This window comes from Bradyrhizobium sp. CCGUVB14 (assembly GCF_024199935.1).
In the GTDB taxonomy this organism is placed as follows: Bacteria; Pseudomonadota; Alphaproteobacteria; order Rhizobiales; family Xanthobacteraceae; genus Bradyrhizobium.
In genome coordinates, this window is record NZ_JANADS010000001.1 from 226,905 (window position 1) to 338,093 (window position 111,189).

Sequence of the window (111,189 nt, forward strand, 5' to 3'; positions counted from 1 at the left end):
AGATATCGGTGATATCGGCGACCTTGTCGGCGCTACCGTCGACGATGGTGCCGGCCTTGTCGCGGGTGGCCGAGATCATCTGCGAGACGAAGCGGATGGTCAGCTGCGCCGTGCGGTCGCGCAACTCGGCGCCGACCAGCTCGGCCTTGTCGATCGAGACGAAGCGCGTCTCGGTCTTCTGCTCGTTCTTCTCGCGGTCCTTGATCGCGGCGTCGAAGCTCTCATAGACCTCCGACGACAGCAGGTCGCGCAGCGCGCGGCGGTCGCCATTGGCGAAAGCCAGCACGATCATCTCATAGGCGCCGCGGGCGCCCGAGATGAAGTGACGCGGATCGAAGGTGGAATCCTTGTCGACGATGGCATCGAGGCCCTGGGCGAGCGCAGTGCCCGGCTCGGTCAGGCCCTTCCAGCGATCGGAGGGCGGAGCCGGCTCGGCCGTCGGCGCCACGGGCGCCTGGTCGATCACCTTGCCCGGCATGGTCACGACGTTCTTGTCCGGGGCACCACCCAGCGCATTGCGAGCCGTGCGGTCGAACGGCGGCCGTTCGTTTCCGGTCCGCTGCCCCAGCACGCTGCGCAGTCGCAGGAAAATAAAGACCGCCAGCGCCAGGAAAATGATGGTGTAGATGTCCACGTGGTATTCGCTTTCTGGTCTTTTCGAGAAGGGGCCGTCGCCGGGAAAATCGATCCGGCCAGTAGACCGTTCCATACGGGAACGGCAAGTCTACATCACCATTTTGGGTCCGAGCGTCACGTCCGCCGGATGTAGGCACGAAATTCGGCCCGGCCAATGGCGCCTTTTGGCACAGCGCGGAGTGTAGCGCGTTTTATGCTTAAGGGGAAACCCGATCCTGGCCGGAAATCGCGCATCTTCAAGCGTTTAACATGCGATTTCGGGTTAGGGACGGGTCAAACGTCACAGTTACGGGCGCGGCCCGGATCGATCCTCCGGAGCCGTTCGTCCTTGTCGAATGAGGCGGCCCTATGTTAGCCAACCGCCGCGAAATTCAGCCCAAATCGGGTAAGGAGACACTTCGATGACCAACGGTAACGGTACCCCTCCCGAGGCGGCCCAGGCTCCCCAGCTCAACGTGCTGGCGCAGTATACCAAGGACCTCTCGTTCGAAAATCCGAACGCACCGGGCTCGCTCCAGCCGCAGAACCAGGCGCCCCAGATCAACATCCAGATCAATGTCAGCGCCAACAACCTCAGCGATTCCGAGTTCGAGGTCACGCTGTCGGTCGAGGGCAAGGCCGAGAACGCCGGCAAGGTGATGTTCTCGTTCGAGCTCGCCTATGCCGGCGTGTTCCGGATCGTCAACGTGCCGAAGGAAAACCTGCACCCGCTGGTCATGATCGAGTGCCCGCGCCTGCTGTTCCCGTTCGCCCGCGAGATCATCGCGACCGCCGTGCGCGACGGCGGGTTCCCGCCCCTGATGCTGGACCCGGTCGATTTCGTCGGTCTCTATCGCCAGAACATGGAGCGGCAAATGGCCGCCGGTGGTCAGGCCGGCCAAGCGTAAGGCTAAGGCCTAACCAGCAGGATCGACGGCAGCTGGAGCGGGCAGGAACTCGTTCCAGATCGCCTTGTCGCCGAGCGTTGCGATGAAAGCCCGGTGGGCTTCGCGCTCGGCGTCTGACACCCGCGGCGCGAGCGGCACGGACCGCTGCCGCCGCGGCGCATCGCCCGCGGCATTGACGCGAATCTCCTGGGTGTCCGACGCCAGCAGCAGCTGCGACTGCCGCGCCCCGACCAGATCAACATAGACTTCCGCGAGCAGTTCGGAATCGAGCAGCGCGCCGTGCTTGGTGCGGTGTGAATTGTCGATCGAATAGCGCGAGCAGAGATCGTCGAGCCGGTTCGACACGCCGGGATGCTTGCGCCGCGCCAACAGCAGCGTGTCGACCAGCCGCTCGCGCGGGATCGCGGGACGCTTGATCCGGTCGAGCTCGGCATTGATGAAGCTGATGTCGAACGAGGCGTTGTGGATCACCAGCGGCGCATCGCCGATGAATTCCAGAAACGCGTCGACCACCTCGGGGAATAGCGGCTTGGTCGACAGAAACTCCGCCGACAGCCCGTGCACCGCGAAAGCCTCCGCCGGCATATCTCGTTCGGGATTGATATAGACGTGGTACGTCTGTCCCGTCGGCATGCGGTTGAAGATCTCGACGCAGCCGATCTCGACCAGGCGATCGCCGCGCAAGGGATCGAGGCCGGTGGTTTCGGTATCGAGAACGATTTCACGCATGTTTCAAAGAGATCTGAGGCGCCGTGTGGAGCGGCGAATCAGGCTCGCCGCTGCGGCATCTTAACGACCTCGGCCAGGATGTGCGTGATTTGCGCGCGCACCGGCTCAAGTCCGTGTGAGGTATCCACGACGAAATCGGCCCGCTTGCGCTTTTCGGCATCGGGCGTCTGCTTGGCGATGATGGCGTCGAGCTTTGCTTCGTCCATGGTTCCCCGCGCCAGCACCCGTTCGCGCTGGACCTCCGGCGAGGTCGAGACCACGACCACGGCGTCGACGCGCTTCTCGCCACCTGTTTCGAACAGCAGCGGAATATCGAGAACCACGACCGGAGCCTTGGCGGCTTCGGCATCGGCAAAGAATTTCTGCCGGGAGGCACCGAGCATGGGGTGAACGATCTGCTCAAGCTGCTTGATCGCGGCGGGATCATGCACCACGCGCGCTGACAGTTTGGGACGATCGACCTTGCCGTTCGCGGTGGTGCCGGGGAAGGCGGCCTCGATCGCGGGCGCGGCCTCGCCTTCATAGAGCTGATGGACGGCAGCATCGGCGTCGTAGACGGGCACACCGGCCTCCGCGAACAATTTCGCGGTGGTGGATTTGCCCATTCCGATCGAGCCGGTCAGTCCGAGAATCCGCATCAGCGCAAAACCATCCCTGTCAATCACACCGTCATGAGCCGTTCGCGCCGCAGGAACGCAAGCAGCGGCAGCAGCGGCAGGCCGAGAATGGTGAAATGGTCGCCCTCGATCCGCTCGAACAGATGGATGCCAAGGCCTTCGAGCTGATAGGCGCCGACGCTGGTGGTGACGGCATCACCGGCGGCGTCGAGATAGGCCGAAAGCTCGGCCTCGGTCATAGCTCGCATGGTCATGCGGGCAATCGACACATCCTCGAAAACAATCTTGCCGTCATGCGCCACTGTGACGGCGGAATTCAGCTCGTGGCTGTGGCCGGTAAGATCGCGCAACTGCGCCAGCGCCTGGGTCCGACCGGCCGGCTTGTTGAAGAGGCGCTCGCCAAGCGCGAGCGTCTGGTCGGCGCCGATCACATAAGTTCCGGGACGATTGGCCGAGACGGCCTTGGCTTTCTCGCCCGCCAGCAGCAGGGCGATCTCGCGCGGGTTTGAAAGTCTCGAAGCAGCCTGGATACCGCGCTCGTCGATGTCGGCGGTCACAGTCTCGAATTCGAGCCCGGCGTTCGCCAGCAGCATTTTGCGTGCGCTGCTCTGCGAGGCCAGGATCAACGGAGTTTTGCCGCGCCACAGAGCCATTTTCAAAAGCTATTCAGAAGGCCGGTTACGCTGACGATCGCTGTAGAGCTTCATGATCGCCGCCGCGGTTTCCTCGATCGAGCGCCGCGTCACGTCCAGCAGCGGCCAGTCGTGCTTGGCGCTCAGCTTGCGCGCGAACGCGACCTCCTCGGTGACCGACTGCCTGTCGGTATAGGTGTCGCTGCCGGATCCGGATTCGGCGCCCATGGAGAGCAGGCGGTTCTGACGGATCTGGATCAGACGTTCCGGTGTCGCATGCAGGCTGACCACCAGCGGCCGGGTCAGCGTCTCCAATTGCGCCGGGACAGGAATACCCGGCACCAGCGGCACGTTCGCGGTGCGGATGCCGCGATTGGCGAGATAGATCGACGTCGGCGTCTTCGAGGTGCGGGACACGCCGACCAGGACGACGTCGGCTTCCTCGAGCCCTTCGACGTGCTGGCCGTCGTCATGGATCATCGTGTAGTTCAGTGCGTCGATGCGCTTGAAATATTCCGCATTGAGCACGTGCTGCGCGCCGACGCGACCCGTCGTCGCAGCGCCGAGATAGGCTTCGAACAGCTGCATGACCGGGCCGATGATCGACAGGCTCGGAACATTGATCGCCTTGCACTTGTCCTCGAGCCGCGAGACCAGGTCCTTCTCCAGCAGCGTGAACAGCACGATGCCCGGCGCTTCCTCGATCTCGTCGAGCACGCGGTCGAGCTGCTTCTGGCTGCGCACCAACGGATAGACATGTTCGACCGGCGTGACGTTCGCGTATTGCGCGGCGACGGCGCGCGCGACCGTGATCAGGGTCTCGCCGGTGGAGTCGGAGACGAGGTGCAGATGGAAATAATTGTTCGAGGTCGGCACAAAATCTCTTTGTATGTCGGCGGTGTGGTTTGTGGATTTCTGTGGACCTTAACCCCTCGGAAAGGGTTGCGCGACACCAGGGGCGGGACAAGTGCCAATTTTCTTCACACCACTGCCCGTCAGAACAACTCCGGCGGCCGGTCGCGCGAGAAGCGGGATTGCGCGGACAAGCCCCTTGATAGGCTGCGGATGGAAATGCGCAAGCCTTTGAGTCCGGACCATTTATCTGGTCGGGCGGGAACTGTCGCGGACATGTTGATGGATGTGAACAAGCGTCTGCGAAGTGGCGGACGGCATTGTGTGAGTCCAATCCACGGTCACTCAGACTCAAACCTTAAGAATCTAAGATTCTTTATTGGAGAAGGGCGCTCCAGAGAGATATGTGTGCAGGTGAGATCTTAACGAGTTCTTACTATCCCCAGATCGCCGAACGGCTGGGCGCAAAGGTGGACGCCGGACATGTTTGAAGACGTCTATCTCTGGATCAAGGCGCTGCACGTGATCGCCGTCATCTCCTGGATGGCCGGCATGCTCTATCTGCCCCGGCTGTTCGTCTATCATTGCGAGGCCGAGATCGGCTCGAAACAGTCCGAAACCTTCAAGGTGATGGAACGTCGCCTGCTCAAGGCGATCATCAACCCCGCCATGATCGTCACCTGGCTTGCCGGGCTTTACCTTGCCTGGGCCGGCCATTGGTTCACCTTCGGCTGGCTGCACGTAAAACTGGCACTGGTGCTGGCGATGTCTGCGGTCCACGGCTTTTTTTCCCGCTGGCTCAAGGACTTCGCTGCCGACCGGCGCCCGCGCAGCCAAAAATTCTTCCGCATTATCAATGAGGTGCCGACCGTCCTGATGATCATCATCGTCTTCATGGTGATCGTGAAGCCGTTCTAGGCAATGATCGGGAATGATCGCCCAGCGCTTCGGCTTGCGGAGTGGGAAGCAATTTTCTATATTATCGATATCCCACCCAACGCAGGCGGATGTGGTTGTGTCCGAGCTTTTTGAAGGCCGGACACCGCATCAGGTTTGAAGCCCCCACCGGCACTTAACCTTGCCAGACCTGCGGACCTTACCTTCTCACGTCCGCATTTCAGAGCCTCCTCGCACCCCTCCCAAGGTTACCCCACAGGACCACCCCAATGCGGGAAATTAAACTCCAGGACCTCAAGTCGAAGACGCCGGCCGAGCTCGTCTCGTTCGCGGAAGAGAACGGGGTCGAGAATGCCAGCACCATGCGCAAGCAGGAGCTGCTGTTCGCCATCCTCAAGCAGCTTGCGCTGGCCGAGACCGACATCGTCGGCGAGGGCGTCGTCGAGGTGCTCTCCGATGGCTTCGGCTTCCTCCGCTCGCCCGACGCGAATTATCTGCCGGGCCCGGACGACATCTACGTTTCGCCGTCGCAGATCCGCCGTTTCGGCTTGCGCACCGGCGACACCATCGAAGGCCACATTCGCAGCCCGAAAGAGGGCGAACGCTATTTCGCGCTGCTGAAGGTCAACACGCTCAATTTCGAAGACCCGGAAAAGGCCAAGCACAAGGTCAATTTCGACAACCTCACGCCGCTGTTTCCGAATCAGCGTTTCCGCATGGAAATCGACGATCCGACGCGGAAAGACCTGTCTGCGCGCGTGATCGACATCGTGGCGCCGATCGGCAAGGGCCAGCGCGCGCTGATCGTCGCGCCGCCGCGCACGGGTAAAACCGTGCTGATGCAGAACATCGCGCACTCGATCACCCACAATCATCCCGAATGCTATCTGATCGTGCTTTTGATCGACGAGCGTCCGGAAGAAGTCACGGACATGCAGCGCTCGGTGAAGGGCGAGGTCGTATCGTCGACCTTCGACGAACCGGCCGTACGTCACGTCCAGGTGGCCGAGATGGTGATCGAGAAAGCCAAGCGCCTCGTCGAGCACGGCCGAGACGTCGTGATCCTGCTCGATTCGATCACGCGTCTGGGCCGCGCCTACAACACCGTGGTGCCGTCATCCGGCAAGGTGCTGACCGGTGGCGTCGACGCTAACGCCCTGCAGCGCCCGAAGCGCTTCTTCGGTGCCGCCCGTAACATCGAGGAGGGCGGCTCGCTGACCATCATCGCGACCGCGCTGGTCGATACCGGCAGCCGCATGGACGAAGTCATCTTCGAAGAGTTCAAGGGCACCGGTAACTCCGAACTGATCCTGGACCGCAAGGTCTCGGACAAGCGGACCTTCCCGGCCATCGACATCTCGCGCTCCGGCACCCGCAAGGAGGAGCTCATCACCGACAATCAGGTGCTGAAGAAGATGTACGTGCTCCGTCGCATCCTGAATCCGATGGGCACCATGGACGCGATCGACTTCCTGCTCGACAAGCTGCGCTCGACCAAGAGCAATTCGGAGTTCTTCGACTCCATGAACACCTAGCCAGGGTGCAGCAAGAATTTTGAGGGCGCCTTCGGGCGCCCTTTTTATTTGTGCGGCTTTGCTGCGGTAGTGGTGCAGTATGGCTGACGGATCGGCTGGGAATTCGGAATCGCGTCAAACTGTTGATATATTTACAGTATGATTGACTTTGGCCGGCTGAATCGCTCAGAGCGAAGTCGGGTTTGCAGTAAAATGCTGCGGTGCAGTATTAATATTGCTGCGGGCTAGAGCGCAGCAAAATAGGGTTCCCAACAGATCGTTTGCCTTTTTGAACGGGACCCGAAAGATAGGCGGGGTCCCAATTAGTTCCATGCGCGAGAACCGTGATTGCCGCCTACCTTCCTGATCTTTCTCTGGCTGGTCGTCGGCTTGCCTTCGTTCGTGGCAGGCGTGGCCATGACCATCGTCGCTATTTACGGCCGGAAGCTTTGGCGGCTAAGGCGAAGACGGCAATTCGTCAGAGGCAAACGCGCGACGCCCTGATCTGCCTTCTGCGCTATTAAGCCAGGATCATGCACCCGCGAGACCAGACCATCTTTGCGTTGTCGTCCGGCCGTCCGCCGAGCGCGATCGCGATGGTGCGAGTCTCGGGCCCACACGCCGGCCTGGTGTTGACGGCACTGACCGGCAAGCTGCCGACGCCGCGGCGGGCCAGCCGCCGGCTGCTCCGGGACCATTCCGGCCAACCCATCGACGATGCGGTCGTGCTCTGGTTTCCGGGGCCGGGGACCGCGACCGGCGAGGACGTCGCCGAATTTCACGTCCATGGCGGACGCGCCGTGCTGGCCGCGCTCCTCGCTGCTATTTCGTTAATTCCGAATACGCGTGCGGCCGAGCCCGGCGAGTTCACGCGGCGCGCATTCGAGAACGGCAAGCTCGATCTCACCGAGGCCGAGGGGCTCGACGATCTCATTCACGCCGACACGGATCGCCAGCGCCGCCAGGCGCTGCGGCAGTTGCAAGGCCTGCTCGGCGATCGCGCGCGTGATTGGCGCGAGCGCATCATCGAGGCCTCGGCGCTGATCGAAGCGGGAATCGATTTTTCCGATGAGGGCGATGTGCCAGCGGAATTGCGCGCGCCGGCGGTGAAAGCGATCAAGGCGCTTCACGACGAAATCACAAAAGTCCTTGCGGCACAGGGACATTCCGAACGCCTCCGCGACGGTCTGGTGGTTGCGATCGCAGGCGAGCCGAATGTCGGCAAGTCGACGCTGATGAATCAGCTCGCCCGCCGCGACGTCGCGATCGTTTCGCCGCACGCCGGCACCACACGCGACGTGATCGAGGTGCAGCTCGATCTCGATGGCTATCCCGTCACGGTGATCGACACGGCCGGCATCCGCGAGACCAATGATCCTGTCGAGCAGGAAGGTGTGCGCCGGGCGAGGGCGCGGGCCGAAGACGCCGACCTCGTGCTATGGCTGGTGGAGGGCGAGCGCGCCGTCGATCCATCCGGCGGCCAGGTCTGGATCGTCCGCAACAAGATCGATCTCGGGGGAACAGGGGCACGCGGCGAGTTCGGGATCTCGGCGAGCCGGGGCGACGGCATTCCGGAGCTGGTCGAGGCCCTCGTGAAATTCGCGGCGGACTTCTTCGGGACCACCGAGGGCGCATTGGTGACCCGGGCCCGGCAGCGAGACTTGTTGAGCCGCGCCTCGGACAGCTTGCGCCGGAGTCTCGACCTTGTAGAAGAGGGCGAAGAGCTCGCGGCCGAAGAGCTACGTGCCGCGGCTTATGCTTTGGGCCGACTGCTCGGTCGGGTCGACGTCGAGGACGTCCTCGGGGCCATTTTCCAGAAATTCTGCATCGGAAAGTAGCGCTAGTTCTTCAATGTAGAACTAGCGCTTGTTCCATTGTTTGTGTTCCACGTGAAACGGACGATGGGGCTGCATGCTGTTTCACGTGAAACGAGTACCGTAGGGTGGGCAAAGCGAAGTGTGCCCACGATCTTGAATATGCGAGCAGCTCGTGGGCACGACGCGCGAAGGGCGGGCCTTTGCCCACTCTACAGGACCTATTCCGCACACTGTTTCACGTGAAACAGCAGCCGTTTGACGCACTTCCTACTGTGCATGGGGTTGTTGTCGCGGAGCCGCGCCGAGCGCTCCAGCCCTTCCGTTTCACGTGAAACACCCGCCTCCCCAGTTTCCACTTCCGGCTTTCCTGCCGCTGAGCTAGAAGTCCGGCCATGCGAGCAGAGCGAGAGAGTTTCGACGTCATCGTCATTGGCGGCGGCCACGCCGGCTGTGAGGCCGCGGCTGCGTCTGCCCGGATGGGCGCGACGACCGCTCTGGTGACACACCGTTTCTCGACCATCGGCGCGATGTCCTGCAATCCCGCGATCGGTGGCTTGGGTAAGGGTCATCTGGTCCGCGAGGTCGATGCGCTCGATGGTCTGATGGGTCGCGTTGGTGATGCAGGCGGTATCCAGTTTCGCGTTCTCAATCGCCGCAAGGGCCCGGCTGTCCGTGGTCCGCGGGCCCAGGCCGACCGGAAGCTTTATGCCGCCGCCATGCAGGCCGCGATCCGCGCGACCGAGGGTCTTTCCGTCATCGAAGGCGAGGCCGACGAACTGATCGTGGTCGATGGCCGGGTCACGGGACTTCGTCTGGCGGAGGGTCGGGAGCTCCGGGCAGGGGCTGTCGTCGTCACCACCGGCACCTTTCTCCGCGGTCTGATTCATCTCGGCGAGAAGAATTGGCCTGCCGGCCGTGTCGGTGAGGCGCCGGCGATGGGTCTTTCGGCCTCCTTCGAGCGTGCCGGCTTCACTCTCGGACGGCTGAAGACCGGGACTCCGCCGCGTCTCGACGGCTCCACGATCGACTGGTCCGCGGTCGAAATGCAGCCCGGAGACGAGCCGCCGGAGCCGTTCTCGGTCATGACCAAAGGGATCACGACCCCACAGATCCAGTGCGGGATCACCCGGACCACGACCGCCACCCATGAGGTGATCCGGGCCAACGTTCATCGCTCTCCGATGTACTCCGGTCAGATCAAGAGCTCCGGTCCGCGCTATTGTCCCTCGATCGAGGACAAGATCGTCCGCTTCGGCGACCGGGACGGCCACCAGATCTTCCTGGAGCCGGAAGGTCTCGACGACACCACGGTCTATCCCAACGGCATCTCGACCTCGCTTCCGGAGGAGGTCCAGCTCGCGATCCTCGCCAGCATCCCCGGCCTGGAGCGGGTCAAGATGGTCCGCCCGGGCTATGCCATCGAATACGACCACATCGATCCCCGCCAACTCGATCCAACCCTGCAGACCAAGCGTCTGCGCGGTCTTTTCCTGGCCGGGCAGATCAATGGCACGACGGGATACGAAGAGGCCGCCGGGCAGGGCATCGTGGCCGGCCTCAACGCGGCGCTCTCCGCCAGCGGAGCTGCACTGACAGTGTTCGACCGTGCGGACGGCTATCTCGGCGTGATGATCGACGACCTCGTGACCCGCGGGATCAGCGAGCCCTATCGGATGTTCACCTCACGGGCCGAATACCGGCTGACCTTGCGGGCCGACAATGCCGATCAGCGCCTGACCGAGAAGGGGATCGCGTTGGGCTGTGTCGGGAGTGCCCGGACCCAGCATCATCGCGCCAAAATGGACGCCCTGAACGCCGCGCGGGCGCTGTCGAAGTCACTGACCATCACCCCGAACGAGGCGATCAAGCTCGGGCTGTCCCTGAACCGCGATGGCCAGCGCCGCTCGGCGTTCGAGCTGATGGCCTATCCGGATATCGGCTGGAGCCAGGTCCGAGCGATCTGGCCGGAGCTGTCCGCCATCGATCCCGTCATCGCCACCCACCTCGAGATCGACGCCAAGTACGACGTCTATCTCGAGCGCCAGAGCGCTGACGTCGAAGCCTTCCGGCGCGACGAGGGGATGGTGCTGTCGGAGGTCGACTACAGCCTCGTCCCCGGTCTCTCCAATGAGGTTCGGGCCAAGCTGGAGAAGGTGCGGCCGTTCACCGTCGGCCAGGCCGGTCGGATCGACGGTATGACGCCGGCGGCCCTCGGCATCCTTGCGGCCTATCTCCGCCGCGAGGCACGCAAGACTTCCAAAGCAATCGCATAGGCGTTTCACGTGAAACAGCGCGGCGGGGACAAACCGCTCTCCCGACGACCCGGCACAGGTGAGGGCGCCGGTCGTCGAACCGAGCCGGCACCAACCAGGCCTAAGATCGACAAGGCCAACGCCAACGATCAGGCGCTCGATTCCATCATCGCCGCGGACAAGCGCACGGCCCTGAAGCTCGCGCCCGTTTCACATGAAACAGAGGCGCGGCTCGATCGCTACATCGCGCTGCTGCGGGAGTGGCAGGCCAAGACCAATCTGGTCGCGCCCTCGACCCTGCCAAACCTCTGGACCCGGCACATCGCCGATTCGCTTCAGCTCGTGGATCTCGCGCCGACCGCAAAGCGCTGGGCCGATCTCGGCAGCGGCGGCGGATTTCCAGGCGTCGTGCTGGCGTGCGCCATGGCGGGGTCGCCGGGCGCGAGCGTCCACCTCGTCGAGCGAATCGCCAAGAAGGCCGCTTTTTTGCGCGAAGCAATCCGCGTCACCACATCTCCGGGAGTCGTACATCTCGCTGAGATCGGGGATAATGTGGATAGAATCACCGGCCCCGTCGATTGCGTCACCGCCCGTGCGCTGGCTCCGCTACATCAACTCATCGGCTTTGCGGAGCCGCTGATGCGCCAGGGTGCAAAAGCGCTGTTTCCGAAGGGTCAAGATGTAGAGGCTGAATTGACCGAAGCCGCTAAATATTGGAATATTCAGCCGCAACTCCACCGAAGCCGGACCGGTGACGGTTGGATCGTCGAGCTGACTTCAGTTGAACGGCGCGGGTGAGGCACTCAGGGGTTGAGTTGGGGAATTTTCGATGACCGTGATTGACGAGCCGCAGCAAGAACAGACCGATCAAGTGCCCCATGGTCACCCGCGCATCCTGGCGCTGGCGAATCAGAAGGGCGGCGTGGGAAAAACAACCACAGCGATCAATCTTGGCACGGCACTCGCTGCGATTGGCGAGCGCGTCCTGATCGTCGATCTCGATCCGCAGGGCAACGCCTCGACCGGCCTCGGCATCGATCGCCGCAACCGCTCGTGCTCGACCTATGACGTGCTGATCGGCGAAGCCCCGCTGCGCGAAGCATTGGTCTCGACCGCGGTGCCGCGGCTGCACATCGCGCCCTCGACCATGGATCTCTCCGGCCTTGAGCTCGAGCTCGGCACCACGCCCGGCCGCGCCTTCAAGCTGCGCGATGCGATCGGTGCGCTCAACAACAACGTCTCGCCGGACGCCGACTACACCTACGTGCTGATCGACTGCCCGCCGTCGCTCAACCTGCTCACGGTCAATGCGATGGCCGCGTCGGACGCGATCCTGGTGCCGCTGCAGTGTGAGTTCTTCGCACTCGAAGGTCTGTCGCAATTGCTGCAGACGGTGGAGCAGGTGCGCTCGACGCTGAACCCGAACCTGTCGATCCACGGCATCGTGCTGACCATGTTCGACTCGCGCAACAACCTCTCGAACCAAGTCGTGGCCGACGTCCGCCAGTTCATGGGCGAGAAGGTCTACAAGACCATGATCCCGCGCAACGTGCGCATCTCGGAAGCGCCGTCCTACGGCAAGCCGGTGCTGGTCTACGATCTCAAATGCGTCGGCAGCGAAGCTTACTTGCGACTCGCCACCGAAGTCATCCAGCGCGAGCGCGAGCTGCGCGTCACGCATTGAAGCGACGTTGATTCGTAGGATGGGTAGAGCGCAGCGAAACCCATCATCACTTGCACGAACAGCGATGGGTTTCGCTTCGCTCTACCCATCCTACAAGTTTCGATAATTCAGTTCTGGAGTGCTGCAGCGTGAATCCAAGGGAGCTGGCGATGGCCGACGAAGCGCGTTCGCGACTGGGCCGGGGTCTTGCAAGTCTGATCGGTGATGTCGGCGGAGAGGCTCAGCACGTCGACCGTCCGCGCGCGCAGCGCAAGGTGCCGATCGAATTCATCAAGGCCAATCCGCGCAATCCGCGTCGGACCTTTTCGGACACCGAGCTCAAGGAGCTCTCCGAATCCATCAAGCAACACGGCGTGATCCAGCCGATCGTGGTGCGCCCGGTAAAGGGCACGCAGGATCGCTTCGAGATCATCGCCGGCGAACGGCGCTGGCGCGCCTCGCAGATGGCCGGCCTGCATGAAGTCCCGATCGTGCCGGTCGACATCAGCGACAGCGATGCGCTGGAATTCGCGATCGTCGAGAACGTGCAGCGCGAAGACCTCAACCCGATGGAAGAGGCGCTCGGCTACCACGCGCTCGCCAACGAGTTCAAGCGCAGCCAGGACGACATCGCAAAGGTCGTCGGCAAGAGCCGCAGCCACATCGCCAACATGATGCGGCTGACCAAGCTGCCGACCGAGGTGCAGGCCTTGATCACCAGCGGCGATCTGACAGCCGGCCATGCCCGCGCGTTGATCGGCGTGCCCGATCCGCTCGCGGCCGCCAAGCGCATCGTCGCGGAGGGCCTCAACGTCCGCCAGGCCGAAGCGCTCGCGCATGAAGAGGGCGTGCCGGAGCGCAAGCCGCAAAAGGCGCGTGCGACTGCCGGGAAGGAAAAGGATCCGGATACGATCGATCTCGAGAAACGCGTCAGCGATGCGCTCGGCCTCAAGGTCACAGTCAATCACCGCGATCCCGGCGGCTCGGTCCAGATCAACTACCGCAACCTCGATCAGCTCGACGAGGTGATGAAGCGGCTCGCGAAGGGCGCGCTGTAGCTCACGCACACGCTCTATCGCCGTCACCCTGAGGTGGCCGCTTCTTCAGCGGCCCTCGAAGGGCGACGGCCCGGCTACATCGGGGCCGTTCATCCTTCGAGGCTCAGGGCACGATGCTGCGCATCGCGCCACGCGCACCTCAGGATGACGAGTTTGGCGCTTCGCTTCTTTGTTGTGAGCGGTTCTGCATCCACATCGTCATTGCTTCGCTGCGCTCGCAATGACGGGGAGAGAGCGGGGCCTACCCCCGCCGCTTCGCATTCGCCGCGATGGCCATCAGCGTGCGCTGGGCGATTGCCGCGGCGAGCGTCGATTGCTTGCGGGTGTCGAGCGCGGCGGTCGCAAGCTGCTCGATGATGCCGGCGAGCCGTGCCACGCTGAAATTGCGCAGCGCGGTTTCGACCATGGGCTTCCGTGAGAAATGCAGCCGCGGGAATCCGCCGTCGAGCACGGCGGAGGCAGGCTGGCCGTCGGCGATCGCGAGCGCGGATTTGTGCAGCCACGCCGCCTGGCGCTGCGCGGCCGAGATGATCACGCCGGGATAAGTGCCGGCGATCATGGCCTTTGCGAATTCGGTCTCGACAATATCGGGCCGGCCGGCGAAGGCGCCATCGACGATCGGATCCAGCTTCAGCTCGGAGGCATCCGCGACGACGGACATCACATCATCCAGCGTGATCTCGCCTTTGCCGTGGGCATAGAGCGTGAGCTTGCGCAGCTCGTTGCGCGAGGCCTGGCGGTCGCCGCCGAGGAACGACATCAGCGCGGCGCGGGCATCTTGCGCGATGCGCAGGTTGGCGATGCGAAGCTCGTCCTCCATCAGCTTGGCGAGGTCGCGCTCGGTGTCGGGATAGCAGCCGATCGCCACGGCCGTCTTGGCCTTCTCGCAGGCCTTGCGCAGCGGCGATTCCGGGCGCAGCTCGCCGGCCTCGATCACGATGCGGCATTCCTTCACGTTCATCTCGGCCAGCGTGTCGACGCCGCTGGCAAAGCTGCGCGAGCCGGCGCGGATGCGAATGGCGCGGCGGCCGCCGAACAGCGGCACGGTCATGGCCTCGTCGACCAGGCGCGACGGCTCGGCCGAGAGCTCGTCGCCGTCGAGTTTGACCAGCGAGAAGGGATCGTTGGGATCGTCGACGGCGGACGCAATCAGTGCGTCGGCACGCTCGCGCACGAGGCCGGCATCGGGACCGTAGAGCAGGATGATCGGACGGCCCGCGTCGGGGCGGGCGAGGAAGGCGTCGATCTCTTTTCCGCGCAACGCGACCATCGGGCCCAATATGGATCGAGACTCCGGGCTCGCCCGTCAGGCACCCCGAAAGGACAGACTAGGTGCCCGCGGTGAAGAACGCGGCGAGCCTTGTGTTGATGTTGTCGGCAATCTCGTTGGAGGCACGATCCTCGGCGTCACGCACCGCGCGGTTGCGGGAGAAGCGCTGGTAGGAGCCGGGCATGTCGTAAGACACGCGCGAGAACGTCGTGCCGGTCATCACCGATTTGCCGGTCGCGATCTCGATCAGATTGTACTGGCAGTCGATGCCGTAGTTCTCGCTGTTCGGCAGGCCGGTGTTGGGATCGACGATCAGGGACGTCTTGCTGGAGGTGAAGCGGATCACCAGGCGGTGGGTCGGCGGCATGCCCGTGGCCGAGCCGTAGAGCTTGAACGCCAACGCGTTGCGGACCTCGACCCCGACGCGCGCCTCACGCGAGGCATTCGCCTTGTCGATCGGCGGAAGATCGACACCCATCAGCTTCTCGCGCAAGCCGGGGGTGCCGTCGGTATGCTCGGCATACATCGGCTGGAAGCAGCCGGCCGTCGTCGCCGCCAAGGCGGCAACCGCCAGCAAGCGGGCTGCGATACGGATCCTAGCCGACAACATTCACGATCCTCTTGGGGACGATGATCACCTTGCGGACGGGCTTGCCGTCCAGGGCCAATTTTACCGCATCGAGGGCCAAAACGGCAGCCTCGATTTCCGGATTCTGGGCCGCTGTTGCAACTGTGACATCACCCCGTTTCTTGCCGTTGACCTGAACCACGAGGGTCACGCTGTCTTCAACCAGCAAATCGCGTTCGATTTGCGGCCAATTGGCCTCGGAAACCAGCCCCTTGTGGCCGAGAACCTGCCAGCATTCCTCGGCCAGGTGCGGCATCATCGGGGAGAACAGCTGGACCAGGATCTGGCTGGCCTCCCGGATGGCCCAGGCGAGATCGGCCGCCGGCTGGCTGGGGCGCTGCAGCACCTCGGAAAACGTGTTCGTGAATTCGCGGATATGGGCGAGGCAGACGTTGAAGTGCAGCCGCTCGACGCCGGTCGTCACCTTGTCGAGCGCGCCGTGGGCGGCCTTGCGCAGGAGGAGCGCGTCGTCGCCGAACGAGGCCGGCCGGGCCACGGGGGCGGCCTTGCCGAGTTCAACCGCATCGTTCACCAGCCGCCACAGCCGCTGCACGAAGCGCGAGGCGCCCTGGACGCGCTCGTCGCTCCAGATCACGTCGCGGTCGGGCGGGGAGTCCGACAGCATGAACCAGCGGGCGACGTCGGCGCCATAGGTCGCGATGATGTCGTCGGGGTCGACCGTGTTCTTCTTCGACTTCGACATCTTCTCGATCGCGCCGATCTGGACGGCTTCGCCGGTCGCGAGCAGCGTGGCACGGCGGTCACTGCCGGTGCCTTCGACCTTCACCTCGGCCGGCTGCACCCAGCTGCCGTCGGCCTTCTGGTAGGTCTCGTGCACCACCATGCCCTGCGTGAACATGCCGGCGAACGGCTCGTCGAGCGCGATGTGCCCGGTCGCCTTCATGGCGCGGGTGAAGAAGCGGCTGTAGAGCAGATGCAGGATCGCGTGCTCGACGCCGCCGATATACTGGTCGACCGGCAGCATCCGGTTGGCGACCGCAGGTGTCGTCGGCGCGTTCTCGTTCCAGGGATCGGTGAAGCGCGCAAAATACCAGGACGAATCCACGAAGGTGTCCATGGTGTCGGTTTCGCGCTGCGCTTTGCCGCCGCATTTCGGGCAGGTGACGTGCTTCCAGGTCGGATGATGATCGAGCGCGTTGCCCGGCTTGTCGAAGCTCACGTCCTCCGGCAGCACCACCGGCAACTGGTCGTCCGGCACCGGCACCACGTCGCACTTGGGACAGTGGATGACGGGAATCGGGCAGCCCCAATAGCGCTGGCGCGAAATGCCCCAGTCGCGCAGGCGGAAATTGACCTGGCGCTCGCCGACCGGCGCGTTGCCGCGCAGCTCGTTTTCCAGACGTTTTGCGACTTCATCCTTGGCTTGATCGATGGTCATGCCGTGGAGGAAGCGCGAATTGATCATGCGCCCGTCACCGTCATAGGCGGTGTCGGATATGACGAACGTCTTGGGATCCTGGCCCTCGGGACACACGACCGGTGTGTTGCCGAGATTGTACTTGTTGACGAAGTCGAGGTCGCGCTGGTCATGCGCGGGGCAGCCGAAGATCGCACCCGTGCCGTATTCCATCAGCACGAAGTTCGCGACATAGACCGGCAGCTTCCAGCTCGGGTCGAACGGATGCACCGCGCGGATGCCGGTATCAAAACCCTGCTTCTCTGCGGTGTCGATGATCGATTGCGCCGTGCCGATCTTCTTGATGTCGGCAATGAACTCCGCAAGCTTCGGGTTCTTCGCCGCGGCCGCCTGCGCCAGCGGATGATCCGCCGAGATCGCCATGAACTTCGCGCCGAACAGCGTGTCGGGGCGCGTCGTGAAGATCTTCAGCTCGCTCTCGCCGGCAGGCGTGGTCGCCTGGTCCAGCGCGAAGCGGACCAGCAGTCCCTCGGAGCGGCCGATCCAGTTGCGCTGCATCAGCCGCACCTTGTCGGGCCAGCGGTCGAGGCTATCAAGCGCGGACAGCAATTCCTGCGAGTACTTCGTGATCTTGAAGACCCACTGGCTCATCTCGCGCTGTTCGACGACAGCACCGGAACGCCAGCCGCGGCCGTCGATCACCTGCTCGTTGGCGAGCACGGTCATGTCGACCGGATCCCAGTTGAGCTTGCGCTTCTCGCGCTCGGCGAGACCTGCGGCGAGCATGTCCAGAAACATCTTCTGCTGATGCTTGTAGTAGCTGGGGTCGCAGGTCGCGAACTCGCGGCTCCAGTCCAGCGACAGCCCGATCGAGCGGAGCTGCTTCTTCATCGCGGCGATGTTGTCGTAGGTCCAGGCCTTGGGCGCGACCTTGCGCTCGATGGCGGCGTTCTCGGCCGGCAGGCCGAAGGCGTCCCAGCCCATCGGATGCAGCACGTTAAAACCCTTGGCGCGCATGAAGCGGGCCAGCACGTCGCCGAGCGTGTAGTTGCGGACATGGCCGATATGGATGCGCCCGGACGGGTAGGGGAACATCTCCAGCACATAGTATTTCGGCCGCGAATCGTCGTTCTTCGAGACGAAGATCGCCTGTTCGTCCCATTGGCGTTGCCAGCGCGGTTCGGCGTCGCGGGCGTTATAGCGTTCGGAGGTCATGGAATCGTTGCGTTTTCGTGGTTTCGGCGGCCTGAAGAGGCCGGACTAGGCCATAGAAGTCCTCGGGGGGTCAATGGGTTGCCGCGGGCGGTGGCGCCCCGCAATGCTGCTCCGCAAAAGTACCGATGAGGGCATTGGGATCGGATTAAGGGGTCGGTGCGAATTTGGCCCTCACAGCACCCCCTGCAGGCGATGGATTCAGGCTTCGACGATCCCGATTACGACTATGCCGCGTCCATCGCCGGACGGGCGGTGCGGAGCATGGAAGACCAGCGGATTCCGCCGACGCCGACCAATTTTGCCATCTGGTTCCAGTATTACGCCGGCAGCCATGATGACCTGCGCAACGCCATCGACCTCCTGATCGACCACAACCGTCCGTTCGACACCAGGACCAATCAGGACCTGTTCGAGACCTATATCGCGCCCCAGGTGAGCGCCGTCGTGGTCCACACGTCCGAGCGGTTGCATGCCCTGATGGGCGCGGCGAAGGAGTTTTTGGCCACCGCGATCGCCGACAATCGCTCCCAGATGCAGGCGATCAGCCAGGTGGCTGACCAGGGCCAGGCCGGCGTCGATCCGAAGACACTGGTTGCCCAGCTCATGAACGAGCTGGCGCGGGCGGCCACCCGAACGACGCGGCTCGAGGCGGGCTTTGCGGAAAAGACACGCGAGCTCGACGTGATCCGTGATTCGCTATCCAAATCCGAAGAGCGCGCCCGGACCGACACGCTGACCGGGCTGGCAAACCGGCGGGCGCTGGATGAATTCCTGCGCAAGGCGCAGACGACGGCGGATTGGGGCGAGCCGCTCAGCGTGCTTCTGCTCGACATCGACCACTTCAAGACCTTCAACGACAATTTCGGCCACGGCGTCGGCGATCAGGTGCTGCGCCTGATGGCCAAGGTGTTGCGCGAAAGGGTGCGCCCGCAGGATCTGTCCGCGCGCTATGGCGGCGAGGAGCTGATCGCGGTGCTGCCGGACGCCGATCTTGCGGCTTGCGCCGAGACGGCCGAGCGCATCAGGCGCGCGATTGCGGAGTGCACCATCACGCGCCGCTCGACCGGCGAAGTGCTGCCGAACATCACGGTCTCAATCGGCGTGGCGCAGTATCGGACGGGTGAGAACGTTGCCGATCTGATCGAGCGCTGCGACCGCGCGCTCTATCTCGCCAAGGGCGGTGGGCGCAATCGCGTGGTGACGGAGAGCGAGCTCGATCGTGCCGAGGCTGCGGGTTAGATCGAGCACAACGCGCGCGGAACAAGCCGTCGCGCTTTAACCTGCCATCGCGATTTCGGCGGTGGTGCCCTCGATCCGCAAAATGCCGTGCTCGACGACATTGTTGCGGCCGCGATGTTTGGCGGCGTAGAGCGCAGCGTCGGCGGCTTCGATCAGATCGCCCGGACGCAAGGTCTCGTTCGGCCGCGTCGCCGCAACGCCGATCGACACGGTCACCACCATGTGGGCCGAGGTGATGTGCGGCAGGCAAAGCTTCAGCACCGCGGCACGCACCAGCTCGCCGATCTCGACGGCGCGGTGCACGTCGGTGTTCGGCAGCAGCAGGCAGAATTCTTCGCCGCCATAACGCGCCGCAAAGCCCATGGTGTCGGCGGCGATGCCGGACAGCGACTCGCCGAGCCGGGTCAGGCAGGAATCGCCTTCGAGATGACCGTAGGTGTCGTTGAACAGCTTGAAATGGTCGACGTCGATCATCAGAAGCGCAAGCTCGCTGCCATATTGCTGCGCGCGCATCCATTCGAAGTCGAGACGGCTCTGGAAGCCGCGCCGGTTGGCAAGCCCTGACAGCATGTCGATCGACGCCATCACCGTCAGCCGGTCATTGGTCGCGATCAGCTCGCGCTCGCGCTGGCTGAGCTGCGCCGCCATCGCGTTGAAGGCGCGCGCCAGCGGCACGAATTCGGACGGCAGCCGGTTGCGCGCCGCGCGGGCCGACAGGTCGCCCTCGCCGAGACGCTTGGCCATGTCGGCAAGCATTTCGATCGGCTTGATCACGAGCTTCTCGGCGGCGATCAGCGCGCCGAGCAGCACGAACACGACGACGAAGGCGAGCTGCAGATAGGCGGTGCGGATGTCGCGGCTGACCGCCGCGGACACCTTGTCCTCGTCGATGCTGGCGATCAGGCGGGCATTGGTGCCGGCGATGCGGGTGTAGCTGACCGCGCGCCGCGAGCCGTCGGCGGCGAGAAACGACAGCGAGCCTTCGTCCTGGTCGGAGCGCAAGGCCATGTCGGCGATCGCCGACATCAGCGGCATGTTGTCGAGCGGGCGTCCGACCGCGCTGTGCTGGTCGGCGGGCGCAGCCAGCACGGTGCCGGCGCTGTCGACCAGCACCGCCGTGATGCCGGCGCGGCCGCCCAGATTGTTCATGACCTTCGACATCCAGTCGAGGTTGACGGTGGCGAGCACGACGGCATCGGCAACGCCGCTGAACGCGGAGACCGGATAGACCGCCATGACGGTCGGCGACTGCACCGGCCGCGACAGGATGAAGTCGGACAGCACGAAGCGGCCGGTCTCCTGCGCCTGCTGGAAGTAGGGCCGGTCGGAGAGATCGAGGCCGACATACATGTTGTTGGTCGCGCACTGGATGCGGCCGTCCTGGCCGGCGATCAGAAGCGTGCGGATCCAGGGAAGACTCGTCGGCAGGCTCGCGCGCAACACGTCGCAGCTCTTGCTGACGCCGCCGGCGGAGGCGCGGATGAAGGCTTCCGATTTCAGGATGGTCTCGACCGACGAGATCACCTCGCGCTGCGCATCGGCGCTGTGCCGTGCGACGGTGGTGAATTCGGCGGTGGCTTGCGCGATCTGCTTGGTGCGGGTGTCCTCGAGCGAGCGAATGCGCTCGAGCATCAACGGCGCGACCAGAATCACCGCGAGCAACGCAAGCCGGGCCCTGATGCCGAGGACCTGCTTGAGTTTTGCTCGTTTGCGGTTGAAACTAACGTTTGCCATCTTCACTGCCCACCCCGCGGGCAAGGTAAAGCGAAGGGTTCAAAAACTCTTTCTTGAACTCGGTAAAATTGGAACTACCTCCGTTACTCCTGCAATTGATCGACGTCATGACAGATGAAAACGCCGCGCCGGTAACCGGCGATTCACCAAATGCGCTCGCCGCGGTCGAAGCGGAAATTGCACGCGCCTGCAAGGATGCGCGGCGCGAGCGCGCCTCCGTGACGCTGATCGCGGTGTCCAAGACTTTCGCGGCGGATGCAATTATCCCGGTTATCGGCGCCGGACAGCGCGTGTTCGGCGAGAATCGCGTGCAGGAGGCCAAAGGCAAGTGGCCGGCGTTAACGTCCGTTTACCCGGACATCGCGCTGCATCTGATCGGGCCGCTGCAATCCAACAAGGCGAAAGAGGCGGTGGCGCTGTTCGATGCCATCCATTCGGTCGACCGTCCGAGCATTTGCCAGGCGTTAGCCAAAGAAATCGAATCCCAGAACAAGCACCCGCAACTCTTCGTGCAGATCAATGTCGGCGAGGAGCCGCAGAAGGCCGGCGTCGCGCCCGCTGACGCCGACGCCTTCCTCGCGAGCTGTCGCGACACCTACGGCCTGACGATCTCCGGCCTGATGTGCATCCCGCCGGTCGACGAGCCGCCGGCGGCGCATTTCGCGCTGACCGCCAAGATCGCTGCGCGCAACGGATTGCAGAACCTGTCGATGGGCATGAGCGCGGACTATGCGACCGCCATCATGCTGGGCGCCACCCATGTGCGCGTGGGCAGCGCGATCTTCGGGCACAGGTAGTTGCTGTCGTCCCGGCGAAGGCCGGGACCCATACCGCGTGATTTTTGATTGGTGCGCGGTCTTCGTACCGGCGAAAGTAAGGTAACTCTGGTCTTCGCCAAACTTCTCCCTTGGGTTATGGGTCCCGGATCTGCGCTTCGCTTGTCCGGGACGACGGTGGAGTGTGAGGCTGCCCCCTACGCGAACCTCACGGACACATTCCCCAACACGCCAAAATCCACCGCAAAGTGATCGCCGGCCTGGATCGGCAGTGGCGGATGGCACGTGCCCGTCGTCACCACCTCCCCTGCCCGCAAGGTGATGCCGAGTCCGCGCAGCTCGTTGGCGAGCCAGGCCAGGGCCACGCGGGGATCGCCGAGCACGTTCTTGCCGTGCCCGACATAACGCTCGCCGCGCAGCGTGATCTGCGGCCGTTCCTCGACGAGATCCATCGCGCGCCAGTTGGCCGACGTCGCGGCACCCAGCACGAACAAATGCGCGCAGGCATTGTCGGCGATCAACTGCGCCTCGCCGGCGCTGGCAAAATCGGTAAAGCGCGAATCCGGAATTTCGATCGCGGGATGCAAGCTGTCGACGGCCGCAAGCACCTCATCGACGCTGTAGGGCGAAGGCCGCGGCGCCAGATCGCGTCCCATGCGGAAGCAGAATTCGGGCTCGCCAACGCGCATCGCGTTGCCCTTCATCGATGCGGTGCCGCCGTCGGCGATGACGGTGTCGCGCATGATGCGACCGGCCAGCGGGCCCGCGACATTGATGTGCTTCTGTCCGGCCTCGCTCGTCGCGGCGATCTTCCAGCCGAACACGCGATCGCCAAGTGCTGTCTGCACCGCGTAACCGTCAGCACGGCTTTGTGGTCGAAGCGGTGGCTCGAGCGCGTCAAGCTTGCTGCCGTCGCGCCAATGTCGAACGAGGACCTGCGAGGCGGCGGCGATCTGATCCTTGTCGAGCATGTGTCCTCACCCGATGATGATTCTTGTTCTTGGTCCGATCAGCCGCAGCAATTGTAGCATCGCCGCCTTGGTCATGGAGACGCAGCCCGCGGTCGGGCCGAAATTGTCGCGCGCCAGATGCAGGAACACCGCGCTGCCGCGGCCGGCGATGCGCGGCCTGGTGTTGTGGTCGATTTCGATGATGAAGTCATAGAGCTGGTCGGCGCGCTTGAGCCGGTCACCGCCCTCGCCCTCCCCGCGCCGGATCCACCGGTTGTAGTGGCGATCGGCGGGATCCTCGCACCAGGCGTCCGCGCCGGTGATGAGCCGGGCCGGCAGAAACGTCCGGGGCCGGCTGTGCCGGTCGCCCCGCCACCACAATTGCCGGGGTCGAAAGCTGCCCCTCGGGGTGCCGCCGTCGCCCTCGCGCTTGTTGGCCAGAATGCCGCCGCGCCCCAGCGCCACCGGAATCGTCAGCTGTCCGGCCGTCAGCCAGCCCCGGCGCGGATTGCCGGCGGCAGGCTTAACGCGGATCGCCGAGAGCTGCTGGACGCGTCGATTCATGGTATAAGCATCTGACTTGGCGTGAGTTTTCATGTGACCGGGCGGTATCGAATTCATTACAGGACATTCATCAATCCGCCCTGCTATTCTGGGTTAGAGTAATTCCGGCTTGTGAATCGGTAACAGCCCACTACTTCAACACGAACAACAATAAAAACAGCGACCCTTTAAACTTCCCATCACGGCTGGGTGCGGCATGCATGCGCGCCTGGTCGACCCCAAAAGGATGATCCCCCATGGCCAATGCCCGCAAGATCCTGATCGTGGATGACGATACCGATCTGCGCGACACGTTGGTGGAGCAATTATCGCTGCACGAAGAATTTGAAGCCTCCGCCGTCGATACTGGCGCCAAGGGTGCCAGCGCCGCAAAGGCCAACGCCCCCGATCTCGTGCTGATGGATGTCGGACTTCCCGACACCGACGGCCGCGAAGTGGTCCGCTCCCTGCGCAAGGGCGGCTTCAAGGCGCCGATCATCATGCTGACGGGGCATGACACCGATTCCGACACGATTTTGGGCCTGGAATCCGGCGCCAACGACTATGTCGCAAAGCCCTTCCGTTTTGCCGTATTGCTGGCCCGCATCCGCGCCCAGCTGCGCCAGCACGAGGCCAGCGAAGACGCGGTGTTCTCGGTCGGCCCCTATTCCTTCCGTCCCGGCTCGAAGATGCTGACCGCTGCCAATGCGCGCAAGGTCCGTCTCACCGAGAAGGAAACGGCGATCCTGCGCTTCCTCTACCGCGCCGGCCAGATGCCGGTGTCGCGCGAGACCCTGCTCCAGGAGGTCTGGGGCTACAATTCGGGCGTCACCACCCACACGCTGGAAACCCACATCTACCGTCTTCGCCAGAAGATCGAGAAGGATGCCGCCAACCCGGAAATCCTGGTGACGGAAGCCGGTGGCTACAAGCTGGTGCCGTGATACGTTCCAGGAACGCGCGATTCGTCGTAAATTAGCGCGTTCCACGAGCCTCGGACCGGAATGTCAATCGATGACGACGTAGCGCTGCTCGAGCGTGTCCCGACACTGCGCCTGTTGGGAGACGCCTCGTTGCGCATGCTGGCGATCGGCTCCGAGCAGCGTGACTTCGTGCGCGGCGACATCCTCTTCAATCTCGGTGACGATGCCGACGCCGGCTTCGTGGTCCAGCGCGGCGCCTTTCGCGTCGATGACGGCGCCGGCGCCGAGATGATTGCAGGCCCCGGTACGCTGATCGGCGAGCTCGCGCTGGTCGTGCCGATGAAGCGGCCCTCGGGCGCGGTGGCGCTGGAACATTCCTCCGTCATCCGCGTCGCGCGCAGCCTGTTTCAGCGCGTGCTCGAAAGCGATCCCGCCGCGGCGCTCCGCCTCCGCGACGAGTTTGCGGTACGCTCCAGCCAGATCGCGAGCGACATTCTGATGGCCGGTGCGAAGCTGAGCACCTGAGCGCGGCAGATTTAGCCGGGCCCTGCTCCGCCGATTTCATTCCTTGTTGAAGGCGTACAGCGCGCTGCGGTCGTCCTGGTAGAGCCGCCGCAGTCCCGGCATGACCGGCAGGTGCGACGCATCGACGTCGAGCAGCCAGACATGATCGAAGCGATCGCGCGGAATTTGCGCGATCCTTTGCGCGAGCGCAGCGCTCAGATCGCCGTCGCAGTCGACCGGGGCGATTTCGATGTACTGCGACGGATCCGCGTTGAACGCGGTGCCGCGTGCACGGAGCGGTGTCAGGAGTTGCTGACCACCCGATGCGTCCCATTGCGAATTGACGAAGGCGTCTCGCCGGACGATGGCGAGCGACCCCAGATGCGCGACACGCGGTGCACGCCATCGCTCGCAGCCTGGTGGCCGTGTCAGGACGGCGATGCTTGCGCCGCGCGGAACGTCGTTCAGGGCCTGCAAATGTTGCGCGTAACCGGAATCATAGGCCGCAAATCCGACAGCCATGGCGGCGATCCGAATCGCAAAAACAGCCAGGGCCATGCCGGCTATCATCGCGGCGGCGCGCCGCAGGCGGTCGGTGGGCGCGATGGCGGTGAGGCCGACGATGAAGAAGATGGGCCATAGCCGCACATCGGCATAGACCGCGCCGAACATCTCGCCTGGCATCAGCAGGATCAGAATGAGGAGGCTTGCGGCTCCGACCAGCAGTGCCGGATTGCGCCTGACGTCACGGCTGCGGATTCCAAAGTACAGCAGGCCGATGGCCAGCAGCAGGCTCAGCGTATCGAGCCAGATATTCTGGTCACGCAGCGTCCAGACCAGTCCAGTGATCTTCGTACTGATGTCGAAGAAATGCCCCGTCGCGGCGGCGCCATTGCCCTGCCGCCAGACGATCATGAGCAAAGCGGGAATCATGACGGGCCAGGCGCGTCGCAGAATGACGAGCACCATGGCAGGCCATGCTGCCGGCGCACGTTTCCAGCTGCGGCAGAGCTCGAAGGCCCCGACGAGGACGACCAGAACGACCCAGCCATAGGCGTGAGCGAGCCAGACCACGCAGGCAGCCGCCGCGAACAGCGCGACGCGCATCAGCGAGCCGTTCTTCCCGGCCGTCTCGACCCAGGATGCGAAAACGTGCAACGCGAGCGCACAGCCGAGCCAGTAATTCACGAAGCCGAGCTGGAACGGATAGGCCACCGCGAACCATGCGGCCGCGATGGCAAAGGGCGTGAGCTCGCCGTGCAGCGCCCGGCTGATACGCCCGATCGCGGAGATCATGAGCAGCGGAAGCGCCAGCGCAATCAGCCAGGCCGCGCGTTCGAGACCGAGCAGAGGCGCCAGCGGCGCGATGAGCAATTCAACGCCGAGATTGCCGACCAGTTGCCAGTGAAAATCCCAGTTCTGCTGGAGCGCCGGCGAGTCCGACAGGTGCAGCTGCACATGGTAACGGCCGATATGGGCGAGGTAATCGATCAGCGGCGGCGTGTGCACGAACCAGAACGGGACCGTGCTCAGCAACATCAATCCCGGCACGACGAAACGGGAATTCCACCACGCACGAACCGGCGGTTCTGGGTGCTCTGACGGTGCGGGCGTGCCCATCGTCGTCTCCGAAGGCCTAGACGTCCAGCGTCACCGTCACCGGCACGTGGTCCGACGGCCGTTCCCAGCTTCGCGCATCGCGCAAGATTTTGAAATCCTGGACCGCGTCTTTCAGCGCGCGCGAGACCCAGATGTGGTCGAGCCTGCGGCCGCGGTCGCCGACGGTCCAGTCGGCGGAGCGATAGCTCCACCACGTGTAGACCTTTTCCGACATCGGGATGCGGTCGCGCGCGACGTCGACCCATTCGCCGGCGCTGAGTGCGGCCTGCAGCTTCTCGGTCTCGATCGGCGTGTGCGAAACGACCTTCAGCAGCTGCTTGTGAGACCACACGTCGTTCTCGTGCGGCGCGACGTTGAGATCGCCGACCAGGATGTGGCGATCATCCCCGCGCGGATGCAGCGGTTCGCACGTCTTCATCTCGTCGAGAAAGCGGAGCTTGTGGTCGAACTTCTCGTTCAGCGCGGGATCGGGAATGTCGCCGCCGGCGGGCACGTAGAAATTATGCAGCACCAGCGGCTTCGCGATGTTCGCCTTCCCGCCGAACGACACCGAGATGTGACGCGAATCCACCTTGTCGCAGAAGGTGCGGATGTCCGTGGATTCGAATGGAATCTTCGAGACGATGGCGACGCCGTGATAGCCCTTCTGCCCGTTCAGCGCGACGTGCTCGTAGCCGAGCCGCTTGAAGCGCTTTAGCGGAAAGGCGTCGTCGATGCACTTGGTCTCCTGGAGACACAGCACGTCCGGCCGCGCGCTCTTGAGAAATTTCGCGACCAGATCGATGCGCAGCCGCACCGAATTGATGTTCCAGGTTGTCAGGGAAAGACGCATGGGAATTGCGTCTTAGCATGGATTGGCGTGGGGGAATCGCTTGTCCACAGGGGCGGTGCCTACCCCGGCGACGGCACGCTGTAATTGGTGAAGTCGATCTTGAACATGCTGGGATCGAGCTTCTTGCCGGCATCGAGATTGTAGACCGCGATCGTGGTGTCGTAGCCCTGCGGATCGGTGACGGTCCATTGCTTGAGCTGGCCGTCCTTGGCGCCGATCATCAGCAGCAGGCGGCTGGTGCCGACCAAAGCCTGCTTCTCCTCGATGGTGACGCTGATGAAGAGATCGTCGGCGGTCACGTTGACCACGTTGGTGTCCTTCATCAGGTCGATGCGGTCCGACAGCAGGAAGCGCAGCGGCGTCTGCGACAGCGGATAGACGTCCTGGGTCGCGAGCTTGCGGTCACGCACCACCACCGAGGATCCGTCGGCGACGATGTCGATCGGGCTCGGCGGATCATATTCGAAGCGCAGCTTGCCCGGCTTCTGGATGTAGAAATCGCCCTGTGTCTTGCTGCCGTCGGGGCCGACCTGGACGAAGTTTCCGACCAGCGTCGATAGCGACGACAGGTAGGCGCTGACCTTGGCCGCCTGCGCCTTCTGCTTGTCGTCGAAGGTCTGGAAGATGCTGCTCGGCACGTTGCGGCGCGGATCGGGAATGATCGGATTCGGCGGTGTCTGCGTCGCGCCGGTGATCGACGGTCCGCCCGACGGCGGAGCCGCGTCGCGGGCCTTCGGCGCCGGCTTCGGCACGGGCACCGTCTGCGCCATCGACGCCGAGGTCACCATCGCGGCGGTGGCGAGAAGCACGGCCGCCACGCGCGCGCCGCGCGTGGCAAAAGAAGCCGCGAATCGATTGTCCGGATGTTGGGTCAACGCGTCGTCCTGTATGGCTGGGCGTCGTTTTAGCGTGATTTCGGGCAAAAGCAGATAACGATTTTGCGTGAAATAGGACTTTGAGGCGGCTTGCCTCACATATGGCTGTCTTCTTCCTCGACCAGAATCTCGCGCTTGCCGGCGTGGTTGGCGGGGCCGACGATGCCTTCCAGTTCCATGCGCTCCATCAGCGATGCGGCGCGGTTATAGCCGATCTGCAGGCGGCGCTGGATGTAGCTGGTCGAGGCCTTGCGGTCGCGTTTGACGATGGCAACGGCCTGCTGGAACAGGTCGCCGCCGCCGTCCGCGCCCATGCCACTGGCGTCGAACACGGCGCCACCGTCCTCGTCCTCGGTCGGCTCCTCGGCCGTAACCGCCTCGAGATATTCGGGCTGGCCCTGGGTCTTGAGGTGGCGCACCACCTTCTCGACTTCATCGTCAGAGGCGAAGGGACCGTGCACGCGGCTGATGCGGCCGCCACCGGCCATGTAGAGCATGTCGCCCTGGCCGAGCAGCTGCTCGGCGCCCATCTCGCCCAGAATGGTGCGGCTGTCGATCTTCGAGGTGACCTGGAAGGCGATGCGGGTCGGAAAGTTCGCCTTGATGGTGCCGGTGATGACGTCGACCGACGGGCGCTGCGTCGCGAGGATCACATGCAGGCCGGCGGCGCGCGCCATCTGCGCGAGACGTTGGACGGCGCCTTCGATGTCCTTGCCGGCGACCATCATGAGGTCGGCCATTTCGTCGACGATGATGACGATGTAGGGCAGCGGATCGAGCGAGAGCTTCTCTTCCTCGTAGATCGCCTTGCCGGTTTCCTTGTCGAAGCCGGTGTGCACGGTGCGCGTCGGCTCTTCGCCCTTGGCCTTCAATTCGCCCAGGCGCGTGTTGTAGCCGTCGATGTTGCGCACACCGAGCTTGGCCATGTTCTTGTAGCGCTCTTCCATCTCGCGCACGGCCCATTTCAGCGCGACCACCGCCTTCTTCGGATCGGTCACGACCGGGGTGAGCAGATGGGGAATGCCGTCATAGACGGAGAGTTCGAGCATCTTCGGATCGACCATGATCAGCCGGCACTGGTCTGGGCGCAGCCGATAGACCAGGCTGAGGATCATGGTGTTGATCGCGACCGACTTGCCGGAGCCGGTGGTACCGGCGATCAGCATGTGCGGCGTGCGCGCGAGGTCGATGATGACGGGATCGCCGCCGATGGTCTTGCCGAGGCAGAGCGGCAGCTTTGCAACCGTGTCGACGGTCTCCTTGGCGACCAGCAGCTCGCGCAGATAGACCTTTTCACGATGCGCGTTCGGCAGCTCGATGCCGATGGCATTGCGGCCGGGGACGACGGCGACGCGCGCCGACAGCGCGCTCATCGAACGCGCGATATCGTCGGCGAGTCCGATCACGCGCGACGACTTGATGCCGGGCGCAGGTTCGAGTTCGTACAGCGTGACGACCGGGCCCGGATTGGCCTTCACGATCTCGCCGCGCACGCCGAAATCCTGCAGCACGCCTTCGAGCGAACGCGAATTGGCTTCCAGCTCGGCCTTGCTGAGCGGCTGGCGATCGCCGGCCTTCGGCGCAGCCAGCACGGAGACGGACGGAAGCTCGAACTTGTCGGAGGATTTCTTGGAAGCGGCTTTCGGTGCAGCCTTCTTGCGCGTCGCGCGCGCGGGCGCCTCTTCCTCTTCTTCCTCCTCCTCGTCTTCCTCTTCTTCTTCCTGCTCGTCCTCGTGCTCTTCGTCCTCGGACTGCGGTGAGATCGAGGGCGCGGCGCGGCCGCCGAGATTGGGTTCCTGCCGGCTGAACGAAACGGCCTTGGTCTTCGAGCCACTCGACACCAGCGAGCGATACGCCGCGCCGAACAGCCAGATCAGCCGCGCCTTGGTGCTCATCAGCGCGTGGAACAGCCAGCCCAGCGATACCGAGCCACGATCGCTCTCCTCGTCGTCCTCGAGCGGCTTGTCGTCGTCCTCGATCTCCGCGAGCTCTTCGTCATGCTCGCGTGCGCCGAGCCCGCAGGCGATCAGGAAGGTCGCAGCCAGCGCGACGAACAGGATGATTCCGAGCACCATGCGATAGATCACACCGGGAGGCCCGAAGATCACCGCCGGCGCGCGCACCAGCGCATCGCCGACCACGCCGCCAAGCCCGGTCGGCAGCGGCCAGGCGCCACCATGCGGCCAGCAGCTGACGAAGCCCGCCGCGATCACGGTGCAGAGAATCCAGGAGCCGAGCCGCAGCGCCTCGCGGTCGAACGGGCGATGCGTCATCATCCGCCAACCCCACACCGCGACCGTCAGGATCAGCATGATCGCGCCGAGCCCGAGGATCTGCATCGCAAGGTCGGCGCCGATGGCGCCGGCATAGCCGAGGATGTTGTGGATCGGCCGCGAGGTCGCGTGGCTGAGGCTCGGGTCCTGCACCGACCAGGTCATCAGCGCGGCGGACGCGATACCCGACAGCGTGATCAGGCCGAGGCCGGTGAGCTCGCGCACGCGCCGGCTCAGCGCCTCGCGGATCGAGGGCGGCAGATGGCCGACCAGGGGAATCACACGTTCGATTGCCGACATGCTCATGGGCCCGCCTAACCCAGAGTTTCGACCAGCCGGTGCAGCGCCTGCGCCGTGGTCTCACTATCCTGCACCAGCGCCAGGCGAATGTAGCCGGCACCGGGATTGAAGCCGTCGGGCTGACGCCGCGCCAGATAGGAACCGGGCACCACGCGCACGCCGGCCTCCTTGAAAAGCTTGAGAGTCACCGAGACGTCGTCGCCGATCTCGGACGTATTGAGCCAGACGCAGAAGCCGGCGTCGGGCCGGCGATAGCCGTAACGATTGCCGATGATCTGGTCGGCGAGATCGAACTTGATCCGGTACAGCCTGCGGTTCTCCTCGACATGGGCCTCGTCGCCATAGGCAACGGTCGCGACATGCTGGAGCGGCACCGGCACCTGCGGCGCCGCGATGTTGCGCAGCTCCAGGAACATGCCGATGAGCTTCTTGTCGCCGGCGGCGAAGCCGACGCGCAGGCCCGGCAGGTTGGAGCGCTTCGACAGCGACTGGAACGCAGCCACGCGGGTGAAATCGGGGCCCGCGCATTCGAGCGCGCTGCCAGGTGCCTCGCGGGTGTAGATCTCGGAGTAGCACTCGTCGCTCAGGATCACGAAGTTATGGCGATCGGCGAGGCTCTTCAGGCGCGTGAAATAATCGCGTGATGCGACCGAGCCCTGCGGATTGGCGGGCGACGCCAGATAGAACGCCACCGTGCGCGCGAGCGTCGCTTCGTCGATGGCGTCGAGATCGGGCAGGAACCCGTTGTCGATCGTGGTCGGCAGATAGACCGACTCGCAGGCTGCGGCGCCGGCGCCGGCGCCATAGACCGGATAGAACGGGTTCGGCATCAGGATGGCGGGCTTGCCGGGCTTGGGCCCGACATAGCGCGCTGCTGCGATCGCGGCGAGGAACAGCCCCTCTCGGCTGCCATTGAGCACGAGAATCTCGACCTTGGGGTCCAGCGGCCGCGGCAGCCTGAAGCGCGACGACAGCCAGGCGCTCGCCGCCTGGCGGAATGGCTCGGTGCCCTGGTTCATCGGGTAACGGCCGAAATCGGCGATATGCTTGGCCAGCACCGGACCGACGAAATCCGGCACCGGATGCTGCGGTTCGCCGACTGCGAGCGAAATCAAGGGCTTGCCGGGCTGATGCGGCGCCAACAGCTCGTTCAGCCGGACAAAGGGCGAGCGTTCGGTGTCGGAGCTTCCACTGGCCTGCGGCGCACGGGATGAAGCGGTCATGACCATTCTGGGCGCCAGTACTCTCGGAACGGCCGGTCGCGCGCAGGCGCCGGCGGGAAAGCGGTTCAGTTCACCATAGATAGGGCGAGGTTAAGACGCGATTAACCATCGGCCGGCCGACCCGTCCAGAGCGGGAATAATAAGGCCGGATAACAACGGGATGCATGGCTTATTCGCGTCGCCGCGGCGCGATCGCGTCGATGACGCAATCGCCGCCGCGCCGATCCGCTGACGGGCGGTGCCTGTCAGTGTGCCGGCAGCTTCTCGAAGGTCGCCATGCCCGCGGGGATCGCGTGGAACTCCTGCTTGTCGCAGGTGTAGATCGCCATCTGCGGATGGAACTGTTTGGGTTCGTCCAGCGTGCCGACCTTGAGGATGGCCGCCGGCAGTCCCGGAACCTTGGTCACCAGATGGGTGCCGCATTCGGCGCAGAATTCACGGGTAACCGCGCGCTCGAGGTCCTTGCGGGTGAATTGCTTCGGTTGGCCGGTGATGTAGCTGAAGCCTGCCGCCGGCATGGCGATGAAGGTGTTGGGCGCGCCGCCCGAAATGTACTGGCACTCGCGGCAGTGACATTGGGCCTGCATCATCGGATCGCCCTCGGCCACGTAGCGCACTTCGCCGCAATAGCATCCGCCTTCCAAACGCATGACGACCTCCCGTTTTGTTGTTCGTTGTGGTCGTTATTTCTGCGCCGGCTACCTGGAATGGCAATCTTTTTCTGCTGCGCGCGGGTCAAAAAGAATCCCGGCAAAAAGAAAGGGGCTCCAACTTGCGCTGGAGCCCCTCAACGGTCGGGGCATTGCCGGGTATGTGCCCAAACCGTAGGAGTGGACGCGATCCCCGAAGAGACCGCGCCCGGGAGGAGTCGTTACATGTTGTAGGCGCGTTCGGTGTGGTCGGTGATGTCGAGGCCTTCACGCTCGCTCTCGACATTGGCGCGGAGGCCAACGATCACATCGACGACCTTGTAGAGGATCGCCGAACCGACGCCCGACCACACCAGCGTGGTGCAGACGGCTTCGATCTGGGAGAGCATCTGCGCCGCGAAGTCGTAATCGGCAACCTTGGGCGGGATCGCGGTGTAGTCGATGATGCCCGCACCACCGAGAGCCGGATTGACCAGGATGCCGGTGCCGAGGGCGCCGACGATGCCGCCGATGCAGTGCACGCCGAAGACGTCGAGCGAGTCATCGTAGCCGAGCGCGTTCTTCACCACGGTGCAGAAGAACAGGCAGACCACGCCGACCACGAGGCCGAGGACGATCGCACCCATCACGCCGGAGAAGCCGGCGGCAGGGGTGACGGCCACGAGGCCCGCGACAGCGCCGGAGATGACGCCGAGCACCGACGGATGACCCTTCACGATCCACTCCGCGAACATCCACGACAGCGCGGCGGCTGCGGTGGCGACGAAGGAGTTGGTCATGGCGAGGGCAGCGCCGCCGTTGGCTTCGAGGTTGGAGCCGGCGTTGAAGCCGAACCAGCCGACCCAAAGCAGCGAGGCGCCGATCATCGACATGGTCAGCGAGTGCGGAGCCATCAGCTCCTTGCCGTAGCCGGTGCGCTTGCCGATCAGCAGAGCGCCGACGAGACCTGCGATGCCGGCGTTGATGTGCACCACGGTGCCACCAGCGAAGTCGATCGCGCCCTTCTTGAAGATCCAGCCGGCGTCGGCGTTGATCTCGTCGAGCTTGGCCTGAGCCGCGGTCTTCGCAGCCGCGTCACCCGCAGCAGCCAGAGCCTTGGCAGCGTCCTGGATCGCGTCCGGGCCGGGCCAGTACCAGACCATGTGCGCGATCGGGAAGTAGATCAGCGTGACCCAGAGCGGGATGAACAGGGCGATCGCCGAGAACTTCATGCGCTCGGCGAAGGCGCCGACGATGAGGGCGGGCGTGATCGCCGCGAAGGTCATCTGGAAGCACATATAGACGAGCTCCGAGATGTTGGCGTCGACCGAGAAGGTCGCGGCCTTCGAGTCGGTGGTGACGCCCATCATGAAGGCCTTGGAGAAGCCGCCGATGAAGTCGGAGCCGCCGGTGAAGGCGAGGCTGTAGCCGTACACGGCCCAGATCACGGTGACGACGCAGACGGTGTAGAACACCTGCATCAGGACCGAGAGCATGTTCTTGGAACGAACGAGGCCGCCGTAGAACAGCGCGAGACCCGGGATCGTCATCAACAGCACGAGCACTGTCGATGTCAGCATCCAGGCGTTATCTCCCTTGTTGACCGTTGGCTCGGCATAGGCCGCGGTCGCAGCGAACAGGCCGACTGCGAGAGCCGCCAATCCCGCGCCATAGGGACGCTTAAACGTCATTTCATTTACTCCTGATTGGATTTTGGTTGAGCGCGAAATCAAAGGGCCGCGGCGTCGGCCTCGCCGGTGCGGATACGGACCGCATGGTCGAGGTTGATGACGAAGATCTTGCCGTCGCCGATCTGTCCGGTTTTTGCAGCCGACGTGATGGCATCGATGGTCTTGTCGACCTGCTCAGAGGCGACAGCGACTTCGATCTTGATCTTGGGCAGGAAGCTCACGGCATATTCGGCGCCGCGGTAGATTTCCGTGTGGCCTTTCTGACGGCCATACCCCTTGACTTCCGTCACCGTGAGACCGTGAACGCCAATGGCGGTCAGGGCGTCACGGACTTCTTCCAGCTTGAATGGCTTGATAATCGCCATAACAATTTTCATGGGTCCTATCCCCGCTTGGGCCCGGTCCGGACGTGGCCGGGCGTTTCTCGACTGGTTCGCCACGAGGGAGAAGTTCACTACGCGGGCACAGCCGGGACCCTTAGAATCAAATGCCGTGCCAGATCGGGCGGCTTGCCTAACGGACTATGAAAACGGGGGTTTTCGCGTTTGACGGGTATTGCGGTGCAGTGCGCTATTACGTCGCGCTCAATCCGTGGTCAGACCTGATCAAAAATCGGGCACGACAGGCTGCCGACACAATTGCTGCCCACGCGTCGGGCAGGTTGAAGGTATTTTGTTACAGGAGAGGTCCCCCCAAGGGCCCCTCCGCGCTGCGAAATGTCGAACCGGCCCTCGGTGTGCTCACGGGATGCGCGCAACCGAGCGGACCTGGACCTGGACCGTCAGGCGGCCTCGCGCTCGGCAAAGACCCGGTCGACCAATCCCCACTCCACCCCTTGCTGGGCGGTCATGAAGTGGTCGCGGTCGAGCGTCCGCTCCACCTCTTCCTCGGTGCGCCCGCAATGCTGGGCATAGAGCCGGGTGATGCGCCGCTTGGTCTCCTGCATTTCGTTGGCATGGATCAGGATGTCGGACGCCTGGCCCTGGAAGCCGCCGAGCGGCTGATGCACGTGCAGGCTCGCATTGGGCAGCGCGGCGCGGTGACCCGGCTCGCCGGCCATCAGCAGGAACGAGCCCATCGAGCGCGCGGTGCCCATGCACAGCGTATGAACCGGCGCCTTGATGAACTGCATGGTGTCGTACATGGCGAGCCCGGAGGTGACCACGCCGCCATAGGAGTTGATGTAGAGATTGATCGGCCGGTTCGGATTCTCCGCCTCCAGGAACAGCAGTTGCGCGCAGACGAGGCCTGACATCGCATCATTGACCTCGCCGTTGAGGAAGATGATGCGTTCGCGCAGGAGCCGCGAATAGATGTCGAAGGATCGTTCGCCGCGCGCGGATTGTTCGACGACCATAGGGACGAGCTGAAGCATGTCGCGCATCGGCGACCTCCATGTCTGCAGGTGATGAAGTCTTAGTTGGTGTCAGGCCGCCGCGCGCATCAGGCAGCAATTGCTGTTGGCCGCTCGCGGGAGCGTGACCTCGCAGGCTTGCTGGATGATGCGGAAGCGCGTGCCGCCGTCCTCGTTCGGCTCGATCCGGAAGATGACGTGGCTCTCGCGAAACGGCGGTTCTGAATCGCGCATCCGGTAGCGCACCTCTTCGCCCGTGATGGTTGATTCCGGCTCGGCGCCCGCAAGGTCGCAATCCGGCAGCCAGCGCTCGCGCAGCGCCGGAATGGTCACGGCGCGCCAGACCTTTGCCGGCGGCGCATCGAATTCATATTCGAGCACCAGCTTTGCATCGGGACGATCAGTTTCGACTGCGTCGCTCATTGATCCATATCCTTCAGGAGGTCAGCGAGTGCTTCCATGCGCTTCGGCCAATAGGCGCGGTAGCGCGCAAGCCATGCCCCGATCGCCACGATTCCGTCGGGGTCGACTTCGTAATTCACAAAGCGGCCCTGCCGCTGCTCGCGCACGAGCCCAGCCGCGCGCAGCACCGAAAGATGCTGCGACATCGCCGGCTGGCTGATCTCCAAACCATCGCGCAAGGCGCTGGCGTTCAGGCTTCCGCCGGCGAGCTTCTCAAAGACTTTTCGGCGCGTCGGGTCCGCCAGCGCCTTGAAGATGTCGGCTTCGATCATGCCAACACATAAGCACGTGCTTATGTGTCGCGCAAGCCCTTCCTGACAAGCCCCGCTTACTGGAGCGCTTCGCCGTGCTGCGAGATATCGAGCCCCTCGAGCTCGTGCTCGCGCGACACGCGCAAGGGCACGAACAGGCCGACCAGCTTGAGCAGGATAAAGCTCACTCCCGCCGACCAGACGAAGGTGACGGCGACGCCGTAGAGCTGGATCAGCAATTGCTGCGGATGGCCCTCGAGCAGGCCGGCGGTGCCGCCGATCGAGCTGGTCGCGAACACGCCGGCGAGAAGCGTCCCGGTCAGCCCGCCGATGCCGTGGACGCCGAACACGTCGAGCGAATCGTCGTAATTGAAGCGGTGCTTCAACCAGGTGCAGGCCCAGTAGCAGATCCCGCCTGCGGCGATGCCGATGACGATGCCGTGCCACGGCGCGACGAAGCCGGACGCCGGCGTGATGGTGCCGAGGCCAGCCACCGCGCCCGAGATCATGCCGAGCACGGAAGGCTTGCGCCGCGTCGACCATTCGATCGCGCCCCAGGTCAACGCGCCGGAGCAGGCCGCCAGATGCGTCGCGATGATCGCCATGACCGCGCGCGAATTCGCAGCACCGGCCGAGCCGCCGTTGAAGCCGAACCAGCCGACCCACAGCAGGCCGGTGCCCATCACCGCGAGCGAGAGATCGAACGGCGAGAGATTTTCAGTGCCGTAGCCGTGACGGCGCCCCATCACCTTCGCGGCGACGAGGCCACCGGTGCCGGCCGACAGATGCACGACGAGACCGCCGGCGAAATCCAGCACGCCCATGCTGTTGAGGAAGCCGCCGCCCCACACCCAATGCGCCAGCGGAATGTAGACGAAGATGAACCAGGCGACGGAGAACAGCAGATAGGCGGAGAACCGCATCCGGTCGGCGACCGAGCCCGCGACCAGCGCCACCGTGATGATCGCAAACGTCATCTGGTAGAGCATGAACAGCGCTTCCGGGATCGTCTTCGCCGCCGGGTTGACGCTGTCCATGGTCATGCCGGCGAGAAACCAGCGGTCGAGCGAGCCGAGCCACGGGCCGTCGCCGACGAAGCACAGCGAATAGCCGAACGCGACCCAGAGAATGGAGATGATCGTCACCGCGGCGAGGCTCTGCGCCATGGTCGCGAGCACGTTCTTCTTGCGGACCATGCCGGAGTAGAACAGCGCGAGCCCCGGGATCGTCATCATCAGCACCAGCGCGGTGGCGACGATCATCCAGGCGGTGTCGGCGGTGTTGATCTCGCCCGTCGCGGCGCGCGCCGGCGAAGCCATGACCAAAGCAAATCCGATCGGCGCAGCCACAGTGGCTGCGCGGCGCAACAATCCCGCCATGTCATTTCCCCCGGCATCAATTGGCGTCGCACGCTATGGCGTCGTTGCCCGGTGCGATCGAAGAAGGCGTGTATTTATCTAGAGCGCGTCGCTGTCGGTCTCGCCGGTGCGGATGCGCAGCGCGTGGTCGATCGGCGTAACGAAGATCTTGCCGTCGCCGATCTGCCCGGTGCGGGCGGTCGCGGTGATCACGGCAACCGCCTTGTCGGCGACGTCGGAGGCGACCGCGATTTCGATCCGCAGCTTCGGCAGGAAGTTCACGACATATTCCGCACCGCGATAGATCTCGGTGTGACCCTTCTGGCGGCCATAGCCCTTCACCTCGGTCACGGTCATGCCGTGGACGCCGATCGCCGTCAGGGCCTGGCGGACCTCATCGAGCTTGAAGGGTTTGATGATCGCGACGACGAGTTTCATGGTCAGGCCTATTCCCCGGGGATGCGCCGCGCCGTATGTCCCCGGCGCCGCGTCAATCTGGCATCTTTCCGGGCAAATGGCACAAAAAACTTGCAGATTGAAGCGGAAAAACGTTTGGCCAAGGGAGGCCATGTGAACGGCCGCCTCTGTACAGGGCAACGGTTCATCCTTCACAATGCATTTTTGGCATGGATGCGGTGAACCCGCACCTGCCGAGCGGTACATAAGTATTTTGGGGGGCGCTTCATGGCGAGTTGGTTCTACGCATCCGAGGGCAAGCAGCAGGGGCCCTATCCGGAGGGGCAATTCCGCGACCTGATCGCTCAGGGCGTCGTGCGCGGCGATACGCTGGTCTGGTCCGAGGGCATGGCGGGCTGGCAGAAGGCGGCCGAAATTCCCGGTCTGATGGCAGGCGGCGGCGCGCCGCCGATCATTCCCGCCGGAGGGCCGCCGATGATGGGCGGCGGAAGCTATACCGGTGCCGGCAGTGCGGCGGGCGGATCGCTGTCGGTCGATTTCGGCATCCTCGACTTCACCTGGCGAACACTGGTGATGGTGATCGGCTCGTGCTTCATCATCCCGATTCCGTGGCTGTTCGTCTGGTACACGCAATGGATCGTGTCCTGCGTGAGGGTCCCGGGGCGGCCGAACCTCTCCTTCACCGGCACTGCCATGGCGATCGTGCCGTGGTTCTTCGGCTTCATCGTCGCAGCCATTGTCATCGGCTACATCGGCAGCCAGATTCTGAGCACCGCATTCTACATCGTCCAGATCGTCCTCTACTGGATGCTGCTGAAATGGCTGATCGCCAACATCGCCTCCAACGGGCAGCCGCTCGGCCTCAGCTTCACCGGCTCGGTGCTGGCCTATATCGGCTGGAACCTGCTGTTCGCGATCTCCATCATCACCATCATCGGATGGGCCTGGGTCGCCGCGGCACAGCTGCGCTGGACCTATCGCAACATCCAGGGCACGCGTCGCGAGATCATCTTCCGGGGCAGCGGTCTCGGGATTCTCTGGCGCGGAATCGTGGCCGCGATCCTTTGCAGCTTCATCATCCCGATCCCGTGGGTCTATCGCTGGATCATGAACTGGTTCGCATCGCAGACCGAGCTCGCGCCGCGCGGCGCGATGTAAGCACGACCCAAACAGCCCCGAGCGCGATTGTTCGCGCTTGGGGCGCGATCAGCTCCGCCTCTCGCGCACGGAGCCTTCCTGCGCCACCGAGGCCACCAGCGTGCCGTCGGGCTTGAAGATGAGACCGCGCGACAGGCCGCGGCCGCCGCGCGCGTTCGGCGAATCCTGGGCGTAGAGCAGCCATTCGTCGGCGCGGAACGGGCGGTGAAACCACATCGCGTGATCGAGGCTCGCCGGCATCATCTGCTTGTCGAACAGCGTGCGGCCGTAGCGTGCCATGATCGCGTCAAGCAACGAGAAGTCCGACGCATAGGCCAGCGCGCAAAGATGCAGCGCGGGATCGTCAGGAAGTTTCGCAGCCGTGCGGATCCAGATGTGGATGCGACCGTCGTCGACCTTCTGGCCGAAATAGCGGCCGATCTCGACGGGGCGCAATTCGATCGGCCGATCCATCTCGTAATAGCGGCGGATGAACTCCGGCATTTCCTTGAAGATCGGCTGCTTTGCGACCTCCTCCGCCGTCAGCTTCTCCGGCGGCGGCACATCCGGCATCTTATCCTGGTGATCGAAGACGCTCGCCTCCTCCGCATGGAACGAAACCATGATCGAGAAGATCGCATTGCCGTGCTGGATCGCGGTGACGCGGCGCGTGGAGTAGCTCTTGCCGTCGCGCAGGCGCTCGACCTGGTAGATGATCGGAACCCGCGGGTCGCCCGGCAGGATGAAATAGCAATGCAGCGAATGCGGCAGCCGCCCCTCGACGGTGCGGCAGGCCGCGACCATCGCCTGTCCGATCACCTGGCCGCCAAAGACCCGCTGCCAGTCCGTCTTCGGGCTGTTGCCGCGGAACAGGTTTACCTCGAGCTGTTCGAGGTCGAGGATCGAGATGAGGTCGAACAGGCTTTTGGACATGGCGTGAACTTTCTTGCCGTCATTCGGAGGCCGGATGCTCCGGAATGACACATTCGGGCCGTTCCGCCCTTGTTTCACCGCACTGTTTCGCCCACCTCAAGTCTGCTAGCAAGACCAAGAGTTGGCCGGGAATTTGGTATGTCACAGAATAGCATAGTCATTGGCGGCGGCGCGTTTGCGGGCCTGGCGCTCGCACTTGCCTTGCGCCAGGGGCTCGGACCCGAGATCCCAGTCATCGTCGCCGACCCTGCGCTTGCCACACGGCCGAGCCGCGATCCCCGCGCCACCGCGATCGTTGCGGCCTGCCGCCGCCTGTTCGAGGCGCTCGGCGCCTGGGACGACGTCAAGGCCGAGGTTCAGCCGATCCTCGACATGGTCGTCACCGATTCCAAGCTCGAGGACGCCACCCGCCCGGCATTCCTGAATTTCGCCGGCGACGTCGCGCCCGGCGAGCCCTTTGCGCATATGGTCGAGAACCGCCGCCTGATCGATGCGCTGGTCGTCCGCGCCGAAGCTGAAGGGATCGATCTCCGCGCGACGATTGTTGCGTCCTACGACGCGAGCGCCGATGGCGTCGACGTGACGCTCGGCGACGGCAGCAAGATTGCCGCGAGCCTGCTGGTCGCGGCCGATGGCGCGAAGTCGAAGCTGCGCGAGCGTGCCGGCATCGCCACCCATGGCTGGGAATACGATCAATCCGGCATCGTCGTCACCGTCGGCCATGAGCGCGATCACGACGGACGCGCCGAAGAGCATTTTCTCCCCGCGGGGCCGTTTGCGATCCTGCCGCTCGCAGGCAAGCGATCGTCGCTGGTGTGGACCGAGCGCCGCGCCGAGGCCGCGCGCATCATCGGTTTGAGCGAAGACGAATTTCACGGCGAGCTCGAACGCCGTTTTGGTTTGCATCTCGGCGAGATCAAGGCGCTCGACAAGCCGCGTGCGTTTCCGCTGTCCTATTTCGTCGCGCGCTCCTTCGTCGCCGAGCGCCTCGCGCTGGTCGGCGATTCCGCCCACGTCATTCACCCGATCGCGGGGCAAGGCCTCAACATGGGGCTGAAGGATGTCGCAGCCTTGGCCGAAGTCGTGGTCGATGCCGCGCGGCTCGGCATGGATCTCGGCGGCGCCGATGTGCTCGAGCGCTATCAGCGCTGGCGTCGCTTCGACACCATGGCGATGGGCGTTGCCACCAACTCGCTGAACTTCCTGTTCTCCAACCAGTCGACGCTGTTGCGCACGGTGCGCGATATCGGCCTCGGTATCGTCGACCGCACCCCGCCGCTGAAGAATCTGTTCATCCGCCAGGCGGCGGGTTTGACGGGTGAGATCCCGAAATTGCTGAAGGGCGAGGCGCTGTAGGGAGCTCCCTCCTCGTCGTCCCGGACAAGCGAAGCGCAGATCCGGGACCCATACGCCGCAGCAAGAGTTTTGCGAAGACTCGGAGTCACCAGCTTCGCCCCGAACCACGCCCTGTGGTTATGGGTCCCGGCCCCCCGTGCGCAATTGCGCACTAGGCCGGGACGACAGCGAGAGTGTTGCGACGCTATCGCGTAAATCTCGCGCCGGTCTCAATCGATCTTCCGCGCCTCTTCCGGCAGCATGATCGGGATGCCGTCGCGGATCGGATAAGCGAGTTTTGCGGACCGCGAGATCAGCTCCTGCTTGGCCGCGTCGAATTCCAGCGGGCCCTTGGTCAGCGGGCAGACCAGGATCTCCAGCAGTTTGGGATCGACGCTGGCTTCGGGGCGTTCGGTGGGCGCGTTCATGGGGGTCTCCGGCGATCGGCTGCCTGTAGCATAGAATAATTCGCCCGCCCATCGCGGGCTAGGCCGAGACCATCCGCTGGATCTCGTCGAGCAGGCCCTGCAGGCGTGCGGCCGGCACCGGCGCAGCCGAGAGCGCATAGCCCAAAAACGTCCAGTACAGGATCTGCGCGCGGGCCTGCGCGCTTGAGGCGGGGAATCCGCGTCGTTGCAGCAGGGCCTCGATATAGTCGAGCCTGCGGCGGTCGATGGCGCGGACGGCCGCCTGCGCCGCCGGATCGAACGCCGCCCAGTTGCGCACCGCGCGCTCCAGGTCGAGCCGGGCGCCGAAGGTCCGGCGCAGCAGCGCCGTCAGCGGCTCGTCGCTATCGGCCTCGACGCGCGCGATGATCTCCTCGGCGGCGATCTCGCGCCAGCGCTTCAGGATGGCCGCGTGGAATGCGCCGAGATCGGCAAAATGCCAGTAAAAGCTGCCCCGGGAGACGCCCATGGCTTTTGCCAATGGATCGGCCTTCAGCGCGGTGAAGCCGCTCCTGGTGAGTGCCTTGAGGCCCTGGCTGATCCAGTCGTCGGCGGAAAGCTGGTCGGTCATGTCGGGTTCCGAAGTCGGGCCATACACTAGTGTATTGACAGGCGGCAGGCCAGCCTCTATCTCACCATACACAGATGTATGGAGACTTCGATGCGTGATCTCTTGCTCCAGTGCGCCGGAATCCTCGCCATCGTGGTGGCCGTCATCCATGGCGTCCTCGGCGAGACCAAGGTTTTTCCCCGCGCCACGATCGAGCCGCCGCGGCTCCGCACCCTGATCCGCCTGGTCTGGCAGGCCTCGACCGTCGCCTGGATCGGCTGTGGCGTGCTCCTGATCGCGACGCCCTGGATGGACTCCGCGCCGGCGCGCCGCTGGATCGTCCTCACCATGATCTGCGTGTTCGGCTTCTCCGCCTGCGCCAATGCATGGGCGACGCGTGGCCGCCATTTCGGCTGGATGGCGCTGAGCGTGGTCGTGGCGATGGCGGTGGCCGGCTACTGAGGGCGGTGCGGAATTGTACCCCCGTCGAATCCGTGAGACGTAAGGCCGCAGCGCGCCGCAAAACCCGCCCTGCCCTCGGACCGCGCTGATGTTTTGGCGACCGTTAGAATATCTCTAAGGCATCGCGGCTCCGAACCCCGATTGACTTCACCCTCTCCTTTGTTTCCTTCGGGCGCGCTTCGCGCACACGACAGAGGAGGAGACATTCGTGAGAGTCATTCGTGTTCTTGCCATCGCACTGACGGTCGGGATCGGCATGGGGTCGACGGCGATGGCCGACGGTTTCAAGAACTGCACCAAGCTCGACAAGGCGTCGTGGAAGCCGGCGAGCGAAGCCGAAGCCAAGGCCAAGGCACTGGGCTACGAAGTGCGCCGCTCCAAGATCGAAGGCTCGTGCTATGAGGTCTACGGCGTCAAGGAAGGCAAGCTCTACGAGCTGTTCTACAGCCCGGAAGATCTCAGCCTGAAGCACACGATCGCCAAGTAGGCCTCTGCGCCAAAGGGTGGTCAAGGGTGGTCCCGGCTTGAACGACAAAGCGCTGCGAGAGACGCGCGGGGTGTCCGACCGACGCCCCGCGGATCGGACGGTGGCGGTCTGGGACCTTCCGCTGCGGCTCTGGCACTGGGCGCTCGCGGCCAGTGTCCTGGCCGCGTGGTTCACGCCCACCGTCTACGACAGCCTTCACCGCATCGTCGGCTACACCGTCATCGGGCTTTTGGCGTTCCGCCTGGTCTGGGGATTTTGGGGCAGCCGCTATGCGCGCTTTCGCATGATCGGCGTCAGGCTTCGCGCTGCGCCCAACTATCTCTGGAATCTGCGTCGCGGCATCACCGGCCGCTACATCGGGCTCAATCCCGCCGGCACGTTGATGCTGGTCGCGCTGCTGCTGTCGCTCACCGTCTCGGCGATCACGGGCGCATTGTCGGTGACCGTCACCTTCTTCGGCGTCTGGTGGATCGAGGACACCCACGCTTACGCATCCGACGCCGCGATCGTCCTGGTCGTGCTGCACATCGTCGGCGTGGTCGCGATGGGCCTGCTTCAGCGCGAGAATCTGATCCGCGCGATGATCACGGGCCGCAAGCGCATCCGAAACCGTCCTTAGGCGGAACGCGCAGCGTTCGAACGGATACAGCCGCGGGCTCACTCACCCGCGTAGTTTCACGGAACTCGCACTCTCTCTTATCCGCACAACTACTGGCAACGGACGCCATTTGCCGCGCAACGTTTACCTCGCGATAGGCATGCAACTGGGCATTGCGGAAAATTAACGCAGAGCAAGTCCGACCGGATCAATTCTCGGTAGTATTGACGAGGGAGCGATATTGCATGTTCCGCGTTTTTAGCTGCCTGACGGCCGAGCACGATTGGCGGCTCGTTGTACTCGCTGGCCTGGTTTGCTTCGCTGCAAGCATTGTAGCCGTCAGCATCTTTCATCGTGCGATCGCGTCGCGCGCCTGGACGCGGCTGATCTGGATTGCGATCGCCGGTGCCGCCATCGGTTATGGAATCTGGGCCACGCATTTTGTCGCGATGCTCGCCTACGAACCCGGCGTCCCGACCGGCTACGGCCTCGTTCTGACAGCGCTGTCGCTCGCTGTGGCGATGATCCTGACGTCGGGCGGCTTCGGAGTTGCCGTCAACAACTCGGGCCGCTGGCGCGCAGCTGCCGGTGGCGGCATCATCGGCGCCGGTATCGCAAGCATGCACTATATCGGCATGTGGGCCCTCGAAGTGCCGGGTCATGTGACCTGGTCGCCGGGACTGGTGCTGGTCTCGATCGGCCTCGGCATGGTCCTGGGTTACGCGGCCCTCGCGGTCGCCATGGGCCGCAAGGGCAAGCGGGCGACCTTCGCCGCGGCGTTGCTGCTGACGCTCGCCATTGTGTCGCATCATTTCACGGCCATGGGAGCCGTGCAGATCGTTCCCGATCCGACGCTGGAAAACGATGCATTGTCGCTTTCGCCGGCCTTCCTTGCCGTTGCAATTGCGGGTGTGGCCCTGTCGGTGCTCGGGATGAGCTTCGTCGGCGTCCTGGCGGATCGTCGCCTTGCGACCCGAACCAGCAGGTTCAGGGAAATCATCAGCGAACTTTCGCGCGCCAGGCAACAGGTGGAAGACTCGCAACGGGAAATCCAGGACCAGAAACTCAGGCTGGATACGGCCATCAACAACATGGTCGAGGCGCTCTGCATGTTCGATGCGGAGAAGCGGCTGGTCGTCTGCAACGAGCGTTACGCCCGGCTCTATGGATTGCCGCCGGAGCTGCTGAAAACCGGGACCCCGCACGCCGACATCATCAGGCATCGCGTCGTGACCGGCATCCTCAAGGGTGAAGCCAGCGAAGGCGCCGCCGAGCAATTCACGACGAAACTGGCCGCGTTGCCGTTCGATGCAGTCTCGAGCAGGATAGATGAGTTCGCGGATGGTCGGTTGATCTGCGTGACGCGACAGCCGATGGCCGGCGGCGGGTGGGTGGCCACGCATCTCGATGTGACCGAGCAACGCCGGTCCGAGGCCAAGATCACCCATATGGCGCAACACGACGCGCTGACCGATCTGCCGAATCGCGTGCTGCTCAGGGAACGGATGGAGCATGCGATTGCGGTGACGCGCAACGGCGGCCTCGATCTGGCCGTGCTCATGCTCGACCTCGACCGCTTCAAGGAAGTCAACGACACCCTCGGGCATCCGGCGGGCGATGCGCTGCTGCGCGCCGTCGCTGCGCGTCTGCGCGACTGCGTCACGGAAACCGCGTTGATTGCCCGACTGGGCGGCGATGAGTTCGCCGTGATCGATTACGTGACCAACCCGGTCGTCGAGGCCGCCGCCCTCGCCGAGAACATCAGGAAGGCGCTTTGCGAACCCTTCGATCTCGACGATCACCGCGTCACGGTGGGTACCAGCATCGGCATTGCCATCGCGCCGCGCGATGGCGACGATTCCGACGTGCTCATGAAGAGCGCGGATCTCGCCCTCTACTCGGCCAAGAGTGGTGGACGTGGCGCATTCCGTTTCTTCGAGCCCGAACTCGACGAGCTCATGCATGCGCGGCGCAACCTGGAGCGCGACATGCGGGATGCGCTCGCCGGCCGCGAATTCGAGCTGCACTACCAGCCGTTCGTCGATACCGCGACCGGCGAGATCCTCGGCTTCGAGGCCCTGCTGCGCTGGCATCACCCGCGGCGAGGCCTGGTCATGCCCGGCGAATTCATCCCGCTCGCGGAGGAGGCTGGCCTGATCGTGCCGCTGGGAGAATGGATCCTGAGGACCGCATGTCGCGAAGCCGCCAAATGGCCCGCCCATCTCAGGATCGCCATCAACCTGTCTCCGGCCCAATTCAGGAGCAAGGAGCTTGTCCCTGTCATCGTCGGCGCACTGGCGAGTTCGGGAGTTGCGCCACACCGGCTCGAGCTCGAGGTGACCGAGACGGTCATTATGCACGACAGCGAAGCCGTCTTCGCAGCACTTGGCCAGCTGCGCGAGCTCGGCGTGCGCGTAGCCCTGGACGATTTCGGCACCGGTTATTCATCGCTGAGCTTTCTGCAGAGATTCCCGTTCGACAAGATCAAGGTCGACCGCAGCTTCGTCAACGAACTGTCCAGCGCAAGCGCGGACGCGCATCATCTCGCGCGGGCGGTCGTTCGCTTCGCGGTCAGCCTCGGCAAGACGACGACCGCCGAAGGCGTCGAAACGAAGGAGCAGCTCGATATTCTCCGCGAGGAAGGCTGTGCCGAAACCCAGGGCTATTATTTCAGCCGGCCGATGCCCGGATCCGGCGTCGCGAAAATCCTGAGGCGGGGTGCCAAGCGAGGTGACAAGGCAGCCGTCTGCGCGGCGTGAGCCCTCGTATCCCTTACTGCAACGGTGGATCGCCGCTGGTGCGTTTCTTGGCGAGGTCCATCTCGGTCACCGCGATCAAGATCTCGGCGCGGGTCTTCAAATCCGGCGCTTCCAGCATCGCCTGCTTTTCGGCGGGGCCGTAGGGCGACATCATCGCCAGCGCATTGACCAGCGCCTCGTTGGGCGCGCTCTCGACGCCTTCCCAGTCGACCTTGAGATTGTTGGCTTTCAAAAAGTCCGCCAGCACCGTCAGCAGCGCCTCGCGATCGACTTCGTCCTCGCCCTTGCGCGCGGTGAAGTCGTCGACGTAGGCGAAGAAGTCCACCTTGCACTGCCGGTAGGCGGTCAGCACCTCGAGCTCCTCGACCACCTTGAAGCGTGCGACGCCGGTGAGCTCGAGGATGTAGCGGCCGTCGCCGGATTCGGCGAGCTGGGTGATGCGACCGACGCAGCCGACGCGGAACAGCGCCGGCCTGTCGGAATTTTTCGGCGAATGCGCCGCGTCCGGCTGGATCATGCCGATCAGGCGATGGCCATCGCGAAAACTGTCGTCGACCATCGCCAGATAGCGCGGCTCGAAGATGTTGAGCGGCATCTGGCCGCGCGGCAACAGCAGCGCGCCCGGCAACGGAAACACCGGGATGATTTCCGGAAGGTCGGCGGGGCCGCGATATTCGATGTTGATCGGCATCTGGTCCCCGCTGACGCGCTAATCCTATGAAAACAGGATCGTCGACAAGCGCTTGCGCCCCTCGACGGTCGCTTCGTCCGCACCGCCCCAGGCCTCGAAGAACTGCACCAGCTGCTTGCGGGCGCCGTCGTCGTTCCATTTGCGGTCGCGCTTGACGATCGCGAGCAGCTGCTCGGTGGCGGCGGCACGGTTGCCCTGCGCATTCAGCGCGGTGGCGAGGTCGAAGCGGGCCTGATGATCGAGCGGGTTTGCGGCGACTTTCTGTTCCAGCTCGGTGACGGGCCCGAGCTGTTCCGCCTGCTCGGCGAGGTCGATCGCGGTCTGCACGGCCTTCACGGCCGCATCGTTGCGCTTGGATTCCGGCACCATGGCCAGGGTCTGCTTGGCCTGCTCCATCGCACCGGAGGTGACGTAGCATTTGGCGAGGCCGGCAAGCGCTGCGATGTTGGTCGAATCGTACTGGAGCACTTCGGCGTAGATCTGGGCTGCGGCTGCGGCGTCGCCCTCGGCGAGAACGGCCTCGGCCTCCTGCAGAATCTCGGCGATGTTGGGCTCGCCGGGTGCCGTCACGCCCTTGGTCACCTTTTCGATGAAGGCATTGATCTGGCTCTCCGGCACCGCGCCCATGAAGCCGTCGGCGGGCTGGCCGTTGACGAAGGCGATCACGGCCGGGATCGACTGGATGCCCATCTGGCCCGGGATCGCCGGATGCTGGTCGATGTTCATCTTGACCAGCTTGACCTTGCCCTTGGCCGCCTTGACGGCCTTTTCGAGCACGGGGGTGAGCTGCTTGCAGGGGCCGCACCACTCCGCCCAGAAGTCGATCAGCACCGGCTGGCGCTTCGATTCCTCGATGACGTCCTTCACGAAGGTCTGTGTGGTGGTGTCCTTGATCAGATCGGCTGCAGCCGGGCTCGCTCCGTTACCCTGGTCGATGATCGTCACGGGATCCCCTCGTCTGATGTCTGGAATGGCGGGTCTTTAGCACGTCGCCATCACATATGCTTCGTTTCAGGCCCTAAAATTGGGCCGGGTCGGCCGAATTTCAATCCGTCCGCGGCGATTCGGTGGTTCCGGAGCATTTTGGGGTGATTCGACCGGATTTGGGCTCATATTGGGGCTCCGAAAACGTACTGATGCCGCCGGTAGCTGTTGCAATCGCCTCCCGCTTTTGGCATACGACAGCCGTTGCCGGCGCGTCATGCGACCGACACAGGATGCGGGTGTAGCTCAGTGGTAGAGCACGACCTTGCCAAGGTCGGGGTCGAGGGTTCGAGCCCCTTCGCCCGCTCCAGTTTTTCTAAACTGGTCGTCTGAAGCGCTCTCCCACCCCGGAGAGCTTCGTATGAAATTACCAAATATTCCCAATGGGAAAGCACAAGCCGCTGTTAGGCTTGAAGCTTCCCGTTTGGCGTTTCGCCGTCTGCGCTTTTCGCAGCGTCTAACAAAACGGCCAACAAAACGTCCAACACCGGCCCGCTCCGATGGCTGATTTTCTCACCCGCCGTCATGGCACTTGGCATTTCGTTCGGCGTGTTCCGACCGAATTTGCCGCGTTCGACGCCCGAGGAATCATCCGGCACTCGACCAAAATCCGGATCGCCGACGACCGGAATGGCCGCCGCGCATCCGGCGTGGCCGACAAGCTGAACCGGGAGTTGGAGGCCTTTTGGAAAGCAAAGCTAGGCAATGCGTTCGGCGATGAGGTGAGTCGGTACGAGCTGGCCCGTCAGCAAGTGCGATCCCTGGGCTTCGAGTTGCTGGAAATGCCCCGCCTCATCGCGCTCCCGCCACAGCAGACCGTCGACCGGCTGGAAGCCCTTGCGGCCAAAGGATTGCACGAGGACCCAGCGGCGTGTGCCGCTGTCCTCGGAAGGGTGAAAGAGCCCGTGCCGCCCCTCTCGCGGCTCCAACAGGAGCACGAGGCGCTGGTCGGCGACGAACTAAAGGGCATGTCAGCCGAGCAGTTGCGGATTTGGCGGACGAGCCGCATCCGGTCGGCGCAGCAATTTGTCGACCTTGTCGGTGACAAGCCGGTGACCGAGGTAACGGAGAGTGACGGCCTCAAATACGTCGACTGGTGGCGCGACCGCGTCGTTAGTGGCGAGGCCAACGCGAAAACCGCTAACCGCGATATCGGCCAGCTTAGCCGCATGCTGAAGGACCTTCGCATCCGGCGACGCTACAAATACCCCGACATCTTCAAGGACCTTCGCTTGCGCGGAGAAACCGAGAAGTCGCGCATTCCGTTCGACAACGAATTTATCAAGGAGCAATTCTTAGGCGGCGGGCTCAATGGTCTGAACGAGGACGCCCGCTGCGTTCTCTATGTAATGATCGAAACCGGATTGCGCCCCTCCGAGATCGTGAATCTACAGGAGCACACGATCCACCTCGACGCCCCAATCCCCTACGTCGAAATCCTTCCGGACGGTCGCCACCTGAAAACAAAGGATTCGGAGCGGCAGATTCCGCTAGTGGGCGTCGCGCTCGCCGCGATGAAGCTCAGGCCGCAGGGCTTCCCTCGCTATCGGGACAAGTCATCCAGCATGTCCGGCACGCTCAACAAGTACCTAAAGGAGAACGGCCTGCGCCCGACATGCGAGCACACCGTTTATTCTTTGCGGCACAGCTTCAAGGATCGGTTAGTCGCAGCCGAAGCGCCGGACAGCTTGATTGATAGCCTGATGGGTCACCGCTCGGGCAAATCTAAGTACGGCAAGGGTCCGGCACTTGAGCTTAAGCACAAGTTCTTGGAGCGGATCGCGTTCGCCTGTCCCGCGCGGCTATAAGATTCGAGCAAGCGACGGGCACGGTCTTTCGTGCCCTCGCGGGCTTGAAGTTCGGTCAAGTGGTTTTCAAGCTTCTCATACAGTGGGAGATAATCGTCGCCATCGCGCTCAATCAAATAGGCAAGGAGAAGAAGAGCACGTTCGATACGCGCAATTCCAACTTGGCGGTGTACGACATTCTGCATGATTGCTGCGATCTTGGTTACGGTCCCTCTATTCTGTTCTGTCGCGTTCCCGACGACAGAGGGCATAGCCGCACCATCCCAAGTGGTGCAGCAAATTCCGCATTCCTTAAGCCTACGCGATCGAAGGTCGGCAGTTCAATGACCGGACTTGTTCAAAAAAATAATCTAATGGGCGGTTTGATGTTGCTGCTCGCCTAGAGCTAACTATGCTCATCAAAACGCTTTCATCTTGGTAGTCCTGATGGTCGTCTGCTACATTCAAGACGAACAGAATACGAGATGCAGTTTTATGAGCGAATTGCCCCCAACGAGACATGATCCCATCGGCGAGCGTCATTTTAAGCCGCTCGAAATCGCAGATCGCGTGTCGGACATTTTCTTTTATGTCGCAGCGGTGTTGTCATTCGCAGCGCTTTTGGTCGAGAAAACCGAGCATCCGATTCTCTATGACCTCGTCCAGATCGCCTTTGTCCTGGTAGTCCTTACCGTGTTTTTTTCCGGTATTGCGATCAAGCTTTACTGGCGTCCGTCAGCCGAAGATCGGCGTCGCGCCGAATTGATTAGCAATGCTTCGCAGGTCGCTCTGACCGCAGAAAAGACCGAGGGGTACTACAACAACGCGGAAATCGACCCTATCCGACGCCTTGGCGTCATCGTTATGGAGAACAGCCACTTTAGCAAAGCTATAGCTTTGAAGATGCTGTTTTGGGAACGGACGCGAATTGCCGCCTACGTGGTTCTGTTCTTGATTGCCGTCTTATATCGGAAGACGGACCTTGCAATTGCATCGACTGCCGCGCAGGCCGTGTTCAGTGAGCAGTTACTATCGCGTTGGCTACGCCTCGAATGGTTTCGGATACGATGCGAAAGCGTTTTCAATCAGGCCTACGCACTCTTTCAAAGCTCGCCGTCGAAGAAAATCCTCCTCGCTAAAGTCATTGAGCTCTTTGGCCTCTATGAGACCGGCAAAGCCAACGCGGGCATTAGCCTGTCGTCTAAAATCTTCTTTGCAAACAACGAAACACTCTCTCGCGAGTGGGAACAAATCAAAGCTGCGCTGAAGCTTTGATTTACCCGTAAGCGGGAAAGTAATCGCCGAAAATCTTTCGCCATTCGCCATAAGCGGCTTCGATCTTGCCGCCACGCGCATATTCCTCGGCCTTGATCGCGCGATTGTATGCAGTCGTGAAGCGGCTCACCGCATCCTCGACCGTTGTGACGTTATCGAGCGGATTGATTTCATCGCCATAGCCAGCAGGATCGCGCTGCTTGAATTTCACTTTCTCCCGGCCTTTGTCGAGAACGTAGCGCACGCCGCTAGGGAAATCGTCAATCCTGATGCCGTTGAGGATATCGATCGTCATTAGCTCGAGATAGAATCCCCTGAAGGCGCTATTAATCTCCCTATTCCAACGCCGGATCATCTTAATGAGCGGCACGATATCTCCATTGTGTGCTTTGTTGGACGCCGTTGTGTGGGCTTCGTGTGCTGGCGGGTTTGTAGATATCCAATTCCCGGCGAGCGAGTTGGGGATCAGATAGCCGCCTCCCTGGCGGTTATAACAAGGCACGGCGTCGACTTTGAAATCAGAGAAAGTGAGGGTCACCGCCTGACCATTTCGGCTGATTTGTGTCCCGGTGTTATATGTCTTGAGCAGCACCGTGCGAACGCGATCGAGTAGACCGGCTGGCGTATATTTTTCGTAATATGAAGGGTCCAACACGATGAAAATGTCGACGTCTGCGTTGACAAGCGGCGCGATCATTGTTGATCGCTGATACGAACCAGCAAGAAACGACGAAAGAACCGTCATTTCCTTTTCGACGGCCTCACGGACGCGCTGCTGGCGTGTGGATACCGTTGCGGATTGCAGCCCAGTGATCTCTAAGTTTTGCTTCAGCAACGTGAAGCCAGCAGCAATTGTCGTCGCCATGATATCTCGCTTACTGCTTTTCAAGAATGAGGGTGATCTTACGCAACTGAGGTACGCCACCGCAATACTTTTGCGAGCAAAACACTATTCGCACCACTGCACGCGACCATTGCGAAGCCAGAAATGCGACCGACACCCGCGCTGCACCCATACAGACGGCTTGAGCGTCGGACGCTGTTTGGCATCAATAGAAATGTCCCAGCGGGGCTTCGCTTCTTGGACTACCAGTAGCTCGATGGTCGCACCGCAGCCACAGGGGCATCGCATGCCAACGCACCAATCTTCGTCGTCCTCGCGCGCTAGAACGAGATTGCGTTTCGGTAGCTTCGGCGGCAGGCTGTCGCTCTCAATGATCTCGATGCGTCGGTCTGGCCCGAAACCATCCCATTTCTTGCGGGTCCAGCGCCATACGCCATTTAGCGAATTCAAAATTGCCTTGAACATTATGCGGCTGCCTTTCTGGATCGCTTCAGCGCCGGGAGCCCGAGCAGCGGTTCGAGATCGCCGCGCGCCAAAAGGGAGTTATCGCCACGCCTAAAGGTGGCTTCGGCGGTGTACTCTTCCTCACAAGCCGCCAGACTAAATTCCGTGCGTGCAAAATTCTCGTTGGGATCGAGGCGAAATGGATAGGCGCGCGCGATGTACTCGTTTACTGCCGCCGCCGCCGCACGCATATTCAACGTGATGACCGCAGGGGCCTCCTCGATCAAGCCTTTGATGTAGCCCGCCTGGACCTCTTCCCGATGCTGATCGGGCGCGGTGCGGCGGAGATATTCTGCGCGGACTCTAGCGGGCGAATAAACATCGCGATCCAGAAGCGTGGAGCCGCCTGGATAGACATAGTCGATGCGTCCGCACACGTCGCCAATGGCAACAGCTTCGCCGCTTCTACGCGTCGGGATGACGACACCGACGTCAATTACCGGCATCAGAAACGAGACGCCCATCAAATCGGCGATTTGCCGGGCCTCCAACGTGTCGACGCAGCTAAACAGCACATCGCCTGTTGCGGCAAACTCGACTGCCTCGCGCGTCGTCACAGACGCGGCAACCGGAACGGCAACACCATTCCCGCGATAAGTGATGATTGCGTCCGCAAACATTTCGACCTTTAGCCGCTCCCGCGCGGCGTCATCGAGGCGAGCATTGAGAATGCGGTTCAGGTTCTTCCGTTCGATCTTGTCAAAGTCGATCAATATGATGCGTCCGAAGCCCAGCCGGGCCAGTTGCTCCGCGACAATTGAGCCCGTGCCAGACACGCCGACCACGATGGCGGTCAAGCGGCCAAGTTCAGTGGTCATTGCAGCCGTGAAGGCTAGAGGGCGACGTGCGCGCGCCTCGCCGTTGGCCCACCAGTAACGGATATCATGATGCGCGACACTCACTAGCTCGACGTCGCGCCGCTCCATCTTCGGAGAATAAGTCCGGGCGCGCACTGCTCCGCTCGGCACCATAACTGCGGAGCCATGAACGGAGCCGAACGCTTGGAATAGGCTCGGCATAACGCGTAAGTCGCTGTCATTGTCGGCAGGAGAAAATGCGAACAATCCCCCAGGATGCGAGTGCATCGCGATGATGGCGAGGTCTTGTGCCTCGGCGGCGTCGATTGCGGCTTCAAGGTAATCTCCGGGCCATATGATTTCTTCTTCCGCCCGCTGACAAGCCGCATACGGCACCGGGATGAACTGTTGGCTCAGCAGGCGGCTACGCTCGCCGGGCGTGCGCGAGCAGAGCATGAGTCCGGCGGCTTCAAGTCCGTCGCTGGGGAAAAGATGGTCCTGCGCTGCCGCGTGCAGCGCGGCAGTCAGGGTAAGGGTGTGCTGCGGGATCACTGACCAGTTTCCTTAGCCATCGCCTCATCGACGAGCGTGAGCTGGGTGGCGACGTTGTCCTTGGCCGGATTCCAGGCAACGTTCCCACGGTTGCGGGACCAGCCATGAAATTCCTGGCCACGAATGGTTCCGCGCAATTGGGTGTTCGCGATCCCGACGCCCGACGCTAAAGCCAGCGGCGGAAACGCATAGAAGCCATACAACGCCGCCTGCGGGTACGTCGGCGGAATCTCCAGCGCGAGGAGCACCAGTTTCGTCGTGAAGCCATCGGGCACCGGATAGTTGTGGATCAGCAACCAGCGGCGCTGATCGGACTCGATGATGGTCTCCCAGCGAAGCCCGAGGCGGTTGAGGTGTTCCTCGTCCGCGTCGAGCAGTTCGAAGGCCCGCGTCGGCGCGGGCGCTTCGCCGTTGCCGACGTGATCGGGGGTGAGACGCAGCTTTTCAATGCCCGGCTCGGTCAGATCGACGGTGTCGTTCAACGTCACCGGGCGCTTCTTCTGGCCGTGCACCTTGAGGAAGATGAGCCAGCCCGCGTTGGGGTCGAAACCGGCATCGACCAACGCGGTGCGCACCACAATGGACGGCGCATCCGAGATCACCGGGACGCCTTGCACGTTCAGTTCCCACGTCTGCTTACGCGACTTGAAGGTCTCGACGCCAGGGCGGCCAAGGTCGACCAGTTCGTGGCGGCCGATAACCTTGTCACGCTCATCTTCGCAATCGAGGAGCAGTTCACGATCGTCGGGGATCTGGCCGAGCTTGCGAACCGTGCCACCGGAGATGAGGCGCACCGGCCAGTCGAAGCGCTCGCCATCGACCGTGAAGCGGAACGAGCGGTCGCTCTCGACGATAACGAACCGCTCCTCGTCCGTGGTCAGGGCGACGGTCTCGGTCGGGCGGATGTCTTCCAGCTCCCCGTCGGGAAGAAAATGAAGAACCGTCGCCTGCTGGGCGGGCTTGAACCCGGCTGCCAGCGCCAACTGTTCGCCGGTGGGCGTGTTATCATCAACCTCGCCGCGGCGGAACTGAAGGTCCGCGCCGCTGTAGAGAAAAAAGTTCTTATCATGCATAGGCTTAGTTCCTTATGTTGTGTTCGATCGGGTTTCCTGAGTAGAATTTCAGGAAGCTCCCGAGTCGTCCCACTTTACATATCGGAAGCTTTAGGACAAAATAGGACCTACTTTTTACTTTGTCAAGAGGGTGATCTCTATGGCGACGCAACCGGCTTTTAGTCCTCCCACCGCTCCGCACATCCACGTCAGCGGCGAGACCTGTCCTTACTGCCAGCAAGAAATTCCGAACGAGCGCGTCGCCGAAATCCGCGAACGCTATGAGGCCGACCAACAGCGTCAGGAAAAAGAATTCGCGGCCCGGCTGGATGCACAGGTGAGTTCGATCCGAATTCAGTTCGATGAAGCGCGGAAGGCCGACATCGCCGCCCTGAACGAGCAGCACGCGACCGCAATCGCGCAGCAAAAAGCTGAGTCTGTTCTCCAGCAAAACGCAGCGCGAGAAGAGGGAAAGAAACTGGCCGATTCAGCGCTTCAGCAGCAAATCGAATTGCTGACCACTGCGCAAACCGCCTCAGCCGAAAAGGCTCAAGAGGCCGAGCAAAAGCGCCTTGAGGCCGTCGGCGAACTGACCACCTTCAAGGCGCAGCAAGAGGCCACGATCAAGCTAGCCAGGGACGAAGTCCGCACGGCCATGGAGGCGCAGAAGCTTGAAGATATAAATGCGGTGAATGCAAAGAACGCGGCGGAAGCCAAAGTTCTCAATGAAAAGATCGCAGCGCTCCAAAAGCTTGTCGATGCCGAAGAAGCCGACGGGGTCGACATTAAAGTGCTTGAGCATTTGAAGAAGGCCTATCCGAAGGATGATTTTCGGGTTGTTGGCAAGAACACAGGCGCAGAGATCATTCACACAGTCAGGAGCAACAACAAGAAGGCCTGTGGAACAATCGTTTACGATACACGAAGCCGCGATATCTGGAGTTCCAAGTTCGCATCGAATCTCCGCCAAGACATGGTCGCCGAAAAAGCGAACCATGCAGTGCTGGTAACTGGCAAGCTTCAGAAGGGCGCGGGCCATGTCCAGATTTGTGATGGCGTCGTTTGCGTTAAGCCGACCTGTGCGCTGGCGATAGCAGACATCTTGCGTAACGAGATCGTCCACAGTCACAGCCAGCGGCTAAGTGCCGAAGGGCGCGAGCGCAAAACTGAGCATCTTTACACGTACATAACGTCGGATGGATTCACAAAGCTGCTTGAATCCATGGAAGGTACGGACGAGAAATTGCTCAAGCTGGAAGAAGATGAGCAAAAAGCCCACAAGGCAATGTGGAGCAAACGTGGCTCACTTCTCAAGTCTCAACAAAGGGACCACGCCAAAATGCGCGAGCAAATCGAAGCGATCATTGAATCCTCTATCGAAGAATGACGATGAACAAGCCTGAACCTACCGCCCCCCGTGTCGTTGGCATCCAAGAGCGCCCACTTGGTGGGACGGTGCTACGCACCTACCGCAGGAAAATCGACATTGACGATGTTGTTCCTAACCCAAGGCAGCCACGTCTCGGCCCTAAAGAGGATGAGGAGCTTCAGCGCCAAATCGTAGACAACAAGGGCATATTTGAACCTTTACTTGTCGAGCCGCATCCTGAGATCGAGGGAAAGTTCAGAATCATCGACGGCGAACGACGCTGGAAGAATTCCAAGGTCCTCGTTGATCAAGGAAAATCCGAGTTTCGTGAGATACCGATTGAGGTAACGGATCGCGTTCTAAGCGAAGAGGATCGGCTTCGCGTTTGGATTTACATTCACCGACAAAGAAAAGAGTGGGATGCGCGGGAAAAAGAAATGGTTGCCTACCGTCTCATCGAACTAGTTGGACGAGCAAGCGCCGCTAACATACTGGGCATATCGTTCCGCGAGTTGGATAAACTTGAAGAAGTTTTCAATCTTGCAAAACGTTTTAGCGAGGAAGGCCTCAAAGACTTAAATGCCAGCATCACATGGGCGCGCGAACTTTTTGGCGTTAGCAAGAAGTTGCTTGTACCAACGGTGATTGATGCAGTTGTCGATAAGGTCGCTCGGAAGCGCATTACAAACTCCAAAGACCTTCGCAAATTACGAGCGATCCTTCCCGATCCGGTCGCGAAAGCAAACTTCCTCACTCATGACGGCGATATCGACTCCGCGATGCTTCGTATCGGCGGCAAGACACAGGGAGAAAGCTCTGGCCTTTCCGAGGACCTTACCTCAGTCGTTGAATCAATGAAGCGCGTTCCGTGGACGGCGTTGGCCGATATGAAGAAGGACCCCGACATTCTGAAGAAGATTGATGAAGCGGCGGCGCTTCTCAAAACACTGAGAAATTCGATTGTGTCGAGCTAGCAAAACCCCGTGCAATGACGCATGAACGAAATTGAGCAAGAGTGCATTATTCTGAATTCGGCGTGGGAGATGATCAACGGCATGGTCAACTGGGCCATGTTCGTCAAGCACGACCAGACTACACCGACTAGCATGATGTTCGAGACGAGCCAGCATCGCCGCCTCTTTATCATCTTGCTTGGTGATTTTCTGTCGCAGCTTCGCGCCTTCAAGGGCGAAGCCGTACCGCTCGGGCTTAAGGCTGCGCCATCAAACGCCCGGCCCTCCGACCTGACCTTCCTCTATTACCTTCGGCAAGTTTGCGCGAAGCCGCATTTCGCAGGCGATACACAGGCTTTGGGTACGCATGTCGAAGCATTTGCCGCCTGGCTGGAGGGAGAATTCACTGCCCAAGGTGTCAATCTCGGTGACATCGACGTGGTCGCGGACCTTCGCATTTCTCGCTACAGATACCTCAAGACATGTGGAGATATCGCCAAGCATAATCTAGCGAGGTTATCGACCAACGTCCGGCACATCCGATCGCTGATCGAAGCCAGCGGTCATCCCATCACCGAGCAGCAAGCCTATCTCGCCGTCGACAATTTCTTTGAGTGGTTTCACGACGATATTTTTATCTATCACTCCAGCCAGATTGCAGAATTCCTGAACAATATCCGGTGGGCGATCTTTGATTACCTTGAGCCCGAATTCGCGCGTTCTTGGCATTTGACCGAAAAGGCAACAGAGCTATTTCCAATATACGCATATCGCTTCCCGGAGGGTTGCACCGAGCCGGTCGCGCGGGCGATGTATTGGGACGTGATGAACCGGGTTCGTGCCAAGCCGTGGGTGCATCGCTTCGTGGTGTCGGATTCGTTTAAGCAACGTTATTGAGCGATTGTGAGCCGCTCGCCGGAGGCACTCGCGCGAGGGGCTGCCGCTTCGCGGCACCGCTATCACTGCCCATCGCGCGGGTACCTTGTTAACCGGTCTCGCGGCTGCACTCGCTTGCGGGCCCCGCCGTCATTTCATGACGGCGTCGCTATCACTGTCCCGTAAGCGGGTGCCTTTTCTCTCGCCTTCGCTCCGCTTCGGCTGTTGTGTTTGTTTCTGCGAAATCTTCAGCGAAGTCGTATTACCGAGCATTCCCATCCATTCCGTGCGTTGCATTCGGTGGCCGTGGCACCATCGGTCAAACGAATGGAGCGATGATGATCATCGGCGGTTTCGAATATGATTCCGGCACGGACACCTACAAGGGTGGCATTCAAGGCATTGGCGCCGATACCAGCTTCGCATACCTGAGGCCGGAGCTGGTGCCCTCGGGGAACGCGCCCGACTACCGCCTTGAGATCGAGCGCTATGCCAACTGCCCGTTTCAAATCGGCGTGGCCTGGAAATGCGGGACCATAGAATGCGAACCCGTTCTCGGGGTCTGCATCGATATGCCCGCGCTACCCCAACGCATCTACGCCGCTGTGTTATCGAAGCGCGAATACAAGGGCTGGTTCGATCTAATCTGGACGCGGCCCACGCCCCTTGCGCGATCCCTAGCCGAGGAAACCGCCTTGGCGCTCGGCATGGCCTATCTAAATGACACGTTCGTTCCCCATCGTTCTCGTCTAACACAAGGCGATTGACGACGTTGCCCATGCTGCTGCCGGGAGCCGCCGCGCGCGAAGGCGCGCGCCCTTCAGGAACGCAACAAGAAAATTTAGGGCGGACGCCCGTTGCTGAAATTTTCATGTTGCCGTTCGCCGTCATCCCCGTCCGCCGAGGCAGGGCAACGAGATCGCCATTGTGGAGGTCTCGCAACTTAAATGGAGACGAACATGAATATCGGTCAGTTCAAATACGACAAGAAAGCCGACACCTACAAAGGCGACATCCAGCTTCTCACGACGCAGGGGTTCAATGTTGAATTCGTGCCCAACAAGAAGGCTTCCGACAAGCAGCCGGACTACCGCGTCACCTTCCAGCGCATCGAGAACCAAACGGTCGAGATCGGCTCGGCCTGGAAGCGCCAAAGCGACAAGGGCAAAGCCTTCCTATCGGTCAATCTCGATGATCCCGTCTGGCCCGCGCCCCTCAACGCCGCGCTCTTTCCGTCCGAGGACGGCAAAACCGCAACGCTGGTCTGGACCCGTACGAAGAGGAAACAAGACAAGCGCGATGACGCTTAGACAGATTATGGCTCCCGGCTTCAAACCGGGAGCATTTTTCTACTAGCGGTCTTAGCTAACCGCCCACGACTCAAGTTCTCTTAAATCCTGTTCCACCCAGAGCGCTGCTTCTTCCGGTGTTAGGCCTCCCTTTTCCAGCTCGCGGATCATGGTTCGCTTGTAGAAAGGGCATGTACGAGCGGGGTGAAGCAAAGCGGCCCGCATCCTGCGATGGCGTCTAACTACTGGCCATTGCCACGGTAGAAATCCGTGGAGAAACAGTTCCACGGGCGTCAACAGACATTGACGGCGATCAATCCATTTGAGGCGCGTGGCTTCGCTTTCGAGCCACTTTTCACGATCCGCGTACCGATCGGCTGAGGCGACGCAAGCGACGAAGGAAGCGGCAATCGCAATAACGGCAGCTATGGCGACGACCGGGACGTGCAGATGAACAGCAATCGAAACGAGATCGACGAGGATTGCCACGAGCGCAATCTTCACATGCATCGGCTCTTCAGGAAGGCGACGCAGAAGCGAGGTAGTCCAACTTTCGTGCAAGACCGGAAATTTGCGCATCGGCGACCCCGATCGGCTGTGCCCGCATAATATAACCTAACCGCAAAGGTCGCAACCGCGCCTTCGTCGCTAAGGACCAGGCGCAGGAGGTGTGGGTCTCCCCCTTCGTGCTGCACGAGCGGTCAATGCCGCCGCGCCAGCGGATGCCACGAGGGCAACCACGGCCGATGCGTCGTGAGAAAGGTCGATTTCGGTCGCGAGGATGGTCTGAGCGACATTCAACGTCGTTCCCACGGTAAGGCCCATACAAAATTTGGTCGAATTGAAGAGGTCGGAAATGATCATTGGCCGAAAGACGAATATATTGGCTGGCGTTTCTGCCAGCTTCGATTTGAATGCTAACGACACCCCTCGCCCGTTCCAAAACATTATTTACTTTCAATCAATTAACGTGCGAGAAGCTTGAACAAGAACAGATTTTAGCGTTGCCTCGCGCGGCTTCGTCTATGGGGTGTGGTAAGGATCGGGGTCGAACTTCCCGCTTAGGCGCGGAATGGTCCAATAGGATTGCCGCTCGGAAATAAGCGGATCATGCTTGCCCGCGAAAAATACGACCGAGCGATCCTTTAGCAGGCTCATCATCTGCTCGAATGGCAGGAGCGGCATCCGCGTTTCGCTTCGGGATTCTCCCCGCTCGCTCTTCCACACTGCCCCTGAATAGTTGCGGCTTCGCGTCTCGCCCGTGGTGCTGCCGCCGCGCCGCTGAAGATACTCCGCCGTCTCGACATCGGCAGGCGTGAAGAACTGGATCAAGCCGCAGTTGGCAAGGATGCTCCCCCACTCCTTGCCGTAGATGAACTGAAGCTGCCCGAGATCCTGCAAGAATGGCCAGATGCGAAGGTTCATGCCCGCCGCATAGGCGAACGCGTTTGAAACGGCAGGGAGATTTTGCAGCCGCGCGAATTCGTCCAGGATCATCAACACCGGATGGCCGCCCGGCGTCGACGTCACGCAATCGATCGCCGCCGTGATCAACAGGCGAAGGAAGCGGCTATAGGCGGTCATGTGATGGCCGGGAAGGATCAAGTAGATCGATGTCGGCTTGTGCTTCAGTTGCGCAAGGCTGAAGTCGCTTCCCGTCAGCGCGCCGCCGCGCGCGGGATCGGTGAGCGCCGGATCATCGAGGAACGCCGTTTGCGTAATGGCCGTATTCACGGCGCTCGAGATATCCCGCGCCTCGGCATCGGCAAAGCGCCCGATGGGTTGGCTGATAAAGGGATGCGGGCTCGATGCGATGGCCTTCAACAGCCTTGCGGCATCGTCATCGCGCCTCGCGATGCTGGTCAGCATGTTGCGCATGTGCCCGAGCGTCGCCTTCTTGCCCAAGGTCGATACCAAATAAAGGATGAGTGCCGAGACAAGATCGCGCGCCGTATCGTCGAAGTATGGATCACGGCCTTGCGTCACGATGAGGGCTTGCGCGAGACCCGCCGCTTCCGCCACCACGTTCGGGCTCGCGATATCGAGTGCTTCCAAGGGATTGAAGCGATGGCGGGGCAGACGCCAGGGCGCGCCCGTGTGCATGCCGAACGGGTTCAACACAAACACCTCCTGTCCCATCGCGCGCCGCGCGCGTGCCGTCACCGCTGCGTTCTGGCCCTTGGGATCAATCACGACGACGCTATGCGGTACCTGAAGAAGCGCTTGCACGATGACGCTCGCGCCCTTGCCGCTGCGCGTCGGGCCGATCGTGCACAGGTGCCGATCCTCGGCGTAGCTCGGAAAGCTCTGGCGCTCGGTCGAATAGCCATAGGGGATGGAGAACCGTTCCATGGTCAGCGCTCCTCGCTCATACCGGCTTCGCGGAAGCTTTCTTCATCGCCGACCTTGGCGTCGAAACGCGCACGTTTCGCGAGTTCGGCCATCTGCCAGCCGAAGGCAAAGGGCAACCCCGGCAGCAGCGCGTAGCCGATCACCGTCCAGATCGAGCCCCAATATTGCTGAGAAAGAAAAAGCGCCGAGAGCCCCGCCACCATCCCGCCAACGACATATTGCGAATGGTCGCGAAGGAAGGCCTTGCCGAGCTTGTGACCCTCGGCCTCGAACCAGTGACGGAATTTTGCCGCGCCGACCGCGATCGCGCCAGCGCCAGCCAGGACGAACACGACCGGCTGCGCCTTCAAAAGCGGCGGCGCGAACCACCAGAAAAGCATGAGCCACGCGACCGTGCCGACGAGCAGCCGGTGCACGTTCGGCCCAAGCAATCCCGCGAGCGAGCCGGACATGCGTAGCGCCATCCAGCCAAGCGCCACGATCGTAAGGCTGATGACGAACGAGCGGTCGCCATCCAAGTGCAGCTCCGCCGCCACCTCGTACCAAAGGCACAGAAACAGCGCGAGCTTGATCCAAATCGAGCGCATGGGAATCCTCCGTTGTTGCACCGGAAGATCATCGCCCTGCATCACCTCATTGATGCGCGGAATGTTTGGTAATGCGCGACAGAGTTTTGGACCGCATCGGCATACGTTTGATTTCAGCGCGTGCGGATGATTGAGCGCGCGCGTCGCTTGGCCATATGAAAAAAGGAAAGAGCGTAGCGAGTTATGTATTGCCTAGGGGCAATACCAACTCGGTCAGGTGCTTAAAAGGTGCACCCGACACCTAGGACGCATGCGCTCTGCGGATTGGAGCCATGGCTAGACCAAAACTCGACATCACACGCAATCGGCAATTCAACGTCGGCCTGACGGATGCCGAATTCGCCAAGCTTTTGCAAGCGGCGCGCGTCGCGGGAATGCGGCCCGTCGACTATGTGCGGGCGAAGATATTCGCCAAGGCGCTTCCTGCGCGGACGGCGCTGGCCGTCCGCCAACTCGATCCCCTCTTACTTACCCATCTCGCGCGCATCGGCAACAACCTCAATCAGGTGGCGCGGCAAATCCATCAGCTCGACCTTGAATCGCCCGCCGACCTGGCTCCGGCTCTTGCCGAGCTGCGCGCGATCCTGCGGGAGGCGCTTAAGGGATGATCATCAAAATCCATAAGGCCGGGCGGTCCTTCAAAGGCGTGTGCAACTACCTCACCCACGATGCCAAGGCGGAAACGAGCGAACGGGTGGCGTGGACCCACACGCTGAACCTTGCAAACGACGACGTGGGTTCCGCCGTCGATGAAATGCTTTGGACGTTCCGGTCCGCCGACCTTCTCAAGCGGCAGGCTGGCATCTCGACCGGCGGCAGCAAGCTTGAAAAGCCGGTCCGGCATTTTTCCCTCTCTTGGGCGCATGGGGAAACGCCGGACAAGGCGCACATGATCGAAACCGTGCAGAAATACATCGAGCGCATGGGCTGGGCGGACCGGCAAGCCGTTCTCATTTCTCACAGCGATAGGCGACATGCCCATGTGCATGTGGTGATGAACAGCGTGAGCCCAGAGGATGGGCGGGCGATCCGCACGGCGCATGACTGGCGAAAGACCGAAGCCTTCGCCCTTCAATACGAGCAGGAACAGGGCCGCATCTATTGCGAGCAGCGGCTCGTGAACAAGGAGCAGCGGCAACCCACGCCGACGCGGGAAAGCTGGCAGCGCTTCAAGCCGGATGAGATCGCCTTCGAGCGTAAGGAAATCGAACGGCTGACCGAAGCGCCAAGCTACTTCGAGCGGTTTGATAGCAAGACGATGAACGGAAAGGAATGGGAAGCGCTGAAGAAATACCAGAAGCAGCAGCGCGAGCAGTTCTTCATGGATGGCAAGCAGGCGTTTCGCGACGTGCGCAACGCCGCTTTCCGCGAGGTTAGGGAGCAGTACCGCGACCAGTGGGGAGCCTACTATGCCGCCAAGCGCAACGGATTTGATCGAACCACGCTCGCCCAAATGAAAGGTGCGTTGATCGAAGCGCAGAGGAAAGCGCTCGATGAAGCGCGCGCTCGCGCCAGCGACAAGCTGCGGGAAGAGCGTGACAAGGCTTACGACGGCATCCTCGCGCAACAGCGCTTTGACAAGCTCGAATTGACGCGCCGGCAGGCGCAAGGCTTGCGCACATACCGATTGATGGACGTGGCGTACCCAGCGCCGGAACCGGCGCGTGAGGCCCAAAGAAAGCCGGGGAAACGAATGCGCGCGGCCCGAGGCGAGCAAGGAACGCTCGACCTCTTCGATACGACGCGGAAGCGAACGACCGATCCGCTCGCCAAGGAGGCGGTGGAAACGTCGCGGCCCGCTGTAATCGAGCGCGACATTCAGCAAGCAGCATCGGCTCGGCAGGCGAGCGAGACGGCCCGAGCGCGGCCAGCACCGGAGGCCAACGCAGCGACGCGCGCCGAGCGCACGGAGGGAAGCGTTGAGAAGGACCGCATCGAGAGGACACGCGAGATGACCGATCAATCCGTCAAGAAAGGCAAGGACGAGGTTCAGTCCGTCATGCGGGCTTCGTGGAACAAGGCCCGCCATCGAGGCGGTCGGGACTAGGCGCGGGTTTGAGGCACGAGCCGCCTTCAGGCCCCGGAGACGAGATTGGCTCCTGACAGCGTTCAACGACGAGGCAGCGGTAGCACGCGCTCGCATCGCGCGAGCGTTCTCTTCGCTTTTGCTGGCGGGCCTTGGAAGGCTTCGCGGTTTGTATGCGGCGAAGATCGCAGGATTGATCATCGGCGCGCAAGGCAACCCGTCGGCTGCGATCCTGGCGCTCGAACAAGAGCGCGATGCGGCTATCGCGCGGTTCATGGCGGCGCTCGATGATGACAAACGCCAGGCATTGCGGGCCATCCGTTCGACGAGAAAGCGGCGACGCTTTCGCATCGCCGCGCCGGTCCCTCGCTCACCGCGCCATTGGGCCTTGCTGCCGAAGCCGCGCTATCCCAAACCATGAAACGCCAGCCATTGGGATTTGGACAGGCAGAGCGCGCCCTTCAGTTTAAAGAAGCCCGCCCGCTCCTTCCGGCTGCTGTAGTAGGTCCAGAGATTGAACACCCGTCGCCTCGCCCGGTTACTGTCATCGTCGAAGATGAATTTGGCGATGGCGCGCGCACCATAGATCACGTCGCCGGGCGTACCCTGTTTGGTGACTGGAGGCGGTGGCGGTTTCGGGTTGCCGGGCGGCGGAGCCGAGCCGCCCATCGCGGCGGCATGGCGCTTCATGGCATCGAAGCAGCGATCCGAGAGATTGAGCGGGAGGGCCGGGCGTTCGTCGTCGCGGGCGATGTTAGGGTTAGTCCGGTAGACCATCATGGGAGACACCTCTTTCTGGTTGAACTCCCTCCCTAAAGAAGCCAGATTGCCGGAAATCTCGACGTAACGAAGCGCAATCAACCTCCAAAGAAGCGCAACGGTGCCCAAGAAGACCAAAGCGATCCCCGAGAACCGGGTGGAATGGACCTTCGGCGAAGCCGTCTTCTGGCATTTCTTTGTCTTTGGTACCCGCCCACACATCAATCCCGCGACAAGCCAGACCGGGCGGCTATGGGCTCCAAAGGATGCCGCCGACGCCCTTGGCGTCACCGTCAAAACGCTCTGGAATTGGGTCGACGACGATCACCTTCCGCTGGATACGACCGCGCTTGAGCGGGTGCTGTTTGGGCAATCATCATTCTTCGACGCATGGCGGATCGAGCTGCAACGCGTGCTCCGGGAGACCCGGCTTCAGAAAACAAAATCGGCTTCGCCGTCCGCGCCGCGACCCGGCACAGGCCTCGTTCCTACCCTGACGGGGCAGGCCGTGACCGTCTATGAATCGCCGGAGTTCGAGGATGACACGGTCCAGACTTTGGAAATCATCGGAAAAGATCGTGCAAAACCGGGTCTAATCACCTCGTTTTCCGGAAATTACACCCATCAGTCGCGCCCGGACGCCACGGCGGGCGGTCCTTCCGCTTCCTCGGGCCCCGCGCCTGCTCCCGGCGTTTCCGCGTCGAGTGGTTCCTCGATCCGCAAGAAAGGCGTCGCGCTTATCGCGGGTGCGGTGCTGATCGTCGGCGGGTTTGCCGTATCCCGCGCCGTCAAATTCGATCGTGCGCCCCCGGTCATCGCCGAGCGAGTGCCATCGCCGCCCACGCCGACGCCCGTACCCGCCTCCTTGCCGACCGCTCAGCCAAGAGAGCCGAGCCCGCAGGACCAACGCGCCGCTGCCGAGAAGCAGCGTCAGGATGACATACGCGCCGCCGCGCAGAAGAAAACGCTGGATGATCTGGAAGCGCTGCGCGTTCAAAAGGAGCAGTCCGCCCGCGACCTCAATGCCAAGCTCAAAGTGATGGCTGGAGGCGACGACGACCTCTGTAAGCAAAAGCTCGCGGGGCTATCCGTCCCCGGCTTCTCCTTGAAGTGCGACACGCTCATCCCGTTCGGTAAGCTGCTTCGCAAGGCTGGCGTCTCGCAAACGGCGAGTAGCCTCGGCGATTGCGCGAACCGGTGCCGCCGCGAGACGGATTGCGTTGCGTTCTCGTTCGATGCCGGAGCCCATGCCGGGAGCGCTTCCTGTTATTTGACGGGTTCAATCCCTGAGATGCGCAAAGCGGACAACTGGATCTCTGGAACGCGCTGACGCTAGCGCTCGTGCTTGTACCGCGGCGGCAATCCATTCACGAGATTGCAGACCACCCGATACAGCTCGTAAGTGCCGACCTTCTCAAAGCGCTCCTCGATTGGCTCCGCCCAAAAGCGGGCCGAGGGATAGCCTTCGCCGTGCCAATAGGCTTCAAGGCGTTTCGCCAACGCCATCGCGCCGTCGCGGCTGCAATGCTCGGTCTCGCTCTTGTTCGAATGGTCCGACCGGGCGCTGGAAGGCATACAGGCGCGTGCATGGCCATGCTCTCGCTCCTGCTCGGCTTGCCCGCTAGGGTCAAGCTTCCCGGTCGGTCTTGGGCCGTCGTTGTCGTTCATCGCTCGGACCGGCGGCGTTCTGTTGCTATCGTGCATCTCGTTCTCGCAAAGTGGTGGAATGCGCATGCGTTTGCATTTGCGGCGCGATGATAGCGACGCCGACTTCGGCCTCAGAAGATGCAACCCCGATCGCTTGGTTGTCGTGACGGAGCGCCGCGCTTGTTTCTCGCCGCGTTACGGTTTGCCGTGTCGCGCGCGTCGTTGGTTCGCGCAGCGGGCGGCGTAGTCACTGCTCACACCCGCGTATGCAGTAAATCGGACTCATCGACAGCGATGAGTCCTTTGCTAGCATTCAGGGGTAAACTTCAGGGAGGTACATGGATAAACCGATAGAAGCTGCGCCCGGCGCCATTCAAATCCGCCCGACACGCTTGCGCGCCGAGCGAGAACCCGACCAGTTCTATCCTCTTCTCGAAGCCTTCCGCGATCCCGACATTCTGCCGCTGCGCAAAATCGCGGAACTATCCGGCGACAGGTCGCTCAATCCCGAACCCAACACCTTACGAAAACTAAAAAGCCAGACGCTTTCTGATGAGGCGCGCCGCGTTCTGCTTCGACACATCTTTGACGACGAGCGGCTTCTGTTCGGAAAGCGGCGAGAAGCGCTCGATCTTATCGATGACGCGTTCTATTTTGCGTTCCTGAATTACTTCCATGCGTGCGATGTCGTGCAAGACGAGGCAAGGGCAAAGATCATCGGCACGTATAAATATTGGCGCTACGCCGCCGACCGCGACGATGAGTTCGCGCTTGGCCGTCTTACGTTCTCGGAAGATAAGGACAGCCGCGCCCTTAAGGTCGAGGCCCGCCTGAAAGAATGCGGCATCGCGCGGACCAGTAGCGATTGGCTGTTGCGAGGTTATGCGTTCGCCATCGATGAAACCTTGCTGTTCTTCACGCGGCGACATGGAGGCAACTTGCGTCTAACAATCCTGCCGCGTGCGCGGACGAGCACCGTGGGTACGGCTATCAATCCGCGCAGCGTTTTTGCCGGGCATCATGAGCACATCGTGCACATGGATGGTCTTACGATTGGGCTTGATCGTGGGAATTGCTTTCTGTCGCCCATCCATGTCTCGCTTGTCGACGATGTGGATGAGCTGGCGAACCTCGATGCATCGCTCGACGTGATGACCGAAGATGATCCGCGCTTGCCGCGAAGGATCGTGAAGCGCCTCCGCAAGAGCGGCCCCTTACGTCGCCTCTAAGGCGGTCGCTTCCTGCGCCGCGATCCACGCCAGGAGAACCGACTTCCGCGCACAAATGCTCGTGCCGATCCTGAAATGCGGGATGCGGTTCTTCTCGACCAGGTGATAAACCGCGCGGCGAGCCGATCGCCGTCCATAGATAAACTCCGCGATTTCATTCGCGCCGCGCAAAATGTCGGAAGCAACGGGCGTGTGCGCGGAGCTGATTGATGCCGCGCTCGTGCTTGGCGATGCAAGGGAACGGTCAGACCCCGAGGGCTGGCTGATCATGGGCTCCTGATGTTTGGGTTATCCGTCCATCATACCCGAGCGCTTGAGTCTGCCCGGCTTCAAAATTTCTTTGAACAAAGCGCTTCGTTGCCGCGAAGAGGCGGTTCGCCTTAACGCTAGAGGTTCCACACGAACAAGGAGCCAATCATGACGACAATCACCATAGGAAAACGCCTGATCCCGCTTGAGCACATCGCGTTGCTTGAGCCGTTTGATCCATCGCAGCAGCAACGCATGCAAAGTGAGAGGCCATTCCAGACACGCCTTGTCCTCGTCAACCGTGACAGTGTTCTTTCGGAAGATGCGCTTGCCACGCTGGCGGAGCAAAACGGGTTTCGAATTTTTGCCGATGAAAATATCGCGACGAATCCCGCGATCCTGTTCAGCGTCGAGGGGTTCGAAGCGGAAAAATCCGGCGACTTCCAGCCGACCAAACCTTATCGCAGTCGCTTGCTTTGGCGCGATCCGATCACCGGAAAAGCCCATAGCAAGCTTTTGCTCGCCGCGCCTGAAGATGTTCTTGCCACCGTTGTCCGTGGTGAGGGCACCGTGCCTTCTACACGCACCTTGTCGCGCAGCCGTAAGCCTCGTCGCCGTTCTCCGTCTCCCCTCTAGGGCGCATCGCGCAAGAGCGCGAACTGGCTCTATGCGCTGCGCGCACCGAGCCGCCGGATCAAAGAAAGAGATCCGGCGTCTCGGCCCTTTCGGGTAACGATCCATCGCGCTTGCGCGGTTCTATCTTGTTCTGCTCGATGGTCGGGGGACAGAGCTCTTGGCTCGAATCTCTCAGAGAGCATCAATAACTGTAGTAATAACAAGTGCTTATATAATACTGACAAAATCTGTCAGTATCCCGTGCTAGCGTTCACTCATCACCTCAAAGAAAGGAAAACGTGATGACTGAACACAATGGCAAGGCGTTGGCCGTGGCCCGCAGCTACTTCGATGCGATGGCAAGCAAGGATGCTGACAAGATCGTTTCCATCTCCGCCGATGACATCATTTGCACCTCACCCATCGGCGAACTGAACGGGGCAGCAGCGTTTCGCGGCTTTCAGGAAGGGTTCTCGCGGATGATCAAGAAGCTGACGCTGCTCGCCGCCTTCGGTGACGATGATCAAGCCGTGATCGTCTACAACGCGGACACTCATCCCGTTCCGAACTCGATCGTCGCCGAACACTTGATTATCAAGGATGGCAGGATCGCTTCAACGCGCGTGATTTACGACGCGACACCGTTCGCCGCCTACATGGCGACGGTCCAGCCTCACTAACCCTGCACGTGGAGCGTATCATGAGACGTATTCAGTATTACCAGTACGGCGGCCCCGAGACGATGAAGCTCGAAGATGTCACGCCGGAGAAGCCCGGAAAGGGCGAAGTTGCCGTGAAGGTCACCTTCGCAGCGATCAATCCCATCGATTGGAAGGTGCGCAACGGCTACCTGAAGATGGTGACGGGGAAAGTGTTTCCCCGAGCCATGGGCAGCGACTTCTCCGGGATCGTGGTTGCGGTCGGCCCCGGCGTAACGCGCTTCAAGACGGGCGATGCGGTCTTTGGCCTCGCACGCATCAAGGAGAGCGGCGCGCTTGGTGAAGCGGTCATTACGAACGAGGGCTTTCTTGCGAAGAAGCCTGACACGGTATCCTTCAACGACGCAGCTTGCCTTGGAACGCCCGCCGTTACGGCCTGGAATGGCCTTGTCGATAAGGCGGGCCTCAAGCGCGGTCAGTCGGTCTTCATCAATGGCTGTGCTGGCGCTGTCGGCGAGGCCGCAGTGCAGATCGCAAGGATGCTAGGCGCAACGGTCTCGGGCAGTTGCAGTGCGGAGGCGATGCCAAGGGTCCGTGATCTCGGCGTCCAGAAAGTGTTCGACTATCGGAAGACCGACCTGTCGGCGCTTCGAGATCGGTTCGACGTGGTCTACGACACGGCGGCTGCGATGCCGACCGCCGTGGGCCTGCATCTTGCGGGCAGTCGCGGCGTGTTCCTCGATATCGATCCAACGCCCATGAAGTTTCTCCGCTCGCTCTTTAATCGTCGATTGAAGCCGATCGTCTGCACGCCACGCGCGGAGATTCTCGACGCGATCGCCGATGCAGCCGGACAAGGGAAACTGAGGCTGCCGATCGCCGAGACCGTGCCGCTCGGCGGCGCGATAACGCTGATTACGGCCTTAGAGAAAGGCCGCAAGATCGGCGGGAAAGCGCTCGTCGCGGTGGGCTGACATCCTGCTGCCAATTGTTGGCAGGAGTGTGCTAGGCTGTTTCCATGTCCAAAAGCGAACGGCTCTTTGATCTCATGCAGATGCTGCGGCGGCATCCGCGCCCGGTATCCGGCACCGAGCTTGCGCACGAAGCCGGGGTGTCGCTGCGAACGGTCTATCGTGACATCGCATCATTGCAGGCTTTGGGAGCAGAAATCGAAGGGGAGCCGGGCGTCGGATACGTCCTACGCCCAGGTTTCCTGCTTCCGCCTCTGATGTTCTCGGGGGAAGAGATTCAGGCCATGGCACTCGGCGCGCAATGGGTGCAGCGGCAGACAGATGAAGGCTTGGCATTTGCCGCGAGCAATGCGCTTTCCAAGATCATCGCTGTGCTGCCTGTTGAACTTCGGGACAAGGTGGATGACCGGAGCTTCCACGTCAGCCGCGAGCCACCCAAGGCACCGGCTGTAGACCTTCAAATGCTGCGCGAAGCCATGCGCGAGCAGCGCAAGCTCCGGATCACCTACCGTGATCCGAAAGCTGCCGAGACAGAACGTGTGATATGGCCGATCATGCTCGGCTTTTTTCAGGCCCACCGCACCATTGCTGGCTGGTGCGAGTTGCGAAAGGACTTCCGCACCTTCCGTGCTGACCGGATCGTGCGCATGAAGCTCCTGAAAGAGCGCTATCCCGGCCGTAGGCGTGACTTGGTCAAGCAGTGGCGGGCCAAGGCTGACGCGGAGCGCGCAACGGGCGCTCCGTGAGAGCGGACTTTCAATTCGTCTTGAAGAAATCTTCGAGGCGACACCTCAGCGCGAAGGCAAGCCGGGCAAGATCGGCAGCGGCCACTCTGCTAATGGCGCGCTCGTACTTCTGAATCTGCCGTGAAGTCACCGGCAGATACGCCCCAAGCTCGGCTTGGCTCATGTCGCGTGCGAGGCGTAGCCTCCGCATGTTCGCACCAATGATCCGGTCGAAGGTGTCACGCTGCGAGCGCGGCATGGGGCCTCTCTTCTGGCGGCACGGCCCCGCTCGCAAAGCGCCAGACCTTCTCGGCGAAAAACCATTCCTCGGGGCCCGATACGCTTGCGTAGATCGCAGTCGTGGTCATTCGCGCATGGCCCATCCAGCGCTGAATGAGATTGAGGTGGGCTCCGCCTTGCAGTGAAATGACGCCAAACGCATGGCGCAAGCCACGGGGACAAGCACGCAATCCAACGATCTCGGCAAGTTTCATCCCCGCCTTCACGATCCGCCATCCTGTGACCGCGCACCAGGGCCAGAGCTTCCGGCCCGCATCCTCGCCTTGCTGCAACGTGCGCAGCATGAAGTGCCGGGCTAGCCGCGCTGTCAGCCATCGCGGGATTGGCACCTCGCGCACACTGTGTTTGCGGCGCTTCAGGGTGACGATGCAAACCGTGCTCATGTCGAGATCGAAGGATCGGGCGCTGAGTGCAAGCACCTCGCTCAAACGCGCGCCGGTAAACGTGAGAACCAAGCAGAACAATGCGCGCGGGGTTTCAAAGCCTTCGATCACGCGAAGGAAGCGGAGCCGTTCAACGCGGTTGAGATATTTGCGCTCGCCGCTTTCGGAATAGAGGCTTTGTCGCTCGCCGAAGTCGCCTGCAAGTCTAATTGAAGGTCGTGCAAGGTTACTGGGCAAAGTGCTGCAAGCAGCTTTGCGATTAGATTCAATTACTTGGTCGGTGGCGTGGCACGGCATTAAGCATTAAGAGCGCAGATAACCCCTCTTTTACACGGGAAAAGAGGAAGGGGCAAGGATATGCCCAGTTTGATTACTCTGAAAGTAAAGTAACTATAAGGGCTTAGGCGGGTTTGTGGTATGGTAATACTTAGGAATTGCCCATGCTTTACCGACCTACAAAAACTTTCCGCAACACCGCCTTTGCCGTAACCGCCGCCGCTGCGATTGCAAGTGCTTCGGTGCTGGCAAGCTTTCCTGCCAACGCGCAGCAAGCGACGGCCACGAATTTTAGCCCGGTATGCGCTCCCTTTGCCGGTACGGAACGCGGCGTTCGCTGCGAAATCGAACAATCACAACTGCGCACGAAAGCCAACGAAGCACGTGCTGCAGAAGCTGACACGCAAACAGAGTGCGCAAAGTTTCTGAAAGCCGGAATCGTGAATAGCTTGTTCACCCAGCAGAAGATGCTCGATGCTGCCGGTGGCAAGGTGACTAATGCAAACGTCTGCACCGTTGCGCGGGGCCTTGGTTTCGGACGCAAGGCCGATGCGAAGCCTACTGGCGTCGTAATTCAATAAACTTTATCAGCCCATTTTTGGCGCGCTTGGTTTTGCGCCAGCTTTCGCCTTTGCATCAGCTGCGGGCTTTTCGTTCGATGCTAGCTTACTGTCTTTCGCCTTGGCGTTCGTTTCCTCTGGCTTGCCTTCCTTGGGCTTATCTTCCTTAGGCTTGTCGGTTGGTGTAGCCGAAGCAACGACGATGGGAGCATTCAAATCCAGAACCGCATCATCTCTAAGTTTCGTGCTATCGTCTCTCTTTAGCTCTGATCTCTTCTCGAGCTTCTTCTGCGTGCCCAAGGCTTCTTCAAGCTTGCGGCCTTCTTCCTGCTTCTTCGGATCGGTGCCCGCTGCCTTTGCTACGGCCTTTGTCACACCCTCTTTAGCGGCCGGGCTCTCCGGGTTGGCCATGTAGTTCATTTCCGCATCGCGAAGGTTTTTCAAGACCTGCGTGTTGACCTTTCCGGTCTCATCGGTCGCGAGAGACTTGTTTCCATGCGCGACGTGGTCGGCAAGATCGTTTGCATCGCGGTTGGTTTTCTTGGCAAAGCGGGCAAGAGTCACTACATCGCCTGCCGCGAACTCAACTTCCTTCAGCTTGTTGAAGCTCTCGGCCTTGAAATTCACATCCGCCAAAGCTTTGATCGCCGACGGACCAAGACGCAACAAGTCAGGATTGTTCTTCGCCCAATCAAGGCCGAGCTTGTCCGCCATATTGAAAGCGTCTTTTTGTATCGGTGTCAGCCCTTGCGGCGTGATGGTATTTCCGCCATCCGAGCTGCTTCTGTCGTTCAGCGCGCCGAACTGATTGCCGCCTCGGTTTGACATGAGGCTGAATGGCTTCTCTGGCAATGCGTAACCCGTGTTGTCGGTTGCCTTGCCCGCAGCATAAATATTGGCGGGTTTGCCAGCATCGGTTTGCTTGCGAAGCTCGGCATCAATGGCACCTGAAACGTCGCCAACATTGATACTGGCGCTTCCGTTGATCTGGGCGGGCGTCAATCGGCCCCTGATCTGCGTGGTGATTTCACGGAGCCCGCCATCGCCGATGTTGAGGTTAAGTTCTTTCGCACGTGCCTGTATGAGGCCACCGATATAGGTTTCCGTGCGGCGGACGTTCTCGTCGCCAGATTCATGCAGCGGTGTTGATGGCGTTTGCGCCATGGAAAATCACTTCAAAAATAAGTTCGTCTCAAATGTCTTCGCCCGCAAAACGCAGGACGTCGCAATACGCTCACCAGAATACAGGGAATTATTAACCTAGCCTTTAATTTGTCCGGGTATAACCCGTAGGTTGTGGTTAAGAAAAAGCTAAAAAGACGTGGCCGCAAAGCAATTCTGCCTTCGGTCGCCATTGAAGACCTTCAAGCCGCGCTCGTGGCTGAAACCCGTCCCCATGTTCGCAAGCGCCTTATCGGCTTGCGTGCAGTGCTCTCGGGTGCATCCCAGGCCGAAGCAGCAAGTCTTGTTGAGACGACAACCAAGGCCGTAGCGCTGTGGCTGCGTACTGCGCGCCGGTCTGGGTGGCAAACCCTGATGCGCCGCAGCTCGGGCCGCGCGTCGAGGCTCCGCTTGCCTGATGCCGAGCGCGACAATCTTATCAAGTGCGTCCAATCCGCATTGAGCAGTGAGCTTGATGCTTCTGCACGGCTTCGGTTGCAGGCCATGTCCCGCATTCTTCAGGGCGAAAGGCCGGTGGCCGTGGCTGAGGCAATGCATGTAACGCCCACCAGCGTGTTCGGGTGGCTGAGGAGGCTTCGCAAAGAGGGAGTAGCTGGCCTGCAACAGCACATTCCCGTGCGGCAGCCCTGCATTGATGCGGACAGTTCGGAGCTACGTCATCTGGCGACGCGCGAACGGAATACACAGGTCAGGCGAGCCCTGCTCGCTATCGCTCTTCTGGCCGAAGGTGAGAGCCCGCACGCCACAGGGCTCCTCGTCGGTGGGTCGGACAAGACCATCCAACGCTGGCTAGGCGCGTTTCGTGAAGGCGGCGTCGAAGCCTTGCGGCGGCCAGTTCATCTTGGTCGGAAGACATTGCTCTCGAAAGCTCAGAAAGCCGAGCTTGTCACCTTCATCCGGGCAAATCCCTGGCTCTCCAATCGTGAGCTTTGGGCTTTGATCCGCCAGAGTTTCGGCGCGGACTATACAACGGGCGGCCTGACGCGTCTTATCAAGCATGATCTGGGATTTGTTCGAAAGCAGGGCAGATTCGTCAGCGCTTAACCGCTTCGTTCGGCCTGCACGACAAGTTGAGAATCCGATCTAGCGCGAAACTCGATAACGAACTTGTTTCCGGGCTCAGCGGCATCGATGGCCGCACGCCAGACCTTTCGTATGGCGCGGCCCAACTCATCCGGGCGCACATTGCCCTCCCGCAAAAACGGTACACGGAGCGCGCACTCAACATTGCTTTCTTTTCCGCGCCGGATCAGGAGTTTTGTCGCGCGAGACTTCGCAAAAGTTTGAAGCGCTTCGAGGAGCGGCAACTGCTCGCCATCAACGTTCGCGTCATTACAGATCGCAACTGTATGGGCCTCGATCACCATTCCTCCCCATAGCAGAGATTGCACGCCAGTACCATTATAGGGGGCGGGCCAACCCCCCTGCCTCAGGTGGACCTTCTTATGGTGTGTTTCAGCCATTCAGAAGGCTTCGCTTCGTTGAAAAGGCGGGCAGGAATTTTGAGGATTTTTCAGGGGCTTACAGGCCCCTTGAAGCCTCTACAGGCCTGCAACTTAATGGATTTTCAGCCTCTGATGTACTATATTGGGGGGAAGGAGAATCCATGTCCGCCCAACGTTCCGCGACCAAGCCCCACTATACTGCTGGTGTAATCCAGCGGTTGGCGACCGCTAACAACGTGGCGGTGGTCGTGACATCGAACGATGTCTTTGCCCATCACGTGACGCGGCTGTCCGGCGACGACGTGAATTTCGATCCCATCGAGAATACCATCGTGGCGCTTCAGCGCGCCGGAATTTTGGATCGCGTCCAGGCCGTGCGCCTTCAGGCGCGCTATCTTCGCGAAAGCCGTCCGTGACGTTTGATCCATTCGGGGATTTCGCGACGCGCGGCTACTTGCGCAACGTCGCGAAGGCCAAGGACCCCGAAATCGTTCAACGCCTCCTGCACAATTCCTTCTTGACCGGCATCGACGCGGCCTTGGATCATCTCAAGGCGCAGCCTTCGCTGAGCTACGACGACGTTCTAAAAACGCACGAGACGCTCTTCGGGGCCGTGTTCCCATGGGCTGGAGAAGATCGACACACAAACGCGTCCGACATCCACGTGAAAAAAGGCGCGACCTTCTTCGCTCATCCCGACGACATTCGCAGACCGATAGACTACGCGCTGGAGAAGGGGCAAGACAAAGCCTTCATGGCGGAGAAGCCCGGCGAAGTCATGGGGTATCTCGCTTATGGCCACCCGTTCCTCGATGGCAATGGCCGCACCATCATGCTCATTCATGCCGAGCTTGCGCGTCGTGCGGGTATCGGCGTCGACTGGGCGGCGACGGATAAGGACAAATACCTCGCCGCTTTGACGGAAGAACTCGAAGCGCCGGGCAAGGGCAAGCTGGATGCGTATCTGAAGCCCTTCATCCGCAAGGGCTCGCAGATGAAGGATATTGCGAGTGCCATAAAGGCCGCCCCCGGTTTGGATGGCAGCGAAGCCGACACCGTCGCAGGCGATACAACCGATCCAACGGTCAAGGCGCAATACGAGGCACAGGAACTCAAGCGCAAGGGCGGCCAAAGCTCGGCATAGGAAAGCTGAGCCTTTTTGGCGTCTGACAAGTAGTTCTTTGCGAATGCAGCGGATAACGGCTCGTACCTGAATTGACTATGCCCATGTCGAGATCATCGCGATCACTGTGGGTCAAGGTTGCGCCGGGATGGTCTTGAGAGCGAAGGCCTTTCGGGAAATTCGAGCCCCTTCGGACCGATCTCTCCCATGAAGCGAAATTCGTCAGCATAGTCCGGACACATCGGCCCTGCGGGTGACGGTCCCGTCGCTACAAAAGCTTTTCCTGCCAAAGCACGCAGATTTCCTGGAAGTCATTGGCATACTTTTCTTTGATTTTGGCGATCTTGGCTTCAGTCTCCTTTTGGAGCACTCCGTAATTACTCATGTTGACATAGATGACGAGCTTGCACTGCTTGCCATAGCCCTTGTTCTTTTTTCGCTTGATTGCTTTTTCCAGTTGAACAGGGATGTCGAGCGCGCGGCGACGCCAATCCTCAGCGTCGCCATCCACAGCCTTGCCATCGTTCTTGTACTCGTCTCCTCTCTTTCGACCTTCTTCGAGTACTTCCGTAACTTCGACATTTACGGGCGCTTTCGACGAGCCGATTTGCCCGTCCGGCCACGGGTCTTTTTCGGCTGCTAACCGAACACCTTCGGTGGCTCGGTACTGAATGAATGTAGCAAGCGTCATCGCATCGCGCAGAAATTGCGTTTCCACACGGTTGAAGAGGGCTTCGCTATCGACGCCTTCGGCGATCTCGTCGACCTTGGCGATGAATTGTTCGGGTGTCTGCCAAGCTTCGAGCGCTTTGCGCCCCTCTGCCAGCTTTACAAGGTCCAGTTCAGGCATCCGGTCTCCTGCGCACACTTGACTGAGCCAGTGAGGGGTCGCACCCCTTTGGCCGTCAAGGCCCTTCGGCGAGCGGAAAGCGAAGGCGCTTTCCGGCCTTGACCGCCTCACCCCGCAAGAGGGCTTTCCATCGGGTTTGCGGTGCAAACCCGCTTTTGAAGAAAAGCGGGTCGAACGAGCAGCCGGTTCCCGATCGAATCAGCCTATCATCCGGGCCATGATTGCCCAGCCGCACGACTTCTCGATTGCCAATTCTCCCATGCCGGGCTGGACCCGTTTTCCGCAGATCGACCCCGGCTGGCTCTATATCCTGCGTAACGGGGACCTTCTGAAGATCGGCAAGACTACCGATCCCAAGCGGCGTTTGAAGGCGGCCAGCACCTGGTTGCCAGACGGCGACGTCGTCGGCATGAAGCCCTTCTGGTGCATCCATGAGTTTGAGCGCACCTTATTATGCGGCGTTGCAAACTTTTGGCATCATGGCGAATGGCACCATTTCCCGGATTCAAGCTGGTCCGACTTCCTGACGAGCGGCTTTGAGATGTTTGACGACCATGACCGCAACAAGAATACGGTCGATTTCAATTACTGGATCGGCGGATCAGGCATGGGCGAAGTAGTGATGGAACAGAACCGCCGCCGCATATCGTTGCGACGTTGGCAGCGCGAGGCGTAAGCGCTGAGCGGCCAACAATCCGTCTAACAAAGCGTCCAACATTTTGAACGTCGCTACCATCGCGGGCTTATTAAATGCTTGAGTCTATGGAAGAATTTGTCTACGGTGCTCTGACCTTAGGGCGCTTCGCCCGCTCCAATTTTTCCCAGCGCATCCAGCCAAACCGGGTCGGGCCGTGGTTTTCCACGCCGCTGGCGGCTGGCTTGGGTCCCTCATGACAATCCTGGTCACCGGCAGTGCCGGCCACCTCGGCGAGGCCATTCTTCGGACGCTCCGGCATCGCGGGTCGTCGGCGCGCGGGCTCGATCTGAAAGCATCGCCTTTCACCGATGCCGTCGGCTCGATCGTCGATCCCGGCTTCGTCCGGGCGCAGATGGACGGTGTCTCCGCCGTCATCCACACCGCGACGCTGCACAAGCCGCATGTGGCGACCCACAGCAAGCAGGCCTTTGTCGACACCAACGTCACCGGCACGCTCAATCTGCTCGAGGCGGCGGTCGCCGCCGGCGTGACGAGTTTTGTTTTCACCAGCACGACCAGCGCGTTCGGTTCGCAGCTCCGGCCCGAGGCCGGGCAGGCGGCGGTGTGGGTCACCGAGGAGCTGCCGTCGGTGCCGAAGAACATCTACGGCACCACAAAACTGATGGCGGAAAATCTGTGCGAGCTGTTCTTTCGCGAGAGCGGCTTGCCGGTCGTGGTGTTGCGGACCTCACGGTTCTTTCCGGAGGACGATGATGATCCCGCGATGCGGTCGGCCTACCCGCTGGACAACGCGCAAGCCAACGAGCTGCTCTATCGCCGGCTGGACATAGCGGACGCGGTCAGCGCCCATCTGCTGGCCGTAGCGCGAGTACCGGAGATCGGGTTCGCCCGCTATATCGTGTCGGCGACAACCCCGTTTGGACGGCACCATCTTGCGGCCCTCGCCCGTGACGCGGCCGGTGTCGTGCGCGAGCTCTACCCGGATTGCGCCCGGCTTTATGCGACGCGCGGCTGGCGGCTATTCCCCGAGATCGACCGCGTCTACGTGAACAACCGCGCGCGGCGCGAGCTGGGTTGGCATCCGGAGTTCGATTTTGCCCATGTGCTGCGCAGCCTGCGCGATGGCTCCGATGTCCGCAGCTCCCTGGCGCGTGAGGTGGGATCGAAGGGCTATCACGACAGGCAGTTTGACGACGGGCCGTATCCCGTTGCCGGGTAGCTCTGGCCGTCACTCCAAACGGATCTGCACACCGCCGGCTCCGTTCAGCAGGCGCCTCAAGTGATATCCGGCCAGACGGTCGCCCGCGTTGTTTGCGACCAGCGCCGCGAAGGCCGGCAGGGCATCCGACTCTTTTCCCTCCAGCTTGGCATAGGCTTTGAGATAGCCGGCGGTGTTCTCGGTCGCGAAGTCCGCGGCCGACATCGGCTCGAAAGCCTGGATGGGCTCGCTCCTGCCGCGCAGCATCAACTCGCCGATCGGCCGGCCATGGAATCGGTCCGCCCGGCCGGCGACGGCGCCGCTTGCGCAAATCCTGGTTCCCAGGAACTTGTTCGCAGCCTCCAGCCGCGCAACCGTGTTCATGGTGTCCCCGTGAGCGGTGTAGTCGAAGAACCTTTCTCCTCCGAAATTGCCAACGAGCGCCGTGCCGGCATGTACGCCGATGCGGGTCGAGCCGAAATCGACGTCCCTTTGCTTCCAGCGCAACCTGAAATTCTCGGCCCAGCCATCGAGTGCATGCGCGCAGGAAATGGCGCGCGTTGCGTAGTCCGCCTGGTCGGCCGGCGCGTTGAACAAGACCTGGATCGCGTCACCGACCACCTTCGCGACCGTGCCCTCATAGTTGAAGACGATCTCGGTCATGCCGAACATGTACTCGTTCAGCAAGTCGCCCAGAATCGATGGCGGCATCTTCTCGACGAGAGTCAGAAAGCCGGTGATGTCGGTGAAGATCACGCCGATCTCGCGCGAGTGCGCATTCATGCCGTCGCTTTCCGAGCCGCGGGCCAGGCGTGTGGCAAGCTCGGGAGAAAAATAGCGTGAAAGGGACGTGTGGGCGCGCTCGGCTTCCAATTGACGCCTTCGAATATCGCGCATCATGCCGACGTGACGTATTGTCTTTTTGAGCGTCAGCTCCAGGTCTTCGAGGTCGATCGGCTTGGTCACGAAGTCGAAGGCCCCACGGTTCATCGCACCGCGGATATTCTCCATGTCGCCATAGGCCGAAACGATGATCGTCGATTTCATGTCGTCCGCCTGCTGCAGTTTCTGCAGCGTGGACAGGCCGTCCAGCCGGGGCATGTTCAGGTCCAGCAGCACGACCTCGATTTGCGGATTTCCCTGCACGGACTGCAGCGCCTCCAACCCGTCATGGGCGAAAAGGAAGCTGATCTGTCCATCGCCGATCTGCCGCTCGAAATGCTGAAGGATGACATCCTTCAGATCGGGCTCATCATCGACAACAAGAACTGTTGCGGTCATGGCAATTCCAATCCGAGCTTATTCAAGCTTTCCGCGGGGCAGGCGTACGATGAACTCACAGAAGTCGCCCGGCTCCGTCTCGACATCGATGGTGCCGCCGTGTTGCTTCACCACCACGTCATGCGAGATGGACAGGCCGAGGCCGGTCCCTTCGCCTGCGGGCTTGGTCGTGAAAAAGGGATCGAAGATCTTGTCCCGGATCAGCGGCGAGATGCCGTCGCCGTTGTCGCGGATTCGTACCTCGACTGAATCGCCCAGATTGACGGTCTTGACGCTCAGCATCGGCTCAAAGTCTTTTCCCGAGCTGTCAGTCCGACGGTGTGTTGCGGCGTAAAAGCCGTTGGAGATCAGGTTGAGGAAGACGCGCGAAATCTCTTGCGGGTAGAGGTCGAGTTTCCCGGCGTCATCGTCGAGCTCGCGCTGCAGCTTCACGCTGAAGCCTGGTCGTTGCGCCCGTGCACCATGGAACGCCAGATTGAGCGTCTCATCCAGGAGGCCGTTGATCTCGATGGGGCGATGATCACCCGATCCGGAGCGCGAGTGCATCAGCATGTTGTTGACGATGCTGTCGGCGCGTTTGCCGTGCTGGACGATCTTCGCGAGATTGTTCTGGATGGTGATCGTCAGGCGATTGATATCGACGACCGTCTTCGACGCCGTCGTGGCGTCGCCGAGAACGGCCATCAGCTCCGCTACCCGGTCGCTCGATAGCCGGGCGAAATTGTTGACGAAGTTCAGCGGATTTTTGATCTCGTGCGCGATGCCGGCAGTCAGCTGGCCGAGTGATGCCAGCTTCTCCGCTTGAATGAGCCGGTCCTGCGTGGCGCGCAATTTTTCGAGTGATTGGGAGAGCTCCTGCGCCAGCTTCTTGTACTTTTCCTCGCTTTGGCGAAGCGCTTGCTCGGCAAGCACCTGATCCGTGACATCGGCGTGAGCGCCGACCAGGCGGACGGCCTTTCCGTTGTCGTCGCGTTCGATCTCCGTCTTCGCGAGAATCCACCGCGTCTCGCCGTCACAGGGCCGAATGATCCTGTACTGTATCGAGTAGCCCTCGACGTCGCCGTTGATGGCGTCGAGAAACGTGCCTTCGGCCCTGGATCGGTCCTCCGGATGGATGCGCCTCACCCAATCTTCGTGGGTTTCGGTGGCGGCTTCCGGCGGCAGGCCGTGGATGGCGAGGTATTCGGGCGAGCGACGATTGCGGAAGCCGGCGGTGAGATTGACCTCAAGGCCACCGATCTTTCCGATCTGCTGAACGCGAGCCAACTCCGCCTCGCGTGCCAACAGGGCCAGCGTCGCCCGATATTCCTGGGTCTCATCGCGGCAGACAACCAGCACGCCCTGGACAGTGTCTCCCTGCTCGATCGGGCTGAAACTGTAGGTCCAGTAGTGCTGCTGTGACCCGGCGAGGTCCGCCGGCATCAATCGATGTTCTCGCCAAACGCCGCCTTTGCCGCTCATGACGTGCTCGACGTCAGGACCGATAACCGACCAAAGAGCCCGCCAATAGGAGCGTCCGGATGTCCCGAGCGCCGGCTTTTGGAGTGCGTTCGCTGCGATCGCGGAGAAGGCGTCGTTGTAGAACTGGATCAGGTCCGGTCCCCACCAGACCAGCATCGGGTGATTGGTCGTCAGAAGGACTTTCAAAAAGATCCGCAGAGGTTCTGGCCAGCGATCAGGCGTGCCGAGCCTGGTGCTGGACCAATCGAATTGGCGCATGGCAGCGCCCATCTCTCCACCCCCGGTGAGACATGATTCCAGCAGATCTCCTGAATCCGACATTCTCATCGTCCAGGCAGGAAGGGGATCAGACCTCTCAATTCCCAGTCGATCGGGTGCAACGAAGGGAAGTGTTACCTTCTCAAGCTACTAAAACGCGAGTTGGTTGGAAACTCCGAAAGTCAAACGCAGCCCTGCGGCAAGGCTAGCAGGGATCATCGATGCCGAATGTGAACGGCTTCACTGCGTGGTGCCCGCATGCAGCTCGTGCGGCGCAGGCCGGGAAAGGGGATCACGACGCGCAATTTGACGACGAACCTGTCCCTCCGCCAAACAGTCGCCGCTTTTGTCAAATCGCACGATGTTTCAGCTGCGTGGCCAGTGTCACCGCGCATCGTCCGGTCTCGACCGTTCTACTGTGCATGGGGTTGTTTTCGCGGTTCTGGATTGGTCGACCATTCTGCTGCCTGCAAATGAGGCGCACGTCATTGCGATTCCGCGTTGCAGCGAGAGCAATGTCGCTATCTCGTGCGTTCGAATGGAAGATCCGTCTCAATTTTTATTGAGCGCAACTGCAGTGCACGTGACGCGCTTTTCACCGTTCGCAGATGTGCTAACCTTTTTGCGTCTGCCACCTCGACAGACTCCAAACTTCGCCTCTCGAACTATCAGAACAAAATAACGTGCAGCCCTGACGGCTGCCTTAGGGGAGTGACGCGATGAAATCGATCATCCATCGATCCGTGTTGGCGCTTGCAGCGGTTGCCCTTCTTGCCGGGACCAGCGTTGTCAATGCACAACAAGACAAGGGCCGGGCCCTGAAGAAGTACGAATCCGGCACCAAGGAATTCTGGACCCATCCGCCGGATGACTGGTTCCTCGGCGACGAGACCGAGGCGCAGAAGGGCCTCGCGCCGCCCTCGGGCCCGCCGACCGGCGCCTCCGATGCCGAGCTCGCCAACATCATCAAGAAGGTGAAGCTGCCGGCGGGCTTCAAGATGGAGGTCTACGCCTCCGGCGTGCTGGCCGCGCGGCAGATGGCCTGGGGTGACAAGGGCACGCTGTTCGTCGGCTCGTTCGGCCTCGGCAACGTCTATGCCATCAAGGACAATGGCGGGAAGAAAGAGGTCAAGACTATCCTCAAAGGGCTGAACATGCCCACGGGTCTGGCCGTCAAGGACGGTGCGCTCTACGTCATCGCGGTCGACAAGCTGATCCGCTACGACGACATCGAGAACAAGCTCGACAATCCCGGCGAGGGCAAGGTCGTCTATGACGACATGCCGTCCTACGCCGCGCATGGCTGGAAGTATCTCGCGGCCGACAAGGACGGCTGGTTCTACATTCCGTTCGGACCTCCCTTCAACGTCGGCATTCCCCCGACCAGCGTCTCGCAGATCCGGCGCGTCGATCCCAAGACCGGCAACGCCGAAATCGTGGCGCTCGGCGTCCGCAACTCGGTCGGCGGCGACGTCGATCCGCGCACCGGAAAATACTGGTTCACCGAGAACGCCCGTGATTGGGTCAGCGACGATCTGCCGTCAGACAAGCTGAACATGGTTTCGAAGATGGGCGAGCACTTCGGCTATCCCTACTGCCACCAGGGCGACCTTCCCGATCCGAAGTTTGCCATGGGCCACAAATGCTCCGAGTTCACGCCGCCCGTGCTGAATCTCGGCGCCCACGTCGCTCCGCTCGGCATGAAGTTCTATACCGGCGACCAGTTCCCCGCCGAATACAAGAACAACATCTTTATCGCCGAGCACGGCTCCTGGAATCGTCACAAGTACCAGGGCGGCAACATCACGCGCGTGATTGTCGGACCCGACGGCAAGAATGCCAAGAAGGAGGTGTTCGCCTCCGGCTGGATCGAGGGTGACCAGGGCTATCTCGGCCGCCCCGATGACATCATCCTCGCCAAGGACGGTTCGATCCTCGTCGCCGACGATTGGGCCGGCGCGATCTATCGCATCAGCTACAGCAAGAAGTAGCGCACGACGACACGAGGCTGCGGTGGCCGAGAGGCGCCGCAGCCTCTTTCATTTCAACTTCGATGTCGTTCCGGAATGCGTGCCAGCGCAACTCCGGAACTCATACCCTCGACTGGGGGTTATGGATTCCGGGCGCGAGCTTCGCGCGCCCCGGAATGACGCAGTCGACGGATCGGAATTCCATCATGCGCCGGCAGATCATCTCGCACGCAATCAGCGCGGCTGCGCTCCTCACGCTCGGCGCCCTCTCTGCAAGCGCCGCCGACAATACCGCGGTCCAGGAGAAGGCTGCTGTCTGCTCCGGCTGCCACGGCGAGAACGGCATCTCGCAGACCGAGAACATTCCCTCGCTGGCCGGTCAGCCCGATCAATTCCTGCAATGGCAGCTCGTGTTCTTCCGCGCCGGCTCGCGCAAGAACGAGCAGATGCAGCCGATCGCCCAGGAGATCACCAACGAGGATATCCGCAGCCTCGGCGCCTATTTCGCGGCGATGACGCCGCCGAAGCCGGCGGAAGACAAGGATCCGGACCTCTCGAAGAAGGGCGCGCAGGTCGCGGTCGGGCGCCGCTGCGCCTCATGTCACACGGACAGCTTTGCCGGCACCAAGGCCGTCGCGCGGCTTGCGGGTCAGCGCGAGGAATATCTCGTCAAGGCGCTGCAAGACTACAAGAGCAGCCAGCGCGTCGGCGGCGGCGGCGCCGCGATGGCCGACGTCGCCTATCACATGAGCGAAGAGGAAATCACCGCGGTCTCGCACTATCTCGCGTATTTCAAATAGCGCTGCGGTGCTGTTGCGACAAGTCCAGCTGTCGTCCCGGCGTAGGCCGGGACCCATACCGCGTGATCCATCCGAGATTGGAAGTATGAGTACCGCGGAAAGCTGAACAACTATCGGTCTTCGCCAAACCGCACCCTGTGGTTACGGGTCCCGGCTTTCGCCGGGACGACCACGGAGTGTGCGGTTGGTAAACTACTCCGCCCGCTGCTTCTCATACGCCTTCAGATGCGTGTACGCGATTCGCAGCTTCGGCACCGGGACCTTGGCGGCATCTGCGCGTGCGATGAGGTCGCCGATCACGTGGTCGGCCTCGACCGGAAAGCCTCCCTTGATGTCGCGGAACATCGAGGCCGTCATCGGCGAGCCCTCGGTGGTGAGATTGCCCTTCACGCGCTCGAAGAATGGTCCGCCCGGTGTGTAGCCCGACGCAGTGGCGATCGAGCTGGTTTCGTCGAGCATGCCGAGCAAAAAGTCGCGACCGCCGGGCGCGGCGAGGATGTTGCCGACGGAGGTGCGCATCAGGCTGGTGGAAGCTGCGAGCGACGACAGGAACACCCACTTCTCCCACATGTCCTGCATGATGTTCTGGCTCGCGGTGGCGCCGACAATGCCGCTCTTGAAGGCTTCGTCGATCGCCTTGACGCGGTCCGACGGCTTGCCATCGCGCTCACCGTAGCTGATCGCCTGCATCGGCTGCAGCTGCACCACTTCGCGCTTCTCGTTCAATGTCGCGGCAATGGCGCAGAGACCGCCGAGCACGCGTTCCTTGCCGAACTTGGCATCGAGCGTGTCGAGATGCTTCATGCCGTTGAGCATGGGAATGATCGCGGTATTCGGACCGACTGCGGCCGCGAATGACTTGATGGCATCGTCGAGGTCGAACGCCTTGCAGCTCAGCAGAACGACGTCGAATTTTTCCTTGAGCGCGTCGGCCTGCACGGTCGGCGGGTTCTTCAAGGTCACGTCGCCATTCGGGCTCTTGATGACGAGGCCGTCGCTCGCGAGCTCGTTGGCGCGCTTGGGGCGGACCAGGAAGGTGACGTCGCGGCCGGCCTGCAACAGCCTGCCACCAAAATAGCCGCCGATGGCGCCGGCGCCGACCACGAGGATACGCATGGGAAAGTCCTTATTGTTGCTATTGGCGGTCTATCTATAATCGCCCTTGCCCGCGAAGCGAAGCAATCCAGAATGGTGCCGCGATCACATTCTGTCGCCGGAGATGCGGAGACTACGTCTCCAGCACCATCTCCTCGACCTCGCGCAGCTGCTCCTTGCCGAAGAACATCTCGTTGCCGACGAAGAAGGTCGGCGAGCCGAACGCGCCGCGCGCGACCGCTTCCTCGGTATTCTTGATCAGCTTGCCTTTCACCTCGGGCTCCTGGGCGCGCGCGAACAGTCTTTGGGCATCGAGGCCCGAGGACGCCAGCGCCTTCGCCGCGACTTCGGGATCGTCCATCTTCTTCGGCTCGCGCCACATGTGGTGGAAGGCCGCGTCAACGTACTTCTCGAACACGCCTTCGAGCTGTGCCGCGATCGCGGTGCGCATCAGGTTCAGCGTGTTGACGGGAAAGTTGGGATTGAAGACGTAAGGCTGGACCTTGAATCGCCTGAGGAAGCGCTCGGTCTCGACCTGCTGGAATTCGCGCTTGTTCTTGACGCCGGCGAGCGTCTCGGCCGGCGACTTGTTGTTGGTCGACTTGAAAATGCCGCCGAGCAGGATCGGCACATACTCGAATTTGACGCCGATGCGGCTTTCGATCGCCGGGATCGCCAGATGGCTGAGATAGGCGTTCGGGCTGCCGAAATCGAACAGGAATTGCGGGGCTGTGCGGGTCAAAATCGTTCTCCCTGACGTCACTTTTCATCCATTGTGGCGCAGGGCGCGCCACAGGTCCACCGTTTAATGATGGTCATAATATCTTGAGGGTCAGACCAGGCGCCGGATCGCCTTCTTGCGCCACACCAGGAGGTAATAGCCCATCTGCAAAACGAACATGGCGCAGAACACGATCGGATAGGCGGCCCACACGCCCTCGAGGCCGATGGTGCGGCTCAGGATCACCGCCGACGGCAGCTCGATCGCGACGATGGCTGATATCGACAACAGCATCGGCGTCAGCGCGACGCCAGCCCCGCGCATCGCGCCGGAAAACGTCGTCGCAAGGCCGAACGGCACCGAGCTCCACAAGGCGACGAAGAGCAGCCCCTTCGCCAGATCGAGCACGGCGCCGTCCGTGATGAAGAGGCCGAGCACGGCGCGCGGCACCAGATAGATCAACGCCACCAGCCCGCCAGTCAGCACGAGGTTGAACGTCAGACCGGTGCGGACGATGCCGTCGAGCCGCGCACGGTCGCCGCCGCCGATGGCTTGCGCGCCGAGGATCGAGACGGCGATCGAAATCGACATCGCCGTGAACTGCGTGTAGCCCATCACCTGGTTGACCGCGCCGTAGGCGGCGGTGGCGTCCGAACCGAAGCCGTTGACGAGGCCGAGCAGAACCAGCTCGGCGATCGCCATCACCACCATGCCGACCGCACTGGGTAATCCGATGCCGAGGATTTGCCCGATCATAGCGCGATTGAGCCGCACCTGTCGCAGCAGTGAGAAATCCGGCGCGAGCGCGTGCTTCTTCCGCAGCAGATAGGCCGTGAGCGCGAGCAGCGTCACTGCATTGGAGATCGCGGCCGCCCAGGCCGGGCTGGTGATGCCGAACGCCGGCAGCCCGAAAGCGCCGCGGATCAGCATCGGCGTCAGGATCAGCCCGATCGACGTCGACAATGCCAGCGCCAGCAGCGGCGTCACTGCGTCGCCGACGCCGCGGATCATCGCCGTCATCAGCAGGAAGGTGAAGCCGAGCGGCATCGTCAGCAGCATGATGCGCGCATAGCGGCTGGCCTCGTCGAGAATGTCCGCAGGCGTTGCGAGCAGCATCATCAGTTGCCGGCTGAACAGGCCGCCGGTCAGTCCCACCGATATTGAAAGCAGCAGGCCGACCGCGAGCGTCGTGCCGACCACGATCTTGATTCTGTCGTGCTTGCCCGCACCATAGGCCTGGCCGATCAGCACGGTGGCTCCGGTGCTCAGGCCCATGACGAAGGCGAACAGGAAGAAGAACACCGGGAAGAACACCGAGACCGCCGCGAGCGCGTTCACGCCGATCATCTGGCCGAGATAGACATTGCTGACGGTGCCGAACAGCGATTGCAACGCGTTGCTCAGCATCAACGGTGCGAGAAAGCGCAGGAAGTGTTTCCAGAGCGATGTCGGAGCGGACATGGCTGTGCCTTTCATCAGGGCGAGCGAAGCCGTTGCCGCGCGAAGTACACGCGGCTTGGCCATCGCTGGGGTTGTTGGAGGGCGCCGCGCGGTTTACGCGCGGTCGCCGTAGGCGAGTTTGACGATGTGGTCGCGGATGTCGGTCGGCCAGTCGGCGATCAGTCCGGTGAAGCGCCGCCGGTCATCTGCGAACAGTGCGCGCGAGGCTTCCTCGAACTGCGCGAGATTGCCGGCCATGGTCGACATGAAGTGATAGGCCGCATCGCGCGCCTGCCGCTCCCGATCCTTGTCGCCGCTCGCGCGTCGCGCCTCGTCGACGAGTTTTCGCAGCGCGACCGAAGCACCGCCCGGCTGCGCGCCGAGCCACTCCCAGTGTCGCGGCAGCAGTGTCACCTCGCGCGCGACCACGCCGAGCTTCGGCCGGCCGCGCCCGCGCGGCTCGGTCGGTGGTGCATCTTCCTCGACCGGCGGCGGGATCAGCCTCGCCAGGCGCGCCAGCACCTCGCGGTCGCCGCCGCGCAGATCGAAGTCGATCGATCGGCCGGTGGCGTCCTCGAAGATGATGATCGGCTCGTCCGGCCGCGGCGCCACCCGCTTGACGACCAGCGCGACCTCTCCTGCCGGCCCGGACACCAGACGACGCGGTCCCTGGAAAGCGGTGAAAATCTTCTGCATTGAAATCATTGCCATATTGACGATCTTGGGCGATTTAATACCCGGGTAAATTGCGAAGGTCAATATACCCGGATGAAAATACCCATCCGGATGGCTCGACATTGCGGTCCCGGGCTGGCACCTACGCGACCGACCGACCACGCTTAAGCCCCGAGGATCTCGCGATGCTGACCGTCCACCACCTCAACAATTCGCGTTCGCAGCGGGTGCTGTGGTTGCTCGAGGAGTTGGGCGTCCCCTACGAGATCGTGCGTTATCAGCGCCAGCCCGACATGCGTGCGCCGAAAGAGCTGCGGGCGATCCATCCGCTCGGCAAGTCGCCGGTCATCACCGACAACGGCAACACCATCGCCGAGTCCGGCGCGATCATCGAATATCTCATCGCGACCTACGGCAACGGCCGCCTGATCCCGCCGCAGAATACGCCGGAGCGGCTGCGCTTCACCTATTGGCTGCACTATGCGGAAGGGTCAGCGATGTCGCCGCTGTTGTTGAAGCTGCTGTTCACGCTGATGCCGAAGCGCGCGCCGGCGCTGCTTCGTCCGCTGGTGCGCAAGGTCTCGAACCAGGCGCTCACCGCGCTGGTCAACCCGCAGCTCAAGCAGCACATGGATTATTGGGAAGGCGAGCTCGGCAAGAGCGAATGGTTCGCCGGCAGCGAGTTTACCGCGGCCGACATCCAGATGAGCTTTCCGCTGGAAGCAGCCCAAGCCCGCGGCGGGCTCGAGCAGGGCCATCCCAAGGCGATGGCGTTCCTGGAGCGCATCCATGCGCGGCCGGCTTACGCGCGTGCCCTCGAGAAGGGCGGGCCGTACCAGGTGGGGCGGTAAGCTTCCTCACCGCCCCGCGATGATCCGTCAGTCCGCGTGGAGCACGCGCCCGCGCGTCTCCGGCAGCGCGAAGGCGGCGATGAAGAACAGCGCGTAAGCCACCACCGCGAAGATCGCGATCGCGTTGGCGAGCGATGTCGATGCCGACAGCGCGCCGACGAGGAACGGAAACAGCGCGCCGATGCCGCGGCCGAAATTGTAGCAAAAGCCCTGGCCCGAGCCGCGCAACCGCGTCGGATAGAGCTCGGTCAGGAACGCGCCGACGCCCGAGAAATAGCCCGAGGCGAAGAAGCCGAGCGGGAAGCCGAGCACCCACAGGATCTCGTTGGTGAGCGGCAGCTGCGTATAGAGCAGCACGATCGCCATCGCGCCGATCGAGAAGATGAGGAACAGGTTGCGTCGCCCGATCCGGTCGGCGAGCCAGGCGCCGACGAGATAGCCGATGAAAGAGCCGATGATCAGCGTCGAGAGATAGCCGGTGGAGCCGACGATCGACAGATGCCGTTCCTTGGTCAGAAACTGCGGCACCCAGAAGGTGATCGCGTAGTAGCCGCCCTGACAGCCCGTCGCCGCGAGCGACGCCAGGATCGTGGTCTTCAGGATCGGGCCCGAAAAGATCTCCCAGAGCGCGGGGCGGTCGCCGGCCGCGGCCTGCTTCGCGCGGGCCTCCGCCGCGATCTCGGGTTCGGTGACGGAGCGGCGGATGTAGAACACCAGCAGCGCCGGCAGCGCGCCGATCACGAACATCCAGCGCCACGCCGTCTCCGCCGGCATCAGTGAGAACAGGATCGCCTGCGACAGCACGGCAAGGCCCCAGCCGACCGCCCAGCCCGATTGCACCGAGCCTACCGCGCGTCCGCGATATTGCGGCCGGATCGCTTCGCCCATCAGCACGGCGCCTGCCGCCCATTCGCCGCCGAAGCCGAGACCAAGCACCGCGCGCGCGATCAACAGCTGTTCGAAATTCTGCACGACCGCGCAGACCAGAGAGAAGAACGAGAACCAGATGATGGTGATCTGGAGCGTCCTGACCCGCCCGATATGATCGGAGAGGTAACCGCCGAGCCAGCCGCCGATGGCGGACGCCAGCAGTGTCACCGTGCCGGCAAGACCGGCTGAGGCCGCATCGACCTTCCACAGTGCGATGATGGTGCCGATCACCAGCGGATAGATCATGAAGTCCATGCCGTCGAGCGCCCAGCCCGCAGCGCAGGCCCAGAACGTCCTTCGCTCCGGCGCGTTCATGTCGCGATAGAAGGCGAGAAGGCTGGTGTCCTCGATCTCGGCGCGTTCGATGCGCCCAGTCGGATCGGCTGTGGTCATGTGCGTTTCCCCGGCAAATTCGTTTGGCCGGGCGGTGGTAGCACGCGCGGCGGCCGGCGCAAGCCGGCGCGCGCGGTCGTGCCATGCAGGGACGGGGTTGCAGGGGCAGGGTTACTGTCCTGCCGCTTCCGCGCCGCGCGTGCGTGGATCGGGTGCCCCGAAGGGGCCGTTCGGCGTTATCGCAATCGAATTGGCCGAGGTCTGTCCCATCGGCTCGACGATGAGATGATCCATCGCCTTCAGCTCGAACAGCACATCGTCGGGAAAGCCGCGCTCGATGCGCACCTCGTCCGGCAGCCATTGATGATGCAGCCGCGGTGCGGCGACGGCGGCGGCGACGTCCATCTTGTAGTCGAGCACGTTCACGATCACCTGGAGTACGGTCGAGATGATGCGGCTGCCGCCGGGCGAGCCGGTCACCAGCACCGGCTTGCCGTCCTTCAGCACGATGGTCGGCGACATCGAGGACAGCGGCCGCTTGCCGGGCCCGGGCAGATTTGGCTCGTAGCCGACGAGGCCATAGGCGTTGGAGGCGCCGACGGCGGCGGTGAAATCGTCGAGCTCGTTGTTGAGCAGCACGCCGGTGCCATCGGCGACGAGTCCAACGCCGTAGCTGAAGTTGAGCGTGTAGGTGTTGCTGACGGCGTTGCCGCTGCTGTCGACGACGGAGAAATGCGTGGTGTTGCTGCCTTCACGCGGTGCGGGCGGAGCGGAAACGATCTCCTTCGACGGCGTCGCGCGATCGGTCGAAAGGCTCGCACGCAGTTTGGCCGCATAGTTCTTCGCGGTAAGCGTTTCGATCGGTGCATTGACGAAGGCAGGATCGCCGAGATAGCGCGCACGATCGGCATAGGCGCGCTTCATCGCTTCGATCAACAGATGCAGCGATGCCGGCGAGCCCTGTTTCAGATCCGGGAGCTGAAAGCCTTCGAGGATGTTGAGCGATTCCACCAGCACGACGCCGCCTGACGACGGCAGCGGCATCGAGACGATGTCGTAGCCGCGATAAGTGCCGCGCACCGGCGAACGGATCACGGCCTGATAGGCCTTCAGATCGGCTGGGGTCATGATGCCGCCGGCGTCGGACACGGCCTTGGCGAGTTTCTCCGCTACGGGGCCCTCGTAGAAGCCGCGTGGTCCCTGCGCTGCGACACTCGCCAGCGTGTCGGCGAGATCGCTCTGCACCAGCCTGTCGCCTTCGCCAAACGGCTTGCCATCCGGCTTTGCGAAAATTTTCGTTGAGGACGGCCAGCGTGCCAGCCGCGGGTACCAGCCCGGCAGGGTATCGGCGATGTCATCGGTGACGATGAATCCGTCGCGGGCGAGCGCGATCGCGGGTTCGAGCAATTGCGCCAGCGTGAACTTGCCCGAGCCGTACTTCTCGAGCGCCAAAGCGAGGCCGGCGACCGTGCCGGGCACGCCGATGCCAAGTCCGGAGTCGCGCGATTTGGCGGGATCAGGCTTGCCGTCGGCTCCAAGAAAGATCTGCGCCGTGGTCGCCGCCGGCGCGGTCTCGCGGTAGTCGATCGCGATGTCCTCGTTGCGTTCGGCGGAATGGATCACCATGAAGCCGCCGCCGCCGATATTTCCGGCGCGCGGGTAAGTCACCGCCATTGCAAAGCCGGTAGCGACGGCCGCGTCGACGGCATTGCCGCCACGCCGCAGGATGTCGGCGCCGACTTGCGCGGATATCTTCTCCTGCGCCACCACCATGCCGTGTTCGGCGGGAACGGCATGCACCGTGTCGAGCGCGGGCGGGACATAAGCCCGTCGCGCATCCTGCGCGGTCGCCGATGCAAGACCAAACGCCAGAGTGGCGATGACAGCGAAAAACGTCCGGCGTGTCGAAAATAGTGACATCATCAAATTTCCGCGGGGCCTTCAGGCCAATTCAAAGGTGTCGCTGTAATGCTATACGGTTTGCGCTAAGAGAGACAAAACTGTTTGTGATGGGGACTGCTTGATGACGACGATCGCCCCGGGGGCGCGCATGGCCGGCGCCTCGCGGACCTATCCGCCGCGCGCCGCTGTCGTCAGCTGGATCTTCTTCGATTGGGCCGCGCAGCCTTATTTCACGCTGATCACGACCTTCGTGTTCGCACCTTATTTTGCCACCAGCATCGCGCCGGATCCCGCCACGGGTCAATCGCTCTGGGGGTTTGCGATGGCAGCAGCTGGCATGGCGATCGCGCTGCTATCACCCGTGCTTGGTGCCATCGCGGATGCCGCCGGCCGCCGCAAGCCGTGGATCGCCGCGTTCGGCGCAGTGCTCGTGCTGGCCTCCTGCGCGCTGTGGATCGGCAAGCCCGGCAATCACGCCATCATTCCGCCGCTGCTGATCGCGGTCGCGCTGGCCAGTGTCGGCGCGGAGTTCGCCACCGTCTTCAACAATGCGATGATGCCGACCCTGGTGCCGCCGGAGCGCATCGGCCGTCTCTCCGGCACGGGCTGGGCCACGGGCTATATCGGCGGCATCGTCAGCCTGATCATCGTGCTCGGTTTCCTCGCGGCCAATCCGGAGACTGGCCGCACGCTGCTCGGCTTCACGCCGCTGTTCGGGCTCGATCCCGCCACCCACGAGGGCGATCGTGCCGCGGGACCGTTGACCGGGCTGTGGTTCATCGTCTTTGTGACGCCGATGTTCCTGTTCACGCCGGATTATCCGGCGAAGCGCCCGGTGCGCGAGGCGCTGCATGAAGGCCTGGCGGATCTGAAGCGATCGCTGAAGGATCTGCCGAAGCAGAAATCGCTCGCGGCGTTTCTGCTCGCCAACATGATCTATACCGACGGTCTGGTGTCGCTGTTCGCGTTCGGGGGCATCTATGCCGCAGGCACCTTCGGCTGGCACACGATCCAGATCGGCACCTTCGGCATCATCCTCGCCGCTGCCGGCACCTTCGGTGCGTGGCTCGGCGGCAAGCTCGACGACTTCCTCGGGCCGAAGCGCGTCATTGCCGGCAGCTTGCTGATCCTGCTGCTCGCGGTCGCGGCGATCCTGCTGGTCGACAAGGACAGCGTGCTGTTCGTCAAGGTCGCGCCGCCGGTCCCGGGCGGTCCGATGTTCGCCGCCGCCGCCGAGCGTGCCTATATCGTGCTGGGCTGCCTGATCGGCGCAGCCGGCGGCCCGCTTCAGGCGGCGTCACGCACGCTCCTGATCCATCTCGCGCCGAAGGATCGCATCGCGCAGTATTTTGGTCTGTTCGCGCTGACCGGAAAAGTGACGTCCTTCATCGGACCGCTGCTGATCGGCGTGATCACCGCGGCCACCGCGAGCCAGAAGGCCGGCATGGCCGTGCTGGTGGTGTTCTTCGTGACAGGGTTTGCGCTGCTGATGCGGGTGCGGGAGTCCTAGCTCCTCTCTTGCCCCATTCTCCGCTGTCGTCCCGGCGAAGGCCGGGACCCATAGCCACAGTGAGAAGTTTGACGCGAGAGCCCCACTCCGAGTCTTCGCCAAACGCCTCTTCGGGGGTATGGGTCCCGGATCAGCGCTCCGCTTCGCTGCGCTTGTCCGGGACGACGTGTGGCGAGATCAGTATCAGTGCCTGAAATGCCGGGTGCCCGTGAACACCATGGCGATGCCGTGCTCGTCGGCGGCCTTGATCACCTCGTCATCGCGCATCGAACCGCCGGGCTGCACCACGGCGGTGGCGCCGGCTTCGATGCAGGCCAGCATGCCGTCGGCGAACGGGAAGAATGCATCCGACGCGACGACCGAATCCTTGGTCAACGGCTCGGCGAGCTTCAGCTCGTTGGCCGCATCCTGCGCCTTGCGAGCGGCGATCCGCGCGGAATCCACGCGGCTCATCTGGCCCGCGCCGATACCGACGGTGGCGAGATCCTTGGCGTAGATGATGGTGTTCGACTTGACGTGTTTTGCGACCCGGAATGCGAACTTGAGGTCACGCATCTCGGCATCGCTCGGGGCACGCTTGGTCACGACCTTGAAGGTCATGTCGTCGACCACGGCGTTGTCGCGGCTCTGGACGAGCAGACCGCCTGCGACGGTTTTTGCGGTGAGACCGGCGGTGCGCGGATCGGGCAGGCTGCCGGCGAGCAGCAGGCGAAGATTCTTCTTCCCGCCGATGATGGCGATCGCTTCCTCGCTGGCATCAGGCGCGATGATCACCTCGGTGAAGATCTTCGTGATCTCGCGCGCGGTATCGGCATCGAGCGCGCGGTTCATCGCGATGATGCCGCCGAAGGCCGAAGTCGAATCGCAGGCCAGCGCCTTGCGATAGGCGTCGACGAGGTTCGCGCCTTCGGCGACGCCGCAGGGATTGGCGTGCTTGACGATGACGCAGGCCGCAGTGCGCTTGGCGTCGAACTCGCCGATGCATTCATAGGCCGCATCGGTGTCGTTGATGTTGTTGTAGGAGAGCTCCTTGCCCTGCAGCTGCCGCGCGGTCGAAACGCCGGGGCGCTTGTCGGGCGTCGCGTAGAACGCGGCGGTCTGGTGCGGGTTCTCACCGTAGCGCAGCGACTGGATCAGCTTGCCGCCGAAGGCGCGGAAATCGGGCGCGTCGATTTCGAGCTGGCGGTTGAACCAGTTCGAGATCGCAGCATCGTAAGCCGCGGTGCGCGCATAGGCCTTTGCGGCAAGCCGCCGGCGCAGCTTGAGCGTCGTTGTGCCCTTGTTGGCGGCGAGCTCGTCGAGCACGGCCTTGTAATCGTCCGCTTCGACCACGACGGCGACGTCGTCATGATTCTTGGCGGCGGCGCGGATCATCGCGGGGCCACCGATGTCGATGTTCTCGATGCAATCCTCGAAGCCCGCGCCTTTGTCGACGGTCGCTTCGAAAGGATAGAGGTTGACGACGAGCAGGTCGATCGGCGCGATGCCGTGCGCCTTCATCGCCTCGGCATGTTCCTTGTTGTCGCGGATCGCAAGCAGGCCGCCATGCACTTTCGGATGCAGCGTCTTGACGCGGCCGTCCATCATCTCGGGGAAACCGGTGAGGTCGGAGACGTCCTTCACCTTGAGGCCGGCCGCGGCGATCGCTTTCGCCGTGCCGCCGGTCGAGACCAGCTCGACATCATGCGCGGCAAGCGCCTTGGCGAATTCGATCAGGCCGGTCTTGTCGGAGACGGAGAGAAGGGCGCGGGTGACGCGGCGGGGATGGTCAGTCATGAGCAAGATCCTCTGTCTTAAGGAGTGTCTATGCCCAGGCGCGCGGCGGATATGTGTCGCGCTTCCCGATGGTGCTCCATCCAAGGTCGCCAGTCGCGCGAACGAGCGCTCGATAGCAGTTTTCGAGGCCCTTCACAACGATCAGATGGGACCGAATCGTGCCTGTTTACAACGGAAGTTCCGGTTCGCGCCGGGCGTTGCGGCGGGCATTGGTGACCGCCGGCGAGGCCGAGGAACGCACAAAGCTCCAGCGGATCGAGGGCCCCTGGCGCGCATCCTGGCGGATCACGATCTGCGCGGTGCGGCGGGGGCCGTCATTGCCGGCCAGGAACACGCTGTCCTCGAGATCGACCTTGTCGTCGAGCGCTTCGAAGGTCCAGACGTCGCGGTTCGGCAGCACCAGCATGACGCCGCGCGCATCCGACAGCCGGCTCGCCTTCACCGCGGGATGCAGATGGAAGCGCAGCGCGAAATCGGCGTCGGCGCCCTTGAGGCGCGCGCCCTGCGGCGGTGACAGCGTGTCCTCGCCGTCGATCCGCGCGCCGTCATTGGCGACCATCAGCACGCGGCGATGGATCACGCCGAACTTGGCGAGATAGCCGTCATGCGACGTCGTGAGCAGCGTGCCGTCCTGGACGACTTCGCGATAGCTCTCCACCTCACGGGGGCCGCTGATGATCGGTGCGCCGTGCAGCAGCCGCTTCATCGCCGACATCTCGACGAACTGGCAGGACGACGTCTCGTGATAGGTCAGCGTCGAATGCGCCGCGGTGCCGCGCGCGAACGGCCGCCAATTGTCGCGGCCGGTAGTCGGCATGCCGCAATTGGTGACGATGCGGCTGATGCCGGAGGACAGTTCGAACGACAGACAGCCGGCATGCGCGTCGTGGCTGACGCCGGGCGGCGGCGGCGGGCCGGTGTCGATGATCAGCGTGGTCGGGCCGGCGTCGAGCCGCTGGAAGCCGGTGTGCGGCATGTTCGCCATCGGCGCGCCATGGGTGTCGTCATAGGCAAGCAGCGTGGCGAGCAGATCCGACGGCGTCGCGCTCATGCCGTTGAACAACGCGAAATTACCGTCGCCGTGCCGGAAGAAGCGCAGCATCGGCATCATGCGGTCGATCGCATTGAGCAGCGCCGGCGGCGGCGCGATGTTGCGCGCGGCAAACGTCTGCCGCAGCGGCAACAGGTCGATCAGCAGCTCGATCAGCGCGCCCGGGTTGCGCGAGATGTGGCCGCCGTCGGGGAGAATCTGCCGCTGCAATTCGTCGGAGAGCTTTTTCGACGCGCTGCGGATGTGGCGGGCCTGGTTGGCGAGGCAGAGCGTCGTGTAGCACAGCGCGATCTGCACCTGGAGCTTCGGCACCCCGTCCGGGATGTTGACCATGGTGAAGCGCAGGAAGCGGATTTCCCGTGCCAGCGCGCGCAGATAACGGCGGTAGAATTTGTTGTCGGTGTCGTTGAGCACCAGCGGCGCCTGCGACAGCAGCGAGATGACGCGCCGCGCCAGCACATCGGCGCGGCGGGCGACGGGCCGGCGCTTGTTGGCGGGATTGCTGATCCAGTCCTCGACCAGCGCACGCGCATTCGCCCGGGTCAGCGCGGTGTCGGCCGCGCGCAGGTGCCGCAGCCAGCCGAAGCCGAGCAGCGCGACCTCCCAATCCTCCGAGGGCGGATCGAGATCGAAGATCGAGCGGCCGTGGCAGTTGACGATCTTGCCGGCGAAGACGAAGCGCCCGGCATAGATCTCGGCGGCGCGCGTCGCATCCGCGGTGCGCAGATCATGCGGCGCAATGATCAGCCGATCGGTGCGGCCGGGCCAGACCCGCGACAGCGCAACCGGACCGCCGCTCGCGCGCGCGAGCATGTTCCGCGCGAAGCGGTTCATCACCAGCGTCGAGATACGTCTGCGTTGAGCGACCGACACGCCTTGCCTTGAAGGGGGAGAGGATTCCGACGAATCCTTATTAATCCCAAAATCGGACCGCGGACACCACCTTGAATGGCCCCGAATCAGTCCAGTGGTAGCAAAATCCGGTGCAAAATCAGGATTTAACGAGCCGGGCCGCGAAAAATCCGTCGAGCCCGCCGAGCTTCGGGTCGGCGTGCGGCAGGTGGCTCGGCAGGGTCCGCAGATCGCCCTCGGCGGTGATGATCTCGCTGAGCCCGGAGACCTCGCTGGCCTCGATCGGCACGCGGCGAAGCGCAGGCTCGGCGGCGAGAAGCGTGGCGACGGCCCGCTCGCCTTCTTCGGGTTCCAGCGAACAGGTGCAGTAGACCAGCGTCCCGCCGGGCTTGAGCAGCGAAACGGATTTCTTCAGCAGCCGCTGCTGGAGAACCGTCATCGCGGCGACGTCGGATTCCTGCCGCAGCCACGCGACGTCGGGGTGCCGGCGGATCGTCCCGGTCGAGGTGCAGGGCGCGTCGATCAGGATTCCGTCGAGGCCATCCGCCGGGCCGGCCCATTCCACGGCGTCGGCGACGACAGTCTCGGCCTGGAGCGACAACCGGGTCAGGTTTTCGCGCAGGCGTGCCACCCGGGCGGGTGAACGGTCGATCGCTGTGACATGCGCGCCGGCCTGTGCCAGCTGCGCGGTCTTGCCGCCAGGTGCAGCACAGAGATCGGCGATGGATTTGCCTTTGATGTCACCGAACAGCCGGACCGGCAGCGCGGCGGCGGCGTCCTGCACCCACCATTGTCCTTCGGCGAAGCCGGGCAGCATGGTCACCGAGCCATGCAGCAGCGTCCGCACCGATCCCGTCGTCAGCACCTCGCCATGCAGCCGGCTCGCCCATTGTGCAGCGTCGGACTTCACGGTGAGATCGAGCGACGGTTCGTGGCCGAGCGCGAGCGCCATGTCCCGCGCAGTCGCCTCGCCGTAATGCGCACTCCAGCGCGTCAGCAGCCAGGGCGGCAGATCGAGCGATTGCGTCGAGACCTCCTCGACCAGCGCCTGGCCTTCGCGCGCGCAGCGGCGCAGCACGGCGTTGACGAGGCCGGCATAGCGCGCTGCGCGCCGGTCGGATTGCACCAGGCGCACCGAGAGATCGACCGCGGCATGATCCGGCACGTCCATCCAGAGAATCTGGGCAGCGCCGATCAGGAGCGCGCTCTGCGCGCGCGGTGCCTCGGAGGGAATGCCTTTGTCGAGCAGGCGCGACAGCACATGGCCGAGCGTGCCGAGGCGGCGCAGGATGGTTGCGACCAGCCGCCGCATCAGCGCGCGGTCACGGTCGGCGAGCGTCTTCAGTCCGGGATGGGCGCCGGAACCGTCGAGCTGGTCATCGAGCGTGCGGTGCTTGTGCAGGACGCCGTCGACGATGTCGGCAGCGATCCGCCGTGCCGCGAGACCAGGCACTTCGGACGGAGGGGCAAAACGTTGAGATGGCATGCGGAAGTAAGGTTCTGAGCGAGCGGCAGTTCCGCCAATATGGGCGCATGCCTTAAGAACACCAGCTGTGGCATGCGAATATGCCAAATGTAAGAATGGCCTCTGGCGATTTCAGCCCGTCGCGGCCATTTCAGCAATGCGTAATTGGACGTCGCGCATGTCGCGATCCTGCGCTAGGACCCGGATTATGAACGACCAGCCTCCCGCTCCCGATCGCAAACCGTTGCCGCCGGCCGCCCAGCGCGCGCTGGCCGAAGCCGAGGCGCGCCGGCAAGCCGCCGCTGTTCATGCCGAGGCGGCACCGAAGGAGTTGCAGGGGCCGAAGGGACCTGAGCCGACGCGCTACGGCGATTGGGAGCGCAAGGGCATCGCTTCGGATTTCTGAGACGCTGGTCTTTTCAAGCTGACTTGTCGATTTGGCCGACTCAGCCCTAGCGTGCGCGGATGCCGCGCTTCGATCCAGATAGCTCCTATCGGCCGCAGTTCGGCGGTTCGCCGTTTGGCCGTCGCTTCTCCGGGCTGTTGCCCTGGATGTTCGTGGTCGGCATCGTCATGGCGATCGTGCTGACCTTCCGGCACGGCACCGACTGGCGGATTCCGCATCCGGCTGACGAGCGCGCGCAGGATGCCGAGATCATCCTGCAGCAGTCCGGCAATCCCGACAGCCGCCTGCCGATCGACGTCATCCGCACCATCGATGGCGACACTTTTCTCGCGCGCGTGCATCAACGCGACGGGCGCGATCTCGTCGCACGGATTCGTCTGCGCGGCATCGATGCGCCCGAGATGAAGGCGTCCTGCCAGGACGAGCTGGACAAGGCGGAAGCGGCCACCGGGGCGCTGCGCAATCTGCTCGGCCAGGGCGGCGTCACCATCTACAATCTCGGCTCGGAGAAATACGGGCGCGTTCTCGCCGATGTCGCGACCAGACGGACCGCGAACGTTTCGGCGGCGATGCTCGCTGGTGGCTTCGCGCGGAGCTACAATGGCGGTCATCGCGACGGCTGGTGCACGCGCGGCTGGCGGTTCTGGTAACAAAAAAGCCGCGTCGAAACGCGGCTCTTTCAAACTCTGTTTGGGTTGCGACGATCAGCGCGCCACGACCACCGTGGTGCCGACGGAGACGCGGCTGTAGAGATCGGTGATGTCGTCGTTGAGCATGCGGATGCAGCCATAGGAGACGAAGCCGCCGACCGAACCCGGCACGTTGGTGCCGTGGATGGCATATTCACCACCGGCCAGCGTCATCGCCGCAACGCCCATCGGATTGTGCGGCGAGCCGCCCGGGATCACGTCGGGAAGCTGCGGCTTGTCGCGCTTCACCTCGGCGGGCGGCGACCAGGCCGGATTACGGTACTTGCCGTCGATGCGGGTGGTGCCGGCCCACTGCTTGCCGGACTTGCCGACGCCGACCGGATAGCGCACGGCGTGGCCGTCATCGAGAATGAGATAGAGCCGGCGCTCGCTGGTTTTGACCACGATGGTGCCGGGCGAATAGTTGGCGACGTGCGTTCCCACCATTTCCGGCCGCGCCTCGGCAGCCGTCGACATCAAGACCCCTGCCCCGATGGTGGCGGCCAGCGCCACAGCAACCTTCATCGACATCGATATTTCCCATCGTTCAAAATGACGCAAAAACCGGCAATCGCCCGCTCGCCCAGAGATTCTTAACCGCACCTGTTAACCGGATGGTTTCCACGCACGGCCGCCGAGGGCCAGCCAGCAGGGGGAACAAAGGAAATGTTCGAAACAAAGTAAATGACTTGAAAACAACACTCGGCGGCAAAGATGCCGCCGCGCCGGTGTCCGTCCTGACAAGTGCGTGAGGGCGTGAACGGGGGTTTGTTTGGGACGACGTTGGCGCGAAAGGCAGTCTCGTGTCCCGGACGCGCTGCAGCGCTCTTGCGCTGCTGCGCAGAGCCGGGACCCAGCTTCTTCTTTTCGTGGATAGATGGGCCCCGGCTCTGCAGCGCACCGCTGAAGAAGCGCTGCGCTGCGTCCGGGGCACGAGGCCGTTCCTACGCCGACTTCTTGTTCTGCCGGTTCTTCACGAGGTCGTCGACCACCGCGGGATCGGCGAGTGTCGAGGTGTCGCCAAGGCTGCCCGGCTCGTCCTCGGCGATCTTGCGCAGGATGCGGCGCATGATCTTGCCCGAGCGGGTCTTGGGCAGGCCGGGCGAGAACTGGATCTGGTCAGGTGCCGCGATCGGGCCGATTTCCTTGCGGACCCATGTGACGAGTTCCTTGCGCAGTTCGTCGCTCGGCTCGACGCCGGCCATCAGGGTCACATAGGCGTAGATGCCCTGGCCCTTGATGTCGTGCGGATAACCGACCACGGCGGCTTCCGACACCTTCTCATGCGCGACCAGCGCGCTCTCGACTTCCGCGGTGCCCATGCGATGGCCGGAGACGTTGATGACGTCGTCGACGCGGCCGGTGATCCAGTAATAACCATCGGCGTCGCGGCGGCAGCCGTCGCCGGTGAAGTACTTGCCCTTGTAGGTCGAGAAATAGGTTTGCTCGAAGCGTGCGTGGTCGCCATAGACCGTGCGCATCTGGCCCGGCCATGAACGGGTCAGGCAGAGATTGCCTGATGTCTCACCCTCCAGCACCTTGCCGTCGGCGTCGACGATCTCGGGCGCCACGCCGAAGAACGGCTGCGTTGCCGAACCCGGCTTGAGTTTTGTCGCGCCCGGCAGCGGCGTGATCAGAATGCCGCCGGTCTCGGTCTGCCACCAGGTGTCGACGATCGGGCAGCGGTCGTCGCCGACGACGCGGTGATACCACTCCCAGGCTTCCGGATTGATGGGCTCGCCGACCGAGCCGAGCAGGCGCAGGCTCGCGCGCGAGGTCTTCTTCACGGGCTCGTCGCCCGACTGCATCAAGGCGCGGATCGCGGTCGGTGCGGTGTAGAAGATGTTGACCTTGTGCTTGTCGATGACGTTCCAGAATCGCGAATTATCCGGGTAATTCGGCACGCCCTCGAACATCAGCGTGGTCGCGCCGTTGGCGAGCGGCCCGTAGAGAATGTAGCTGTGGCCGGTAACCCAGCCGACGTCGGCGGTGCACCAGTAGATGTCGCCGTCGTGATAGTCGAACACGTATTGATGCGTCATCGACGCGAACACGAGATAGCCGCCCGAGGTGTGCAGCACGCCCTTGGGCTGGCCGGTCGAGCCCGACGTGTAGAGGATGAACAGCGGGTCCTCGGCGTGCATGTGCTCGACCGGGCATTCGGTCGTCACCATGGCGGCCGCCTCGTGGTACCAGAGGTCGCGCGTCGGGTTCATGTCGATCTTGCCGCCGGTGCGCTTGACCACGACGACCCAGTCGACGCCGTCGGCCTTGGCGATCGCCGCGTCGACATTGGCCTTCAGCGGCACCTTCTTGCCACCGCGCAGGCCTTCGTCCGCGGTAATGATGATCTTGGACTGGCAGTCGTTGATGCGCTGGGCGAGGCTGTCGGGCGAGAAGCCTGCGAACACCACGGAGTGGATCGCGCCGATCCGAGCGCAGGCCAGCATCGCGTAGGCTGCTTCCGGAATCATCGGCAGGTAGATGGTGACGCGGTCGCCCTTCTTGACGTTGCGGGTGCGCAGGATGTTGGCCATCCGGCAGACCTCGTCGTGCAGCTCCTTGTAGGTGATGTGCTTGGACTGCGAGGGATCGTCGCCCTCCCAGATGATCGCGGTCTGGTTGCCGCGCTTGGCGAGATGGCGGTCGATGCAGTTGTGGGCGACATTGAGGATGCCGTCCTCGAACCATTTGATCGAGATGTTGCCGGGCGCGAAGGAGACGTTCTCGATTTTCGTCGGTGCGTGCATCCAGTCGACGCGCTTGGCCTGCTCGGCCCAGAAGGCGTTCGGGTCCGCGATCGAGCGGGCGTACATGTCCTTGTACTTGGCCTGGTCGACCCAGGCCCGTTTGGCCCATTCCGCGGGGACGTCGTAAATCTTCTCGGACATGTTTCCCTCCACATACGGCAAGCCAAACGCTGGCGATGCGCAAGCCGACTTGATCGTTGCACCGATTATGCGTCGGGCTAACCGGACCCGACAAGGAGCACAAGCTGGACCTTCGGTGATCGGCCGGCCATGCGGGAAATCAAGCGGCAAAGGCCGGCTGTCGCAAATCTGAAACAGGCCGGCGGAGGTTTTGGGCTCTTTACCCAGATCTCCGGAATGGGCCTGCGCAGGGCGCCCATGCGTCGCAGGAGGTATTTAGAAACCGCTTTTCACTGATTCGGGACTCGCAATGCGGTTCGGAACACCCTAAGTGGCTAACCCGGGTCCAAAGAGGCCCTCCAGGCGAGGCTTGGAACAAACATCAGAACAGCGGCATTGAACGGTACCAGACAGGGCCAAGGCGTAAGACTATGATGGATCAGCAGAATCTCGGGACGATGCGGCCTGCCTCGGCCGATCCTGCTGCCATTGCGCTGGCCAAAGCCCTCGGACAATGGCCGAAACCGGCCGGTTCCAGCCGTCCCAGCCCCAAAAAGGTGTTCGATTCCGCGTCCCCGGCGGCGGTCGAGGCGCTCGCCAAGGAACTCGGCCTGCGGCTCGGCGACCAGAACGAGCTGACCATCCGCCGCATCCGCCGCGGCAAGGGCTATTCCTTCGTCCGCCCCAACGGCGCCCATATCCGCGACGCCCGCACCATCCGCCGGCTCCACGCCATGGCGGTGCCGCCGGCCTATCGCGAGGTGCGCTACTCGGCCGATCCGAGCTCGCATCTTCAGGCGGTCGGTCGCGATGCCGCGGGCCGGCTGCAATATCGCTATCACGCCGACTGGGAGAAGGTCCGCGAGCACCGCAAGGCACATCGCCTGGAAAAGCTCGTCGGCGCGCTGCCAAAGATCCGGCGCAAGGTCTCGGCGTTCCTGTCGGGCGACGAGCCGACGCGCGAATTCGCGCTTTCGGCGGTGATCGAGCTGATTGCGCGTACCGCGATCCGTCCCGGCAACGAATCCTATGCCCGCCTCAACGGCACCCGCGGCGCGACCACGATGCTGAAGTCGAACGTCACGCTCGAGGACGATTCTTTCGTGCTGACCTTCAAGGCGAAGGGCGGCAAGGCGGTGCGCAAGGAGTGCGACGCGGCCAAGCTGGTGCGCGCCATCGGCATCCTCAACGGCGTTCCCGGCAAGCGCATGTTCCAGTATCGCGATGCCTACGGCATCGTGCGCGCGGTCAGCACCACGCAGGTGAATGCGTTCCTGCGCGAGATCGCCGGCATCAAGATTTCGCTGAAGGATTTTCGCACGCTGATGGCCTCGGCCGTCGTCGTGGAATCGCTGTCGCGGATCACGCCGGCGACCAGCCAGCGCGGCCGCAAGAAGCAGGTGCTGGATGCGATCCGCGCCGCCGCCGACAAGCTCTCCAATACGCCGGCGATCTGCCGCAAGAGCTACGTGCACGACACCATCGTCACCGCCTTCGAGGACGGCATCCTCGAGCGTTTCGCGGCAACGATGAAGGGCCAGCGCTCGCAGGCCCGGCGCGAGCAGCTGTTGCAGCAGGTGGTCGCGACCGCGGCGGTGTAACCCGCCGCATCGCTACATATTGTCCGAAAGACCCTTGTCCGGACCGGGATCGCGGCCAGCGGCTGCGTTTGTGAGCCGTGCCAGATAATGCGCCCACCCTTTCGCGTGGGCGGCCACCTGTTCCTCGGTCGGCAACCCGCTATGGGTCATGCGCAGCAGCGTGCCGCCGTCGCGTTCGATCAAGTCGATCTCGATCAGGCTCGAGCCGGGCGGCACCTCCTGGCCGCCCTCCCAGCCGAACGTGTAGGCCAGGCGATGCACCGGCACGACCTCGCGGAACGCGCCGCGGGCGACGCTGGCACGCGGGCCGATTCCCTTGAGCAGATAGAGCCCACCGGGATGCGGCTCGGTGGTCGCATCCGAGCCCATCCAGCTCAGGATTTTCTCAGGATCGGTCAAATAGGCGAAGACGGTGGCGCGCGGGGCTGCGATCTGCGTCTCGCGTCGCAATACGAACGGCTCGGTCATCGGCGATCATCCCTGGGCTGATACTGGCACATGGCGGCGCCAAAGCAGCCCGTCAAGGATTGCCCGTGACAAACACCGCCGACCTTCGCCATCATCGTCTGATGCAACTTTCTCCGACCCTCGCCTGGCTCGTCGATGCCGCCTCGGATAGTCCCGGCGCCGATCGCCTGCTCGCGGAACTCGGCGCGCACCTGCTCGCCGATGGTGTGCCGCTTGCGGCAGGCAGCCTGACGCTGGAGGTGCCGCACCCGTTGATCGCGAAGCGGACATGGCTGTGGCGGGCGGACAACGGCCGGGTGATCGAGGCGCTTGGCTTTGCGCCCGGCGGGCTCGCGCCCGATTTGCCCAACGATGCCGGCCGCCGCTGGCTGCGCGACATCGCAGGCGGCGAAGTCCATGAAGACGTTGTCGGGCGCGATGGGCCGTTGCTCGGCTGGATCGGGCCGCGTCCGTTCACGGCTGGCGAAATCGAGCAACTGCGCCAGGCCGCGCGCTTTGCCGCGACGCCGCTCGCCGTGCTCGCTGGGCGCGCCACGTTGCGGGCCACGCTGGAGGCCTATCTCGGCAAGCGCAGCGCCGAGCGGGTGCTGGCGGCGCCGTTGCGGCGCGACCTCGGCGAGACCATCCAGGCTGCGCTGCTCTATGCGGATCTGCGCGGCTTCACGACCTTATCGGAAGCCAGCCCGCCGGCCGATGTCATCGCGGCGCTCGATGCCTGGTTCGATCGCATCGCCGGTGCCGTTCATGCCTTCGGCGGCGAGGTGCTCAAATTCATCGGCGACGGCATGCTGGCGATCTTTCCGGTGGTCGAGACGTCACCGCGTCGCGCCTGCGAGGCCGCTCTGCGCGCGGCAGATGCAGCCGAAGCCGGGATGGCGTATCTCAATGCCGAGCGCGGCGCGCAAGGGTTGCCGCCGCTCGCGTTCGGTGCCGCGCTTCATCTCGGCGAGATGCTCTGGGGCAATATCGGCGCCGCCAATCGGCTGGACTTCACGGCGATCGGTCCCGCCGTCAATCTCGCCAGCCGGCTCGAAGGCCTGTGCAAGCCGCTCGGCAGGACCGTGCTGGTGTCGGGCGCACTCGCCGCCGAGACGGACATGCCCCTGGTCGCGCTCGGACTGCACAAGCTGCGTGGCATCGCCTCGCCATGCGAGGTGCTCACGCTGCCGGAGACGCAAGCTCCGATATCGTAGCCCGGATGGAGCGCAGCGAAATCCGGGGGGCGGGCTGCGTTTGCGATGTCCCGGATTGCGCTTCGCTCCATCCGGCCTACGACAGCTGGCCTACATCCCGCCCATCTTGCAAACCAGCTTCCATTCCTCGGCCGTCACCGGCTGCACCGAGAGTCGTGAATATTTCACCAGCGCCATGTCGGCGAGTTTTTTCTCGGCCTTGATCGCCGCCATCGTCACCGGTGTCTTCAGGGGCTTGTCGGCCTTGATGTCGACGCAGACGAACTTTTCGGTCTTGTCGGTGGGGTCGGTGTAGGCCTCCTTGATGATCTCCGCGATGCCGACGATCTCCTTGCCCTCGTTGGAATGATAGAAGAACGCCTTGTCGCCCTTCTTCATGTTCACGAGATTGATGCGTGCCGTGTAATTGCGCACGCCGGTCCAGGCCTCGCCCTTGGCGCCCTTCGCGACCTGCTGGTCCCAGGACCACACCGATGGTTCGGATTTCACCAGCCAATAGTTCATCGCAACCTGCCTCATTCCCGGATATGCGCGCCTCTCGTGCCGCGACCATACAGCCACGCGGATGCCTGCGACAAGCGCGGGCATCCGCTATCCATCGCGCGACTTACTCCTTCAGATATCGATCGAAGAATTTTGCGATATCGGTGAATGCCTCCTTCGTCTCCGGCACATTGATGTTGAACTGGTACTGCGCGTGAGACTGGCCTTCATAGACGTTGAGGTCGGCGATCACGCCGGCGCGGCGCAATTTGCGATGGGTGCGAACCGTGTTGCTCAGGAACAGATCGCGCGTGCCCGATGTCAGGATGGTCGGCGGAAAACCTTTGAAGTCGCCGTAGATCGGCGAGATGTAGGGATTCTTCAGATCTGTGCCGTTGGCATAGAGTTTTGCGGCGCGGCCGAGCCAGCCGTCCCAGGTCACCAGCACGTTGTCGACCCACTCGTTGCTGGCATAGGTGTCGCCGATCCTGTCGATATCGGCCCAGGGCGTGCCCGGTGCGATGGCGGCCGGCTTCGGCAGCTTCTCGTCCTTCGCCCGCAGCACCATCGCAAGCGTCATGGCACCGCCCGTCGACGTGCCGAAGATCGCCATCCGGCGGGCATCGTGATCCCTGGTGACTTCCTTCCAGACCGCCATCGCATCGTCCATCGCGGCGGGATAGGGGAAATCGGGCGGCATGCGGTAGTCGACCGAGATCACCTTGAAGCCGCCAAAGCCCGCCATCATGATCGCTTCCGGCAGTGCGGCTTCGCCCGGCCCGAACACATAGCCGCCGCCATGGACATGAACGAGCAGGCGACGCCGGTTTTCGGGCGCGATCCTGTTCGGCGTGACGATGAAGCAATGCACGCCGGCGATCTTGGTCTCCTCGACCTTGACGCCGAGCTTCTCCTTCATCGCGGGGATCCCGGCGATCGCCAGCTTGGCGCGGCGGTCGATCAGCTCCTTCCATTCCGCAGGGGTTTTCGGGTCGGCATTGAAATGCGGCGGAAACGGCGCGCCGATCATGGCCTGCATGTCGGCGCTGACGTCGTTGGAGGGATTGGCGATCGATTTGACGGGTGCGACCCGCTTGCCGTTGTCGGCATTGGCGGCCGCCTCGTTCTTGGCGAGTTCGTTATAGGAGATCGCCGCCTGGGCGTAGGCAGCGACGGGTAATGTCATGGCGGCAAGTGTGGTGATGGCGATCGAAACGATCGCGCGATGCGGTTTGCGCATGCGTTTTCCCCTGGGATCCGTTTCGTTGTTGTTGGACCGGGATCCTGCGGTGTGCCGCCAGGCTAGACCAGCGTGTACAGGCCGTGAAGTGCTACCTGAGATGCCGAGGTCGCCTTACTCCTCGGCCTTGAACGGCCGAGTCAGCAATCCCTCGATCGCGGCGTCGATCGTCAGCTGACCGTTCAGGATGGCAGCGACCGCTTGCGAGACCGGCATGTCGACATTCCCTGCGCCCGCGAGTTCAACTAGCACCGGCGCGGTAAATGCTCCTTCCGCCAGCTTGCCGGCGGGGGCAGCTTCTCCGCGTCCGAGCGCGATACCGAGTGCGAAATTGCGCGACTGCGCGGTCGAGCAACTGAGGAGGAGGTCGCCGAGGCCGGAGAGGCCGGAGAGCGTTTCGGTGCGCGCGCCATAGGCGCGGCCGAGCCGTGCGAGTTCGCTGAAGCCGCGTGTCGTCAAAGCGGCGAGCGCGGAGGCGCCGAGGTTGCGGCCGACCACGATGCCGGCGGCGATCGCGAGCACGTTCTTGGCCGCGCCGCCGATCTCGACGCCGCGGACATCCGTGGTGTGGTAGGGTCGGAAGGTCGCCGAGCCAAGGGCCTGCACCAGGGCGCTCGCCAAGTCCTCGTCCTTTGCCGCCAGCGTCACTGCCGTCGGCAGGCCGCGCGCGACGTCGTCGGCAAAACTGGGGCCCGACAGGATTGCTGGCTGCGCATGCGGTGCGGCCTCCGCAATCACGTCGGTCATGAATTTGTGGGTGCCGTGCTCGATGCCCTTGGCACAGGCGATGATCGGCACCGGCTTCGTGACGTGCGAGGCCAGCATGTTGACCGCGCCGCGCAAATGCTGCGCCGGCGTCGCGATCAGCAGCATGTCCGCGCGCGCCGCCAGGGCGAGCTCGCTCGTCACCACGATCTCGGGCGCCAGTTGCACGCCCGGCAGTCGCGGATTGTTGCGGGTCGATGCGATCCGCGCGGCGTGTTCCGCGTTGCGCGCCCACAATGTCACGTTCCGCCCCGCACGTGCGGCCACCGCCGCCAGCGCCGTACCCCAGGCACCCGCGCCGATCACCGCGACGGACTGGAACGCGGTCATTGCTAGTATCCCGCCCGCGTCTTGCCGTAGCCTGCGGGCGCGGTGGCGTTGGCGTCGAGCAGCCAGCGCGCGCGCGGCTGTGCCTCCATCGTATCGGTGATGCCGAGCGCCAGGCGTTCGGCGCCGGCCCAGGCGATCATCGCGCCATTGTCGGTGCAGAGTGCGGGCGGCGGCATGATCAGCTGCGTCTGCGCTTCGCTGGCGACGTCAAACAGTGCACCGCGGATCGCCTGATTGGCGGCGACGCCGCCGGCCGCGACCAGCGCGCGCGGCGCGCCGAATTGGCCGCGGAAGAGCCGGAGACCGACCCGCAGCCGGTCGGCCGTGGAATCCAGCACAGCGGCCTGAAAGCTTGCGCAGAGATCATTGACGTCCTGCGGCGTGATCTCAGCCAGCCGGCTCGCTTCGGTGCGGACTGCCGTCTTCAGGCCCGACAGCGAGAAGTTGGCATCGGGACGTCCCTGCATCGGCCGCGGGAAAGCAAAGCGCGCCGCATCGCCGTTCGCCGCCGCGCGTTCGACCTGCGGGCCGCCCGGATAGGGCAGGCCCAGCATCTTCGCGACCTTGTCGAAGGCCTCGCCGATCGCGTCATCGACGGTGGTGCCAAGCCGCACATATTGACCGACGCCGGTGACCGCGACGATCTGGGTGTGGCCACCGGAGGCGAGGAACAGACAGTAAGGAAATTCGATCGCATCGGTCAGGCGCGGCGTCAGTGCATGCGCCTCGAGATGGTTGACCGCGACCAGAGGCGTGTCGTGCACCATCGCGATCGCCTTCGCGGTGGTGAGCCCGACGATGACGCCACCGATCAAGCCCGGTCCCGCAGCGGCCGCGACGCCGTCGAGCTGGGCGTAGTCGATGCCGGCCTCGTGCATGGCACGGTCGATGATGCCGTCGAGCACGTCGACATGGGCGCGCGCCGCGATCTCCGGCACGACGCCGCCGAAGCGGGCATGCTCCTCGACCTGCGACCGCACGATATTGGACAGGATCCTGCCGCTCCCGTCAGGCGCGCGCTCGATCACGGCCGCGGCGGTCTCGTCGCAGGTGGTCTCGATGCCCAGTACCAGCATTGGCGAATTGTTATCCAATTTGCGCCCTTGCGCTCATCCGTAAAGCAGAGTTCTGGTAACGCGGTAGCATTCCGGGGTCGGCTTGCGCAATCGTCACGCGCAGCCATCCCTCGAATGCGTCACCGCCACGTGGTCCGGGAACACAAGCGATGTCCATTCTTGTCACACGGCCGCATCCCGACAATGAGGCGACGGCGGAAAATCTGCGCGTGCGGGGACATGTG

The 111,189-nt window shown here is 62.6% G+C and carries 112 protein-coding genes, 1 tRNA gene and 1 riboswitch (2 of these 114 running past the window's edge); of the genes, 51 read left to right on the forward strand and 62 right to left on the reverse strand.

The window, feature by feature from the left end; all coding sequences use genetic code 11:
* A protein-coding gene (locus tag NLM32_RS01065; protein ID WP_254127380.1) for a Tim44/TimA family putative adaptor protein crosses the window boundary here: on the reverse strand, positions 1-634 show its 5' portion. Its footprint begins 71 nt before the window's first position; 634 of the gene's 705 nt are visible here — the first part of the coding sequence; it begins with the start codon at positions 632-634; its stop codon lies beyond the left edge, outside the window.
* Between the two features lie 403 nt (positions 635-1,037).
* On the opposite strand from NLM32_RS01065, the gene secB reads away from it, so the two are divergent.
* Positions 1,038-1,523: a protein-export chaperone SecB gene (gene secB / locus NLM32_RS01070; RefSeq protein ID WP_254127381.1), complete on the forward strand. Its 486-nt coding sequence runs from the start codon at positions 1,038-1,040 to the stop codon at positions 1,521-1,523.
* A 9-nt stretch (positions 1,524-1,532) separates the two neighbouring features.
* Here the strand turns inward: secB and dnaQ are convergent, their stop codons facing one another.
* Genes dnaQ through NLM32_RS01090 form a run of 4 tightly spaced genes read right to left on the reverse strand, consistent with a single transcriptional unit; the run spans position 1,533 to position 4,377 of the window.
* Positions 1,533-2,252 carry a DNA polymerase III subunit epsilon gene (dnaQ, locus tag NLM32_RS01075; protein WP_254127382.1) on the reverse strand — a complete coding sequence of 240 codons (720 nt, stop codon included), beginning with the start codon at positions 2,250-2,252 and terminating at the stop codon, positions 1,533-1,535.
* Between the two features lie 38 nt (positions 2,253-2,290).
* Positions 2,291-2,890: a dephospho-CoA kinase gene (gene coaE, locus NLM32_RS01080; RefSeq protein WP_254127383.1), complete on the reverse strand. Its 600-nt coding sequence runs from the start codon at positions 2,888-2,890 to the stop codon at positions 2,291-2,293.
* Between the two features lie 23 nt (positions 2,891-2,913).
* Entirely contained in the window at positions 2,914-3,522 is a 609-nt protein-coding gene (locus tag NLM32_RS01085) for a Maf family nucleotide pyrophosphatase (protein ID WP_254127384.1), read from the reverse strand.
* A 9-nt stretch (positions 3,523-3,531) separates the two neighbouring features.
* Entirely contained in the window at positions 3,532-4,377 is an 846-nt protein-coding gene (locus NLM32_RS01090; protein ID WP_254127385.1) for a pyruvate, water dikinase regulatory protein, read from the reverse strand.
* A gap of 459 nt (positions 4,378-4,836) precedes the next feature.
* Here NLM32_RS01090 and hemJ point away from each other — a divergent pair, with 459 nt between their 5' ends.
* The 7 genes from hemJ to NLM32_RS01125 all read left to right on the forward strand — a co-directional run bounded on the left by hemJ (position 4,837) and on the right by NLM32_RS01125 (position 13,554).
* Positions 4,837-5,271 carry a protoporphyrinogen oxidase HemJ gene (gene hemJ, locus NLM32_RS01095; RefSeq protein ID WP_254127386.1) on the forward strand — a complete coding sequence of 145 codons (435 nt, stop codon included), beginning with the start codon at positions 4,837-4,839 and terminating at the stop codon, positions 5,269-5,271.
* Between the two features lie 248 nt (positions 5,272-5,519).
* Positions 5,520-6,785 carry a transcription termination factor Rho gene (rho, locus tag NLM32_RS01100; RefSeq protein ID WP_027535007.1) on the forward strand — a complete coding sequence of 422 codons (1,266 nt, stop codon included), beginning with the start codon at positions 5,520-5,522 and terminating at the stop codon, positions 6,783-6,785.
* 512 nt (positions 6,786-7,297) lie between these two features.
* On the forward strand, positions 7,298-8,602 hold the full coding sequence (gene mnmE / locus NLM32_RS01105) for a tRNA uridine-5-carboxymethylaminomethyl(34) synthesis GTPase MnmE (protein WP_254127387.1): 1,305 nt from the start codon (positions 7,298-7,300) through the stop codon (positions 8,600-8,602).
* 371 nt (positions 8,603-8,973) lie between these two features.
* Positions 8,974-10,854: a tRNA uridine-5-carboxymethylaminomethyl(34) synthesis enzyme MnmG gene (gene mnmG / locus NLM32_RS01110; RefSeq protein WP_254127388.1), complete on the forward strand. Its 1,881-nt coding sequence runs from the start codon at positions 8,974-8,976 to the stop codon at positions 10,852-10,854.
* Positions 10,855-10,959: 105 nt separating this feature from the next.
* Positions 10,960-11,631: a 16S rRNA (guanine(527)-N(7))-methyltransferase RsmG gene (rsmG, locus tag NLM32_RS01115; protein ID WP_254135176.1), complete on the forward strand. Its 672-nt coding sequence runs from the start codon at positions 10,960-10,962 to the stop codon at positions 11,629-11,631.
* 31 nt (positions 11,632-11,662) lie between these two features.
* Positions 11,663-12,517 (forward strand): ParA family protein, encoded by an 855-nt coding sequence (locus tag NLM32_RS01120; RefSeq protein ID WP_254127389.1) that lies wholly within the window; start codon positions 11,663-11,665, stop codon positions 12,515-12,517.
* A gap of 149 nt (positions 12,518-12,666) precedes the next feature.
* A complete protein-coding gene (locus tag NLM32_RS01125; RefSeq protein ID WP_254127390.1) occupies positions 12,667-13,554 on the forward strand; it encodes a ParB/RepB/Spo0J family partition protein in 888 nt (295 codons plus the stop codon).
* 241 nt (positions 13,555-13,795) lie between these two features.
* Here NLM32_RS01125 and holA read toward each other — a convergent pair whose 3' ends face one another.
* From holA to leuS, 3 genes are read right to left on the reverse strand one after another with little or no spacing between them, the layout of a single operon-like run.
* On the reverse strand, positions 13,796-14,824 hold the full coding sequence (holA, locus tag NLM32_RS01130) for a DNA polymerase III subunit delta (RefSeq protein ID WP_254135177.1): 1,029 nt from the start codon (positions 14,822-14,824) through the stop codon (positions 13,796-13,798).
* Between the two features lie 58 nt (positions 14,825-14,882).
* Positions 14,883-15,434, reverse strand: coding sequence for an LPS assembly lipoprotein LptE (gene lptE / locus NLM32_RS01135; protein WP_254127391.1), 552 nt, complete (start codon positions 15,432-15,434; stop codon positions 14,883-14,885).
* Positions 15,421-18,045: a leucine--tRNA ligase gene (gene leuS, locus NLM32_RS01140; protein WP_254127392.1), complete on the reverse strand. Its 2,625-nt coding sequence runs from the start codon at positions 18,043-18,045 to the stop codon at positions 15,421-15,423. Before leuS ends, lptE begins: the two co-directional genes overlap by 14 nt.
* 192 nt (positions 18,046-18,237) lie before the next feature.
* Between leuS and NLM32_RS01145 the strand changes: the two genes are divergently transcribed.
* Positions 18,238-19,284 (forward strand): GGDEF domain-containing protein, encoded by a 1,047-nt coding sequence (locus NLM32_RS01145; protein WP_254127393.1) that lies wholly within the window; start codon positions 18,238-18,240, stop codon positions 19,282-19,284.
* A gap of 36 nt (positions 19,285-19,320) precedes the next feature.
* On the opposite strand, the gene NLM32_RS01150 is transcribed toward NLM32_RS01145, so the two are convergent.
* On the reverse strand, positions 19,321-21,018 hold the full coding sequence (locus NLM32_RS01150; RefSeq protein ID WP_254127394.1) for a diguanylate cyclase domain-containing protein: 1,698 nt from the start codon (positions 21,016-21,018) through the stop codon (positions 19,321-19,323).
* Positions 21,019-21,125: 107 nt separating this feature from the next.
* Between NLM32_RS01150 and NLM32_RS01155 the strand changes: the two genes are divergently transcribed.
* Positions 21,126-21,815: a YggS family pyridoxal phosphate-dependent enzyme gene (locus tag NLM32_RS01155; protein ID WP_254127395.1), complete on the forward strand. Its 690-nt coding sequence runs from the start codon at positions 21,126-21,128 to the stop codon at positions 21,813-21,815.
* A 176-nt stretch (positions 21,816-21,991) separates the two neighbouring features.
* Here NLM32_RS01155 and NLM32_RS01160 read toward each other — a convergent pair whose 3' ends face one another.
* Both NLM32_RS01160 and NLM32_RS01165 read right to left on the reverse strand, forming a co-directional pair.
* On the reverse strand, positions 21,992-22,765 hold the full coding sequence (locus tag NLM32_RS01160; RefSeq protein ID WP_254127396.1) for a 2-keto-4-pentenoate hydratase: 774 nt from the start codon (positions 22,763-22,765) through the stop codon (positions 21,992-21,994).
* 6 nt (positions 22,766-22,771) lie between these two features.
* Positions 22,772-23,308, reverse strand: coding sequence for a L,D-transpeptidase (locus NLM32_RS01165; RefSeq protein ID WP_375143510.1), 537 nt, complete (start codon positions 23,306-23,308; stop codon positions 22,772-22,774).
* Positions 23,309-23,544: 236 nt separating this feature from the next.
* Here NLM32_RS01165 and NLM32_RS01170 point away from each other — a divergent pair, with 236 nt between their 5' ends.
* Both NLM32_RS01170 and NLM32_RS01175 read left to right on the forward strand, forming a co-directional pair.
* On the forward strand, positions 23,545-24,231 hold the full coding sequence (locus tag NLM32_RS01170; RefSeq protein WP_007598630.1) for a response regulator transcription factor: 687 nt from the start codon (positions 23,545-23,547) through the stop codon (positions 24,229-24,231).
* A gap of 60 nt (positions 24,232-24,291) precedes the next feature.
* A complete protein-coding gene (locus NLM32_RS01175; protein WP_254127397.1) occupies positions 24,292-24,735 on the forward strand; it encodes a cyclic nucleotide-binding domain-containing protein in 444 nt (147 codons plus the stop codon).
* A 36-nt stretch (positions 24,736-24,771) separates the two neighbouring features.
* On the opposite strand, the gene NLM32_RS01180 is transcribed toward NLM32_RS01175, so the two are convergent.
* The 13 genes from NLM32_RS01180 to NLM32_RS01240 all read right to left on the reverse strand — a co-directional run bounded on the left by NLM32_RS01180 (position 24,772) and on the right by NLM32_RS01240 (position 38,020).
* Positions 24,772-26,334, reverse strand: coding sequence for a hypothetical protein (locus NLM32_RS01180; protein WP_254127398.1), 1,563 nt, complete (start codon positions 26,332-26,334; stop codon positions 24,772-24,774).
* A gap of 16 nt (positions 26,335-26,350) precedes the next feature.
* A complete protein-coding gene (gene xth, locus NLM32_RS01185) occupies positions 26,351-27,166 on the reverse strand; it encodes an exodeoxyribonuclease III (protein ID WP_254127399.1) in 816 nt (271 codons plus the stop codon).
* 59 nt (positions 27,167-27,225) lie between these two features.
* Positions 27,226-27,984 carry an outer membrane lipoprotein carrier protein LolA gene (locus NLM32_RS01190; protein WP_254135179.1) on the reverse strand — a complete coding sequence of 253 codons (759 nt, stop codon included), beginning with the start codon at positions 27,982-27,984 and terminating at the stop codon, positions 27,226-27,228.
* A 152-nt stretch (positions 27,985-28,136) separates the two neighbouring features.
* On the reverse strand, positions 28,137-30,620 hold the full coding sequence (locus NLM32_RS01195) for a DNA translocase FtsK (protein WP_254127400.1): 2,484 nt from the start codon (positions 30,618-30,620) through the stop codon (positions 28,137-28,139).
* An 8-nt stretch (positions 30,621-30,628) separates the two neighbouring features.
* Entirely contained in the window at positions 30,629-31,843 is a 1,215-nt protein-coding gene (locus NLM32_RS01200; RefSeq protein WP_254127401.1) for an aminotransferase class I/II-fold pyridoxal phosphate-dependent enzyme, read from the reverse strand.
* Between the two features lie 239 nt (positions 31,844-32,082).
* Positions 32,083-32,487 (reverse strand): GFA family protein, encoded by a 405-nt coding sequence (locus NLM32_RS01205; RefSeq protein ID WP_254127402.1) that lies wholly within the window; start codon positions 32,485-32,487, stop codon positions 32,083-32,085.
* A gap of 221 nt (positions 32,488-32,708) precedes the next feature.
* Positions 32,709-34,157 (reverse strand): ammonium transporter, encoded by a 1,449-nt coding sequence (locus NLM32_RS01210; RefSeq protein ID WP_254127403.1) that lies wholly within the window; start codon positions 34,155-34,157, stop codon positions 32,709-32,711.
* A gap of 38 nt (positions 34,158-34,195) precedes the next feature.
* On the reverse strand, positions 34,196-34,534 hold the full coding sequence (locus tag NLM32_RS01215) for a P-II family nitrogen regulator (protein ID WP_027535364.1): 339 nt from the start codon (positions 34,532-34,534) through the stop codon (positions 34,196-34,198).
* 404 nt (positions 34,535-34,938) lie between these two features.
* A complete protein-coding gene (locus NLM32_RS01220; RefSeq protein WP_097660508.1) occupies positions 34,939-35,541 on the reverse strand; it encodes an ATP-dependent Clp protease proteolytic subunit in 603 nt (200 codons plus the stop codon).
* A gap of 42 nt (positions 35,542-35,583) precedes the next feature.
* On the reverse strand, positions 35,584-35,934 hold the full coding sequence (locus NLM32_RS01225) for an SRPBCC domain-containing protein (RefSeq protein ID WP_254127404.1): 351 nt from the start codon (positions 35,932-35,934) through the stop codon (positions 35,584-35,586).
* Positions 35,931-36,245, reverse strand: a complete 315-nt coding sequence (locus NLM32_RS01230; protein WP_018646000.1) for a helix-turn-helix transcriptional regulator — start codon at positions 36,243-36,245, stop codon at positions 35,931-35,933. Before NLM32_RS01230 ends, NLM32_RS01225 begins: the two co-directional genes overlap by 4 nt.
* A gap of 56 nt (positions 36,246-36,301) precedes the next feature.
* Positions 36,302-37,603 (reverse strand): ammonium transporter, encoded by a 1,302-nt coding sequence (locus NLM32_RS01235; RefSeq protein ID WP_254127405.1) that lies wholly within the window; start codon positions 37,601-37,603, stop codon positions 36,302-36,304.
* A gap of 78 nt (positions 37,604-37,681) precedes the next feature.
* Positions 37,682-38,020 (reverse strand): P-II family nitrogen regulator, encoded by a 339-nt coding sequence (locus NLM32_RS01240; protein WP_008142802.1) that lies wholly within the window; start codon positions 38,018-38,020, stop codon positions 37,682-37,684.
* A 246-nt stretch (positions 38,021-38,266) separates the two neighbouring features.
* On the opposite strand from NLM32_RS01240, the gene NLM32_RS01245 reads away from it, so the two are divergent.
* Positions 38,267-39,157 carry a DUF4339 domain-containing protein gene (locus NLM32_RS01245; RefSeq protein ID WP_254127406.1) on the forward strand — a complete coding sequence of 297 codons (891 nt, stop codon included), beginning with the start codon at positions 38,267-38,269 and terminating at the stop codon, positions 39,155-39,157.
* A gap of 48 nt (positions 39,158-39,205) precedes the next feature.
* On the opposite strand, the gene tesB is transcribed toward NLM32_RS01245, so the two are convergent.
* A complete protein-coding gene (gene tesB / locus NLM32_RS01250) occupies positions 39,206-40,069 on the reverse strand; it encodes an acyl-CoA thioesterase II (RefSeq protein WP_254127407.1) in 864 nt (287 codons plus the stop codon).
* A gap of 138 nt (positions 40,070-40,207) precedes the next feature.
* On the opposite strand from tesB, the gene NLM32_RS01255 reads away from it, so the two are divergent.
* The gene (locus NLM32_RS01255) at positions 40,208-41,425 is read left to right on the forward strand and encodes a ubiquinone biosynthesis hydroxylase (protein ID WP_254127408.1); all 1,218 of its coding nucleotides are present in this window, start codon (positions 40,208-40,210) and stop codon (positions 41,423-41,425) included.
* A gap of 209 nt (positions 41,426-41,634) precedes the next feature.
* On the opposite strand, the gene NLM32_RS01260 is transcribed toward NLM32_RS01255, so the two are convergent.
* The gene (locus NLM32_RS01260) at positions 41,635-41,832 is read right to left on the reverse strand and encodes a Trm112 family protein (protein ID WP_018459670.1); all 198 of its coding nucleotides are present in this window, start codon (positions 41,830-41,832) and stop codon (positions 41,635-41,637) included.
* Positions 41,833-41,890: 58 nt separating this feature from the next.
* Positions 41,891-42,421, reverse strand: coding sequence for a TetR/AcrR family transcriptional regulator (locus NLM32_RS01265; protein WP_254127409.1), 531 nt, complete (start codon positions 42,419-42,421; stop codon positions 41,891-41,893).
* A gap of 90 nt (positions 42,422-42,511) precedes the next feature.
* Between NLM32_RS01265 and NLM32_RS01270 the strand changes: the two genes are divergently transcribed.
* The 4 genes from NLM32_RS01270 to NLM32_RS01285 all read left to right on the forward strand — a co-directional run bounded on the left by NLM32_RS01270 (position 42,512) and on the right by NLM32_RS01285 (position 46,706).
* Entirely contained in the window at positions 42,512-42,862 is a 351-nt protein-coding gene (locus NLM32_RS01270; protein ID WP_254127410.1) for a hypothetical protein, read from the forward strand.
* A gap of 208 nt (positions 42,863-43,070) precedes the next feature.
* A complete protein-coding gene (locus tag NLM32_RS01275) occupies positions 43,071-43,349 on the forward strand; it encodes a PepSY domain-containing protein (RefSeq protein ID WP_254127411.1) in 279 nt (92 codons plus the stop codon).
* A gap of 70 nt (positions 43,350-43,419) precedes the next feature.
* Positions 43,420-43,968 (forward strand): cytochrome b/b6 domain-containing protein, encoded by a 549-nt coding sequence (locus tag NLM32_RS01280; protein ID WP_375143511.1) that lies wholly within the window; start codon positions 43,420-43,422, stop codon positions 43,966-43,968.
* Between the two features lie 224 nt (positions 43,969-44,192).
* On the forward strand, positions 44,193-46,706 hold the full coding sequence (locus NLM32_RS01285; protein ID WP_254127413.1) for an EAL domain-containing protein: 2,514 nt from the start codon (positions 44,193-44,195) through the stop codon (positions 46,704-46,706).
* A 13-nt stretch (positions 46,707-46,719) separates the two neighbouring features.
* On the opposite strand, the gene NLM32_RS01290 is transcribed toward NLM32_RS01285, so the two are convergent.
* Positions 46,720-47,397, reverse strand: coding sequence for an LON peptidase substrate-binding domain-containing protein (locus NLM32_RS01290; protein ID WP_254127414.1), 678 nt, complete (start codon positions 47,395-47,397; stop codon positions 46,720-46,722).
* A 24-nt stretch (positions 47,398-47,421) separates the two neighbouring features.
* Entirely contained in the window at positions 47,422-48,342 is a 921-nt protein-coding gene (trxA, locus tag NLM32_RS01295) for a thioredoxin (RefSeq protein ID WP_254127415.1), read from the reverse strand.
* Between the two features lie 274 nt (positions 48,343-48,616).
* Between trxA and NLM32_RS01300 the strand changes: the two genes are divergently transcribed.
* The 4 genes from NLM32_RS01300 to NLM32_RS01315 all read left to right on the forward strand — a co-directional run bounded on the left by NLM32_RS01300 (position 48,617) and on the right by NLM32_RS01315 (position 51,443).
* Positions 48,617-48,691: transfer RNA gene (locus tag NLM32_RS01300), tRNA-Gly, on the forward strand.
* Positions 48,692-48,881: 190 nt separating this feature from the next.
* Positions 48,882-50,189: a tyrosine-type recombinase/integrase gene (locus NLM32_RS01305; protein WP_254127416.1), complete on the forward strand. Its 1,308-nt coding sequence runs from the start codon at positions 48,882-48,884 to the stop codon at positions 50,187-50,189.
* A gap of 59 nt (positions 50,190-50,248) precedes the next feature.
* Positions 50,249-50,572, forward strand: coding sequence for a hypothetical protein (locus tag NLM32_RS01310; RefSeq protein WP_254127417.1), 324 nt, complete (start codon positions 50,249-50,251; stop codon positions 50,570-50,572).
* 91 nt (positions 50,573-50,663) lie between these two features.
* Positions 50,664-51,443 carry a hypothetical protein gene (locus tag NLM32_RS01315; protein ID WP_254127418.1) on the forward strand — a complete coding sequence of 260 codons (780 nt, stop codon included), beginning with the start codon at positions 50,664-50,666 and terminating at the stop codon, positions 51,441-51,443.
* A gap of 1 nt (position 51,444) precedes the next feature.
* On the opposite strand, the gene NLM32_RS01320 is transcribed toward NLM32_RS01315, so the two are convergent.
* The 4 genes from NLM32_RS01320 to NLM32_RS01335 all read right to left on the reverse strand — a co-directional run bounded on the left by NLM32_RS01320 (position 51,445) and on the right by NLM32_RS01335 (position 55,213).
* Positions 51,445-52,308: a nucleotidyltransferase gene (locus NLM32_RS01320; protein WP_254127419.1), complete on the reverse strand. Its 864-nt coding sequence runs from the start codon at positions 52,306-52,308 to the stop codon at positions 51,445-51,447.
* Positions 52,309-52,392: 84 nt separating this feature from the next.
* On the reverse strand, positions 52,393-52,752 hold the full coding sequence (locus NLM32_RS01325; RefSeq protein ID WP_254127420.1) for a DUF6527 family protein: 360 nt from the start codon (positions 52,750-52,752) through the stop codon (positions 52,393-52,395).
* Entirely contained in the window at positions 52,752-54,140 is a 1,389-nt protein-coding gene (locus NLM32_RS01330) for a ThiF family adenylyltransferase (RefSeq protein ID WP_254127421.1), read from the reverse strand. The genes NLM32_RS01325 and NLM32_RS01330 overlap by 1 nt, the downstream gene beginning before the upstream one ends.
* Complete coding sequence (locus NLM32_RS01335; protein ID WP_254127422.1) at positions 54,137-55,213, reverse strand: multiubiquitin domain-containing protein; 1,077 nt, start codon at positions 55,211-55,213, stop codon at positions 54,137-54,139. Before NLM32_RS01335 ends, NLM32_RS01330 begins: the two co-directional genes overlap by 4 nt.
* A gap of 139 nt (positions 55,214-55,352) precedes the next feature.
* Here NLM32_RS01335 and NLM32_RS01340 point away from each other — a divergent pair, with 139 nt between their 5' ends.
* From NLM32_RS01340 to NLM32_RS01360, 5 genes are all read left to right on the forward strand, one after another.
* Positions 55,353-56,579 carry a DUF2130 domain-containing protein gene (locus NLM32_RS01340; RefSeq protein ID WP_254127423.1) on the forward strand — a complete coding sequence of 409 codons (1,227 nt, stop codon included), beginning with the start codon at positions 55,353-55,355 and terminating at the stop codon, positions 56,577-56,579.
* A gap of 2 nt (positions 56,580-56,581) precedes the next feature.
* Positions 56,582-57,535, forward strand: coding sequence for a ParB N-terminal domain-containing protein (locus NLM32_RS01345; protein ID WP_254127424.1), 954 nt, complete (start codon positions 56,582-56,584; stop codon positions 57,533-57,535).
* 21 nt (positions 57,536-57,556) lie between these two features.
* Entirely contained in the window at positions 57,557-58,411 is an 855-nt protein-coding gene (locus tag NLM32_RS01350) for a hypothetical protein (RefSeq protein WP_254127425.1), read from the forward strand.
* A 314-nt stretch (positions 58,412-58,725) separates the two neighbouring features.
* Complete coding sequence (locus tag NLM32_RS01355; RefSeq protein ID WP_254127426.1) at positions 58,726-59,157, forward strand: DUF736 family protein; 432 nt, start codon at positions 58,726-58,728, stop codon at positions 59,155-59,157.
* Positions 59,158-59,349: 192 nt separating this feature from the next.
* Entirely contained in the window at positions 59,350-59,700 is a 351-nt protein-coding gene (locus tag NLM32_RS01360; protein WP_254127427.1) for a DUF736 domain-containing protein, read from the forward strand.
* Between the two features lie 51 nt (positions 59,701-59,751).
* Here NLM32_RS01360 and NLM32_RS01365 read toward each other — a convergent pair whose 3' ends face one another.
* The 3 genes from NLM32_RS01365 to NLM32_RS01375 all read right to left on the reverse strand — a co-directional run bounded on the left by NLM32_RS01365 (position 59,752) and on the right by NLM32_RS01375 (position 62,567).
* Complete coding sequence (locus tag NLM32_RS01365) at positions 59,752-60,258, reverse strand: hypothetical protein (RefSeq protein ID WP_254127428.1); 507 nt, start codon at positions 60,256-60,258, stop codon at positions 59,752-59,754.
* A 444-nt stretch (positions 60,259-60,702) separates the two neighbouring features.
* Positions 60,703-62,031: a type IV secretory system conjugative DNA transfer family protein gene (locus NLM32_RS01370; RefSeq protein WP_254127429.1), complete on the reverse strand. Its 1,329-nt coding sequence runs from the start codon at positions 62,029-62,031 to the stop codon at positions 60,703-60,705.
* 2 nt (positions 62,032-62,033) lie between these two features.
* Complete coding sequence (locus NLM32_RS01375) at positions 62,034-62,567, reverse strand: hypothetical protein (RefSeq protein ID WP_254127430.1); 534 nt, start codon at positions 62,565-62,567, stop codon at positions 62,034-62,036.
* 323 nt (positions 62,568-62,890) lie between these two features.
* Between NLM32_RS01375 and mobC the strand changes: the two genes are divergently transcribed.
* From mobC to NLM32_RS01390, 3 genes are all read left to right on the forward strand, one after another.
* Positions 62,891-63,226 (forward strand): plasmid mobilization relaxosome protein MobC, encoded by a 336-nt coding sequence (gene mobC, locus NLM32_RS01380; protein ID WP_254127431.1) that lies wholly within the window; start codon positions 62,891-62,893, stop codon positions 63,224-63,226.
* Positions 63,223-64,665 (forward strand): relaxase/mobilization nuclease domain-containing protein, encoded by a 1,443-nt coding sequence (locus tag NLM32_RS01385; RefSeq protein WP_254127432.1) that lies wholly within the window; start codon positions 63,223-63,225, stop codon positions 64,663-64,665. The genes mobC and NLM32_RS01385 overlap by 4 nt, the downstream gene beginning before the upstream one ends.
* A gap of 148 nt (positions 64,666-64,813) precedes the next feature.
* The gene (locus NLM32_RS01390; protein WP_254127433.1) at positions 64,814-65,065 is read left to right on the forward strand and encodes a hypothetical protein; all 252 of its coding nucleotides are present in this window, start codon (positions 64,814-64,816) and stop codon (positions 65,063-65,065) included.
* On the opposite strand, the gene NLM32_RS01395 is transcribed toward NLM32_RS01390, so the two are convergent.
* On the reverse strand, positions 65,050-65,532 hold the full coding sequence (locus NLM32_RS01395; RefSeq protein ID WP_254127434.1) for a hypothetical protein: 483 nt from the start codon (positions 65,530-65,532) through the stop codon (positions 65,050-65,052). The two genes, NLM32_RS01390 and NLM32_RS01395, sit on opposite strands and share 16 nt — an antisense overlap.
* On the opposite strand from NLM32_RS01395, the gene NLM32_RS46010 reads away from it, so the two are divergent.
* On the forward strand, positions 65,525-66,733 hold the full coding sequence (locus NLM32_RS46010) for a PAN domain-containing protein (RefSeq protein ID WP_254127435.1): 1,209 nt from the start codon (positions 65,525-65,527) through the stop codon (positions 66,731-66,733). The genes NLM32_RS01395 and NLM32_RS46010 overlap by 8 nt on opposite strands.
* Positions 66,734-66,735: 2 nt before the next feature.
* On the opposite strand, the gene NLM32_RS01405 is transcribed toward NLM32_RS46010, so the two are convergent.
* On the reverse strand, positions 66,736-67,071 hold the full coding sequence (locus NLM32_RS01405; RefSeq protein WP_254127436.1) for a hypothetical protein: 336 nt from the start codon (positions 67,069-67,071) through the stop codon (positions 66,736-66,738).
* Between the two features lie 317 nt (positions 67,072-67,388).
* Here NLM32_RS01405 and NLM32_RS01410 point away from each other — a divergent pair, with 317 nt between their 5' ends.
* Positions 67,389-68,279 carry a hypothetical protein gene (locus NLM32_RS01410; protein WP_254127437.1) on the forward strand — a complete coding sequence of 297 codons (891 nt, stop codon included), beginning with the start codon at positions 67,389-67,391 and terminating at the stop codon, positions 68,277-68,279.
* Here the strand turns inward: NLM32_RS01410 and NLM32_RS01415 are convergent.
* Positions 68,265-68,549: a DNA-binding protein gene (locus tag NLM32_RS01415; protein ID WP_254127438.1), complete on the reverse strand. Its 285-nt coding sequence runs from the start codon at positions 68,547-68,549 to the stop codon at positions 68,265-68,267. The two genes, NLM32_RS01410 and NLM32_RS01415, sit on opposite strands and share 15 nt — an antisense overlap.
* A gap of 147 nt (positions 68,550-68,696) precedes the next feature.
* Here NLM32_RS01415 and NLM32_RS01420 point away from each other — a divergent pair, with 147 nt between their 5' ends.
* The 4 genes from NLM32_RS01420 (at position 68,697) to NLM32_RS01435 (ending at position 71,519) form a co-directional block, all read left to right on the forward strand.
* Entirely contained in the window at positions 68,697-69,164 is a 468-nt protein-coding gene (locus NLM32_RS01420; protein ID WP_254127439.1) for a hypothetical protein, read from the forward strand.
* 281 nt (positions 69,165-69,445) lie between these two features.
* Positions 69,446-69,823: a nuclear transport factor 2 family protein gene (locus tag NLM32_RS01425; protein ID WP_254127440.1), complete on the forward strand. Its 378-nt coding sequence runs from the start codon at positions 69,446-69,448 to the stop codon at positions 69,821-69,823.
* Positions 69,824-69,843: 20 nt separating this feature from the next.
* Positions 69,844-70,776: an NAD(P)-dependent alcohol dehydrogenase gene (locus NLM32_RS01430; protein WP_254127441.1), complete on the forward strand. Its 933-nt coding sequence runs from the start codon at positions 69,844-69,846 to the stop codon at positions 70,774-70,776.
* A 44-nt stretch (positions 70,777-70,820) separates the two neighbouring features.
* Complete coding sequence (locus NLM32_RS01435) at positions 70,821-71,519, forward strand: YafY family protein (protein WP_254127442.1); 699 nt, start codon at positions 70,821-70,823, stop codon at positions 71,517-71,519.
* A 10-nt stretch (positions 71,520-71,529) separates the two neighbouring features.
* Here the strand turns inward: NLM32_RS01435 and NLM32_RS01440 are convergent, their stop codons facing one another.
* Together NLM32_RS01440 and NLM32_RS01445 are read right to left on the reverse strand one after the other, a co-directional pair.
* Positions 71,530-71,757 carry a helix-turn-helix domain-containing protein gene (locus NLM32_RS01440; RefSeq protein ID WP_254127443.1) on the reverse strand — a complete coding sequence of 76 codons (228 nt, stop codon included), beginning with the start codon at positions 71,755-71,757 and terminating at the stop codon, positions 71,530-71,532.
* Positions 71,738-72,478: a site-specific integrase gene (locus NLM32_RS01445; RefSeq protein ID WP_254127444.1), complete on the reverse strand. Its 741-nt coding sequence runs from the start codon at positions 72,476-72,478 to the stop codon at positions 71,738-71,740. Before NLM32_RS01445 ends, NLM32_RS01440 begins: the two co-directional genes overlap by 20 nt.
* Before the next feature lie 143 nt (positions 72,479-72,621).
* On the opposite strand from NLM32_RS01445, the gene NLM32_RS01450 reads away from it, so the two are divergent.
* Positions 72,622-73,038 (forward strand): hypothetical protein, encoded by a 417-nt coding sequence (locus tag NLM32_RS01450; RefSeq protein WP_254127445.1) that lies wholly within the window; start codon positions 72,622-72,624, stop codon positions 73,036-73,038.
* A gap of 6 nt (positions 73,039-73,044) precedes the next feature.
* Here NLM32_RS01450 and NLM32_RS01455 read toward each other — a convergent pair whose 3' ends face one another.
* Positions 73,045-74,181 carry a hypothetical protein gene (locus NLM32_RS01455; RefSeq protein WP_254127446.1) on the reverse strand — a complete coding sequence of 379 codons (1,137 nt, stop codon included), beginning with the start codon at positions 74,179-74,181 and terminating at the stop codon, positions 73,045-73,047.
* A gap of 132 nt (positions 74,182-74,313) precedes the next feature.
* On the opposite strand from NLM32_RS01455, the gene NLM32_RS01460 reads away from it, so the two are divergent.
* Positions 74,314-75,243: a helix-turn-helix domain-containing protein gene (locus NLM32_RS01460; protein ID WP_254127447.1), complete on the forward strand. Its 930-nt coding sequence runs from the start codon at positions 74,314-74,316 to the stop codon at positions 75,241-75,243.
* Here NLM32_RS01460 and NLM32_RS01465 read toward each other — a convergent pair.
* Complete coding sequence (locus NLM32_RS01465) at positions 75,240-75,566, reverse strand: hypothetical protein (protein ID WP_254127448.1); 327 nt, start codon at positions 75,564-75,566, stop codon at positions 75,240-75,242. The genes NLM32_RS01460 and NLM32_RS01465 overlap by 4 nt on opposite strands.
* Positions 75,567-75,805: 239 nt before the next feature.
* Here NLM32_RS01465 and NLM32_RS01470 point away from each other — a divergent pair, with 239 nt between their 5' ends.
* Positions 75,806-76,060, forward strand: coding sequence for a hypothetical protein (locus NLM32_RS01470; RefSeq protein WP_254127449.1), 255 nt, complete (start codon positions 75,806-75,808; stop codon positions 76,058-76,060).
* A complete protein-coding gene (locus tag NLM32_RS01475) occupies positions 76,057-76,788 on the forward strand; it encodes a Fic family protein (RefSeq protein ID WP_254127450.1) in 732 nt (243 codons plus the stop codon). The genes NLM32_RS01470 and NLM32_RS01475 overlap by 4 nt, the downstream gene beginning before the upstream one ends.
* Before the next feature lie 247 nt (positions 76,789-77,035).
* Here NLM32_RS01475 and NLM32_RS01480 read toward each other — a convergent pair whose 3' ends face one another.
* The gene (locus tag NLM32_RS01480; protein ID WP_254127451.1) at positions 77,036-77,617 is read right to left on the reverse strand and encodes a hypothetical protein; all 582 of its coding nucleotides are present in this window, start codon (positions 77,615-77,617) and stop codon (positions 77,036-77,038) included.
* Between the two features lie 217 nt (positions 77,618-77,834).
* On the opposite strand from NLM32_RS01480, the gene NLM32_RS01485 reads away from it, so the two are divergent.
* Positions 77,835-78,293 carry a GIY-YIG nuclease family protein gene (locus tag NLM32_RS01485; RefSeq protein ID WP_254127452.1) on the forward strand — a complete coding sequence of 153 codons (459 nt, stop codon included), beginning with the start codon at positions 77,835-77,837 and terminating at the stop codon, positions 78,291-78,293.
* A 214-nt stretch (positions 78,294-78,507) separates the two neighbouring features.
* Positions 78,508-79,494: an NAD(P)-dependent oxidoreductase gene (locus NLM32_RS01490; RefSeq protein WP_254127453.1), complete on the forward strand. Its 987-nt coding sequence runs from the start codon at positions 78,508-78,510 to the stop codon at positions 79,492-79,494.
* Positions 79,495-79,503: 9 nt separating this feature from the next.
* On the opposite strand, the gene NLM32_RS01495 is transcribed toward NLM32_RS01490, so the two are convergent.
* Both NLM32_RS01495 and NLM32_RS01500 read right to left on the reverse strand, forming a co-directional pair.
* On the reverse strand, positions 79,504-80,754 hold the full coding sequence (locus NLM32_RS01495; protein ID WP_254127454.1) for an adenylate/guanylate cyclase domain-containing response regulator: 1,251 nt from the start codon (positions 80,752-80,754) through the stop codon (positions 79,504-79,506).
* An 18-nt stretch (positions 80,755-80,772) separates the two neighbouring features.
* Positions 80,773-82,473: an ATP-binding protein gene (locus tag NLM32_RS01500; RefSeq protein WP_309144827.1), complete on the reverse strand. Its 1,701-nt coding sequence runs from the start codon at positions 82,471-82,473 to the stop codon at positions 80,773-80,775.
* Between the two features lie 719 nt (positions 82,474-83,192).
* Between NLM32_RS01500 and NLM32_RS01510 the strand changes: the two genes are divergently transcribed.
* The gene (locus NLM32_RS01510; protein WP_254127455.1) at positions 83,193-84,464 is read left to right on the forward strand and encodes a sorbosone dehydrogenase family protein; all 1,272 of its coding nucleotides are present in this window, start codon (positions 83,193-83,195) and stop codon (positions 84,462-84,464) included.
* 185 nt (positions 84,465-84,649) lie between these two features.
* Positions 84,650-85,243, forward strand: coding sequence for a c-type cytochrome (locus NLM32_RS01515; protein ID WP_254127456.1), 594 nt, complete (start codon positions 84,650-84,652; stop codon positions 85,241-85,243).
* A gap of 192 nt (positions 85,244-85,435) precedes the next feature.
* Here NLM32_RS01515 and panE read toward each other — a convergent pair whose 3' ends face one another.
* The 4 genes from panE to NLM32_RS01535 form a co-directional block, all read right to left on the reverse strand.
* Positions 85,436-86,359, reverse strand: a complete 924-nt coding sequence (gene panE, locus NLM32_RS01520) for a 2-dehydropantoate 2-reductase (protein ID WP_254127457.1) — start codon at positions 86,357-86,359, stop codon at positions 85,436-85,438.
* Between the two features lie 112 nt (positions 86,360-86,471).
* The gene (locus NLM32_RS01525; protein WP_254127458.1) at positions 86,472-87,080 is read right to left on the reverse strand and encodes a 2-hydroxychromene-2-carboxylate isomerase; all 609 of its coding nucleotides are present in this window, start codon (positions 87,078-87,080) and stop codon (positions 86,472-86,474) included.
* 90 nt (positions 87,081-87,170) lie between these two features.
* Complete coding sequence (locus NLM32_RS01530; protein ID WP_254127459.1) at positions 87,171-88,520, reverse strand: MATE family efflux transporter; 1,350 nt, start codon at positions 88,518-88,520, stop codon at positions 87,171-87,173.
* A gap of 93 nt (positions 88,521-88,613) precedes the next feature.
* Positions 88,614-89,210, reverse strand: a complete 597-nt coding sequence (locus NLM32_RS01535) for a DUF2239 family protein (RefSeq protein ID WP_254127460.1) — start codon at positions 89,208-89,210, stop codon at positions 88,614-88,616.
* A gap of 149 nt (positions 89,211-89,359) precedes the next feature.
* Between NLM32_RS01535 and NLM32_RS01540 the strand changes: the two genes are divergently transcribed.
* Positions 89,360-90,025 (forward strand): glutathione S-transferase family protein, encoded by a 666-nt coding sequence (locus NLM32_RS01540; protein WP_254127461.1) that lies wholly within the window; start codon positions 89,360-89,362, stop codon positions 90,023-90,025.
* A gap of 27 nt (positions 90,026-90,052) precedes the next feature.
* Here NLM32_RS01540 and NLM32_RS01545 read toward each other — a convergent pair whose 3' ends face one another.
* The gene (locus NLM32_RS01545; protein WP_254127462.1) at positions 90,053-91,348 is read right to left on the reverse strand and encodes an MFS transporter; all 1,296 of its coding nucleotides are present in this window, start codon (positions 91,346-91,348) and stop codon (positions 90,053-90,055) included.
* Positions 91,349-91,459: 111 nt separating this feature from the next.
* Positions 91,460-93,211, reverse strand: coding sequence for a gamma-glutamyltransferase (gene ggt / locus NLM32_RS01550; protein ID WP_254127463.1), 1,752 nt, complete (start codon positions 93,209-93,211; stop codon positions 91,460-91,462).
* Positions 93,212-93,311: 100 nt separating this feature from the next.
* Here ggt and NLM32_RS01555 point away from each other — a divergent pair, with 100 nt between their 5' ends.
* Positions 93,312-94,700 carry an MFS transporter gene (locus NLM32_RS01555; protein ID WP_254127464.1) on the forward strand — a complete coding sequence of 463 codons (1,389 nt, stop codon included), beginning with the start codon at positions 93,312-93,314 and terminating at the stop codon, positions 94,698-94,700.
* 183 nt (positions 94,701-94,883) lie between these two features.
* On the opposite strand, the gene purH is transcribed toward NLM32_RS01555, so the two are convergent.
* From purH to NLM32_RS01570, 3 genes are all read right to left on the reverse strand, one after another.
* The gene (gene purH, locus NLM32_RS01560) at positions 94,884-96,476 is read right to left on the reverse strand and encodes a bifunctional phosphoribosylaminoimidazolecarboxamide formyltransferase/IMP cyclohydrolase (protein WP_254127465.1); all 1,593 of its coding nucleotides are present in this window, start codon (positions 96,474-96,476) and stop codon (positions 94,884-94,886) included.
* Between the two features lie 25 nt (positions 96,477-96,501).
* A riboswitch (ZMP/ZTP riboswitch) is annotated at positions 96,502-96,583 on the reverse strand.
* Between the two features lie 59 nt (positions 96,584-96,642).
* Positions 96,643-98,361 (reverse strand): heparinase II/III family protein, encoded by a 1,719-nt coding sequence (locus NLM32_RS01565; RefSeq protein WP_254135180.1) that lies wholly within the window; start codon positions 98,359-98,361, stop codon positions 96,643-96,645.
* A gap of 157 nt (positions 98,362-98,518) precedes the next feature.
* Positions 98,519-99,865: an RsmB/NOP family class I SAM-dependent RNA methyltransferase gene (locus NLM32_RS01570; RefSeq protein ID WP_254127466.1), complete on the reverse strand. Its 1,347-nt coding sequence runs from the start codon at positions 99,863-99,865 to the stop codon at positions 98,519-98,521.
* A gap of 187 nt (positions 99,866-100,052) precedes the next feature.
* Between NLM32_RS01570 and NLM32_RS01575 the strand changes: the two genes are divergently transcribed.
* Together NLM32_RS01575 and NLM32_RS01580 are read left to right on the forward strand one after the other, a co-directional pair.
* Positions 100,053-100,250 carry a DUF1674 domain-containing protein gene (locus NLM32_RS01575; protein WP_254127468.1) on the forward strand — a complete coding sequence of 66 codons (198 nt, stop codon included), beginning with the start codon at positions 100,053-100,055 and terminating at the stop codon, positions 100,248-100,250.
* Positions 100,251-100,309: 59 nt separating this feature from the next.
* Complete coding sequence (locus NLM32_RS01580) at positions 100,310-100,900, forward strand: thermonuclease family protein (protein ID WP_254127469.1); 591 nt, start codon at positions 100,310-100,312, stop codon at positions 100,898-100,900.
* A 54-nt stretch (positions 100,901-100,954) separates the two neighbouring features.
* Here the strand turns inward: NLM32_RS01580 and NLM32_RS01585 are convergent, their stop codons facing one another.
* Together NLM32_RS01585 and acs are read right to left on the reverse strand one after the other, a co-directional pair.
* The gene (locus tag NLM32_RS01585) at positions 100,955-101,470 is read right to left on the reverse strand and encodes a L,D-transpeptidase (RefSeq protein WP_254127471.1); all 516 of its coding nucleotides are present in this window, start codon (positions 101,468-101,470) and stop codon (positions 100,955-100,957) included.
* 413 nt (positions 101,471-101,883) lie between these two features.
* On the reverse strand, positions 101,884-103,830 hold the full coding sequence (acs, locus tag NLM32_RS01590) for an acetate--CoA ligase (RefSeq protein ID WP_254127473.1): 1,947 nt from the start codon (positions 103,828-103,830) through the stop codon (positions 101,884-101,886).
* A 410-nt stretch (positions 103,831-104,240) separates the two neighbouring features.
* Here acs and NLM32_RS01595 point away from each other — a divergent pair, with 410 nt between their 5' ends.
* A complete protein-coding gene (locus NLM32_RS01595) occupies positions 104,241-105,410 on the forward strand; it encodes a DNA topoisomerase IB (protein ID WP_254127475.1) in 1,170 nt (389 codons plus the stop codon).
* A gap of 12 nt (positions 105,411-105,422) precedes the next feature.
* Here NLM32_RS01595 and NLM32_RS01600 read toward each other — a convergent pair whose 3' ends face one another.
* Positions 105,423-105,878, reverse strand: coding sequence for an SRPBCC domain-containing protein (locus NLM32_RS01600; RefSeq protein WP_254127477.1), 456 nt, complete (start codon positions 105,876-105,878; stop codon positions 105,423-105,425).
* A 101-nt stretch (positions 105,879-105,979) separates the two neighbouring features.
* Between NLM32_RS01600 and NLM32_RS01605 the strand changes: the two genes are divergently transcribed.
* Positions 105,980-107,071: an adenylate/guanylate cyclase domain-containing protein gene (locus NLM32_RS01605; protein ID WP_254135181.1), complete on the forward strand. Its 1,092-nt coding sequence runs from the start codon at positions 105,980-105,982 to the stop codon at positions 107,069-107,071.
* A gap of 90 nt (positions 107,072-107,161) precedes the next feature.
* Here NLM32_RS01605 and NLM32_RS01610 read toward each other — a convergent pair whose 3' ends face one another.
* The 4 genes from NLM32_RS01610 to tsaD form a co-directional block, all read right to left on the reverse strand.
* Positions 107,162-107,575 carry an EVE domain-containing protein gene (locus NLM32_RS01610; RefSeq protein WP_254135182.1) on the reverse strand — a complete coding sequence of 138 codons (414 nt, stop codon included), beginning with the start codon at positions 107,573-107,575 and terminating at the stop codon, positions 107,162-107,164.
* A 103-nt stretch (positions 107,576-107,678) separates the two neighbouring features.
* Entirely contained in the window at positions 107,679-108,794 is a 1,116-nt protein-coding gene (locus tag NLM32_RS01615) for an alpha/beta hydrolase (RefSeq protein ID WP_254127479.1), read from the reverse strand.
* Between the two features lie 114 nt (positions 108,795-108,908).
* Positions 108,909-109,889, reverse strand: coding sequence for an NAD(P)H-dependent glycerol-3-phosphate dehydrogenase (locus NLM32_RS01620; RefSeq protein WP_254127481.1), 981 nt, complete (start codon positions 109,887-109,889; stop codon positions 108,909-108,911).
* Between the two features lie 2 nt (positions 109,890-109,891).
* Positions 109,892-110,965 (reverse strand): tRNA (adenosine(37)-N6)-threonylcarbamoyltransferase complex transferase subunit TsaD, encoded by a 1,074-nt coding sequence (tsaD, locus tag NLM32_RS01625; protein WP_254127482.1) that lies wholly within the window; start codon positions 110,963-110,965, stop codon positions 109,892-109,894.
* Between the two features lie 149 nt (positions 110,966-111,114).
* On the opposite strand from tsaD, the gene NLM32_RS01630 reads away from it, so the two are divergent.
* Positions 111,115-111,189: the start of a uroporphyrinogen-III synthase gene (locus NLM32_RS01630; protein WP_254127484.1), read on the forward strand. The gene runs 672 nt beyond the window's last position; only the first 75 of its 747 coding nucleotides appear in the window; the start codon lies at positions 111,115-111,117; the stop codon falls past the right edge of the window.

Coding starts and splice junctions, on each gene's coding strand:
- NLM32_RS01455 (WP_254127446.1), bottom strand. CDS start 74,181: ATGGCGCAAACGCCATCAACACCGCTGCATGAATCTGGCGACGAGAAC.
- NLM32_RS01285 (WP_254127413.1), top strand. CDS start 44,193: ATGTTCCGCGTTTTTAGCTGCCTGACGGCCGAGCACGATTGGCGGCTC.
- NLM32_RS01445 (WP_254127444.1), bottom strand. CDS start 72,478: ATGCCGTGCCACGCCACCGACCAAGTAATTGAATCTAATCGCAAAGCT.
- mobC (WP_254127431.1), top strand. CDS start 62,891: ATGGCTAGACCAAAACTCGACATCACACGCAATCGGCAATTCAACGTC.
- NLM32_RS01555 (WP_254127464.1), top strand. CDS start 93,312: ATGACGACGATCGCCCCGGGGGCGCGCATGGCCGGCGCCTCGCGGACC.
- NLM32_RS01385 (WP_254127432.1), top strand. CDS start 63,223: ATGATCATCAAAATCCATAAGGCCGGGCGGTCCTTCAAAGGCGTGTGC.
- NLM32_RS01450 (WP_254127445.1), top strand. CDS start 72,622: ATGCTTTACCGACCTACAAAAACTTTCCGCAACACCGCCTTTGCCGTA.
- NLM32_RS01485 (WP_254127452.1), top strand. CDS start 77,835: ATGATTGCCCAGCCGCACGACTTCTCGATTGCCAATTCTCCCATGCCG.
- NLM32_RS01535 (WP_254127460.1), bottom strand. CDS start 89,210: ATGGCAATGATTTCAATGCAGAAGATTTTCACCGCTTTCCAGGGACCG.
- NLM32_RS01610 (WP_254135182.1), bottom strand. CDS start 107,575: ATGAACTATTGGCTGGTGAAATCCGAACCATCGGTGTGGTCCTGGGAC.
- NLM32_RS01545 (WP_254127462.1), bottom strand. CDS start 91,348: ATGACCACAGCCGATCCGACTGGGCGCATCGAACGCGCCGAGATCGAG.
- NLM32_RS01315 (WP_254127418.1), top strand. CDS start 50,664: ATGAGCGAATTGCCCCCAACGAGACATGATCCCATCGGCGAGCGTCAT.
- NLM32_RS01430 (WP_254127441.1), top strand. CDS start 69,844: ATGAGACGTATTCAGTATTACCAGTACGGCGGCCCCGAGACGATGAAG.
- NLM32_RS01335 (WP_254127422.1), bottom strand. CDS start 55,213: ATGCATGATAAGAACTTTTTTCTCTACAGCGGCGCGGACCTTCAGTTC.
- holA (WP_254135177.1), bottom strand. CDS start 14,824: ATGGTCGCGTTGCGCGGAAAAGAGATCGACGCCTTCCTCGCCCGCCCC.
- hemJ (WP_254127386.1), top strand. CDS start 4,837: ATGTTTGAAGACGTCTATCTCTGGATCAAGGCGCTGCACGTGATCGCC.
- NLM32_RS01170 (WP_007598630.1), top strand. CDS start 23,545: ATGGCCAATGCCCGCAAGATCCTGATCGTGGATGACGATACCGATCTG.
- NLM32_RS01360 (WP_254127427.1), top strand. CDS start 59,350: ATGAATATCGGTCAGTTCAAATACGACAAGAAAGCCGACACCTACAAA.
- NLM32_RS01370 (WP_254127429.1), bottom strand. CDS start 62,031: ATGGAACGGTTCTCCATCCCCTATGGCTATTCGACCGAGCGCCAGAGC.
- coaE (WP_254127383.1), bottom strand. CDS start 2,890: ATGCGGATTCTCGGACTGACCGGCTCGATCGGAATGGGCAAATCCACC.
- NLM32_RS01265 (WP_254127409.1), bottom strand. CDS start 42,421: ATGACCGACCAGCTTTCCGCCGACGACTGGATCAGCCAGGGCCTCAAG.
- NLM32_RS01270 (WP_254127410.1), top strand. CDS start 42,512: ATGCGTGATCTCTTGCTCCAGTGCGCCGGAATCCTCGCCATCGTGGTG.
- NLM32_RS01125 (WP_254127390.1), top strand. CDS start 12,667: ATGGCCGACGAAGCGCGTTCGCGACTGGGCCGGGGTCTTGCAAGTCTG.
- NLM32_RS01165 (WP_375143510.1), bottom strand. CDS start 23,308: ATGAATCGACGCGTCCAGCAGCTCTCGGCGATCCGCGTTAAGCCTGCC.
- NLM32_RS01085 (WP_254127384.1), bottom strand. CDS start 3,522: ATGGCTCTGTGGCGCGGCAAAACTCCGTTGATCCTGGCCTCGCAGAGC.
- leuS (WP_254127392.1), bottom strand. CDS start 18,045: ATGACCTCCGAACGCTATAACGCCCGCGACGCCGAACCGCGCTGGCAA.
- NLM32_RS01515 (WP_254127456.1), top strand. CDS start 84,650: ATGCGCCGGCAGATCATCTCGCACGCAATCAGCGCGGCTGCGCTCCTC.
- NLM32_RS01305 (WP_254127416.1), top strand. CDS start 48,882: ATGGCTGATTTTCTCACCCGCCGTCATGGCACTTGGCATTTCGTTCGG.
- NLM32_RS01220 (WP_097660508.1), bottom strand. CDS start 35,541: ATGCGCGACATGCTTCAGCTCGTCCCTATGGTCGTCGAACAATCCGCG.
- NLM32_RS01440 (WP_254127443.1), bottom strand. CDS start 71,757: ATGCCGCGCTCGCAGCGTGACACCTTCGACCGGATCATTGGTGCGAAC.
- NLM32_RS01320 (WP_254127419.1), bottom strand. CDS start 52,308: ATGGCGACGACAATTGCTGCTGGCTTCACGTTGCTGAAGCAAAACTTA.
- NLM32_RS01205 (WP_254127402.1), bottom strand. CDS start 32,487: ATGCGTTTGGAAGGCGGATGCTATTGCGGCGAAGTGCGCTACGTGGCC.
- lptE (WP_254127391.1), bottom strand. CDS start 15,434: ATGTTGTCGGCTAGGATCCGTATCGCAGCCCGCTTGCTGGCGGTTGCC.
- NLM32_RS01575 (WP_254127468.1), top strand. CDS start 100,053: ATGAACGACCAGCCTCCCGCTCCCGATCGCAAACCGTTGCCGCCGGCC.
- NLM32_RS01180 (WP_254127398.1), bottom strand. CDS start 26,334: ATGGGCACGCCCGCACCGTCAGAGCACCCAGAACCGCCGGTTCGTGCG.
- rho (WP_027535007.1), top strand. CDS start 5,520: ATGCGGGAAATTAAACTCCAGGACCTCAAGTCGAAGACGCCGGCCGAG.
- NLM32_RS01200 (WP_254127401.1), bottom strand. CDS start 31,843: ATGGTCATGACCGCTTCATCCCGTGCGCCGCAGGCCAGTGGAAGCTCC.
- acs (WP_254127473.1), bottom strand. CDS start 103,830: ATGTCCGAGAAGATTTACGACGTCCCCGCGGAATGGGCCAAACGGGCC.
- NLM32_RS01490 (WP_254127453.1), top strand. CDS start 78,508: ATGACAATCCTGGTCACCGGCAGTGCCGGCCACCTCGGCGAGGCCATT.
- NLM32_RS01470 (WP_254127449.1), top strand. CDS start 75,806: ATGTCCGCCCAACGTTCCGCGACCAAGCCCCACTATACTGCTGGTGTA.
- mnmE (WP_254127387.1), top strand. CDS start 7,298: ATGCACCCGCGAGACCAGACCATCTTTGCGTTGTCGTCCGGCCGTCCG.
- NLM32_RS01350 (WP_254127425.1), top strand. CDS start 57,557: ATGAACGAAATTGAGCAAGAGTGCATTATTCTGAATTCGGCGTGGGAG.
- NLM32_RS01530 (WP_254127459.1), bottom strand. CDS start 88,520: ATGTCCGCTCCGACATCGCTCTGGAAACACTTCCTGCGCTTTCTCGCA.
- NLM32_RS01345 (WP_254127424.1), top strand. CDS start 56,582: ATGAACAAGCCTGAACCTACCGCCCCCCGTGTCGTTGGCATCCAAGAG.
- NLM32_RS01340 (WP_254127423.1), top strand. CDS start 55,353: ATGGCGACGCAACCGGCTTTTAGTCCTCCCACCGCTCCGCACATCCAC.
- NLM32_RS01420 (WP_254127439.1), top strand. CDS start 68,697: ATGACGACAATCACCATAGGAAAACGCCTGATCCCGCTTGAGCACATC.
- NLM32_RS01480 (WP_254127451.1), bottom strand. CDS start 77,617: ATGCCTGAACTGGACCTTGTAAAGCTGGCAGAGGGGCGCAAAGCGCTC.
- NLM32_RS01145 (WP_254127393.1), top strand. CDS start 18,238: ATGGATTCAGGCTTCGACGATCCCGATTACGACTATGCCGCGTCCATC.
- NLM32_RS01540 (WP_254127461.1), top strand. CDS start 89,360: ATGCTGACCGTCCACCACCTCAACAATTCGCGTTCGCAGCGGGTGCTG.
- NLM32_RS01235 (WP_254127405.1), bottom strand. CDS start 37,603: ATGGCGGGATTGTTGCGCCGCGCAGCCACTGTGGCTGCGCCGATCGGA.
- purH (WP_254127465.1), bottom strand. CDS start 96,476: ATGACTGACCATCCCCGCCGCGTCACCCGCGCCCTTCTCTCCGTCTCC.
- NLM32_RS01605 (WP_254135181.1), top strand. CDS start 105,980: ATGCAACTTTCTCCGACCCTCGCCTGGCTCGTCGATGCCGCCTCGGAT.
- NLM32_RS01405 (WP_254127436.1), bottom strand. CDS start 67,071: ATGAACGACAACGACGGCCCAAGACCGACCGGGAAGCTTGACCCTAGC.
- mnmG (WP_254127388.1), top strand. CDS start 8,974: ATGCGAGCAGAGCGAGAGAGTTTCGACGTCATCGTCATTGGCGGCGGC.
- NLM32_RS01500 (WP_309144827.1), bottom strand. CDS start 82,473: ATGCGCCAATTCGATTGGTCCAGCACCAGGCTCGGCACGCCTGATCGC.
- NLM32_RS01210 (WP_254127403.1), bottom strand. CDS start 34,157: ATGACGTTTAAGCGTCCCTATGGCGCGGGATTGGCGGCTCTCGCAGTC.
- NLM32_RS01120 (WP_254127389.1), top strand. CDS start 11,663: ATGACCGTGATTGACGAGCCGCAGCAAGAACAGACCGATCAAGTGCCC.
- NLM32_RS01410 (WP_254127437.1), top strand. CDS start 67,389: ATGGATAAACCGATAGAAGCTGCGCCCGGCGCCATTCAAATCCGCCCG.
- NLM32_RS01595 (WP_254127475.1), top strand. CDS start 104,241: ATGATGGATCAGCAGAATCTCGGGACGATGCGGCCTGCCTCGGCCGAT.
- NLM32_RS01435 (WP_254127442.1), top strand. CDS start 70,821: ATGTCCAAAAGCGAACGGCTCTTTGATCTCATGCAGATGCTGCGGCGG.
- NLM32_RS01615 (WP_254127479.1), bottom strand. CDS start 108,794: ATGCGCAAACCGCATCGCGCGATCGTTTCGATCGCCATCACCACACTT.
- secB (WP_254127381.1), top strand. CDS start 1,038: ATGACCAACGGTAACGGTACCCCTCCCGAGGCGGCCCAGGCTCCCCAG.
- tsaD (WP_254127482.1), bottom strand. CDS start 110,965: ATGCTGGTACTGGGCATCGAGACCACCTGCGACGAGACCGCCGCGGCC.
- NLM32_RS01195 (WP_254127400.1), bottom strand. CDS start 30,620: ATGAGCATGTCGGCAATCGAACGTGTGATTCCCCTGGTCGGCCATCTG.
- NLM32_RS01565 (WP_254135180.1), bottom strand. CDS start 98,361: ATGAACCGCTTCGCGCGGAACATGCTCGCGCGCGCGAGCGGCGGTCCG.
- NLM32_RS01355 (WP_254127426.1), top strand. CDS start 58,726: ATGATGATCATCGGCGGTTTCGAATATGATTCCGGCACGGACACCTAC.
- tesB (WP_254127407.1), bottom strand. CDS start 40,069: ATGTCCAAAAGCCTGTTCGACCTCATCTCGATCCTCGACCTCGAACAG.
- panE (WP_254127457.1), bottom strand. CDS start 86,359: ATGCGTATCCTCGTGGTCGGCGCCGGCGCCATCGGCGGCTATTTTGGT.
- NLM32_RS01240 (WP_008142802.1), bottom strand. CDS start 38,020: ATGAAACTCGTCGTCGCGATCATCAAACCCTTCAAGCTCGATGAGGTC.
- NLM32_RS01255 (WP_254127408.1), top strand. CDS start 40,208: ATGTCACAGAATAGCATAGTCATTGGCGGCGGCGCGTTTGCGGGCCTG.
- NLM32_RS01150 (WP_254127394.1), bottom strand. CDS start 21,018: ATGGCAAACGTTAGTTTCAACCGCAAACGAGCAAAACTCAAGCAGGTC.
- NLM32_RS01585 (WP_254127471.1), bottom strand. CDS start 101,470: ATGTCGATGAAGGTTGCTGTGGCGCTGGCCGCCACCATCGGGGCAGGG.
- NLM32_RS01465 (WP_254127448.1), bottom strand. CDS start 75,566: ATGGTGATCGAGGCCCATACAGTTGCGATCTGTAATGACGCGAACGTT.
- NLM32_RS01620 (WP_254127481.1), bottom strand. CDS start 109,889: ATGACCGCGTTCCAGTCCGTCGCGGTGATCGGCGCGGGTGCCTGGGGT.
- NLM32_RS01580 (WP_254127469.1), top strand. CDS start 100,310: ATGCCGCGCTTCGATCCAGATAGCTCCTATCGGCCGCAGTTCGGCGGT.
- NLM32_RS01365 (WP_254127428.1), bottom strand. CDS start 60,258: ATGCGCAAATTTCCGGTCTTGCACGAAAGTTGGACTACCTCGCTTCTG.
- NLM32_RS01230 (WP_018646000.1), bottom strand. CDS start 36,245: ATGATCGAAGCCGACATCTTCAAGGCGCTGGCGGACCCGACGCGCCGA.
- NLM32_RS01600 (WP_254127477.1), bottom strand. CDS start 105,878: ATGACCGAGCCGTTCGTATTGCGACGCGAGACGCAGATCGCAGCCCCG.
- NLM32_RS01570 (WP_254127466.1), bottom strand. CDS start 99,865: ATGCCATCTCAACGTTTTGCCCCTCCGTCCGAAGTGCCTGGTCTCGCG.
- xth (WP_254127399.1), bottom strand. CDS start 27,166: ATGCGTCTTTCCCTGACAACCTGGAACATCAATTCGGTGCGGCTGCGC.
- NLM32_RS01325 (WP_254127420.1), bottom strand. CDS start 52,752: ATGTTCAAGGCAATTTTGAATTCGCTAAATGGCGTATGGCGCTGGACC.
- NLM32_RS01260 (WP_018459670.1), bottom strand. CDS start 41,832: ATGAACGCGCCCACCGAACGCCCCGAAGCCAGCGTCGATCCCAAACTG.
- NLM32_RS01495 (WP_254127454.1), bottom strand. CDS start 80,754: ATGACCGCAACAGTTCTTGTTGTCGATGATGAGCCCGATCTGAAGGAT.
- dnaQ (WP_254127382.1), bottom strand. CDS start 2,252: ATGCGTGAAATCGTTCTCGATACCGAAACCACCGGCCTCGATCCCTTG.
- ggt (WP_254127463.1), bottom strand. CDS start 93,211: ATGATGTCACTATTTTCGACACGCCGGACGTTTTTCGCTGTCATCGCC.
- NLM32_RS01155 (WP_254127395.1), top strand. CDS start 21,126: ATGACAGATGAAAACGCCGCGCCGGTAACCGGCGATTCACCAAATGCG.
- NLM32_RS01290 (WP_254127414.1), bottom strand. CDS start 47,397: ATGCCGATCAACATCGAATATCGCGGCCCCGCCGACCTTCCGGAAATC.
- NLM32_RS01175 (WP_254127397.1), top strand. CDS start 24,292: ATGTCAATCGATGACGACGTAGCGCTGCTCGAGCGTGTCCCGACACTG.
- NLM32_RS01160 (WP_254127396.1), bottom strand. CDS start 22,765: ATGCTCGACAAGGATCAGATCGCCGCCGCCTCGCAGGTCCTCGTTCGA.
- NLM32_RS01425 (WP_254127440.1), top strand. CDS start 69,446: ATGACTGAACACAATGGCAAGGCGTTGGCCGTGGCCCGCAGCTACTTC.
- NLM32_RS01415 (WP_254127438.1), bottom strand. CDS start 68,549: ATGATCAGCCAGCCCTCGGGGTCTGACCGTTCCCTTGCATCGCCAAGC.
- NLM32_RS01510 (WP_254127455.1), top strand. CDS start 83,193: ATGAAATCGATCATCCATCGATCCGTGTTGGCGCTTGCAGCGGTTGCC.
- NLM32_RS01245 (WP_254127406.1), top strand. CDS start 38,267: ATGGCGAGTTGGTTCTACGCATCCGAGGGCAAGCAGCAGGGGCCCTAT.
- NLM32_RS01215 (WP_027535364.1), bottom strand. CDS start 34,534: ATGAAAATTGTTATGGCGATTATCAAGCCATTCAAGCTGGAAGAAGTC.
- NLM32_RS01225 (WP_254127404.1), bottom strand. CDS start 35,934: ATGAGCGACGCAGTCGAAACTGATCGTCCCGATGCAAAGCTGGTGCTC.